At 60.0% G+C, this 115343-nt stretch carries 104 protein-coding genes, 1 rRNA gene and 2 pseudogenes (2 of these 107 running past the window's edge); 53 read left to right on the forward strand and 54 right to left on the reverse strand.

The window, feature by feature from the left end; genetic code table 11:
* The 3 genes from IEY38_RS12885 to trxA form a co-directional block, all read right to left on the reverse strand.
* A protein-coding gene (locus tag IEY38_RS12885; RefSeq protein WP_188978381.1) for a class I SAM-dependent methyltransferase crosses the window boundary here: on the reverse strand, positions 1 to 151 show its 5' end (the start). Its footprint begins 443 nt before the window's first position; the window shows 151 of its 594 coding nt (coding positions 1–151); it begins with the start codon at positions 149 to 151; its stop codon lies beyond the left edge, outside the window.
* Between the two features lie 2 nt (positions 152 to 153).
* Complete coding sequence (locus IEY38_RS12890) at positions 154 to 378, reverse strand: YgaP family membrane protein (RefSeq protein WP_188978382.1); 225 nt, start codon at positions 376 to 378, stop codon at positions 154 to 156.
* A gap of 487 nt (positions 379 to 865) precedes the next feature.
* Entirely contained in the window at positions 866 to 1279 is a 414-nt protein-coding gene (gene trxA / locus IEY38_RS12895; protein WP_188978383.1) for a thioredoxin, read from the reverse strand.
* A 450-nt stretch (positions 1280 to 1729) separates the two neighbouring features.
* Between trxA and IEY38_RS12900 the strand changes: the two genes are divergently transcribed.
* Positions 1730 to 2170, forward strand: a complete 441-nt coding sequence (locus IEY38_RS12900; protein ID WP_188978384.1) for a DUF302 domain-containing protein — start codon at positions 1730 to 1732, stop codon at positions 2168 to 2170.
* A 1-nt stretch (position 2171) separates the two neighbouring features.
* The gene (locus IEY38_RS12905; RefSeq protein WP_188978385.1) at positions 2172 to 2732 is read left to right on the forward strand and encodes a class I SAM-dependent methyltransferase; all 561 of its coding nucleotides are present in this window, start codon (positions 2172 to 2174) and stop codon (positions 2730 to 2732) included.
* Positions 2733 to 2832: 100 nt separating this feature from the next.
* Here IEY38_RS12905 and IEY38_RS12910 read toward each other — a convergent pair whose 3' ends face one another.
* Genes IEY38_RS12910 through IEY38_RS12940 form a run of 7 tightly spaced genes read right to left on the reverse strand, consistent with a single transcriptional unit; the run spans position 2833 to position 8121 of the window.
* Entirely contained in the window at positions 2833 to 3522 is a 690-nt protein-coding gene (locus IEY38_RS12910; RefSeq protein WP_188978386.1) for an urease accessory protein UreF, read from the reverse strand.
* The gene (locus IEY38_RS12915) at positions 3519 to 4100 is read right to left on the reverse strand and encodes an urease accessory protein UreE (protein ID WP_188978387.1); all 582 of its coding nucleotides are present in this window, start codon (positions 4098 to 4100) and stop codon (positions 3519 to 3521) included. Before IEY38_RS12915 ends, IEY38_RS12910 begins: the two co-directional genes overlap by 4 nt.
* Positions 4100 to 4999 (reverse strand): urease accessory protein UreD, encoded by a 900-nt coding sequence (gene ureD, locus IEY38_RS12920; RefSeq protein ID WP_188978389.1) that lies wholly within the window; start codon positions 4997 to 4999, stop codon positions 4100 to 4102. The genes IEY38_RS12915 and ureD overlap by 1 nt, the downstream gene beginning before the upstream one ends.
* On the reverse strand, positions 4999 to 5622 hold the full coding sequence (gene ureG, locus IEY38_RS12925; protein WP_188978391.1) for an urease accessory protein UreG: 624 nt from the start codon (positions 5620 to 5622) through the stop codon (positions 4999 to 5001). Before ureG ends, ureD begins: the two co-directional genes overlap by 1 nt.
* Positions 5619 to 6005, reverse strand: a complete 387-nt coding sequence (locus IEY38_RS12930; RefSeq protein ID WP_188978393.1) for an urease subunit gamma — start codon at positions 6003 to 6005, stop codon at positions 5619 to 5621. The genes ureG and IEY38_RS12930 overlap by 4 nt, the downstream gene beginning before the upstream one ends.
* Positions 6002 to 7708 (reverse strand): urease subunit alpha, encoded by a 1707-nt coding sequence (gene ureC / locus IEY38_RS12935; protein ID WP_188978395.1) that lies wholly within the window; start codon positions 7706 to 7708, stop codon positions 6002 to 6004. Before ureC ends, IEY38_RS12930 begins: the two co-directional genes overlap by 4 nt.
* A complete protein-coding gene (locus IEY38_RS12940) occupies positions 7705 to 8121 on the reverse strand; it encodes an urease subunit beta (protein ID WP_188978397.1) in 417 nt (138 codons plus the stop codon). The genes ureC and IEY38_RS12940 overlap by 4 nt, the downstream gene beginning before the upstream one ends.
* A gap of 631 nt (positions 8122 to 8752) precedes the next feature.
* Here IEY38_RS12940 and IEY38_RS12945 point away from each other — a divergent pair.
* From IEY38_RS12945 to IEY38_RS12975, 7 genes are all read left to right on the forward strand, one after another.
* Positions 8753 to 10060 carry an urea ABC transporter substrate-binding protein gene (locus IEY38_RS12945; RefSeq protein ID WP_188978399.1) on the forward strand — a complete coding sequence of 436 codons (1308 nt, stop codon included), beginning with the start codon at positions 8753 to 8755 and terminating at the stop codon, positions 10058 to 10060.
* Between the two features lie 2 nt (positions 10061 to 10062).
* Complete coding sequence (gene urtB, locus IEY38_RS12950; RefSeq protein WP_188978401.1) at positions 10063 to 11001, forward strand: urea ABC transporter, permease protein UrtB; 939 nt, start codon at positions 10063 to 10065, stop codon at positions 10999 to 11001.
* A complete protein-coding gene (gene urtC / locus IEY38_RS12955; RefSeq protein ID WP_188978403.1) occupies positions 11002 to 12156 on the forward strand; it encodes an urea ABC transporter, permease protein UrtC in 1155 nt (384 codons plus the stop codon). It abuts the gene before it with no gap.
* On the forward strand, positions 12156 to 12962 hold the full coding sequence (locus IEY38_RS12960) for an ABC transporter ATP-binding protein (RefSeq protein WP_188978405.1): 807 nt from the start codon (positions 12156 to 12158) through the stop codon (positions 12960 to 12962). The genes urtC and IEY38_RS12960 overlap by 1 nt, the downstream gene beginning before the upstream one ends.
* Positions 12962 to 13660, forward strand: a complete 699-nt coding sequence (locus IEY38_RS12965) for an ABC transporter ATP-binding protein (protein ID WP_188978407.1) — start codon at positions 12962 to 12964, stop codon at positions 13658 to 13660. The genes IEY38_RS12960 and IEY38_RS12965 overlap by 1 nt, the downstream gene beginning before the upstream one ends.
* 177 nt (positions 13661 to 13837) lie before the next feature.
* Complete coding sequence (locus IEY38_RS12970) at positions 13838 to 15253, forward strand: sodium-dependent transporter (RefSeq protein WP_188978409.1); 1416 nt, start codon at positions 13838 to 13840, stop codon at positions 15251 to 15253.
* 209 nt (positions 15254 to 15462) lie between these two features.
* Complete coding sequence (locus IEY38_RS12975; RefSeq protein ID WP_188978410.1) at positions 15463 to 15906, forward strand: MaoC family dehydratase; 444 nt, start codon at positions 15463 to 15465, stop codon at positions 15904 to 15906.
* 237 nt (positions 15907 to 16143) lie between these two features.
* On the opposite strand, the gene IEY38_RS12980 is transcribed toward IEY38_RS12975, so the two are convergent.
* The 5 genes from IEY38_RS12980 to IEY38_RS13000 all read right to left on the reverse strand — a co-directional run bounded on the left by IEY38_RS12980 (position 16144) and on the right by IEY38_RS13000 (position 21595).
* Positions 16144 to 16902, reverse strand: coding sequence for a creatininase family protein (locus tag IEY38_RS12980; protein WP_188978412.1), 759 nt, complete (start codon positions 16900 to 16902; stop codon positions 16144 to 16146).
* 569 nt (positions 16903 to 17471) lie between these two features.
* A complete protein-coding gene (locus IEY38_RS12985) occupies positions 17472 to 18614 on the reverse strand; it encodes a GAF domain-containing sensor histidine kinase (RefSeq protein ID WP_188978821.1) in 1143 nt (380 codons plus the stop codon).
* A 23-nt stretch (positions 18615 to 18637) separates the two neighbouring features.
* Positions 18638 to 20074 (reverse strand): glycosyltransferase family 2 protein, encoded by a 1437-nt coding sequence (locus IEY38_RS12990; protein WP_188978414.1) that lies wholly within the window; start codon positions 20072 to 20074, stop codon positions 18638 to 18640.
* A gap of 3 nt (positions 20075 to 20077) precedes the next feature.
* Positions 20078 to 21202: a HEAT repeat domain-containing protein gene (locus tag IEY38_RS12995; protein WP_188978417.1), complete on the reverse strand. Its 1125-nt coding sequence runs from the start codon at positions 21200 to 21202 to the stop codon at positions 20078 to 20080.
* Between the two features lie 15 nt (positions 21203 to 21217).
* Positions 21218 to 21595 (reverse strand): response regulator transcription factor, encoded by a 378-nt coding sequence (locus tag IEY38_RS13000; RefSeq protein ID WP_188978418.1) that lies wholly within the window; start codon positions 21593 to 21595, stop codon positions 21218 to 21220.
* A 117-nt stretch (positions 21596 to 21712) separates the two neighbouring features.
* Here IEY38_RS13000 and IEY38_RS13005 point away from each other — a divergent pair, with 117 nt between their 5' ends.
* Complete coding sequence (locus IEY38_RS13005; protein ID WP_188978420.1) at positions 21713 to 23866, forward strand: hypothetical protein; 2154 nt, start codon at positions 21713 to 21715, stop codon at positions 23864 to 23866.
* Between the two features lie 107 nt (positions 23867 to 23973).
* On the opposite strand, the gene IEY38_RS13010 is transcribed toward IEY38_RS13005, so the two are convergent.
* A complete protein-coding gene (locus IEY38_RS13010; RefSeq protein WP_188978422.1) occupies positions 23974 to 24426 on the reverse strand; it encodes a pyridoxamine 5'-phosphate oxidase family protein in 453 nt (150 codons plus the stop codon).
* 194 nt (positions 24427 to 24620) lie between these two features.
* Here IEY38_RS13010 and IEY38_RS13015 point away from each other — a divergent pair, with 194 nt between their 5' ends.
* Complete coding sequence (locus IEY38_RS13015) at positions 24621 to 24845, forward strand: hypothetical protein (protein WP_188978424.1); 225 nt, start codon at positions 24621 to 24623, stop codon at positions 24843 to 24845.
* A gap of 68 nt (positions 24846 to 24913) precedes the next feature.
* On the opposite strand, the gene IEY38_RS13020 is transcribed toward IEY38_RS13015, so the two are convergent.
* A complete protein-coding gene (locus IEY38_RS13020) occupies positions 24914 to 25345 on the reverse strand; it encodes a DCC1-like thiol-disulfide oxidoreductase family protein (RefSeq protein WP_188978426.1) in 432 nt (143 codons plus the stop codon).
* Positions 25346 to 25556: 211 nt separating this feature from the next.
* Here IEY38_RS13020 and IEY38_RS13025 point away from each other — a divergent pair, with 211 nt between their 5' ends.
* Positions 25557 to 26855: a DUF6498-containing protein gene (locus IEY38_RS13025; RefSeq protein WP_188978428.1), complete on the forward strand. Its 1299-nt coding sequence runs from the start codon at positions 25557 to 25559 to the stop codon at positions 26853 to 26855.
* Positions 26856 to 26884: 29 nt separating this feature from the next.
* On the opposite strand, the gene IEY38_RS21260 is transcribed toward IEY38_RS13025, so the two are convergent.
* Positions 26885 to 27511 carry a hypothetical protein gene (locus IEY38_RS21260; RefSeq protein ID WP_229775298.1) on the reverse strand — a complete coding sequence of 209 codons (627 nt, stop codon included), beginning with the start codon at positions 27509 to 27511 and terminating at the stop codon, positions 26885 to 26887.
* Positions 27512 to 27517: 6 nt separating this feature from the next.
* Positions 27518 to 28708 (reverse strand): outer membrane protein assembly factor BamB family protein, encoded by a 1191-nt coding sequence (locus tag IEY38_RS13035; protein WP_188978825.1) that lies wholly within the window; start codon positions 28706 to 28708, stop codon positions 27518 to 27520.
* A 500-nt stretch (positions 28709 to 29208) separates the two neighbouring features.
* Here IEY38_RS13035 and IEY38_RS13040 point away from each other — a divergent pair, with 500 nt between their 5' ends.
* Positions 29209 to 29472 (forward strand): MTH865 family protein, encoded by a 264-nt coding sequence (locus IEY38_RS13040; RefSeq protein ID WP_005533173.1) that lies wholly within the window; start codon positions 29209 to 29211, stop codon positions 29470 to 29472.
* Between the two features lie 108 nt (positions 29473 to 29580).
* On the opposite strand, the gene IEY38_RS13045 is transcribed toward IEY38_RS13040, so the two are convergent.
* Positions 29581 to 29778 carry a heavy-metal-associated domain-containing protein gene (locus IEY38_RS13045; protein WP_188978430.1) on the reverse strand — a complete coding sequence of 66 codons (198 nt, stop codon included), beginning with the start codon at positions 29776 to 29778 and terminating at the stop codon, positions 29581 to 29583.
* A 697-nt stretch (positions 29779 to 30475) separates the two neighbouring features.
* Between IEY38_RS13045 and IEY38_RS13050 the strand changes: the two genes are divergently transcribed.
* Positions 30476 to 32389, forward strand: a complete 1914-nt coding sequence (locus tag IEY38_RS13050) for a methyl-accepting chemotaxis protein (RefSeq protein WP_229775300.1) — start codon at positions 30476 to 30478, stop codon at positions 32387 to 32389.
* A 71-nt stretch (positions 32390 to 32460) separates the two neighbouring features.
* On the opposite strand, the gene IEY38_RS13055 is transcribed toward IEY38_RS13050, so the two are convergent.
* Together IEY38_RS13055 and IEY38_RS13060 are read right to left on the reverse strand one after the other, a co-directional pair.
* Complete coding sequence (locus IEY38_RS13055) at positions 32461 to 32895, reverse strand: universal stress protein (RefSeq protein ID WP_188978432.1); 435 nt, start codon at positions 32893 to 32895, stop codon at positions 32461 to 32463.
* 120 nt (positions 32896 to 33015) lie between these two features.
* Positions 33016 to 34371: a sulfatase gene (locus IEY38_RS13060; protein WP_188978434.1), complete on the reverse strand. Its 1356-nt coding sequence runs from the start codon at positions 34369 to 34371 to the stop codon at positions 33016 to 33018.
* A gap of 323 nt (positions 34372 to 34694) precedes the next feature.
* On the opposite strand from IEY38_RS13060, the gene IEY38_RS13065 reads away from it, so the two are divergent.
* Entirely contained in the window at positions 34695 to 35093 is a 399-nt protein-coding gene (locus tag IEY38_RS13065; protein WP_170098688.1) for a ribbon-helix-helix domain-containing protein, read from the forward strand.
* A 61-nt stretch (positions 35094 to 35154) separates the two neighbouring features.
* Here the strand turns inward: IEY38_RS13065 and IEY38_RS13070 are convergent, their stop codons facing one another.
* Together IEY38_RS13070 and IEY38_RS13075 are read right to left on the reverse strand one after the other, a co-directional pair.
* On the reverse strand, positions 35155 to 36222 hold the full coding sequence (locus IEY38_RS13070; protein ID WP_188978436.1) for an NAD(P)/FAD-dependent oxidoreductase: 1068 nt from the start codon (positions 36220 to 36222) through the stop codon (positions 35155 to 35157).
* A gap of 119 nt (positions 36223 to 36341) precedes the next feature.
* Positions 36342 to 37016 (reverse strand): ribonuclease HI family protein, encoded by a 675-nt coding sequence (locus tag IEY38_RS13075; protein ID WP_188978438.1) that lies wholly within the window; start codon positions 37014 to 37016, stop codon positions 36342 to 36344.
* Between the two features lie 144 nt (positions 37017 to 37160).
* Here IEY38_RS13075 and IEY38_RS13080 point away from each other — a divergent pair, with 144 nt between their 5' ends.
* From IEY38_RS13080 to IEY38_RS13090, 3 genes are all read left to right on the forward strand, one after another.
* The gene (locus tag IEY38_RS13080) at positions 37161 to 37490 is read left to right on the forward strand and encodes a hypothetical protein (protein ID WP_170098685.1); all 330 of its coding nucleotides are present in this window, start codon (positions 37161 to 37163) and stop codon (positions 37488 to 37490) included.
* Positions 37491 to 37562: 72 nt separating this feature from the next.
* Positions 37563 to 38780, forward strand: coding sequence for a PQQ-dependent sugar dehydrogenase (locus tag IEY38_RS13085; protein WP_188978440.1), 1218 nt, complete (start codon positions 37563 to 37565; stop codon positions 38778 to 38780).
* Positions 38781 to 38959: 179 nt separating this feature from the next.
* Positions 38960 to 39133: a hypothetical protein gene (locus tag IEY38_RS13090; protein ID WP_005533154.1), complete on the forward strand. Its 174-nt coding sequence runs from the start codon at positions 38960 to 38962 to the stop codon at positions 39131 to 39133.
* Between the two features lie 104 nt (positions 39134 to 39237).
* Here IEY38_RS13090 and IEY38_RS13095 read toward each other — a convergent pair whose 3' ends face one another.
* The 3 genes from IEY38_RS13095 to IEY38_RS13105 all read right to left on the reverse strand — a co-directional run bounded on the left by IEY38_RS13095 (position 39238) and on the right by IEY38_RS13105 (position 42476).
* On the reverse strand, positions 39238 to 39936 hold the full coding sequence (locus tag IEY38_RS13095; protein WP_268238772.1) for an SDR family NAD(P)-dependent oxidoreductase: 699 nt from the start codon (positions 39934 to 39936) through the stop codon (positions 39238 to 39240).
* 229 nt (positions 39937 to 40165) lie between these two features.
* Positions 40166 to 41272: an agmatinase family protein gene (locus IEY38_RS13100; RefSeq protein WP_188978444.1), complete on the reverse strand. Its 1107-nt coding sequence runs from the start codon at positions 41270 to 41272 to the stop codon at positions 40166 to 40168.
* Between the two features lie 187 nt (positions 41273 to 41459).
* On the reverse strand, positions 41460 to 42476 hold the full coding sequence (locus IEY38_RS13105; protein WP_188978446.1) for an AbrB/MazE/SpoVT family DNA-binding domain-containing protein: 1017 nt from the start codon (positions 42474 to 42476) through the stop codon (positions 41460 to 41462).
* 410 nt (positions 42477 to 42886) lie between these two features.
* On the opposite strand from IEY38_RS13105, the gene IEY38_RS13110 reads away from it, so the two are divergent.
* Complete coding sequence (locus tag IEY38_RS13110) at positions 42887 to 44449, forward strand: sodium:solute symporter family protein (protein WP_188978448.1); 1563 nt, start codon at positions 42887 to 42889, stop codon at positions 44447 to 44449.
* A gap of 87 nt (positions 44450 to 44536) precedes the next feature.
* Here IEY38_RS13110 and IEY38_RS13115 read toward each other — a convergent pair whose 3' ends face one another.
* Positions 44537 to 45013, reverse strand: coding sequence for a Mov34/MPN/PAD-1 family protein (locus IEY38_RS13115; RefSeq protein WP_188978450.1), 477 nt, complete (start codon positions 45011 to 45013; stop codon positions 44537 to 44539).
* Positions 45014 to 45226: 213 nt separating this feature from the next.
* On the opposite strand from IEY38_RS13115, the gene IEY38_RS13120 reads away from it, so the two are divergent.
* Positions 45227 to 46657 (forward strand): APC family permease, encoded by a 1431-nt coding sequence (locus tag IEY38_RS13120; protein WP_188978452.1) that lies wholly within the window; start codon positions 45227 to 45229, stop codon positions 46655 to 46657.
* 2 nt (positions 46658 to 46659) lie between these two features.
* On the forward strand, positions 46660 to 47394 hold the full coding sequence (locus IEY38_RS13125; RefSeq protein WP_188978454.1) for a universal stress protein: 735 nt from the start codon (positions 46660 to 46662) through the stop codon (positions 47392 to 47394).
* Positions 47395 to 47457: 63 nt separating this feature from the next.
* On the opposite strand, the gene IEY38_RS13130 is transcribed toward IEY38_RS13125, so the two are convergent.
* Together IEY38_RS13130 and fmdA are read right to left on the reverse strand one after the other, a co-directional pair.
* Positions 47458 to 49074, reverse strand: a complete 1617-nt coding sequence (locus tag IEY38_RS13130; RefSeq protein WP_188978456.1) for a TCP-1/cpn60 chaperonin family protein — start codon at positions 49072 to 49074, stop codon at positions 47458 to 47460.
* A gap of 34 nt (positions 49075 to 49108) precedes the next feature.
* The gene (fmdA, locus tag IEY38_RS13135; protein WP_188978458.1) at positions 49109 to 50380 is read right to left on the reverse strand and encodes a formamidase; all 1272 of its coding nucleotides are present in this window, start codon (positions 50378 to 50380) and stop codon (positions 49109 to 49111) included.
* A gap of 443 nt (positions 50381 to 50823) precedes the next feature.
* Here fmdA and IEY38_RS13140 point away from each other — a divergent pair, with 443 nt between their 5' ends.
* Genes IEY38_RS13140 through IEY38_RS13150 form a run of 3 tightly spaced genes read left to right on the forward strand, consistent with a single transcriptional unit; the run spans position 50824 to position 52686 of the window.
* On the forward strand, positions 50824 to 51501 hold the full coding sequence (locus tag IEY38_RS13140; protein ID WP_188978460.1) for an SCO family protein: 678 nt from the start codon (positions 50824 to 50826) through the stop codon (positions 51499 to 51501).
* Positions 51498 to 52025 (forward strand): TlpA family protein disulfide reductase, encoded by a 528-nt coding sequence (locus IEY38_RS13145; protein WP_188978462.1) that lies wholly within the window; start codon positions 51498 to 51500, stop codon positions 52023 to 52025. The genes IEY38_RS13140 and IEY38_RS13145 overlap by 4 nt, the downstream gene beginning before the upstream one ends.
* A 1-nt stretch (position 52026) precedes the next feature.
* Positions 52027 to 52686, forward strand: a complete 660-nt coding sequence (locus IEY38_RS13150) for a cytochrome c biogenesis protein CcdA (protein ID WP_188978464.1) — start codon at positions 52027 to 52029, stop codon at positions 52684 to 52686.
* Between the two features lie 189 nt (positions 52687 to 52875).
* Here IEY38_RS13150 and rrf read toward each other — a convergent pair.
* The 3 genes from rrf to IEY38_RS13165 form a co-directional block, all read right to left on the reverse strand.
* Positions 52876 to 52998: ribosomal RNA gene (gene rrf, locus IEY38_RS13155) — 5S ribosomal RNA — on the reverse strand.
* Between the two features lie 220 nt (positions 52999 to 53218).
* Positions 53219 to 53836 (reverse strand): nitroreductase family protein, encoded by a 618-nt coding sequence (locus IEY38_RS13160; protein ID WP_188978466.1) that lies wholly within the window; start codon positions 53834 to 53836, stop codon positions 53219 to 53221.
* 241 nt (positions 53837 to 54077) lie between these two features.
* Complete coding sequence (locus IEY38_RS13165) at positions 54078 to 55403, reverse strand: hypothetical protein (protein ID WP_188978468.1); 1326 nt, start codon at positions 55401 to 55403, stop codon at positions 54078 to 54080.
* Positions 55404 to 55770: 367 nt separating this feature from the next.
* Between IEY38_RS13165 and IEY38_RS13170 the strand changes: the two genes are divergently transcribed.
* The 6 genes from IEY38_RS13170 (at position 55771) to IEY38_RS13195 (ending at position 60987) form a co-directional block, all read left to right on the forward strand.
* The gene (locus tag IEY38_RS13170) at positions 55771 to 56520 is read left to right on the forward strand and encodes an ABC transporter ATP-binding protein (protein WP_188978470.1); all 750 of its coding nucleotides are present in this window, start codon (positions 55771 to 55773) and stop codon (positions 56518 to 56520) included.
* A complete protein-coding gene (locus IEY38_RS13175; protein ID WP_188978472.1) occupies positions 56513 to 57946 on the forward strand; it encodes a hypothetical protein in 1434 nt (477 codons plus the stop codon). Before IEY38_RS13170 ends, IEY38_RS13175 begins: the two co-directional genes overlap by 8 nt.
* Before the next feature lie 168 nt (positions 57947 to 58114).
* Positions 58115 to 58348 carry a DUF2249 domain-containing protein gene (locus IEY38_RS13180; RefSeq protein WP_005533117.1) on the forward strand — a complete coding sequence of 78 codons (234 nt, stop codon included), beginning with the start codon at positions 58115 to 58117 and terminating at the stop codon, positions 58346 to 58348.
* A gap of 102 nt (positions 58349 to 58450) precedes the next feature.
* Positions 58451 to 59326 (forward strand): hypothetical protein, encoded by an 876-nt coding sequence (locus IEY38_RS13185; protein WP_188978474.1) that lies wholly within the window; start codon positions 58451 to 58453, stop codon positions 59324 to 59326.
* Between the two features lie 70 nt (positions 59327 to 59396).
* Positions 59397 to 60206 (forward strand): hypothetical protein, encoded by an 810-nt coding sequence (locus tag IEY38_RS13190; protein ID WP_188978476.1) that lies wholly within the window; start codon positions 59397 to 59399, stop codon positions 60204 to 60206.
* Between the two features lie 229 nt (positions 60207 to 60435).
* On the forward strand, positions 60436 to 60987 hold the full coding sequence (locus IEY38_RS13195) for a hypothetical protein (RefSeq protein ID WP_188978478.1): 552 nt from the start codon (positions 60436 to 60438) through the stop codon (positions 60985 to 60987).
* Between the two features lie 8 nt (positions 60988 to 60995).
* Here the strand turns inward: IEY38_RS13195 and IEY38_RS13200 are convergent, their stop codons facing one another.
* Positions 60996 to 61499, reverse strand: coding sequence for a GbsR/MarR family transcriptional regulator (locus tag IEY38_RS13200; protein ID WP_188978480.1), 504 nt, complete (start codon positions 61497 to 61499; stop codon positions 60996 to 60998).
* Positions 61500 to 61635: 136 nt separating this feature from the next.
* On the opposite strand from IEY38_RS13200, the gene IEY38_RS13205 reads away from it, so the two are divergent.
* Positions 61636 to 61989, forward strand: coding sequence for an ArsR/SmtB family transcription factor (locus IEY38_RS13205; RefSeq protein ID WP_005533108.1), 354 nt, complete (start codon positions 61636 to 61638; stop codon positions 61987 to 61989).
* Positions 61990 to 62109: 120 nt separating this feature from the next.
* Positions 62110 to 62985, forward strand: coding sequence for a fructosamine kinase family protein (locus IEY38_RS13210; RefSeq protein ID WP_188978482.1), 876 nt, complete (start codon positions 62110 to 62112; stop codon positions 62983 to 62985).
* A 42-nt stretch (positions 62986 to 63027) separates the two neighbouring features.
* On the opposite strand, the gene IEY38_RS13215 is transcribed toward IEY38_RS13210, so the two are convergent.
* From IEY38_RS13215 to IEY38_RS13225, 3 genes are all read right to left on the reverse strand, one after another.
* A complete protein-coding gene (locus tag IEY38_RS13215) occupies positions 63028 to 64407 on the reverse strand; it encodes a sugar porter family MFS transporter (protein WP_188978484.1) in 1380 nt (459 codons plus the stop codon).
* A gap of 250 nt (positions 64408 to 64657) precedes the next feature.
* Positions 64658 to 65839, reverse strand: coding sequence for an ABC transporter substrate-binding protein (locus IEY38_RS13220; RefSeq protein ID WP_188978486.1), 1182 nt, complete (start codon positions 65837 to 65839; stop codon positions 64658 to 64660).
* Positions 65836 to 66876: an ABC transporter substrate-binding protein gene (locus IEY38_RS13225; RefSeq protein WP_188978829.1), complete on the reverse strand. Its 1041-nt coding sequence runs from the start codon at positions 66874 to 66876 to the stop codon at positions 65836 to 65838. The genes IEY38_RS13220 and IEY38_RS13225 overlap by 4 nt, the downstream gene beginning before the upstream one ends.
* A gap of 506 nt (positions 66877 to 67382) precedes the next feature.
* Here IEY38_RS13225 and IEY38_RS13230 point away from each other — a divergent pair.
* From IEY38_RS13230 to IEY38_RS13240, 3 genes are all read left to right on the forward strand, one after another.
* Entirely contained in the window at positions 67383 to 67856 is a 474-nt protein-coding gene (locus IEY38_RS13230) for an Lrp/AsnC family transcriptional regulator (RefSeq protein WP_005533096.1), read from the forward strand.
* A gap of 428 nt (positions 67857 to 68284) precedes the next feature.
* On the forward strand, positions 68285 to 69772 hold the full coding sequence (locus IEY38_RS13235) for a proton-conducting transporter transmembrane domain-containing protein (protein WP_188978488.1): 1488 nt from the start codon (positions 68285 to 68287) through the stop codon (positions 69770 to 69772).
* Positions 69762 to 72167 (forward strand): DUF2309 domain-containing protein, encoded by a 2406-nt coding sequence (locus IEY38_RS13240; RefSeq protein ID WP_188978490.1) that lies wholly within the window; start codon positions 69762 to 69764, stop codon positions 72165 to 72167. Before IEY38_RS13235 ends, IEY38_RS13240 begins: the two co-directional genes overlap by 11 nt.
* Positions 72168 to 72452: 285 nt before the next feature.
* Here the strand turns inward: IEY38_RS13240 and IEY38_RS13245 are convergent, their stop codons facing one another.
* From IEY38_RS13245 to dgoD, 3 genes are all read right to left on the reverse strand, one after another.
* Positions 72453 to 73481, reverse strand: a complete 1029-nt coding sequence (locus tag IEY38_RS13245) for an LLM class flavin-dependent oxidoreductase (RefSeq protein WP_188978492.1) — start codon at positions 73479 to 73481, stop codon at positions 72453 to 72455.
* 430 nt (positions 73482 to 73911) lie between these two features.
* A complete protein-coding gene (locus IEY38_RS13250; RefSeq protein WP_188978495.1) occupies positions 73912 to 74943 on the reverse strand; it encodes an NAD(P)-dependent alcohol dehydrogenase in 1032 nt (343 codons plus the stop codon).
* Positions 74944 to 75010: 67 nt separating this feature from the next.
* On the reverse strand, positions 75011 to 76162 hold the full coding sequence (gene dgoD / locus IEY38_RS13255) for a galactonate dehydratase (RefSeq protein ID WP_170098651.1): 1152 nt from the start codon (positions 76160 to 76162) through the stop codon (positions 75011 to 75013).
* Between the two features lie 119 nt (positions 76163 to 76281).
* On the opposite strand from dgoD, the gene IEY38_RS13260 reads away from it, so the two are divergent.
* Positions 76282 to 77055, forward strand: a complete 774-nt coding sequence (locus tag IEY38_RS13260; RefSeq protein WP_188978497.1) for an SDR family NAD(P)-dependent oxidoreductase — start codon at positions 76282 to 76284, stop codon at positions 77053 to 77055.
* A 4-nt stretch (positions 77056 to 77059) separates the two neighbouring features.
* On the opposite strand, the gene IEY38_RS13265 is transcribed toward IEY38_RS13260, so the two are convergent.
* The 6 genes from IEY38_RS13265 to IEY38_RS13290 all read right to left on the reverse strand — a co-directional run bounded on the left by IEY38_RS13265 (position 77060) and on the right by IEY38_RS13290 (position 83802).
* Positions 77060 to 78535: a rhamnulokinase gene (locus IEY38_RS13265; RefSeq protein WP_188978499.1), complete on the reverse strand. Its 1476-nt coding sequence runs from the start codon at positions 78533 to 78535 to the stop codon at positions 77060 to 77062.
* A 25-nt stretch (positions 78536 to 78560) separates the two neighbouring features.
* The gene (locus IEY38_RS13270; protein ID WP_188978501.1) at positions 78561 to 79214 is read right to left on the reverse strand and encodes a class II aldolase/adducin family protein; all 654 of its coding nucleotides are present in this window, start codon (positions 79212 to 79214) and stop codon (positions 78561 to 78563) included.
* Between the two features lie 58 nt (positions 79215 to 79272).
* A complete protein-coding gene (locus IEY38_RS13275) occupies positions 79273 to 80433 on the reverse strand; it encodes an ABC transporter ATP-binding protein (RefSeq protein WP_188978503.1) in 1161 nt (386 codons plus the stop codon).
* Between the two features lie 91 nt (positions 80434 to 80524).
* Positions 80525 to 81403 carry a carbohydrate ABC transporter permease gene (locus tag IEY38_RS13280; RefSeq protein WP_188978505.1) on the reverse strand — a complete coding sequence of 293 codons (879 nt, stop codon included), beginning with the start codon at positions 81401 to 81403 and terminating at the stop codon, positions 80525 to 80527.
* Entirely contained in the window at positions 81403 to 82335 is a 933-nt protein-coding gene (locus IEY38_RS13285) for a carbohydrate ABC transporter permease (RefSeq protein ID WP_188978507.1), read from the reverse strand. Before IEY38_RS13285 ends, IEY38_RS13280 begins: the two co-directional genes overlap by 1 nt.
* A gap of 36 nt (positions 82336 to 82371) precedes the next feature.
* Complete coding sequence (locus IEY38_RS13290) at positions 82372 to 83802, reverse strand: ABC transporter substrate-binding protein (RefSeq protein ID WP_188978509.1); 1431 nt, start codon at positions 83800 to 83802, stop codon at positions 82372 to 82374.
* A 342-nt stretch (positions 83803 to 84144) separates the two neighbouring features.
* Here IEY38_RS13290 and IEY38_RS13295 point away from each other — a divergent pair, with 342 nt between their 5' ends.
* The 3 genes from IEY38_RS13295 (at position 84145) to IEY38_RS13305 (ending at position 86379) form a co-directional block, all read left to right on the forward strand.
* Positions 84145 to 85179, forward strand: a complete 1035-nt coding sequence (locus IEY38_RS13295) for a galactitol-1-phosphate 5-dehydrogenase (RefSeq protein ID WP_188978511.1) — start codon at positions 84145 to 84147, stop codon at positions 85177 to 85179.
* The gene (locus IEY38_RS13300; RefSeq protein WP_188978513.1) at positions 85176 to 85430 is read left to right on the forward strand and encodes a hypothetical protein; all 255 of its coding nucleotides are present in this window, start codon (positions 85176 to 85178) and stop codon (positions 85428 to 85430) included. The genes IEY38_RS13295 and IEY38_RS13300 overlap by 4 nt, the downstream gene beginning before the upstream one ends.
* 181 nt (positions 85431 to 85611) lie before the next feature.
* Positions 85612 to 86379, forward strand: a complete 768-nt coding sequence (locus tag IEY38_RS13305; RefSeq protein WP_188978515.1) for an IclR family transcriptional regulator — start codon at positions 85612 to 85614, stop codon at positions 86377 to 86379.
* 588 nt (positions 86380 to 86967) lie between these two features.
* Here the strand turns inward: IEY38_RS13305 and IEY38_RS13310 are convergent.
* Positions 86968 to 87972, reverse strand: a complete 1005-nt coding sequence (locus IEY38_RS13310; RefSeq protein ID WP_188978517.1) for a HEAT repeat domain-containing protein — start codon at positions 87970 to 87972, stop codon at positions 86968 to 86970.
* Positions 87973 to 88422: 450 nt separating this feature from the next.
* Here IEY38_RS13310 and IEY38_RS13315 point away from each other — a divergent pair, with 450 nt between their 5' ends.
* Positions 88423 to 88944 carry an LUD domain-containing protein gene (locus tag IEY38_RS13315; RefSeq protein WP_188978519.1) on the forward strand — a complete coding sequence of 174 codons (522 nt, stop codon included), beginning with the start codon at positions 88423 to 88425 and terminating at the stop codon, positions 88942 to 88944.
* 2 nt (positions 88945 to 88946) lie between these two features.
* A complete protein-coding gene (locus IEY38_RS13320) occupies positions 88947 to 91127 on the forward strand; it encodes an LUD domain-containing protein (protein ID WP_188978521.1) in 2181 nt (726 codons plus the stop codon).
* Between the two features lie 205 nt (positions 91128 to 91332).
* Here IEY38_RS13320 and IEY38_RS13325 read toward each other — a convergent pair whose 3' ends face one another.
* The 3 genes from IEY38_RS13325 to IEY38_RS13335 form a co-directional block, all read right to left on the reverse strand.
* A complete protein-coding gene (locus IEY38_RS13325) occupies positions 91333 to 92676 on the reverse strand; it encodes a nickel pincer cofactor-dependent isomerase, group 22 (RefSeq protein WP_188978523.1) in 1344 nt (447 codons plus the stop codon).
* 127 nt (positions 92677 to 92803) lie between these two features.
* A complete protein-coding gene (locus tag IEY38_RS13330; RefSeq protein ID WP_188978525.1) occupies positions 92804 to 94138 on the reverse strand; it encodes a glycerate kinase type-2 family protein in 1335 nt (444 codons plus the stop codon).
* A 584-nt stretch (positions 94139 to 94722) separates the two neighbouring features.
* On the reverse strand, positions 94723 to 95652 hold the full coding sequence (locus IEY38_RS13335) for an NAD-dependent epimerase/dehydratase family protein (RefSeq protein WP_188978527.1): 930 nt from the start codon (positions 95650 to 95652) through the stop codon (positions 94723 to 94725).
* 350 nt (positions 95653 to 96002) lie between these two features.
* Here IEY38_RS13335 and IEY38_RS13340 point away from each other — a divergent pair, with 350 nt between their 5' ends.
* The 4 genes and pseudogenes from IEY38_RS13340 to IEY38_RS21265 form a co-directional block, all read left to right on the forward strand.
* The gene (locus IEY38_RS13340) at positions 96003 to 97322 is read left to right on the forward strand and encodes a glycosyltransferase family 2 protein (RefSeq protein ID WP_188978529.1); all 1320 of its coding nucleotides are present in this window, start codon (positions 96003 to 96005) and stop codon (positions 97320 to 97322) included.
* A gap of 217 nt (positions 97323 to 97539) precedes the next feature.
* On the forward strand, positions 97540 to 98820 hold the full coding sequence (locus IEY38_RS13345; RefSeq protein ID WP_188978531.1) for a nucleotide sugar dehydrogenase: 1281 nt from the start codon (positions 97540 to 97542) through the stop codon (positions 98818 to 98820).
* Between the two features lie 152 nt (positions 98821 to 98972).
* Positions 98973 to 100088, forward strand: a complete 1116-nt coding sequence (wecB, locus tag IEY38_RS13350) for a non-hydrolyzing UDP-N-acetylglucosamine 2-epimerase (protein WP_188978533.1) — start codon at positions 98973 to 98975, stop codon at positions 100086 to 100088.
* Between the two features lie 216 nt (positions 100089 to 100304).
* Positions 100305 to 100568: pseudogene (locus IEY38_RS21265) on the forward strand (DUF1616 domain-containing protein); the annotation flags it as partial.
* Between the two features lie 57 nt (positions 100569 to 100625).
* Here the strand turns inward: IEY38_RS21265 and IEY38_RS13360 are convergent.
* Positions 100626 to 100799: pseudogene (locus tag IEY38_RS13360) on the reverse strand (IS5/IS1182 family transposase); the annotation flags it as partial.
* Between the two features lie 231 nt (positions 100800 to 101030).
* Here IEY38_RS13360 and IEY38_RS13365 point away from each other — a divergent pair.
* The gene (locus tag IEY38_RS13365) at positions 101031 to 102533 is read left to right on the forward strand and encodes a lipopolysaccharide biosynthesis protein (protein WP_188978535.1); all 1503 of its coding nucleotides are present in this window, start codon (positions 101031 to 101033) and stop codon (positions 102531 to 102533) included.
* A 41-nt stretch (positions 102534 to 102574) separates the two neighbouring features.
* Here the strand turns inward: IEY38_RS13365 and IEY38_RS13370 are convergent, their stop codons facing one another.
* Together IEY38_RS13370 and IEY38_RS13375 are read right to left on the reverse strand one after the other, a co-directional pair.
* Complete coding sequence (locus IEY38_RS13370) at positions 102575 to 103756, reverse strand: glycosyltransferase (RefSeq protein WP_188978537.1); 1182 nt, start codon at positions 103754 to 103756, stop codon at positions 102575 to 102577.
* Between the two features lie 493 nt (positions 103757 to 104249).
* Positions 104250 to 104636, reverse strand: a complete 387-nt coding sequence (locus tag IEY38_RS13375) for a hypothetical protein (protein WP_188978539.1) — start codon at positions 104634 to 104636, stop codon at positions 104250 to 104252.
* Between the two features lie 208 nt (positions 104637 to 104844).
* On the opposite strand from IEY38_RS13375, the gene IEY38_RS13380 reads away from it, so the two are divergent.
* From IEY38_RS13380 to IEY38_RS13400, 5 genes are all read left to right on the forward strand, one after another.
* Positions 104845 to 106053: a glycosyltransferase family 4 protein gene (locus tag IEY38_RS13380; protein WP_188978541.1), complete on the forward strand. Its 1209-nt coding sequence runs from the start codon at positions 104845 to 104847 to the stop codon at positions 106051 to 106053.
* Between the two features lie 104 nt (positions 106054 to 106157).
* Entirely contained in the window at positions 106158 to 107672 is a 1515-nt protein-coding gene (locus IEY38_RS13385; protein WP_188978543.1) for a hypothetical protein, read from the forward strand.
* Positions 107673 to 107762: 90 nt separating this feature from the next.
* Positions 107763 to 108704, forward strand: a complete 942-nt coding sequence (locus IEY38_RS13390; RefSeq protein WP_229775303.1) for a glycosyltransferase family 2 protein — start codon at positions 107763 to 107765, stop codon at positions 108702 to 108704.
* 66 nt (positions 108705 to 108770) lie between these two features.
* Positions 108771 to 110180 carry a sulfatase gene (locus IEY38_RS13395; RefSeq protein ID WP_188978547.1) on the forward strand — a complete coding sequence of 470 codons (1410 nt, stop codon included), beginning with the start codon at positions 108771 to 108773 and terminating at the stop codon, positions 110178 to 110180.
* Between the two features lie 50 nt (positions 110181 to 110230).
* Positions 110231 to 111484, forward strand: coding sequence for a glycosyltransferase (locus tag IEY38_RS13400; protein ID WP_188978549.1), 1254 nt, complete (start codon positions 110231 to 110233; stop codon positions 111482 to 111484).
* Between the two features lie 759 nt (positions 111485 to 112243).
* Here IEY38_RS13400 and IEY38_RS13405 read toward each other — a convergent pair.
* On the reverse strand, positions 112244 to 113644 hold the full coding sequence (locus IEY38_RS13405; protein WP_188978551.1) for a sulfatase: 1401 nt from the start codon (positions 113642 to 113644) through the stop codon (positions 112244 to 112246).
* Positions 113645 to 114030: 386 nt separating this feature from the next.
* Here IEY38_RS13405 and IEY38_RS13410 point away from each other — a divergent pair, with 386 nt between their 5' ends.
* Both IEY38_RS13410 and IEY38_RS13415 read left to right on the forward strand, forming a co-directional pair.
* Complete coding sequence (locus IEY38_RS13410) at positions 114031 to 114249, forward strand: hypothetical protein (protein WP_188978554.1); 219 nt, start codon at positions 114031 to 114033, stop codon at positions 114247 to 114249.
* Positions 114246 to 115343, forward strand: the start of a protein-coding gene (locus tag IEY38_RS13415) for an Ig-like domain-containing protein (protein WP_188978556.1). It continues 1914 nt past the right edge of the window; 1098 of the gene's 3012 nt are visible here — the first part of the coding sequence; it begins with the start codon at positions 114246 to 114248; its stop codon lies beyond the right edge, outside the window. The genes IEY38_RS13410 and IEY38_RS13415 overlap by 4 nt, the downstream gene beginning before the upstream one ends.

Genomic DNA, 115343 nt, shown 5'->3' on the forward strand with positions numbered 1-115343 from the left:
CCGGGAGCGCAAAGTACCCGCTTCCACAGCCAACTTCGGCGACGGACTCGCCGGACTCGACGCCGAGTGTCCGGAGCGTCGCGCCCGGCGTCGGCCAGAGTTTGCTCCACCAGTCCCAGTCGGGCTGGCCGGTGTTCTGGAACCGTTCCATTCCTACCGAGAACCCGACGTGTCGATACCTACCAGTCGGTACAGGAGACACACCCGGACGAGGCCAGTCGCGACGAGGACGACACCAAGCAGTGTCACGACGGCACCGACTGTCGTCTCCAGACCCAACAGGCCGCCGAGCGTCGCCAGTCCAACAACTGCCAGCCCGAGGCCAACAGCGATGCGGGTCAGTCTGTCAGTGGCACCAATATTGTTCTCTATACCCACAAGTACACATTACAGATACCTAAGTCTTACTCGATGCACGGTGACCACCGGAGCGGTCAATCCAGGGAAAACAAATCTCGGCGGACTGCTACGGGGCTAGCTGTGAGGCCCACACTACCGGCAGTCTCGTGTAGATGGCTGCATTGTCGACGAGCACGTCGACTGGGATAGTCTCGAACGTAGGCGAGGGGAGTCGCGTTGCTCATGCGTGGTCATTGCCGTCGAGGATATTTGCTGCCGTCAAGACCATTTTCGAGTGGTCGACGACCAACGACATATCGGCCATATCTTGTAATTAGATCAGTATACGCGAAAGCGTTTCGCGGACAATACAATATTGTGGGCTATTAACTGTTAGGACGCGAGCGCTGAGTGAAACGTTGTACACGACCGTCCGGTAGGTGTCCAAACGAATCGCTGCGAGTTCCCTGGCTTATGAGATGGGTTTTGCTTCCCGTTTCGCCCCAAGTGTGCCTAAGCGCCCGAATCAGGCGTATTCTGCGATAACGGAACGCAGTTGTGCTTCGTCCTGCATTCCGACGAGTCGCTCGACCGGCTCCCCGTCAGCAAATAGAAGCAGCGTCGGGACACCCCGAACGCCGTACTCGGCGGCGAGTTCCTGATTCGCGTCGACGTCGATTTTCGCCACTGTCGCAGCGGTCTCGGCGGCGACGGTTTCGACGACGGGTTCGAGCATCTGGCACGGCCCACACCAATCGGCGTAGAAGTCGACCAGAACCACGTCGTGATCGGTGGTTATGTCGGACAACTCGGCTTTTCCATCGATCGAAACCGGGTCGGAGAGGTTTCCTGATTCAGATTCGTCGGTACTATCCGACTCGTCTCGGCCACGAAGCTCGTTCAGTTTTTCTCGTCTGATCTCCTCTAGCTCGTCAGTCATCACTACGATATTCGCACCGGATTCACTTATATATTTGCACATTCTATACAATACTATTATCTCTTGGAGAGTCGATCCGAGATTCAAGAGTGGAACCTCACCAACTGTGGACTCCATGCGCGGCGCCCCCGTCGTCCCTTTGCGCAACCCCTAATTGAGCAAGGCCGTTTGAGATCGGCTACCGATTAGGCGGTAATTGTCCTGCGGGATTCCAGAAGTGTATCCGACTCAGAAATCGTGCTAGTACTCGCTACCGACCTAATTTACTGACCACTTTGTAGCCATGTCTCTTCTGAGGGGCCGGCTAGTAGTCCATATCCGGCCGACAAGCTACAGTTGTAACATCGACGAGTAGTGACCTTTCTGCTCGATAAATAGTTTAAAACCCACTCCCTGTTCCGACAGTGTATCCGAAGAGACTTTGTTCTGTAGGCACAATATAACACACTAATGGTACTCCCAATCGACCCGAGCCAGATCGACCCTGAAGACATCGGCGAACAACAGGCGACGCTCGAAATGAGTCACGAAGACGCGATCGAACACGTCCGGGACGTGTTCACCGACGCCGGATTCGGTGTCCCCGTCGAGTTCTCGCCCTCCGAGATGCTCAACGAGAAGGTCGACGCAGACCGTGATCCGTACTACGTGTTGGGTGCCTGCAACCCAGAGGTCGCTGACCGTGCCCTCGACGCGACGGACAACAAACTCGGTGCGCTCATGGCCTGTAACGTCGTCATCTGGGAGGAAGAGCCCGGACAACAGCGCGTCTATCACGTCTCGATTATGCGTATCGCCCGCCTCGTCGGGATGGCACCCGACAACGAGGAGATGGCAGACATCGTCGCCGACACCGGTGAAATCGTTGACGAGGCGTTCCAGCACCTCTAATATGGGGTATCATACGTTCGATGCCGGCCGGGCCGACAAGCTCGAAGACGCACAGCAACGGTATCGTTCCCTCTCCGCCGAAGAGCTCTGCTGGGCGCTGGCGGCCGGTAGTGACGAGACGATCGCAGACCTCGGGAGCGGGACCGGCTTCTACACTGATGATGTTGCACCGGGCGTCGACCACGTGTACGCCGTAGATATTCAAGAAGCAATGCACGACTACTACCGCGAGAAAGGTGTCCCCGACAACGTCGATCTCGTGACGAGTGGGATCGATGACCTCCCGTTCGATAGCAGTAGTCTCGACGCGGCGTTCTCGACGATGACGTACCACGAATTCGCCAGCGACGAGGCGCTGAGCGAGATTGCGCGGGTGCTCAAATCTGGTGGGACGCTCGCCATCGCCGATTGGGCGGCTTCCGGCAGTGGTCGCAACGGCCCGCCCGTCGATGAACGGTTTTCCGCTGACGAGGCCACGAACGCACTCCGACAGCACGGGTTCACGGTCGAGTTCGAGGCGGTGCGACCGGAGACGTTCTTGCTTGTTGGGAAGGCTGAATAACGGTCAACACTGAGCACCGGGACCTCTCGGTTTTTCGCTCCCTACGAAAGTCGGTTCGAGAACGGGACTGCTCGTACTGCTGCGCCCGAACGTACGAGGATTAACTGGCGAACAGCCGCCGCTCCGCACGTTCGTGCTCGGCGGCCAACACGTCTACCAGTGGGGCGAACGGCGTCATCGCATCCACTGCTCCGTCAGCACTCTCCTCGACAACGGCCGTCATCACCGGCTGTAGTTCGTCCAGAATCCGCTGGGCATCCGTGTGGCCGAGTGAGAGGAGACGCTGAGCCGCGCCCAGCAGTCCGGTGACGAAGCCGTGGCAGCATAGCAAGCAGGCCTCGCGGACGGCCACGTCGGCCAGCGCGGTCACGACGCCGAGCACAACAGCATAGTTCCCGGGTGTTTCGTCGGTGTCAACGCGCTCCGCGTACCTGTCTAGTGTCGTCTCGTCACGAAGGTCGGTCTGGAGCGAGAGCAACCGGTCGCCTGACTGCTGGGCACTCTCACGGAACTCTGCGGCCAGCGTCACGGCCGAAAGCCGCCGGTCAGCCCGACAGATTGCGTCGATATCGCCATCGGTCGCAGCGGCGTGTGCTGCCCGGAGCGCGACGAGTTCGGCGGGGCCGACTTGCCGTCGGAGGTACGTCGACAGGAGCGCTTCGAGGCCTGCCGCGTCTTCGACCCGGTCGTCCTGAATGAACTGCTCCAGCCCGTACGAGACGGTGTAGGTCCCGACTGGCAGGAACGAATCCGCGAGGCGGAACGATTCGAGCGTCGCAGCGTCGCTCACTGGTCCCCTCCGTCAATAGTACGGACGCCGTGGTCATGGGTGTGACTGGTCCCGTCGTGACTGTGACCGCTACCTCCATGGCCTGTCCCGTCACCGTGGGTGTGATCGACGCCGTCATCGTCGAACGTCGTCGGTGGGACGTGCTCGTATCGTGTCGGTACGTCCGCAGGGAGCAGGTCGGCGACCGTGGCCTCCATCCGTTCCTTCGAGTTGGTTACGGGAAACAGGGCCTCTTGCCCGCGGACCGCGAGGTTCCAGTGTCTGTTTCCGACCGCATGCCCGAGTTCCAGCGCCGCGGTCGGCGACACCTCGCTGGCAGCGAAATCGAGCACGAGGGCCTCGATTGCGGCGAGTTCGACGACGACGGGAGTGCCGTCCTCGGCTTCCAGTACATCGCCATCAGCGAGGTCGCGGGCGACCACGATACCGAGGTCCCGGCCGGCTGTCGTCTCAGTGCGGACCCGCGAGCGCTGGCGCTCGGTGTCCGAGAGTACGACAGTGGCGCTGTCAGCCGCTTCGACGGCCGCGGCGAGGGATTCGTCCTCGCGGTGGCCGAGATAGGTGTCTGCGACCAGCATCAGTACTTTCTCCCGGACGGTGCAGGCGCGTCCAATAGCTCGGTGCGTGCGTGGTCCCAGGCCGCGTGGAGCGTCGACTGGACGGTCTCGGCGCGGTCGCCGAGGGCGCGGACCGCGACGCCGGCACCGTTCGGCAACGCTGTCGCGCCGGCCCGGGCCTCACTCTCAGTGACGACTGCGTGGAGCGCGTCGCTCAGTCTGGCCTCGTCATGGTCCGGTGCGAGAACGAACGTCGTCCCGTAAACAGTGAACTCGCCCAGAACGCCGGGGGCCGTGGGGTCCTCCTCCTCGGGCGTCAGGTGGGTCGCGTCCTCGAACAGGAGGCCGTCGGGCCCGGTCCCGCACACCCGGGAGAGGTATCGTTCGAACTCGAACCGTTCGCCCCGGGCGAGACGGCCCGGGACGACCACGTCGCTGACAACGGCAGTCGCGCCGGGGGCCAGATCGACGGTCAGTTCCTGCAGGTACCGGGAATCGGCGTGGAGGATCGTCGGCTCGGGCACGTAGTCTAAGTGACCGCCAGCGCCGACGCTGAGGGTCGTGTCGGCGGCGGCGTAGTTACACGTCATCGACTGGACTTTCGTCGAACTCTGTGTCGAGACGTGTGCGACGGCCTCGTCCCCGACGGTTATCGACACGTCGTGGCGGTCACCCTGGGCGACGCCGCCAGTTGGCGACTGGATGAAGACGGTATCGGCCTCGGGGAGTGGGTCGTAGCCCAGCGTTCCCGAGATGTGGAACGGGACCGTCGCGTAGTCGTGGACCAGGGTCGTTCCCTCAGCCGTCCGCTCGAAGGTCAGTTCGAGCACGCCGTCTTTCCCGGGGGACCCCACGGCGGCCTGTGGCACCGCTTCGGTCGCATACCCCTCGAACGCCGGATGGGGCGCGTCGGCGGCCATCAGGCGAACAGCACCCCGTCGCGGACGTGTGTCAGCACCGCGTCGATATTCGTCTCGTCCTTGCAGTTGGTGAAGACGACGGGGCCGTCTCGAACCTCATTCGCGTCCCGCTCCATCACGTCGAGGTCGACGCCGACGTGGGGGGCGAGGTCGGTCTTGTTGACGACGAGCAGGTCGCAGTCGACGACTCCCGGGCCGCGTTTACGAGGGATGTCTTCGCCCTCCGCGACCGAAATGACGTACAGCGAGTAGTCGGCGAGTTCGGGGTTGAACGTCGCCGCGAGGTTGTCGCCGCCGCTCTCGACCAGCACGAGGTCCAGTTCCGGATGCTCGGCGAGGAACGAATCTATCTGCTGGAGGTTCATCGACGGGTCTTCACGGATGCCCGTGTGTGGACACGCGCCGGTCTCGACGCCGGCGACGAGGTCTTCCGGGACGACCCCGGCGAATCGCTCGCGGAGCACATCGGCATCCTCCTGTGTGAGGATATCGTTGGCAATGACACCCACATCAAGCCCCTGGTCGCGCAGTTCGGGAACGAGCGCAGTCAGTAGCGACGTTTTCCCGGAGCCGACCGGGCCGCCGATGCCGACCGTCGCCACGTCGCGGTGTGTGAGACTCATTCGTCTGTCCCCGCCGAGTCCCCACCATCGGTCGCCGCCTCTGATTCCGTCGGTTCGTCGTCGGCCGACCCGACGCTGTCTGAGCGAATCGGGTCGTGAACCGTGACCAGTTTCGTCCCGTCGGGGAACACTGGTTCGACCTGAATTATATCAATCATCTCTGGGACGCCATCCATCACATCCTCGCGGCCGAGCAACTTCGACGCGCCGGAGCGGATTTCGGCGACTGACTGCCCGTCACGACCGCGTTCGATGCACCAGTCGCTGATGTAGGCGACGGCTTCGGGGTGGTTCAGCGGGACGCCGCGTTCCTTGCGGCGCCGCGCGACCTCTGCGGCGGTAAAGACCGTGAGTCGCTCCTGTTCTTTGGCTGTAAGTTTCATAGCATGTATCGCTGCGCGAGTGGGAGTTCGGAAGACGGTTCACAGGTGACGTGGTCGCCGTCGACCCGGACCTCGAAGGTCTCCGGGTCGACTTCGATGTCGTCCGGACAGTAGCTGTTGTGCACCATGTCGTCCTTGCCGGGCGTCCGCGCACCCTCGATTGGAACGACACGGGAGTCAAGCCCGTACTCCTCGTCGATGCCGGCCTCGGCGGCCGCCGGGGAGACGAACGACAGCGAAAGGGCGTGCTTGGCCTTGCCGACCGCACCGGCGCGTTCGCGCTGGAGAATCGGCTCGCAGGTCATCAGTGACCCGTTGGCTTCGCCCATCTCCGAGTGGACCGGGAAGCCGCCCTTGAACGTCATCGCCGGCTTGACGCCGAAGAAGGCGGGGTCCCACAGGCAGATATCGGCAAGCTTGCCGGGTTCGAGTGTCCCGACGTGCTCTTCGATGCCGGCGCTGATAGCGGGGTTAACGGTGTATTTGGCGATATAGCGCTTGATACGGTGGTTGTCCGCGCCGGTCCCTTCGTCCTCGGGCAGCGGGCCACGCTGGGATTTCATCTTCGAGGCCGTCTGCCACGTCCGCGGGATGACTTCGGCCATCCGGCCCATCGCCTGGGAGTCCGAGGTCATCATCGAGATCGCACCCATGTCGTGGAGCACGTCCTCGGCGGCGATGGTCTCCGCGCGAACGCGGGATTCGGCGAAGGCCACGTCCTCCGGTACGTCGGGGTTGAGATGGTGACACACCATCACCATGTCCAGATGCTCGTCGAACGTGTTGTCGGTGTAGGGCATCGACGGGTTCGTCGACGACGGGAGCATGTTCGGCTCGCCGACCATCTCCATGATGTCTGGCGCGTGACCCCCGCCAGCGCCCTCGATGTGGAACAGGTGCATGGTCCGCCCATCGACGGCACCGAAGGTATTTTCGAGGAATCCGGCTTCGTTCAGCGTATCGGTGTGCATGCACACCTGCACGTCCTCGTCTTCGGCGACTTCGAGACAGGTGTCGATCGTCTCCGGCGTCGACCCCCAGTCCTCGTGCAGCTTCAGCCCACAGGCACCGGCTTCGACCTGCTCGCGGAGCGGGCCGGGGTCGGAGGCGTTACCCTTCCCGTAGAAGCCGACGTTGACTGGCCATTCTTCGGCGGCCTGCAGGAACCGCTTGACGTTCTCAGGGCCGGTTGTACAGGTGGTCGCGCCGCCGCCGTACCCCCCGCCAAACATCGTCGTGATTCCACCCGACAGCGCGTGTTCGTGGAGCTGGGCGGAGTTGAAGTGGACGTGGATATCGAGGCCGCCGGCGGTCGCTATCTTCCCCTCGGCTGGATACACGTCCGTCGATGGGCCAACGACCATGTCGACGCCGTCCATCGTGTCGGGGTTGCCGGCCTTCCCGATGCCGGCGATTTCCCCGTTTCGAATCCCGATGTCGGCGGCGACGATGCCGAGTATCGGGTCGATAATCGTCGCGTTCGTCAGCACCCAGTCGAGTGCGCCCTCTGCCTGTGTGACGCCGGGAGCCATTCCCAGCCCGTCGCGGAGCGTCTTCCCGCCGCCGAACACCGCCTCGTCGCCGTGAGTGCGCAGGTCCTCTTCGACTTCGGCGAACAGCTCCGTGTCGCCCAGTCGGATCTTGTCGCCCGTCGTCGGCCCGTATAGCTCGGCGTAGTTCTCGCGGTCGATATCTCGTGTCATTGGTCGGACTCCGCGTCGCCGTCGTCCGTTGCTTCCTCGCCGGTATCCCCGAACCCTGCTGCACGCATGCGTTCGACGGCGTTGCTCGTATCGCCGTCGACGCTCCCGTTGACCAATCCGTTCATTCCATGAGCGCGGCGCTTCCCGCCGATTTCGACGAGTTCGACCGTCTGCTCGTCGCCGGGTTCGAACCGGACGGCCGTCCCGGCAGGGATGTTCAGCCGCATCCCCATGGCCGCCTCGCGGTCGAACTCTAGGGCCGCGTTGGCCTCGAAGAAGTGGAAGTGCGATCCGACTTGCGAGGGCCTATCGCCGGTGTTCCCGACAGTCACTTCCGTCGTTTCCCGACCTTCGTTCAGCGACACTGTCCCCTCGCCCGGGATGACCTCGCCAGGCATGAGTCCGTCACTCATCGCGCCACCATCCCGAGGATTTCTGACTGTTTGTCTATCATCTGCCCACCTCTTTGAATACACATACTAAAATGATTGCTCTCTGCGCAAGTGACGCCTCTATATCGAGAATCGGATTAAATGCTAAAGTTTCAGACCTAGATAAAGGGGTTCGACTATCGAACTGTCCTACTTCCGGGAGTCAACACGACTCACGTCCAGTCTGTCGGCAGTGTCGACGGGGACTGCTCCTGTGACGCGGGCGAGAATATAACGGGTGATTTGCGGACTGAGAACGCAAAACTCGCCGACAGCGGTGAGCCAAGTCGATGTGACAAGATTACTATCATAATCTCTGCTTTTGCCGCATCGACCAATTAGGAAACAAAATTGCGGAAAAATCTAAATATTCTCGTTAATACTATCGGCTCAGGTGATTATTCGTCATATCCTTTGACGACCTTATACTGTCAAGACTGTGTGGTGGACAATATAAGATAAAAGTGGCAAACCTTATTTGCCACCTCCCGGACGGCAACATTGTGAGCGAAATCATGGACGAATGTCAGGATATAGTGAATAAAGAACGAAATATGGCCAATCATGATAGACACAACAGCCATAGCAAATACATCGTATCGGAGGTAAAAGCATGAGTCGGTCCCCTCTCAGCCGCCGACAGTTCCTCGGCGCGAGCGGGGCCGCACTCGTCACCGGCCTCGCCGGCTGTTCCGCCGGCGAAGGCGGGACCTCCACGGACACGGCAAGCAGCACCGACACCCTCAAAATCGGGGTGCTGGAGGACCAGTCCGGGAACTTCGCCCTCGTCGGCGACCCGAAGGCAAAGGCGTCGATGCTCGCTATCGAGGAAATCAACGCCAACGGCGGTATCGACGGGAAGCAAATCGAGACGTTCCAGCGCGACCCACAGTCGGACAATCAGCGCTATCAGGAACTCACCCGCACGGCGATCAACGAGGAGAACGTCGACGCGCTATGGGCCGGCTACTCCTCGGCGACCCGGGAGGCCATCCGTCCGATAATCGACCGCAACGAACAGCTCTACTTCTACACCACGCAGTACGAGGGCGGTGTCTGTGACGAGTTCACCTTCGCGGTCGGGCCGACCGCCCGCCAGCAACTCGGTATCGTGCTCCCATATCTGGTTGAGGAGTTCGGCCCGGACATCTACACCATCGCGGCCGACTACAACTTCGGCCAGCTCTCTGCGGACTGGGTGAAGGTGCTGGCCAACGAAAACGACGCGAACGTCCTCGGTGAGGAGTTCATTCCGCTGAGCGAGTCTTCATTCGGCTCGACGATCAACCGGATTCAGGAGGCCGACCCGGACTTCGTCATGTCGATGCTCGTCGGGGCGAACCACACGTCGTTCTACGAACAGAAAGCCTCTGCCGGGCTCGACATCCCCATCGGCACCTCGACGGCGATGGCACAGGGGTACGAGCACCGGCGGCTCGACGCCCCGGCGATGGCCAACATCTACGCCGGCGTCAACTACATGGAGGAGGTGCCGACCGACAGCAACACGGGCGACGGTGGCTTCGTCGACCGGTACTTCGAGATGTACCCCGACGCGCCCTACCTCAACGAGGAAGCCGAGACCAACTACTTCTCGACGTACATGTACAAGAAAGCCGTCGAGCAGGCCGGAACCACCGAACAGCCGGAAGTCATCGATGCCCTGGAGTCGGGAATCGAACTCGGCACCGAGGAGGCACCTGAAGTACCGGAAGGCGAGACGATCCGTCTCGACGGCGCGACCCACCACGTCGACCACCACATGTGGATCATGCGCGCCGACGACGAGCACAACGTCGAAGCCGTCGAGAACCGCCAGATCCCCGAGACGTTCCTCTCGGAGACGGCCGGCTGTAACCTCCCCGAGAACCCGGAGCAGACCCAGTACACCCCGGTGGACTACTACGAGGAGGCCGAGTAGGGATGGTAAACGGGATCAACCTCGCACTTCAGTTCCTCGACAGCTTCGCGTTCATCGTGCTCGCCGCGGCGGGGTTGGCCATTATCTTCGGGATCATGGGCGTCATCAATCTGGCACACGGGGAGTTTATTCTCATCGGTGCCTACACCGCGACGCTGGCCGTGACGCAACTCGGCCTCCCGCTCGTCGTGGCGATGCTCGTTGGCGGTCTGGTCACTGGCCTCTTCGGGATTCTGACCGAGCGGGTGATTATCTCCGGAGCCTGGCCCAATTACATCAGTCAACAGACCCTGGGCCGCGATATCATTGAACCGTTGTACGACCGTCTGGCTGATTCGATGGTTGCCACGTTTGGACTCAGCCTGATACTGACCCAGGGGGCCCGAATCCGCTTTGGCAACTCAATCGACCAGATAGCCACGCCGTTCGGCGCAATCTCGTACGGGGAGTTCTCGTACTCGACGTACCGGATCGTCCTGGCCGGCGTCAGCATCGGGCTGCTTCTGGCCACCTATTACCTGTTCACCCGGACTGACTTCGGAATGCGCGCCCGGGCGACGATACAGGATAAGGAAACGGCACAGGCAATGGGCGTCAACACCGACCGAATGTACATGCTGACGTTCGGGTTCGGATCGGCGTTGGCCGGGCTGACGGGCGCGCTGTTCGCACCAGTCATCACGATGCAGCCGACGCTGGGCGACCAGTTCCTGGTTGAGGCGTTCGTTGCCGTCGTTGTCGGGGGGCCGAGCGTCGTCCTCGGCACTGCGCTGTCGGGTGGTGTCCTCGGGGCGATTCTGGCCACGTTCTCGAACCTCTACGGGACGTTCATCGGTCGTATCGCGCTGCTCGTCGCCGCGCTCATCGCGCTCCGGTTCCTTCCCGATGGCATCACCGGCTTCATCGAACAACTGCGGCAACGGAGACAGGAGAGCGACTAGATGTCGACAGATAGTGCAACCGGCGAGGCGAACAGGTCTCTCGCGAGTCGGCTCCGGAGTCGGTTCGAGGGGCCGAACACGATAGGGGAGTCCCGCGGGTTCTGGGTCGGCTTCGTCGTCGCCGTGGCGGCGCTCGCCGTCTACCCAGCGTTCGGTGACGGCTCACAGCTGTCGCTGTTCATGGTGCTTGCCTTGCTGGGGCTTTCGCTGTCAATCGTCTGGGGCTACTCGGGCGTGCTGAGCTTCGGCCAGGTCGTCTTCTTCGGCATCGGAGCCTACACGTTCGGCGTCGTCTCGATCAACTTCGCGACCCCGGGCGGTATCACGGCTGCCGTCGTCGCCGGCATTGCCGGCGGGGGCGTCAGCGCGGCGATACTGGGCTACTTCATGTTCTACGGCGGGGTGCGAGACGTCTACGTCACCATAATCACGCTCGTCTCGACAATCGTCATGCACACGTTCATGGCCCAGACCGCGGGGTCCGAGTGGGCTATCGGCGAGGCGGCGCTTGGCGGCTTCAACGGAATGCCGGACATTCCGGTGTTGACGCTTGGCGTCGAGGGGGCTTCCTACCAGTTCATGTACAACCCGTTCCCGATGCGGGTTATCGGAATCGGATCGTTCGAGATCAGCCCGTTCTACTACCTCGTCCTCCTCCTGCTGGTCGGGACGTATCTCGGACTGCGTATCCTCGTTAACTCCGACTACGGCCGCGTGATGGTCGCTGTCCGGGAGGACGAGGACCGAACCGAGATGTTCGGCTACAACGTGACTCGCGTCAAGTTCGTCGTGTTCACGCTCGGGGGAGCGCTGGCGGGCCTGTCCGGCGTACTGTACGCTGCACGGAACGTCTACATCGACCCCACCGTGTTCTCGCTGCTGTTCGCGACGCTGCCGGTCATCTGGGTGAGTATCGGTGGCCGAAAGAGTCTGCTCGGGGCCGTCGTTGCAACGCTCGCCGTCGAATACCTCCGCATCTCGATGGCCGGAGAGCTGGCGCTGGTCCTGCTTGGGACCCTGTTGCTGGTGACGATTCTGGTCCTTCCGAGTGGCTTCGTTCCGTGGCTCCACGAGCAGCTTGTCGAAACTCGACTCGGCCCGGGCGAAGCCGGCGGGGCTGACGCACCCGACGCGTCGAGTGAGGTGAGTGATTAATGAGTGATACTGAAACCGAATCCGAGGTCGACTCGCTCGGACCGAACGTCCGACAGACCGCTGCGGAACTGGCAACGGGAGACAGAACGGAGACGCTGCTGCAGACCGACGGGCTGGTCAAGCAGTTCGGCGGATTCACTGCCACCGACGACGTGGATTTCTCGGTCGCCGAGGGAGAGCTCCGCTGTCTCATCGGCCCCAACGGCGCTGGCAAGTCGACGCTGCTGAACCTGATTACCGGCTCGTACGAGGCGACCGACGGCAGTATCTACTACAACGGCCACGACATCACCGACCTTGACCCACACGAGCGGGTCTCTCGCGGTATCAGTATGAAATTCCAAGTTCCGTCCGTGTACGGTGACCTGAGTGTCAGAGAGAACGTCAGGCTCCCCGTCCAGCAGTTCGCCGACGGGGAGAAGCGACGGCGGCTGGTCGCCGAGGCTATCGAGGTTGCGGGGCTCACCGGCTACGAGGACGTCGATGCCGGGCAGCTCTCACACGGGCAGCAACAGCAACTGGAAATCGGGATGGCCGCCGCGCTGGAACCCGACCTCCTGCTACTGGACGAGCCGGTCGCCGGCCTTGACGTGGCCGAACGGGAAGCAATCGCCGAGCGGATCACGCGGCTCAACGAGGAGCAAGGGATCGCCTTCGTCGTCATCGAGCACGACACCGACTTCGTCGCGAGCATCGCCGAAGAAGTGACTGTCCTGCACAACGGCGAGGTGTTCCGCGAAGGGCCGATCGAGGAGATAGAGTCGGACCCCGAGGTCCAGCGGATATATCTGGGAGGTGAGTCGTGATGCTCGAACTCGACGAAGTTTCCGCAGCCTACGACACAACGCCGATACTGCGGGACGTGGACCTCTCCGTCGAAGAAGGAGAAATCGTCGGCGTGATGGGGAAAAACGGCGTCGGCAAGACGACGCTCCTGAAGACGGTGATGGGATTGCTGGAGCCCAGCGATGGGACCATCAGCTACGACGGCACTGACGTAACCCACGCGAGTGCCGACGAACGCGCCCGGGCCGGTATCGGCTACATTCCGCAGGGCCGCGACGTGTTCCCCAAGCTAACCGTCGAGCAGAACATCAAGATGGGCGAGACCATCCGGTCAGACAGCGACGAAACGCTGTACGATCAGATATACGACTACTTCCCGGTCCTGGAAGAGCGGGCCAGCCAGGAAGCCGGCACGCTCTCGGGCGGGCAACAGCAGATGCTCGCCATCGGCCGCGCACTGGTCTCGAACCCTGACCTGCTCTTGCTCGATGAACCGTCTGAGGGCATCCAGCCCTCTATCGTTGACCAGATCAGTCAGGACATGCAGACGATCAACGACGACCTCGGGACGACGATTCTATTCGTCGAGCAGAACCTCGGGGTCATCCGCGAGATGGCTGACCGCTGTTACGCGATGGAGCGTGGCACAGTCGTCGACGAACTCGGCCCGTCGACGATTGCCGACGAGGACGCGATAGCGGAATATCTCGCGGTCTGAGGCGGGCTGCCATCGCAGTTTTTCGAATCCGTCGCCAGCGACAGGCGGTCGCCGTAGAAACGACTGACAGCAGTTCGGAGATATACTGGACTGTCGGCTAGCTAACTCCTTCCTAATTACACGGAAGCAACCGAATCAACAGGAACTTGAGTACCCACTGAACAGACCTGTACACGAATGTCCGATCGTGACTCATGGATATCGAACCTCGGCTTTGTACTTGCCGCCGTCGGCGGTGCAGCGGGCCTCGGGAACATCTGGCGGTTTCCGTGGCTCACTGCCGGGAACGGTGGCAGCGCGTTCCTCATCGTGTACCTGCTTGTCGTCGTCGGCATCGGCGTCCCGGGACTACTCGCTGAGTTCGTCCTCGGACGGTGCGGGCGGCAGACACCGACCGCGGCGCTTCGTTCGCTCACGGGCTCCCGCTGGGGATCGTGGCTGGGTGCGTTCAACGTCCTGACGACCCTCGTCATCCTCTCGTTCTACTCCGTCGTCGGCGGGTGGATCCTTCGCTACACACTGGTCTCTCCGGTCGGGGCATACTTCGGGCAGCCCCAGCAGTACTTCGGGGCGATGAGCTTCGGGCTCGAAGCGGTCGCTTATCACCTGCTGTTCCTCGGTATCGTCGCCGCAATCGTCTTCTTCGGCGTGAGCCACGGCATCGAACGCGTCTCGAAAGTGATGCTCCCTGGCGTCGTGATAATCCTCATCGGCCTCGCCGTGTGGACGGCCACTCAGCCGGGCACGGCCGCCGGCTACGCGTTCTATCTCAGCTTCGACGCCGACTACCTCGCCGCGAACTTCCTGAGCGTCATCGGGCCAGCGGCGGGCCAGGCGCTGTTTACCCTCTCGCTTGGTGCTGGGGTAATGCTGACGTACGCCTCGTATCTCGACGACAACGCATCTCTTCCACGAGATACGCTGGTTATCGCTGTCTCGAACACGTTCATCGGTGTCCTCGCCGGGCTGGTCGTCATTCCGCTGCTGTTTTCCCAGGGTGTCGACCCCGGACAGGGCGGCCCCGGTGCGCTGTTCGTCGCGCTCGCGACGGCGTTTGCGACGCTGCCGGGCGGGGAACTCGTCGCGACGGCGTTCTTCGCGACGGTCTTGATGGCCGCGGTGACCAGCGGGATCAGCCTGCTCGAAACGCCGGTGGCAACGCTCGTCGACAGCTTCGGCGTCCCCCGACGCCGTGCAACGGTGCTGGTCACAGTCCTGCTTGCGGCCACTGGGAGCGGGCTGGCACTCACGAGCCCGGTGTTCCAGTTCGTCTCCGGCACGCTCGCAGATCTCATGCTGACCGTCGGCCTGTTCGCATTCACTGTCATCGTGGGCTGGCTGCTCCGTGGGGAAGCGCTGGCGGAGTTCCGCGCTGGAACCGATCGCTTCGAATGGGTAGCCAGACCGTGGCTACTGACCGTTAGCTGGGTTCTCCCCGTCGTCGTGCTGTTCCTGTTGACGAACACGCTCGCGTCGCTCGCCGGAATGTCGCTGGGGCTCGGCGGCCGAGCACTTATCGCTGTGGTGGGCACTGTTGCCCTTGCTGTCGTAGTTACGAGTGGAAGCTGGAGCGACCGGTTGAGTTCGAGCTAAGTACGCCCGTCTTGATTCTGCTGCTGTTCTGAACACGTCTCCACCGAGAGGGCTTTCTTTTCCACTTTGGCTTCCTGCACATCGTTCGCCAGCGACTCCCGTATGCAGTGTAATAATTCCTAAATCCAGTATTGCCGCCATACCCGCGGAAATGCATCCTGTCGGTGGTCGCGCCGGGTTTTTTGTTTGTGCACCCTGTTCATGATCGTATGAAACTTTACGAGGATGTTTCGGTTGGTGACGTACGACAATCCGATGGATACACTGTGTCGAAATCCGAGATTGTAGAGTTCGGCGAGAAGTACGACCCGCAACCGTTCCACACCGATGAGGAGGCAGCGAAAGACTCCGTCTTCGGCGGGCTAGTCGCCTCCGGGTGGCAGACCGCCGCGATCTGTATGCGTCTCAACGTCGAGAACAGCGAGGACATGGCAACTCAGGCTGGCGTCGGCGTCGACGATCTCCGCTGGCATCAGCCGCTCCAGCCCGGTGACACGCTACGACTACGAACTGAAATCATCAACAAGCGACCCTCCGACAGCGATCCCAGCCGGGGACTCATCACAACCCGCCACGAAGGGCTGAATCAAGACGACGAGCTGGTTATTTCGTACGAAGCGACAGCCATGATCCGCCGCGAGACCGACGAGTAACGACACAGCCAAGCTGCGGGATACTTACACGTGGCTATCTCGCCTTTTTACCGTGTTCTGGCCCACAGCATCGCTCCCGCCGGAACAGTCTGAGACAGTCTGCGAGATTGCCACGTACGCATTCTGGTGTTGACGTGTATTCGAGTCGTAGTCACAAACCAGTACGCATCGGCGAGGACTGTTGGTACCGTCTTTCTCAGACAGCGCCCAAGCGGACACACACTCTCACGCCTTCGACTAAATTGCGTTGCGTTCTGCCTCGACCGCCTTGACGTACGCCTCGACAACATTCTCGATAATCGCTTCGCCGGCCTCGGTTGTCGCCGCTGTCGGATCACCGAGGACACCGTTTTCGGTGATTGATTTGAACCCTTCACTTAGCAGCCGAGCCGGCGAAATATCACCTTCAGGCCCGGGTTCGATATTCTCCGTCCTGACGAGTCCCTCATCGATGGCTAGTACAATCGCTGTTTCGGCGGCCCCAGCGTGGATTACATCCTGTTCGTACTCGATACCGGCCTTACTGAGACCCTCATTCAGCAACTGCATATGCTCGTCGAGGTCAGCGAGCGGGATCACTGAGGCTTCGAGTTCACGTGCGATGTCGGGAGCCACGGTTTTGACCGGCCCGAAGTTCCCACCGTGAGTCGGGACGAGAACGATGTGCTCGAAGCCATGGGTGTCGAGGGATCTGCAGTACGATCGGATGACATCCATCAATGTCTCGGGTGAAACGGTTATGCTACCGGGGAACTCCATATGGTGTCCCGAACATCCGGGGCGTATTGTGGGGGCCGCAAGAGCATCACCCAACTCAGTCGCCATTCGGCGCGAGAGTTCGTCCCCGTCCAGCGTATCCATATTCAGTGGCAGGTGTGGGCCGTGTTGTTCGATCGAACCGACCGCTATGACCACGGTCTGTGTTCCGTTTTCGATGGCGGATTCAATTTCTGGCCATGCCAGTTCCTCAAGACACACTGACCTGCGAGAAGACATTGTTGTCAATTATCTGGTTTGTAGTAAATACCTGCCGAAACCTGAACATGATTACCCATCAGTCGGCAGCGGGTCCGCTGGCAGCTCGCTTTTTATGCTGAGTATCTTCGCTCCGGTTGATTGAGTCCGATGCCGTTGTCGGTTTTGCGTACCGACTGTGATGGCCTCGCACCTGAAGAGAACGATCTGGAGGCAATAACTGGAACTGACTTCCCCCGGACGATTCCCTCGCTGTTAGCCTTCGACACAATCAGTGCAACGACTAGCACCGGGAAGCGAGGACTGACCACACTCTGTGCACGCATCGAGGCCCGCGCTTGGCTTCTCCCGTGGGACAGGTATCGTGTCCAGTGCTTTTCGCAATCGCTTCTTCATGTAACACCATATGCAGTCCTATATTTTAATATTTGGGGAGAATATCTGATTGAGAGGGCAACTAGACGCATAACTATCCATAGTCTTGGATGAATGTACTGAGATGTCGTTCCATATGTGCGCAATTAAACAAAACCCGTCTAGTCTGGCGACGCTACACTTTGTACCCGTACTGATGGACGAATGACATGAAGTCAGACCGTCTTGCCAGCTTTCGTGGCCGTCCCAATGTCTGAGAAGATGAATTTGGTTTCTTCGGGCGTCGTTTCTACGTCGCCCTCCCAGCCATGCCCAGAAACGATTCGCTCTACGATCAAGAGGCCAAGGCCGACTCGATTCTGGCCGAAAGAGCCACCAAACACCGACTCTGCTATCGATTCTGGCAGTTCAGGTCCGTCATTACTGACCTCAAATCCGGTCTCCGTGCCCCGGACCGAGACTATCACATCCTCCCCACAATGCTCTTTGACATTGCGGAAGAGATTCTCGAATAGTTGTTGGAGACGCGATCTATCAGCCATAATCGTACGACTGTCAGAAACAGTCAATGTGGCGTTCGGCGGCGAAACGATATCCCATGCGTCACGTGCAATCGCCGCGATATCGACCGGCTCTCGCTCTCCGACATCTGCACCGTCGCGGGCCAGTGAGAGTGTATTTGTGATGAGTGTCTCAATCCGGTCTAAAGAGTCAAGCACTGTGTGTAAGTGCGTCGCAACTGAGTCAGGCACAGATTCCAAGGCATATTCTGTGTATCCGATCGCAGCCGTCAGTGGGTTCCGAATATCGTGTGCAAGCACTCCGGCGAACTCGTTAAGTCGCTCATTTTGCGCTTCGACAGTCTGGTAGTGTTTGTGCCGCTCTATTTCGTAGCTGATCCACTGCGTTAATAACTCGACGAACTGCTGTTCTTGCTCTCCAAAGTCGCGCTTTCGAGGGCTGTCGTCAGAGTAACAAAGCGTTCCATATGTTTCACCGTCGACCAGTATTGGTGAGCCGATATAGCACTGCAACCCGGTAGCCTCTGCAGCGATATCATCAGCATATTCCGAAGCGTCTGCATCCGATACAATCAGCATCTCGCGGTCGTTGACAACGTGTCGACACCACGTTTCGTCAAGATTGTGGACTGTCCCGGCCGCGTAGTCTCCCGTCTCAATTGTCGATCCAACAACATTGTACTCTCCTTCAGCCGTGTATGAGAGCACGCCATAAGCCAGCCCCAGCCGATCACGTCCGATTGTTATCGCCTGCTCGATTTTTTCATCTAATGACAATGAACGATTTGCGCCGAGTTCGTACAGGTCTCGAAAGTAATCGTCAGCATCCGCTGCCATAGCCATTTGGTTACATATGTCACTCACCTATCTTTATGGTTTTCAACGCTGAACCCGCCTCGCTCCATGACGCCCCAGCTATCTACCCCGCGGAAATACTCGAGGAGGCCCTGCCAGGCCACGATAGTCTTCCACTGTCGGTAACCGAAGTTTTCCAGCACGCCGTACCACAGTAGTCGTCCTATCTGTCGTGGATCTTCGTATCGGTTGAAACTCCAGACTTCGCTGAACACGCCGAACCATGACAGGAATATCCCAAACCCAGTCGTCAGCAAAAAGAAAACAATGAAAAATTCGATACTCAACACCCCAAAGTACCACGCAAGCGGGAGAATAATATATCCTAACCCTTCGATAAGTGGGCCAAACATCTCCGCTGCGACAAAGAACGGAAAAATGACTGTTCCAACGCGGCCGTACGATGGGTTAAATAGCATTCCTCTGTTCGTGACAACCGTCTCAACCATTCCACGGAACCAGCGACGGCGTTGGCGGCCGAGCACGCGTCTACTGCTTGGAACTTCTGTCCAGGCGACCGGCTCGGGCACAAAATCAACAGTGTATTCCCGACCTTCATCGGTCAGATACCGGTGGAGGCGAACGATGATGTCGAAGTCTTCTGTGATCGTGTCATGGCGGTAGCCACCGATTTCCCGGACAACGTCGGTTCGAAAGAGACCGAAAGCACCTGAGATGAGAATCAATCCGTTAAGCCGATTGAGTCCGAGTCGGCCGGAGTAGAACGCACGGAGATACTCCATTACCTGTAGTCCTGGGAGCCCAGTCTTCGGAAGATTCACCTCTTTGACGAGGCCATCTCTGACGCTACATTCGTTTGCCACTCTGATGACGCCGCCCGTCGCAACCGTCGTCCCCGGCCGCTTGAGAAACGGTTTGACAATCTGCAGTAAGGCATCTCTGTCGATAAGCGTATCCGAATCGACTGCACAGAACAGCGGCATCTCTGTCAGCCAGATACCAGCATTAAGTGCGTCACTCTTACCACCGTTTACTTTGTCAACAACCAATAGCTCTTCATATCGGGTTGACCGGTATGTCCCGTGTATCTCTTCGCTAGGCACTTCGAATGGCACCTCTGCCTCGATTTCCTTGAGTTCAAACCGTTCAACCAACTTCTTGAGCGTTGCATCAGTTGACCCATCGTTGACGACGACAACCTCGAGTTCTGGGTAGTTCAGCGACAGCATCGACTGGACACTCTCTTCAATGGTTGCTGCCTCGTTGTAGGCTGGAACAACCAAGGCAATACCCGGATAAAACGGGCTGGCAAACCGCCTGAACGGCTCATCCCAGTTTGCCTCGCGAACGTTGTCGCGTAGCTCGAACAGAGCCAGGATATGGAGACAGAAATAATAGCCGTTTACTACGAGATAGTACGCAAGAACGAACAGTCCAGTTACGCCGAACACCGTGACGGCCAGATGAGTCGTTGAATGCATTCGTTATCCCTGGGTGGCCCGGGTGTGGCCCCGGGCGACACTATCGTATGATGCGTGTTCACTGCTCCATTCCCAGGCAGCGCCGAGAATGGCCGGTCCACTATGACCGATCTGATCCTGTCGCCGCACCAGTGCGTTCGTTCCACGGACTAACGCCCGTGGATCCTCTTCCGAAACAAGCGCATAGAGAAGGATTGTCACTGCCTCTTGATCGCCCCATGAACCCAGCATCTCGTAGACAGCACCCCGAACACGCGGCGAGGAATCAGCCGTGGCCCGGGCCAGAAACCGTGAATCCCGAAGTTCCGGCCGCCAACCAAAACTGCCAAGCGCACTTGCTGCGGCCGCTCGTACACCCTCATCATCAGCCTCTAAATTGGATGTCAACCACGACACATCTGCTGTGCGAATGCCTGTCCCGAGTTGTCCGTGAACGAGTAACACCTGCGCCAACAGTGCATCTGACCACGCCTCGTACCGGTTTGCTGCAAGTGCAAACATCGCATCAGGGGCCTCCCGGGCAAGCCGATACAGTGTATCTTGCCCGAAGACACTGAACTCTGTTGTCGCCCCATCCAGCAGTAACTCGACGCCCGCTGCAGGGGTATCTAGCTGTCCGGTCTGAAAGAGAAGGCGCGCAACGGCCGCTCGCTCAGCCTGTGTCGTTGGCTCGTAAGATGCCGCATGGTACGGGTCTGGATCATCTAGTCTGATGAGCCACGTTAACGCCTGTAATCGAACGAACGTATGACCACGTTCTAAATCAGCTCGAGCCTCATCTGGGATGCCCAATGCGACACCGAGTTGCTTGAGTGAGTCGGCTTCGCTCCCGTCCAGTTCACGGAGATACTCTGCTAGAAGTTCCGTCGCGACGCTCCGTTCTGTCTTCGAAAGAGTAGGAGCCCATTCGTCCCACTTCGGTTCTGGTGCAAAGGCTCTGCTGAGTAGCTCGCTTTGCACGTCCGAGCGCACACGACTCCGCTGTGTGGCCTTGAGAGACCGGTAGCTCGACAGCCCCATTGTGAGTGCAAGCGAGACTATGAGTCCGATTCCAACGAGAAGTCCCAGAACAGAGAGGATGACACTGATGGGTACAGAATACTCACCTACTGCCACGGCACCCTGCATCACCGGCACTCCTGCTCACGCCGTCGCATATCTTCGAACCCGAGCTAGCAGCTCTTGCGCACGAAACGGCTTGGTGACGTAATCATCCGCGCCGGAGTCAAACCCTTCCAGTACATGTTCTTCCTGGCCACGCGATGTAAGCATAACAATTGGTAAGTCCGAACGCACGGTCAACTCACCGCCCCGGATCATCCGTACCAGTCTAGTCCCGTCGAGACGCGGCATCATCACATCACAGATAGCCAGCGCTGGTTCATACTCCGTATCAAGCAGATCGGCCGCAGCCTGACCATCCTCACAAACGCGGACAGTGTAGCCTGCACTCTCCAATCGATGGGTGAGTAACTGACGAAGGGTTTCATCATCATCGACTATGAGTATTTCATCACCCATTTGTTATTGTAACTACTGTTTGCAGAGTCAAAAGTCCGTCTAATAATCTGCAGTGACTAATAGTCGCTACCCGTTGAAGAGCAATAGAGTAATCAGATACAGAGCCATATGCTATCTATGGAACGTCGCCGCTTTCTCGCGTCTGTCGGTGTGACTGGGGCTGCCGGTGTTGCGGGGTGTTTAAGCGAGAACGGTAATCAACCGATGTTTCAGGTTCGTCGGAAAGGGTTTGAGCGACTCACTGACGACGGGTATGAACCGCTGACCGTTCGTGGCCTGAACATTGGTATGGCAAAGCCCGGCTATTTCCCAGGGTCGGCAGCCATTACACGGGACGAATACGACCGCTGGATAGCGGATATCGGCGCTATCGCCAATGTGATACGAACCTATACGATCCATCCTCCCGAGTTCTATCACGCCCTTGCAGCGTACAACGCGGATGCAACCGATCCGTTGTACCTCTTGCAGGGAACGTGGGTACCACACGAGCCACTAGTCACCGCAGGCGATGCAACCAGCATCGCAGACACAGTCGATCAGGAGCTACAGCGTACCGTGGACGTTGTCCACGGTGACACGACTCTTCCGGACCGACCCGGGCATGCTGGTGGTGTCTACGATGCTGATGTTCACGAGTGGCTTCTGGGGTATTTATTCGGTATCGAGTGGCCACCATCCGTGGTCGAGGCAACGAACCAAGCCAACGACGCTGGGACGTACAGCGGGTCGTACGTACAGAGTGATGGGAGTGCCTTCGAGCGGTGGCTTGCGGAGCGGTTAGACGGCGCTGTCGCACACGAGACCACCAACCATGACTGGCAAGCCCCTGTCGGGTTCGTCAACTGGGTGACGACTGATCCGCTGGAGCATCCGTATGAGCCATTTGTAGACGAAGATTCGGTCACGATTGATCCGGATACTGTCACCACAACTGACGAGTTCGATCCGGGCACGTTTGCGGCATACCACGTCTATCCATATTATCCCGACCTGCTCAATGAAACACCGGACTACGTCGACTTTATCGACCACCGTGGTGAGCCCAATAGCTATGCCGGCTACCTCAATGACTTGGTCAGTGTGACAACCCATCCCCTCCTCATCGCTGAGTTCGGAGTGCCGAGTTCACGGGGTATCGCACACCGTGACGTACATGGGCGTCATCAGGGCCAACATACTGAGCAGTCCCAGGGCGAGATCGTCGCGGCGATGTACGAGGACATCGTCAAAGCAGGCACCGCAGGCGGCGTTGCGTTCGCATGGCAAGACGAGTGGTTCAAGCGGACGTGGAATCTCGATGCCCGCTCGGTCCCGGGTCGCCGTCCGTACTGGTCAAACATTGAGACTCCCGAACAGCGATTCGGATTGTTGGCGTTTGAGCCGGAGAATGCGGTTTCCCTGTCCGGCAACAGCTCAGACTGGGACGACGCCACTGTGATCAAGCCACAAACAGCAGCCAATGTTCCAGCCGATCGACAACTCGAGGAGTTCCGCATCTCACACAGTTTAGAAGGATTAGAGATGCGAGTAACGCTCGGTGACGTAGCCGACCCGATAGACTGGAGTAGAGTGAATATCATCCTGACAGTCGGCCTACGTGGGGAAGAGACGTCTCTCCCGCTCAACACGGATGCGACAGCCGCCGCTGACTTTGTCGTTCACCTGAGTGGGCCAGCGACATCCCGCTTACTGGTCCAGTCGTCGTTCGACGCGTTCGCCCGCGAATTCGGTTCTCAGGCGGGCTTACCAGTGCAGGAATATCGCGACGGAACGGCGGGATTCGTTCCGGTACGCGAGCCTATCAATCGTGGATACACCGTCCCAGCGACCGGCGATGTGGTTCCGTTCGAGGCCGTCGAAACGGGACAGCTCACCTACGCGAACGGGGACCCGTCATCGCCAGATTACAATTCGCTCACTGATGTCCACGTCAGTCCGGCGGACCGAACAGTTGAGGTGCGACTTCCCTGGGTTCTACTGAACGTTGCTGATCCGTCAACCAAACAGCGAATCGCATCGGACTGGTCCGACGGTCTTGAAACAACGTCTTTCGAGACAGTAACAGTTGGCGCTGCAACGTATCGTCCGACCACAGATGGACGACAGGCGCAGACCATCGATGGCACAACAAATCTCATAGACGCTCTCCCTGGACGCAACGGTACGACAGTGGACACAGCCACGTACAGCTGGGAACAGTGGAACCAGCCATCATATACCGAGCGATTAAAACAATCATATGACGTTTTGCAGAACTCGTGGAGTTAGCTTGCTGTGAAATCCCCGCGCTCGTGCCCACATGGCGACTCGTTCATGTCCATGGCAGCGTTAACTATAGCATGGCCCGTCAGCACAGGGCTAGAAAAGACACACAATCACTGCTGTCCGACAGCGCGGCCTGAACGTTCCTGGACTTTCAGTGCCCATACGTTGGGATTCTCCTGTAGTTCATACTCAGAGAGAAGGTTCGACTGGTATGCGTTATCGGCGAGTGACTCACGTGCGGTGTCCCATTCGTCGATTTTGATGCGGTTGAGCGGTCCGGCGACGATCACACTTCGCCATGCGCCGTCTGGGCTAATATCGAAGGTAGTAAAACTCGCGATATCGGTCTGCTCCGCGTAACTCTCTTTCCGGAGTTTGGTGGTTGCGCCCAAAAACACGAAGTACAGGGTGTCCTCTCCATCGTACCCGAAAGATAGTGGCACGCCGTATGGCACTCCCTCAGCGGCCATCGACAGCACACCAACACCTCTCTCGGTCAGCACTTTGTCAATGATCGATTCTTCCAACTCTGCGCCCAATAATGGTTGGTAATCTGAACTCATAATCAAAATATGTTCTTGATACTGAATTAAACCCGGAGACGATTCTCGGGTACTCGGAATGCGACTCTTAATTAACGAACCCGGGGAAGCGCAGGAGCACAGACCACCAATTCAACAACTGACAAGCGACAGCAATCCCTGTCACCTGCTACCTGAGTACGAGGCTTTGTTACCTGTCAGTCCGAACAGGAGGTATGGCAATCGACCCACTGACGAACGACGACGTTCTGGCGGTCCTCGAAGATTGCGAGGCGACGGCGGTCCCGACAGCACACATCTCTGCACGCCTTTCGGCCCCGAAACCGTATGTCACGACACATCTCCAGCAACTCGCTTTGAAAGGTCTGGTCGGGTTCAACACACACAGGGGTGTTCGCCGCTGGCGGCTTACAACCGCCGCGAGGGCAGCTAGTGAGTAAGGCACAGGTGCCTTCCTGCTATCGTCTCGTTACCACTGCTTCAGAAAACGCTGGGAAAGAACAGACGATTATGCGTCGGCGCGAATGTCCCGACCAACGGCGTTCCTCGCAAGCGTCTCGAAGCGGTCTTGCGCGTCGTCTGTCAGTGCGTATTGCTCGTGGACATCGTCGGGTTCTTTCCCGCGCCCACTCGCCAGCCCAACGACGTGGGCGATTCTCTCGTAGTTCTCTCTGACGAGCGAACCGACGAGATCGGGGAGCCCGGCGCGGCCGGCGAGTTCTTCGGCGGCTGCGCGGCCCGCGAACACCTGCTGTGCCGGCCGGTCGACTAAAACCATCGCAAACGGCGGCTCGTCGAACTGGGCCGTCAGAAACGACTGGGCCGACTCATCGTACCACGAGATCGCGCCGATATCGTCGACCTGTTCGAGGGCTTTCGCAGCCACCGAGCAGTACGGACATTCGCCGTCGTAGATGAGCACAGAGCTAAAACGGGCCATACGTCTACTAGGGGTTCTCGCCGCATATATCGTTGGATTGGGAGTGTGCAGGTAGTGCCAGTGGCTAGTTCGGACAGCGACTGGTCTGCCTGTATTCCCTGAACTGCCACCTACATGAGCCGAAGTTGTGTGCTGACTCTTGCCCTGCTACCTGACGCAGTCGGCTGTGCAATCAGTTCGTTCATACGTCACTAGCTATCACCATAGAATAATGCCCTCCCCCGGACGGATTCTCCGTACAGAGGATAGCCGTCGGACGGAACTACTCGGCACTATCGTCTCGAATTCGCTTCCGATCGTCGGTGTTGCGTTTCTCGACTGGAGTGCGGCTGCATTGCTGTTTCTCTATTGGTTTGAGCTTGGCGTCGACTCGGTCTGGGCACTCGTCCGGGCAGTGTTCGCCGGTCGCCCGCCGGAGATTGAGACTGGCACTTTGCTTGTAGGGCCGCTGGCACAACGGCAGTTCTCCCTCGCTATCCCGCGAACCGATCTGCGAGTCTATTTCATGACCCTGCTCGTGCTCCCGGTTACTGTTCTCATCCTGGTGGTCGTCTGGTTGTTTACTGGGGCCTTGCTGATTGGCCCGCTGCCGGAACCCGGCACGGAGACGGTAACTGGTGTGCTGCTGGCAACTGTCGGAATTTTCGTTCTGACGGGCGTCACTACGGTACGGAATTACTTCTACAACGGGGAGTATCGGAAACATAACTCGACGACGGCGTTTCGTGGCCTGTTACCTCGGATATGTACCGTCTTTTTCGGCGGCATACTCACTTTGACACTGATAACAGCAGCTACGGAGGGGCCTGAAGCGGAACTCGGCAGTCTTGACCCGACTGTCGTCGGACTCCCACTGTTACTCATGGTCGTCTGTCTCAAATTCACGTCTGATCTCTTGGGCGTCTATAGCGACCGTCTTGCCGTCTATTTCAAGTCGTACGATCAGGAATACGGCTGGCAAACGGCCCCGCCGAAGGCACGATCTATCGACAAGACACTCGCTGATGCACCTGAGCGAGTTCGTCCGGTCCGTTGGGGACGAGTCATCGGCGGCCTCCTCAGATTCCCATCTCACCCAGGCAGCCTGCTTATCGGTGGTATGGGGCTGCTTGTTGCGGTCCTGTTTGCAATCGGCAGTGCCTGGGATATCGTCGCCGTGATCGTTGTCGCAAGCGTTAGCATCCCGGTTTTCCTGCTGTGTCTCGACCAGCTATTGCGATACGGAACGATCGAATACCGAATCGACGCTGACGCCGGTGTGCTCGTCGCATATGACCGTCTGTTTGGCACGGCACTCTGGCGCGTCGAGTCGGGGGAGGAACGCAGCCTCCGCGTTGAGAAGACGCCGCTTGATTCGCTGCTCGGCACAGAGACGGTTACTATTGAACACGCTGAAGGCGAGTATATACTGCCACATTTGCCTGATACCGCCTCAGTCGTCGCGGCGTTTGACCGACAACCCGAGCGGTCAGAACAGATATTCCCCGGTCGGGCTGGGGTACTCGGGTGAGTCGTTTGAGTGGCCTGTGGCGGGCTTCGTTATCTATCATTGGCGATCGTGTTGTCGGTCCATAGGTCATAGCCGACGACCAGCGCCATGCCACTCGTCGGAATAATCAACAGTAGCCTGCCAACGGGTGAGAAGTCAATGCCGGCTATCGAGAGACCGATGTATGCCACAGCCAGTACCGGTGGGACAGTGAGTGCAGCACCGAGTCGAGTGCTGTCCGCCCGGAGGTAGCCAGTGCCCCAGCCGACGAGTCCCAGTATTATAAGCGGAATCGCGAGCGCCAAGATGAGGAGCGCGGTGAGCTCTCTCCCGATATCGTTTGTCCCGGCTGTTGTGAACAACAGCGTTCCGAGTAAACAGGCTCCAGCCCCAACGAGAGCACTGAATGCGAGCACGCGCTGTAAGCGAGACATCGACGCGCTGTCACGCCTGAGTACTGTGCCCAGCCCGACTAACAGCAGCGCATTCGCGGTTATGATGAGTCCCGGTCTGAGCGTCCGTTGTACCCAAATTGCGCTAAACGGCGGTGGGTTGAACACATACGAATCACCCGGCCGCGGTGTCGGCCAAAGTTCGAGCGGCACTGCGGTGATGAGCAGACAGACTGCACTCAACCCAAGCAGCGGACCGGCCAACCGATATGAGCGACGCCACATGGCAGGTCACTCACCTCCGAGGGCCACGACGGTTCCGTCCGGCGACACGCTCACGATTCCGCCATCGAGTACCGCCAGTGAGACTGCCTGATACTCGGTCGGATACTGCCATACTGCCTCGCCGAGACGCGTGGTGAACGCGGTGAGGCCATCATCACTCTGGAACGTGAACACAGCGTCGTCAGCCGCGGCAGTCACCGCGCCACCGAGATTGATTTCCGAGCACCACCGGGGCTCTGGTGGTCCGTTTTCGACGCGGTCGAAGGCGAACGTCGCGCTGGCGGACTCACCTGGGCGCTCGATCGCATACACGCTATCGGGCGTCACGACCGGGAACTCGAGTGACCGTCTGTCGTCGAGACGCCACTGCTCGCTCCCGTCTGTGAGTGACCGGCCTATCAGATCGCCGTACGTGTTGCTCACATAGACGGTCCCATCAGAGACGACGGGATAGCCCTCAGGTCGATCCGAGTGTTCCCACTGGACCTCGCCAGTTGCGGCGTCTACCGCCACTATCTCCTGTCCAGCAATAATGACGGTGTCGTCAGCTACGGCCAGCCTCGTCCCGTCGGCGGTCGCCGTCCACTGCCGGCGTCCGTCGTCGGTCGCAAATCTCGCTACCCCGTCAGTCGTGGGGACGAACAGGGCGTCGTCAGTCACAACTGGAACGCCTGCCCCGGCCGTGTCTGTGTTTCGCCACGCAACTGCCCCGTCCGCAACCTCGAATGCAGCGATACCGTCTGCCGTCGCGAGAAAGACGTGACTGTTAGCTATCACCGGTGGCGCTGGTTCGTCTCCAATGTCGACCACTGACGGAACCGTCGCCGGTGTGAGATCTCGCCGCCACTGTTCTTCGCCGTCACGGAGCGATAGGGCGACGACACTGGTCGCTGTCGTTAGCACGACAGTGCCGTCAGCGACGACCACCGCGCTTGCACCGGTGGTTTCACCGTCACCAGACGCTGTTGAAATATCTGCGTGCCATCTGACCGATGGTGTCGTGGTTTCCATCCCGACTGGCGCATAGCCCGTGTTCGTCGCGTCGAACCGCGGCAACGGCCACGAGCCGTCGGGCACTGTCTCGAAGCCAGAACTGTCGATATCCGGTTCGACTGTATGAGATGGGTCTGGTGCGCCGTCGTCAGGGCACGACGACGAACAGCCAGCGATACTGGCGACTGATCCAGTGGCGACCATTCCGAGGAATGTCCGCCGCAGCGTGGAGGGCATCGACTGCCTGTTCTGATAGCTCGATAAAAAATGTTAATACGATATCCCAACGTGCAAGAAATTCAACCACCGGTTGTCCAGAAGACACATACACATTCTCAGCAACAGTCTGGGAGACTCTCTACTATTGTTCGAGAATTATTTCTCAGACAAATGTAACAAAAATTAGAAAAACATTCCCAATATCGGTTCTATAGCCGAAACGACGCTCGCTACAATTGACGAACTACTGGAGGGCGCTTTCGACGACGTGGATGGCTCTGAAGCCCGATACAAACTCAGAAGTGCGCGACAACTTCTACAAGTAGTTCAAGAGCCACAGGATATCGCGGTTGAAGCCATCGATACTGCCGCCGAGGGCGAAGACATCCTGAAAAACATCCGCTAACTCGGCTATACCGAGTGATGCGTGACTACGACTGTTTGCACAGAACAAGCCTTTTGTCTCTCTCAACCAAGTCTCCGGTATGACAGAAGACACTGCCGGGCAGCTTCGAGCGGAATTAGAGGCGGTTTTCACCAGCGCAGAGTACCCCGTCGAAGAACCGATGGAACTGGTGCCAGTGCTGCCGGACGGCCCAAGTACGACCTTCGAAGCAGGAGATGTCCGCGTCGGGGTGATGGATTTTGGTACAGAATACGCCGAGTATCAGGACTATCCCTACGAGACGGCTTCGGCCCTTATCGACGATCTGATGGCCGGCTTTCGGGAAGAAGGACTGTTTGACTGAGCCGAACTTTCCGTCTCCCCTCTCCACGGGGTGACAGTCATCCGCTACCCAGCAGTGGTACCGAACCCGTATCGACAACAGTTACTACAGTATTTGCGACTGGCTGTCTCAGGTCCCCGCGTCATACCCCGCATCCTCCACAGCGGCGATGAGCTGTTCCGTGCTGACATCGCCGTCGACAGACACCTGATCGGCGTTTCTGTCGGCCTCTGCGTCTTTGACACCGGCGAGCGCCTCGATGGCTTCTTCGACGGTCTGCTCACAGTGACCGCAACTCATCCCTTCGACGGTCAGGGTTGTGGACATGGTGTTTTAAACGAGGAAGGCATGGAACTTTTCGATTACGAATTAACTACCAAAAACCTAGCAAATAGCCTCGAAAACAACAGTCAGATATTCACAAACCTCATTCGGAAGTGCTGTAATCTGGGCGAAACAGTTTGTGTTGTAACTGAAAGTCACAAGAGCTTTTTACTTGCTTGGTAACCTTGCACGTGGGTTCTGATACTTGGCTCCACAGTCAGTGTGTGTCTCCCCCCGGCCACTGATGTACCGGAGTGCAGAACCTGTCGTCGTGGTTGGCGACACGCAGTGGGTTGCACACAGTTTCTCCCACCCCACCCCTTGCAGCCCACTCATCCGTTGACCCGAGTTGCGGTCAGTGTGTCTTCCCTTATTGACAGAGAGACTGCCATGTACCGGCTTTGGTGTTGCTGTGAGTAAACCAAGACCTGCGTTTTCAAGGGTCGCTACCGCAGCACTGTGCTTGCAGTCGCTGCCATCCACCTCAGGCAACGAAGTGGCTAGCTACCAATTACTGAATATACACGGTCGTCTGTCGTAGCTGTTGACCCTCAGCACATACCTGACCGAATGACAACAGCGCAAATAGTGAACAAATCATATTGAATAATAGTGTATGTCTTTGCACCGTCCAGCGTGCATTAATCAAATTTGATAATTTCATGAACAGTAATATAATTTCTGAGCGTTTTTCAGAGACATGGCAAATGGTAACATGACAGGTGCTGGAAACATTGGAAGCCGGGACACCACCGGCGGCAATGGTGGCTTCCTCTCGACTATCCCGGATGGGAGTTCAATTCCCGACGAAACGTGGCAACGCCGCCACAAATATTTCATAATCACAGTTCTGGCGCATATCCCGTTTCTGTTGATTCTAGGGCTCGTCGAAACGACGCAGAGTCCGATCATCGGCGCAGCCATCCCCGCCGTACCGACCGGACGGGTGCTGCTTCAGATTGGTCTCATTGCTGGGTTTGCGTTCGCCGCAGCCCTACCGCAACTCAGCCGTCGAGTGCGAACTGTGCTAGCGGTCACGGGACTCGCGTTCTGTACCGGCACGCTTGTGCACTTTAGCGGCGGGTACATTGAGGCACACTTCCACTTCTTCATCGCAATCGGCATCGCCGCAATCTATGAAGATTGGATTCCGTTCGGCATCGGCATCGCGTACGTCGTCGTGAGCCACATTATCTTCGGCATCATCGACCCCGCCTCAGTCTACAACCACACGGCAGCGCAACTGAACCCCATCGCTTGGGGCGCTATCCACGGCGGCTTCGTTGCAATGCTGGCGATCTCATTGACGATCCACCTGAGTTCCATCGAAAAGTCTCGACAAAAGGCACAGACAGAGATTAAACGTGCCCGCGAACGGGCGAATAAGATCGATAATCTCGAAGAGGAGCGAGCCGAAATTGAACAGCAGCGCGAGGAAGCCCAACGTCTCAAAGACGAGGCCGAGCAGGAGCGTGAAGAGGTCGCTGCGCTCAACAGCCATCTCGAACTGAAGGCCCAGACGTACAAAGACGCAATGGAGGACATGGCGGACGGCGACTTCACAACGCGTGTTGATGCGGATAGTATGAACGATTCGATGGCTGAAATCGGCGTTGCGTTCAACGCTATGGCGGACGAACTCGAAGCGACGCTCGGCGAGATTCAGTCGTTCGCTGCTGCTGTCGATAGACAGGTCACGGAGTCGGATTCAGCACTGCAGGAAGTCGCGACGGCGAGCGACGGTGTGAGCGGCTCTATCCAGCAGATCGCTGCCGGCGCTGATGAACAGCGGGGAATGGTCGAAGAGGCGAGCGCCGAGGTGTCGAACTTCTCAGCGGCGGTCGAAGAGATCGCGGCGTCGGCTGATGAAGTCGCACAGACTTCTGCCGAAACCGCAACAATCGCGACTGATGGGCAGTCACTCGCCGAAGACACGTTAACCGATGCCAAAGATGTCAAGGCCTCTATCGACGAAACGGTGGAGACAGTAACCGAGCTCGACGACCAGATGGCAGAGATCGCGACAATTGTCGATTTCATCTCCGATATTGCCGAACAGACGAATATGCTGGCGCTGAACGCGAACATCGAAGCGGCCCGCGCTGGGAACTCCGGGACCGGAGATGCAGGCGACGGCTTCGCTGTTGTGGCTGACGAGGTCAAGACACTGGCCGACGAGACCCAGGAGTCTGCGGGGAACATCCGAACCCGAATCGAAAACATTCAGGACCAGACCGGCACTGTCGTCAGTCAGGTTGAACGGGCGAGTGAGTTAGTTGAAAAAGAGATCGAAGCCGTTGAGCGGTCCGTTACTGCGTTCGAACGGGTTGCTGAGAACGCCGCGGAAACCGATACCGGTGTCCAAGAAATCAGCGACACGACTGATAGCCAGGCGGCGACCAGTGAAGGTGTCGTGTCGATGATCGATGAGGTCGCGGATATTAGCGTTGAGTCGGCAGACGAAACTGAATCTGTGTCTGCGACAGTCGAAGAACAAACTGCTTCGATCAATGAAGTGAGCAATCGGATGGAGTCGCTGTCCGACCAGGCACAACAGCTCGAAACGCTGGTCGGGTCGTTCAGCGTCAGAACCGATGTCGCTCAGTCACAGTAAGTAGGGACCCGAATTTCTAGTTTCCGCTTGCATCAACTACCGCAGCCTGCGACCACTGACGAACCGCGCGCTTACTCCGACTCGGAAACGCCAACAGTGAGGACCGGAACGGACGACTTCGTGACGACCTTCTGTGCCGTGCTCCCGAGCATATTCTGTTCATACTTGTCTGCCTGCGTCCCCATCGTAATCAGATCAATATCGGCGTCTTCAACGTACGACACAATGTTGTCTGCCGGTTTGCCCCGCTGGGTCGCTGTCGAGACTTCGATTCCTTCCTGTTCCAGTGTCTCCCGGACTGCCGACGTGGCTTCTTCGCCCTCCGCGCGCAGGTTCTCAAGCACTTCGTCCTGCATCTCGTCATCCATCGACAAGAACGCCCGGTCGTCGATGACATACAGCGCGTGGACGGTAACATCCCGTCCGTCGGCAATATCGATTGTGTGTTCCAGTACCTGCTGCATTGACGCACTCCCATCCGTTGGAACGAGAATATCGCTATACATCGTTCGTACAAATCAAGTTGCGACAAACATCCCTTTCGATTCTGTTCAGCCATCGCAAGTACGACAGCTATAATACGAGTGTGGCGGACGATGCTCGGTTTCGGCCTGATTAGCACCGGTTCAGAGATAGCCGAGTCGCTCCAACCGCGACTTGAGGTCTACGTCGTCGAAGCCATCGATATCGTATTCTGCCATTTCGTCCTCCCCAGACGCGAGTTGGGTGATTTCGAGCGTCTCACTGTGCGCTGCGGAGTCAGCGACAACGTCCGACGGCGAGCGGTCGATAGGTGTATCATCGTTGGACTCGGACCGTCGGCCCCGCACGACCGCTTCGTACTCATCCTCTCCCCACGCTGCGCGCTTGTAGACGGTGTCGCCGGGCCCGTCAAGATACACAAGTGACGCAGGCTGTCGAAATCGGTCCGGTTCGTCAGTGTACTGCTCGGCGTACTCAGCCGTCTGTCCGGTGGGCGGTGACTGGTATGCAGTCGTTTGCCCATCAGGTGCGACGAACCACCCGGCGTCGTCCGCTTCGCCGTCAAACGCAGCCAACACAGCGTCGGGAAACTGTGCCAACGTCGCCAGGGACTCGATTCGCCGCCCCTCGGTCTGCCCCGGTCCGCGGACGACCAGCGGGACGTGAAACAGTTCCTCCTGCGTGCCCATGCCGTGCATGACGGCCGGTGGCTCTGTGGCCGCCTGTGGCGGCTCTCCGAACCCATCACCGTGGTCCGACGTGATGACCACGAGCGTCTCGTCCAGAACGCCTCGCGCCTCTAGATCACCGATGACTTGCTCCAGAATGGCGTCAGTCTGCCGAATCGCCCCATCGTACAGCGGTTCGAGTAGTTGTCCGATGCCCGCTGGGAGTTGCTCCCCGTAGACGCTCCACTCCCACTTGATCGGGAGTTCGTCGTGCATTGCCCAGTAAAAGTCCGCGCCCCACTCATCGTAGGCGTCCCGCGTCGCGTACGGCATATGCGCATCCATCAGATTCAGGCACGCAGCCCATGACTCGGATTGTTCGTCGATCCACTCCGTCAGCCTGTCAGCGTACCAGAACCCGTCGACACCGTTGCGGGTCTCGGACGGATCGTCAACGTCTGTCGAGTCGGGCCGTTCCGTGACGACGGACTCGAAGCTATCACTGAGTCCGGACGGGTGAACCGTGAGATACGGGTTCTCGGTGAACACACCGGTTTCGTAGCCTTCCCCATCGAGGAAATCAAAGATGGTCTGCCCGGGTTCCAGCCGTTCGGTTATCTGGAGTTTATGGCCCTCTGAGGGAACACCGGTGAACAGGCTCGTATGGGCCGGCAGCGACCAGCTCGCGGTCGTCCGTGCCTGCGTGTACACTGTCGCCTCCCGAGCGAATTCTTCCAGAAAGGGTGTGGTCTTGCGCCGGTGACCTAACAACGAGGTGTTCGCCGCGCGGACGCAGTCGAGAACCACGAGTAACACGTTTGGCCGACCCATTGTCAAACTTTAGGAGGTGTCCACGGCAAAAGTATGTTCTGTAATCGGGAATTTCATTGTCGTGCTGGTAGACAGTACCTACTCGCCGGGGAGTCGATAGCCTCGGTGTACAGAACTAACTGCCTCCCCGTCATTGGACGGGATCGATTTTGTGTCAGTGAGCGCACGCTCCACTCCTCACTGCCGCCAGAAATCATCACCGCTGTTAGTACTGTTCGGCGGGATTTTACAATCAAATAGGCGATACCAAAATAATCAACACACAGTGTGCCAGACTCCGCGGGAGTATATTTTATATGGGTCGACAGTCTGATGAGTAATACGTGGTCAAGTCAACGGTTCGGTTCCCTGAAGCGGTGATGGACTGCGTCGAGGAGATGGTAGAAGAGGGTGTCTTCTCGAACAAGTCCGAGTTTCAGCGGTTCGCCGTTGAGTACGTCCTTTCGGAAATCGAGGACTACGAACCCGAGATGGTTGATTTCGACGAACTACAGAAAGAAGTCTTTCAACACCAGCCGGTTTCCAACCGGGGCGAGATGTCACCAGAGATCAACGAGAACTTCTACGAGAACGCCGCGCGCGTCCGACAGTTCGCAATTCGTGGTGACATCGAGACCGCAGAGGAGTACATCGACACTGCGTACCCCGTTACTGACCCTCGCTGCTTACTGCTTGACGACTTGCTCGAATCCTATCGACAGCACGACACCGAAGACGAATAGTCGCTTTCTGGAGCCGATACTTGATTGCCACGCCGTATTTGATCGAACTATTCTCTGGACGTCAGTCGTCGTCTGCGCTGGCTTCTGGCGCTTCCTCCGACCGTGGTCCAGCAGCATGCCCCTCGTGTGCCAGCGCCGTCGCGAACAGTTCTTCCGAGACAGCGGGCACCTCCACATCTTCGACCGCTCCCTCGGACTCGATGTCGTCGACTGAACGCGGGTACTTCCTGAGGTCCTTGTGGATAGCGATGCCCGCGTCCGCGCCCTCGCCCATCGCGACTGGAATCTGGTTGTGACCTGGCGTCAGGTCTCCGACTGCGTAGATCCCGTCGATACTGGTCTCGCCGTGGTCGTCGACGGCCACCGTCCCGTCGTCGTTTCTATCGACTCCCAGCTCGTCGGCCAGTTCCGCGTGATAGTCCGAACCGAGCATCGGGAAGCCGCCCTTGTACTCCCGGACGCTTCCGTCCTCGAATTCGTACGCTGATAGCCAGCCGTCATCGTCGGTTTGCTTGCCGGACAACTCTGTCTCGACGATCTCGACCGGGTGATTGTCGAGCATCGTCTGCGTCTCGTCGCTCCATTCCGGCTCCTCGCCGCGAGTCAGGACGTCCACGTCGTCAGTGTAGTTCAGCATAATCATCGCGACGTGGGCCGCGGCTTCGCCGGTCCCCATGACGAACACCGGCTCGCCGACGAACATGAACGCGTCACAGTGGAGACACCAGTGGAGCCCTTTCCCGGTGCGTGGCAGCGGCGGGTCTGGACGCTCGTCGGCGAACCCGGTCGCCAAGACGACCCGCTTGACCACCAGTTCGCCGTCGCTCGTCGTCACCGTGAAGCCGTCCTCGTCTCCGAGTGGCTCGACTGACTCCACGAAACCTCGTTCGTAGGTGCCGCCGTAATCCTGCACCTGTTCGCGTGCCGTCTCTATGAACTCGTTCCCCGAAACGTCCTCGGTGACGCCGATGACGTTGTGCGTGTCGGTCATCATTGCAGCGCGGCCCCCACCGCGGTTGATGACAATCGTATCCATCCCCAGCCGGGTGGTGTATAGTGCACTCGTCAGCCCGGCCGGGCCGCCGCCGACCACGACCACATCATAGTCGAACTGCCCATCAGTATACATTAGCATAAAACACGTGCTCAAGGAATAAAAACAGCAGAACAGCGGCTACTTACACACCCATCTCTCGCTGGTGAGCCATTTCGCGAGCAACGCGAACGACAGGCTCTCTGGCCCCTGTCTCACCCAGGACCGAGGGCTGCGATGTCGGCCCCGACCGTCGCCTGTGCATCAGCTGGGTTCGGATCACTGTCAGCCAGATGCGTCCACTCGTGGGCGGGCAGCGCCGACAGGTGGTCAGTGATCGCTGTGCTGTACGGCGTCGCTTTCACAGTGCTCTCTTTGCTACCCCAGATGTGGTTGATGACGGTCATCGAATCGATGCGGATCTCGACCGATTCCGGATCACATCGTGCCACCAGTGCTTGCAGCCCGAGCTGGAGGGCAGCGTATTCGGCGACGTTGTTGTTCGTCCGGGAGCCCACCGGACGCCCGAGTCGGACGATCTCCGTCTCATCAGCCTGAATCACAGCACCGGCCCCGGCCGGCCCGTTACTGTGTGCGCTGCCGTCCACATAGAGAACTACCTGTGACACGGCGGAAGTAGCCGCGCTCTGCTGTGCCGGGGGCGGGCCAGATTCGATGAGCTCGTCGATTGCGGTCCGTATTTCAGCAGCAGTTGTCTCCGGGTCGAACAGGCCACCGTAGCCAGCGACGGCAGCATTGATCGCATCGATAGCGGGGGTGAGTTCGTATCGATACAGGGCCAGCAGTTCGTCGACCCGTGTCGCCAGCGGCGAGAGTGTCTCCGCTGGCAGACGCTCTCTATCACCTGCTGGCTGATTGTGACGGTCCATCAGTGCTGCGTAGCTGCGGGAGGCTAAAAGACACTTCGCCGCGACAGGCCCAACGGGCGGTCGGCGTACGAATATCTCTCCAATGACTGGAACTTCCCGATGGGAGCCAAAATAAGCCGTCGCTGCCTACTGGATAGATATCTGATGAACGTCGACCGGATCGAAGTAAGCCATACCGCTGCAGAGAAAGCTGACCGATATCTCACGCCGGAGCAACTCAAGACCGTGCTGCGGGAACACACCGGCTACGTGTGCCGACGCGCGTCACCGAATCATGACGACCTGTACCCAGACAACGAATTTACACTGCGCGGTGAGTTTTACGGACTACAGCTTGACATCGTGTTCGCCGTCGAAAGCGACCACGTCGCAGTCATCACACAGATGTCACAGCACAGCGACAGCCTGCGCGGACAGTTCTACGAGTACGTCGGCGACACTGCCGAGGACGCCGTCGAACACGCTCGGTCGTAGAGTGACTGATTCTGCGGGCTGGCCGCGGCTGGGACCGCAGTTAACAGCACTGCGACCGTAGCTGTGGCCACGATGGACAGACGGACCTTCCTTGCTGCGAGCGGGCTCGCGGTCGCGGGGACACTCGCGGGCTGTAGTGCTCCCAGTGACAACCAACAAGGCGACGGCGATACAGCCACGGATTCCGGGCAGACCGACGACTCAGCGACCGCTGTGACTGTCGAAACCGTCGTTGATGGGCTCGAATCACCCTGGAGCGTCACGCCGCTCCCTGACGGCTCACAGTGGCTGGTCACAGAGCGCGTCGGCCGCGTGGTGCTGGTCGATCCGTCAGACGGCACAGTCACACCGATCAGTAACGTACCGTCGGTGTACGCGAGCGGCCAGGGCGGGATGCTCGATACCGCGCTCCATCCCGACTTTCCGGACCCGGCGTGGGTGTATCTGACATATTCGAAAGCCAACGACAGCGGTGAACCGGCAACACATCTGGGTCGTGGTCGCCTGAACGCGGCTGACTCGCAGTTCGATAGCTTTGAACAACTGCACGTCGCGGAGCCGTTCGTCGACTCCGACGGGCACTTCGGGTCTCGCGTCGTGTTCGGCCCGGACGAGTTGGTGTACATGACTGTCGGCGACAGGCAATTCAAGGACTTTGGACCCGACCACGTCGCTCAGGACAGGACGAACGAGCTCGGGACCACGCTTCGGTTGACACCCTCGGGTGGTATTCCCGATGCGAACCCGTTCACCGACGACCCGGACGCGGTCGATTCGATATTCAGCTACGGCCACCGCAACGCCCAGGGGATGACCGTCCACCCCGACACGGGAGCTATCTGGCAGACTGAGTTCGGCGAACAGGACGGTGACGAAATCAACATCGTCGAACGTGGCGCTAACTACGGCTGGCCGGTCGCCGACGAGGGCTGTACCTACGGCAGCGGCGACCCTATCGGCGTCAGCCACGCGGATCGCGACGACGTCGTGGCACCAGTTTATTCGTGGGACTGCGGATCAGGTGGGTTCCCGCCCAGCGGCGCGACTTTCTACACCGGTGACGCTTTCCCGGAGTGGACCGGCGACTTGCTCGTCGGCGGGCTGGCATCGAAATACCTTGCCCGGTTCACCGTCGACGGACGAACGGTCGAGGAAACGACGCCTCTCCTCGCCGACCGAGGGTGGCGCATCCGTGATGTCGTCGTCGAACCCGAGACTGGGAACGTCCTTGCTGCCATCGACTCGCCGGACGCACCCATCGTCCGACTCCGCCCTGCCAGAATCGGCTGATTCGGCGACAACCGTGTGGATCGGCGACCTGTGCCCGTGATCTGAATTGGCGTTGGAGCGATACATCAACGGTGAATGGGACTGTTCTGGTCCCATACTCCCACAAATTCCTCTCGATTAGACTTGGTCAGTGAGCCCCGTACCGCGGCATTTTTCCTTCTGAATCCGCTACACTGGCTGTGAACCAGACTGCGATTCTGCACGCCGCGTTCGGAGTACTGATCGTCGCAGGGTTCCTCGTTTCGGCACCACTGAGCTATGGCCTGTACGGGCTGGGGGCTGCGTGTTTCATCGCCGGCATCGTACTCGCTCGATTGGATAGCGAGGAGTCGGAAGCCGCAGACACCGTCTAGCCGCGGACCTGCGATGGCTGGTGACCAGTGTGGACTGTAGCGATTGGGACTCTCGCCGTCCCAACATCCCTGCTGTGAGTATGCATCGACTGGTGTCTGCCCGGTCACGCTTCCTGTAGTCGACCACCGTCGACGGCCACGTTCTGACCGGAAATGTAGGCAGCCGCGTCACTACAGAAAAACAGAATCGGTGCCGCAACGTCCTCGAATGTGGCTGGCCGCCCGCGCGGGTACTCCGATACGTCCACCACAGTGTTCTCGACCGCAAAGGGCGACACAGCGTTGACCGTAATCCCGTCGTCCTGTGTATCGTACGCCAGTGTGCGCGTAAGCTGCAGGACGGCTTTTTTCGCTGCGAAGTACGGGAAGTTCATCGGCACTGCCCTGTCGTCACGCGCATCTGCCACGCCGAAGTTGATAATTCGTCCCCAACCGGCCGACCGCATCGATGGGAGCGCTCGCTGCGAGCACAGATATGTCGAGTATAGACACCCTTCGACGGCGGTTTTCCACTCATCGAGGGATAGCTCGTCCCACCGCCCCTGTGGAAGCGGACCGACTGCGTTGACCAAGATATCGACATCGCCAAGTTCCGATTCACAGTCCGAGAACAGCGAATCAACGGCATCGGGATCTGTTACGTCACCTTCCACCGTGGTTGCCTCGACGCCGTGGGCCCGTGCGTCGGCTGCTGTCTCCGCCGCCGCTTCTTCGCTTGTCCAGTAGTGCACGGCGACATCGGCACCGGCAGCCGCCAACTCGAGGAGCATCTCTCGGCCGACACGCTTCGCAGACCCTGTCACAAGAGCAGTACGCCCGTCCAGCTCCGGATGAATTGCTACCACTTCTCAATATACCGCTGTGATAATCAAAAATGCGCGGGTACTCGCAACGCTTGATGACCGGCTGCTGTCCGGTGACCCCTTTTCGCGTCATCCGAGCCAGCGTCCACCGGCCGACACACCACCCCCCAAGTACATTCCACCAACGGAGTACAACAACAGCGATTGAACCGCGTACCGCGGCGTGCTGTCAGTCGTCGGCAGGCGTCTCGGCTTCCTCCGTGGGACCGAGTGGTTCCTTGGGCTTGATTGGGTCGCCCGATTCCAGTCCCTTTTCGGCGAGTGCCATGCTCCCCATGACCTCGATGATGAGACGGTTGGCCAGCCCGCTGGTGACGCCGCCGTTGTAGGAACTACTGTCGCTGGTGTCATAGGCCGGGGAGACTTCGACCACGTCGAAGCCGAAGTCCTCTGGGTCGAGGTCCTTCACAACCTCGCGGACCATGTAGATGGCTTCCCGCGGAACGAGGCCGCCGGGTTCGGGTTCGCCGGTGCCGGGTGCGTAGGCCGGCTCCATCACGTCCACGTCGAAAGAGACCCACACTGCGTCGGTCCCGTCAGTAGCTCGCTGGACCGCGTCGGCGACGATATCGTCGAGGTCCATCCCGCCGACATCCATGGAGGTGTACCACTTCATATCGGCCTCTCGCATCTCCTCATAGGTGTCCGGACCGGGCCAGAACCCGCGCGGACCGATGAGCGTGTAGTTCTCTCCGGCCATGAGGTCGTCGTCGAAGACGCGCTTGACCCACGCCCCGTGGTCGTACTCGAAGCCGGTAAGGCCCTCGTCGCCCGTGTCCGCGTGACAGTCGAAGTGGATGAGGCCGATGTCGTCGTAGCCGTTCGCTTCGGCCCAGCCCTTGATGTCCGGGTAGGAAATAGAGTGGTCGCCGCCGATGACAATGGGCGTGGCCTGCTCGCTGATTTCGTAGACGGCGTCCTCGATGTTCAGTTGGCTCTCACGGGTGTCCCCGGGAGAGACGGCTGCATCGCCGGTGTCGGCCACACTAAATGTGTCGAAGGGGTCGACGCCGGTCTCGATGTTGAAATGCTCGTAGGGGGGCGAGGGGACCGTCGAGGCAGCCCGGACCGCACGCGGGCCGTACCGGGTGCCCGGACGGATAGTCGTCGCCGTGTCCAGCGGCGCACCGAGAATACCGATGTCGACGTTCTCCTCGTCAAGGGAATCCCGCTCGACCTCCGGGAGTTTGAGGAACGTCGGGATGCCGCTGAAAATGGGTTCGTTCGCTTCTTTGTGCTTTTCGCCGTAGATGTCGTCGCCGTTTCGGTCAGTCATGATATAGTGGTTTCCCGGGCTCGAACTGGTCGAACCCAGCGTGTGTATCGACAAAAGTAGATGATTGCGAACTACGGATAAGCGTTCCTTCGGATGTGTAAAACCCACTCCTATGACCACGAGTGGACATGTACCGTTCGAGTTTCCTTAAGGAATTTAATGCTGGCTCGCCCCTCTCGGTCAGCAGTTACTCCCCGGTGACCAGAGAAGGGTCGTTCCGGAAGGCCAGATGCGTCGCAACTGAGAGGCTGTCGCGGGCGTGTCTGGCGCTGCGTTCGAGCAGGACCACAGCGCGCTGGAGCGCCAGCAGCGGTTCCGGACGTTCGGCTTCGAGGTGGGCGTTCAGTTCGGCGATCCTGTCATCGACCAGGTCGAACGCGGCGCGGGCGTCTTCGGTCGCGTCGTAGTCGGGGGTCGTCACTGCCGACCGGGTCGCGCTCGCGGCGTCATCGAGCGCGTCCCCGAGTTCGGTGAGCTTCGAGGCGGTCCGTTGGTCGGGCGTCGCCGAGTCGCTCGCCAGCCCCGCGATCTCGATTGCCGTGTCGGCCATCAACACCACGTCCTGTGCGACCGAGCGGTACCCGATCAGTGGAAAGCCTGTCTCCAGCCCGACAGTCTGGTTCAGTCGCGGGTTCCGGTAGATAGTAAACACCAGACGCAGGAACAGGTAAAACAGCTTCTCGACCTGGGCCTGGCGGCTCTCCACCGTCTCGATGAGGGCCGTGTCACCCTCGATGAGCGCGGAAATCGCGTCCCCACGTATCACCGCCTCGGTGCGACTAAGTCGGCCCAGCAGCGTCGGGAGGTCGAAGTCCTCGGGCGCGACCGAGCATCGCACCGTCACCGTTGTTTCGGCCTGTTCAACGATACCCAGCCCCATTAGTCGACGCTCGGCATTCATTACGGCGGTACGGTGTTCGGTCTCCAGCGGTGCCATCGCCTCGATTCGGATGAGCTGTCGGCCAAGAACGTACTGCGTGATGATGGCCCGCTCCAGCGCGTCAGGGGTCAGCGCGTCGGCGTCGATGGTCGCCTCCACGTCCTCGATAGTGGGCTGTTCGGGGACGACGAGCAGCGACCCACCATTTTCGTCGCGCTGGACGATGACCTCGTCACCCTTCGAGATGTCGTGTTGCCGTGCCCAGTCAACGGGCAGTGTCACCGCCAGCGTGGACGAGCCCAGCTGCTGGACTTTCCGTTTCATTCGAATCGGATCGGGCGTCACCACGCACCACTCCTATGGATTTTCGAAACGTCCATCAATCGCTCTATCTCTTATCAGATTAGGGCGCATTTTCTACTTCCGGTTGAAACAAATTCTCCATATTCGCAAGAAACTGAACGATATGCAAGTGCCTGCGCAGCTAAGGTATTAAAACAGTCCTAGGAGTTACGCACCGTACATGTGTCCACTAACAAACTCCTACAGTCCATGCTCGTTGCGGGATAACTCTACTGTGTAAACAATACTGTCATAATCGCTTTATGTAGTGCTCAAAACGAAACTGATGTGACTCAATACCGTCCGGCCCGGAACCAATCTGGGCGTAAAACTGTGGAATCGGGCTACAGAGGCGATTATAGTTGTCCAATCGTCAACAGTGGTGGTTCGCCGTGAGCGTCATCCTCTACGGGCTTGCCGCCACCATCGTGACGATGATGGCGATCGGGTTCTACGTCGCGAAGAAGGTCAACGGCGACAGTATCAACTACATCGTCGCCGGTCGGGGACTCATTCTCCCGCTGGCCGCGGCGACGCTGATGGCGCAATCGCTCGACTCGAACGCGACGCTTGGGAACACCGACCTCGCAGCAGGCTTTGGTTTCTGGGCCGGCGCTGCACTGCCTGTCGGGCTGGCGACCTGCCTGTTCCTGACCGGGCTGTTCTTTGCGAAGCCGATGAACCGACTCAACCTCACGACGCTGCCGGACTTCTACCGCCGGAAGTACGGTCGGACCGCCGAGGTCGTCGCGAGCATCATCATGTCCGTCGCCTATGCGTTCCTGCTTGCGGGGAACCTCGTCGCTGGCGGCTACCTCTTCCAGATTTTCGTCGGAACGAGCTTCCAGTTGGGCGTGTTCATCATCGCCGGACTCGTGCTCGCGTACACTGTCGCCGGCGGACTGTTCTCGGTCGCCTACACCGACGTGCTACAGGCTGGCGTCGCGTTCATCGGCTCGATCGCGCTCATCGTCTACGTCACGACAAACTACGGCATCACGATTCCGTCCGGGATGGGGCCGACGAACCTTGGGCAGCTCACCGACCCGAGTCAGGGGGCGTACATCAACCTCGCTACCATCGTCGCTCTCGGACTTGGTGACATCGTCGCCATCGACTTCATGGAGCGGGTGTTCGCGGCTGACAGCCCCGAAACCGCACAGAAAGCCTGCTTCATCGGGGCAGCCGGTACGCTGATCATCGGTGTCCCGTTCTCTGTCGTCGCGTTGTCGGCGAACCCGATTCTGGCCTCCCTTGGTGTCGAGGCCGGGACCCAGGCCGTGCTGTACACGCTACTACAGAACGCTGTCCCACCGTGGCTGGCCGCACTCGTCCTCGCCGGCATCGTCGCCGCCTCGTTCTCGACGAGCGATGGGGCGATTCTGGGAACGTCGGCGGTCATCGCTCGGAACATCGGTAACATCCGCGTCGACGAGGAGAGTGCCGCCAGCCCGGCAGCCGCCGCGGACGGCGGCGTCAACGAGGGCTTCTTCGGTTCGGAGAGTGACAAACTCCTCACCGTCACGCGCCTGATGTCAGTCCCAATAACGCTACTCGGTGTGTTCCTCGCGATACGGGTGTCCGCGACCGGGATGTTGCTCGTGCTGGCGTTCGACATCATGCTGGCCGGCGCGTTCGTCCCGCTTGTGATGGGACTATACTGGTCCGATATCGCGACCACGCCGGCAGCACTCGGCTCGATGATCGCTGGCTCCGCCACCCGTCTCGTGCTCTTCGTGATGGTGCCGACGACCTACGCCTACGAGAACACGCTCCTGTACATCCCTAACGACATCTTCACCGCCGCTTTCGACGGCCTGCCGACGTTCATCGCCGCCGCGGTGGGGCTTGTGGCGTTCCTCGTCATCGCCTTCGTCACCAAGGACGACTACCCGATATACAGCGTCGAGAAACAGAGCAACCCCAACATCGTAGCCGGCGGCGAGGAAGACTGAGTATATGCCGCTTTACCGCCAGCGCTTCCGATTTCACTGTCGACCACCCCAAAGCAGCCCCGAGTCGCCGCTCTCAGACCAGTCTCCTCAGATGAGCCGTGGCAGTCTGGTCGGCTCTTCGTGGGATGGTTCTCCCATCACTGGGACCTCTTGCCAATTAAACAACCCCAGTCGGAACAGCCGGTAACTGTAGGGCTCCCCGTGTGGGGCGAACACGACGAGCGCGAACTGGTCACGGATGTTCCGCCGGTCGGTGCCCGTCAGACCGGACGGCGTCGACGCCGACGTGTGTGAGTGATAGAACACCCGAGGCTCCGGCGGAACCTGATCGGGTACCGTGGCGGAGAACCGACGCCGCGGCCTCGGTGAAACATTTTCGAGCGGGACGTGATCGGTCGCATACAACTGGTCATCCTGTCGCGTACACGCGAGGTATCCCCCAGCCTCGTGGGGATGACTCGCCGCGATGTGCGCCGCTATCGCGTCCCGAACCTCGTCGGGAACCGTGAGCGCTCGGGCCCGATGACTGAAACGCACAGTACCTACAGCAGGTGACCGAGACATAGAGTTGTTTCGACTGGCCAGCCGGTAGTGTGTGGCCGGCTCACTGGCTTCCGGAGCCGCAAGCGGGGTTTCGCAAGCCCACAAAGATGATTCTCTATGTGGCGCTACGCTTATGTCGCCGGCCTGTTCATCCAGTTCACCGGCGTTGCGGCCTGCGAGTCGGCACACATTTCGTCGGCGGTTTTATCGGGTAGGTGATATAATCTCTAGCATATGGTTGACCAGCCTGTCGATGCCGACGCAGCGGGCGAGAACATCGCCGGTGAGGTACCTGCTGAGGAGCCGGAAGCCGTCACCGACGACGCAGTCGTCCACGACGACAACGTTGAACTGGAACGGACTATCGGGCTGGTCGGTGGGCTGGCAATCGGAATCGGGACGATGATTGGTGCCGGAATCTTCGTGTTTCCGGGGCTGGCGGCCGCCAACGCTGGGCTTGCAGCTACCCTTTCGTTCGCAATCGGCGGGCTGATCGCGTTGCTCGTGGCGCTTCCGACCTCCGAACTCGCGACGGCGATGCCACGGAGCGGTGGCGGGTACTATTTCATCTCACGGGGAATGGGGACGGCATATGGTGCGATCGTCGGTCTCGGGTTGTGGCTCGGGCTGATGTTCGCCTCGGCGTTCTATCTGGTCGGACTCGGCCACTACGCGAGCGCCGTGTTCGCTGAGCTAAACGTCGCGCTTCCGTTCAGTCCAGTCATCGGCATTGGGTTGCTGTTCGGGGCTGCACTGACGGCATTGAGTATCGGTGGCACAGAGAACACCGCGAAGATTCAGAACGTGGTGGTGGGGGTCCTCCTCGTCGTGCTCACGGGATTCCTTTCCTACGGTGTCCTCGACGCTGTGGGCGTCTTCGGCGGCGGCACCGTGCCGGAGCAGTTCTTTTCCAGGGGGTACTTTCGGGTTTTGACGACCGCTGCGCTCGTGTTCACGTCGTATCTGGGATTCGCCCAGGTCGCAACTGTCGCAGGTGAAATCAAACAGCCGGGTCGGAATCTTCCGCTGGCGATGGTCGGCTCGGTCCTGATTGTGACCGTTTTTTACGTCGTGACGATTTTCGTCGCGACCAGCGCCTTCGGCGCTGAACGTCTCGGGGAGTTCGGGGAGACAGCGATGGTCGAAGTCGCCCGTGAGTTCCTCGGGTTACCCGGGGCGGTCGCGATTCTGGGTGCCGGACTGTTGGCGACGTTTTCCAGCGCGAACGCGTCGATCCTCAGTGCTTCGCGGGCGGTGTACGCGTTGAGCCGTGATGCCTTGCTCCCCAGAAAGGCGAGCGAGGTCAACCTCCGGTACGGCACGCCACACATTGCGTTGCTCTCTGCTGGCGGCCCGATTCTCGTCCTCGTCGCCACTGGTCGGGTCGAACTCCTCGCCGAAGTCGCCTCGTTCCTCCACCTGATTATGTATGGGCTGATGTGTATCGCCCTGCTCGTGTTGCGCCGTCGCAATCCGGAGTGGTACTCACCCAGCTATCGAGTGCCGGGCTATCCGGTGGTCCCGGCCGTGGGCGCGCTCGCGAGTTTCGGCCTGATCGTCTTCATGCAGCCCGCGTCAATCGCTATTGGCGTCGTTGTCATGCTCGCCTCGTACCTCTGGTACCGTTATTACGCTGGGGACGTGACACTCAAGGGAGATATCTGAATATGACCGACCGTCTATCGATACTCGTTCCGATCCGCGTTCTTGAGGGAGAGTCGATCCCGGAGGGTGTCCCCGAACTGCTCGCCCATGCGCACGTTGTCCTGCTGGGGTATCACGTCATCCCGGAGCAGACTGCGGCCGGACAGGCGCGGATGCAGTTCGAGGATCGGGCCACGGAACGGCTCGATGAGTACGAGGAGATGTTCGAGGACGCCGGAGCCACCGTCGAACGGCGACTCGTGTTCACCCATAACGGCCAGAAGACCATCGACCGCATGATCGCCGAGCACGACTGCATGGCTGTCCTCGTTCCGAACGCTACGGGACCGGTCGAAGACGTACTGGTCCCAGTCCGTGGGGCTATCGGCGTTGACCGTCTTGCCCGCGTCGTCGCCAGTGTGTTCGGGAACATGGACGCCGACGTGACGTTATATCACGTTGCGGACGAAGACACAACGGACGACGATATCCAGACACTGCTTGGCGGAATGGCGGACCGGTTGGCGGAGTTCGGCATGGACCCGTCGACTATCGAGACACGGATCGACCGCGACCAGAACCCCCTTGACGCAATTGTCGACGTAGCAGACGCGTTTGACACGGTCGTGATGGGTGAAACCGACCCGTCGCTGGCGACGTTCGTGTTCGGAATGCCAGCCGATCAGGTCGCCAACCGGTTTCTCGGGCCGGTGTTCGTGGTCCAGCGGGAGCGCGCTGCAGCGGACGAAGACGAGTAACTCGCCCTCATTCAGTATTCGGTCGGCTGGATAGCTGTCTGTGTCTGCGCTCCTGTCATGCCCTCAGTGCCCCACTGCCCACGGATAGCCACCCGTCGCCGCGTGGGCGTGGTCGTGTTCAGCGTCAGTTCTGCGCTCGTCTGCACTAGTCCGCACGATGTCGTCGACCCGCAGGATCTGTGTCACAACAGCGACTGCCCGTTGCAGCGCACTCCTGAACACTGTGGCTGGTTCCAGAACACCCGCCGCAATCATATCTCGGGGATGGCCATCGGGGCCGACACCGACTGTCTCTGAACCAGCGTCGTGCCGCCGTTTTATCGTCGTCAGCGTGTTCAGTGAGTCCGCACCCGCGTTCGTGGCCAGTGTCCGTGGGATGGCTTCCAGCGCGGTCCCGAACCCATCGAACACGATCTGTGTCCGGTCCGGTATCCCACGGGACAGGGCGGCGATGTCCATCGCCAGTGCGGCCGGCACCGCACCGCCGCCCGGCAGGAACGCGCCGTCGTCGAGTGTGACACGAGTAACGTCGATACAGTCTGCTACGATTCGGCGGACCTCTTCTGCAACGTGTGGCGTGCCGCCACGGAGCAGCAGTGTTGCTCGTTGTTCCTCGGGGCAGCCCTGCAAGGTAAGCGTCTGTGTGGTCCCGACCGTCCGCTGTATGACCGATTCGACAGTGCCGGTGTCATCCACAGTCAGGTCGTCGACGGCCATCACTGGCGTGCTTCCTGTCGCCCGGGCGATGACATCGAACTCGTCCCGCCGGGTCCGCTCGACGGGGAGTACACCTCGTTGAGCGAGCGCGGTTCTGACCGCCTCGTCGATGGTTTTCTGGCAGAACAGGACGGTCGCACCTGACTGCACCACTTGCTCTACCAGCTCCGTTTTCCGGTCCTGTTCGTGGTTCTGAAACGCGTTCCGCTGTGTCGCGTCTTGTAGCTCCACCGATTCAATACTGGTCGGTTCCTCGATGCCGATTTCGGCGTCGACCATCGCGATAGCCGGCTCGTCGTGCGTTTGGATGCTTGGGTGACTGAGCGCTTCAAGAGATGTCGAAGAGGTTTCCAGATCGACTACCACCCCGTCGAGACAGACGGAGTCACGAAGTTCGCCGCCGGGGTAGGACTTGAGCGTAAGCCTCGATGTGTCGAAATCGACCGCCTGCAGCGCACTGAGGGTCAGTTCGGCGAACCGGTCGGTCGAAGCGTCGTCCCATCGTCCCGTGACGGCAGTCTTCGCAATCTGTGTCAGTCGGTCGTCGTGCCGGCTGTGCAGGCTACGTTCGTACTGCTCAAGTTGGTCAAGGGCGGCCTCGACAGCCCTGACGTAGCCATCGATGATTGTCGTCGGATGAAACCCGTCTGAACGAAGCGTTGCAGCCTCCTCAAGCAGCGCACCGACCAGCACAACTGCCGTCGTCGTCCCGTCCCCGACGGCACTGTCCTGTGCAGTCGCGGCCTGCTCGACCAGCCGCCCGACTGGATGCGTGATATCCATCCACTCTATGATACTCGACCCGTCGTTGGTGACGATGACCGTTCCGTTCTCGCCGACGACCATCTTGTCCAGCCCATTGGGCCCGAGCGTCGTTCGGATTGCGTCGGCGAGTTCGCCTGCGGCGGTGTGTGTGGTGTTCGGCTCGGCACTGCCGTCGTCAACAGTCGTCTCTCCCAACATTAGTGTCGACAGCCCGTGTTGTCTCTAGCCCTCATTACAGCGGGTCGTCAGTGACACAGAGGTCACCGCGGTCGGTGCTGTTGTGCTCGATCCCCTCTGGAGACGCATCGAAGTCGAACGCGCCAGTCGGGAGCGCCAGCGTCGAGCAGGCGTTTGGCACGTCCACGACGCCGCTCTGTCGCCCTTCAACCGGGACGGTACCGAGGATGTGCAGCGCCTGCTGGCCGGTGTAGCCGAACTGCTTGAGGTAATCGATAGCCTGGAGACAGGCCCGCCGATACGCGGTGTGGGAGTCGATGTACTTCTGCTCGCCGTCCTCAGTGACGGAGTAGCCACAGAAGGTGACGTAGTCTTCGAAGTTCGGTCCGCGGTGACCCGGCTCGAAGATCGGGTGGTCGACGCCGAATTTCTCTATCCCGTCTTTCACGAGGTCGAATTCGAGATCAACGTAGGCGGCCATCTCGATAGCGCCACAGAAGGATATCTCGCCGTCGCCCTGCGAGGCGTGGAAGTCACCGATGCCGAACTTCGCCCCCTCGACGTACACCGGGAAGTACACCGTCGACCCGATGGAGAGGTCCTTGATATCGTGGTTCCCGCCGTGTTCCCGGGGCGGAACGGTCCGGGCCGCGACCTCTGCTGCCTCCTCGGCCTCGTCGGGGTCCATCTCGCCCATGAGCGCACCGTCAGGCGTCGGTGGGTTCGCCACGGCTGGCTCTTCTTCCCCGGTCGGATGGTTCGGTATGGATTCCGGGTCCTCGGCGTGTTTGTCGATGAGTGCCTGTTCGCGCTCGTTCCATGCTTCCAGCAGTTCCTCGCTGGGCGCACACCCTGCAAGGCCAGGATGGATCTTCCCCTCGTACTCGACATCGGGAATGTGGCGCGAGGAGACCGTGTAGCCGTCGATGTCCCAGATGGATTTCGCTGCCTTGGGGAAGTGGTCGGTCAGGAACCCGCCGCCGTTTTGCTGGGAGAACGTGCCAGTGAACCCGAACTCCGAGCGGTCGTTGAGCGGCCCCATGTCGTGGAACTCGACTTTCAGGAGGTCACCCGGCTCGGCACCGTTGACGTGAACGGGCCCTGCGAGATAATGCACTTGCGAGAGATCCACGTCGCGGACCTCGTTGGCGTTGTCGTTATCGGTTATCTGTCCGCCAGTCCAGTCGAGCGCTTCCAGTCGCATGCTCTCGCCGGGGTCTGCTTCGACAACCGCCGGGATGTCCGGGTGCCACCGATTGAACGGGTTCGCACCCGGCTGTTCGTCTGGCGCGCTGTCGACATCTACCTCGAACTTCGTTTCTGGCATTACGACTACAGTATCGGATAGATTACACATAAGTGTTCGGACGGTTGACGTTTAGAAATTACAGTTTCAGCCGATAGTCAACAGTATTCAGATGGGTTTTTCCGTCATATAACCACATATATGCATAGATGAGGAGTATAAGTGTACGTGGGCGACAAGAAGATTCAATTTGATGTCCTATTAGTTTTGTTTATGATAGATGTGGATAGTCGCTGATTATAGATTATCTTGCTACGGTCTATCACGCATCATATTGCTGGTGCATGGGCCGATTGATCACGCAGAATCATCGGAACTCAGCTGGGTCGTGAAACCAGTCCCAAACTGGGAGCTCTGCAGCATTGATACACACTCACAGCCAGAGATTACACGAAAGTAGGCGAACGGCGGTTTACGAGAGTCACACCAGATTCTCCAAATATTCGAGGGCACAAGCACCGTGTATGCGCAGACGGACGGTTCTCAAATCGACCGGTGCGGTTGGAACAATTGTTGGAGTTGCCGGGTGTCTCGGTGGTGGTCGCTTCGGCGATTCGAATCCCGATGTTGTCCTCGAAGAGCCCGATCGGGAGTTCGAGAGCAGCGACGTTCCGTATCCTGCATGGGGTGAGCAGATTCCGGACGTGAGCGTCTCCACACCGACCGAATCACGCGAGGTTCGGTTGCGCGATATCGAAACGCCGGCCCTCCTCACGTTCTTCTACAGCCACTGCCAGACTGTGTGTCCTGTCCTCATCTCGACCCAGCGGAACATTCAGAGCCACGCACAGAACAACGGCTACGCCGATGCGGTCACGTTTTTCCCGATGACCTTCGACCCCGGCCGTGATACCGCAGACCGTCTCGGGGCGTATGCCGACGAGATGAACGTCGACGCCGATAGCGAGAACTGGCAGTTCCTTCGACCAGCGTCGAAGCAGCGGGCGAAGGAGGTCATACAGGACCAGTTTGGGGTAATGTTCCAGCGCACTGACCCCGAGGACATGGATATGTACATGTTCACGCACACAGCACTGACGCTACTGGTCAACGCCGATGGGTTCGTCGAGCGTGCCTACCGCTCGAAGTCGCCGGACGAAGAAACCATCATTGCTGACCTGAAGACGGTGAGAAACGCGTGAACCGCCGACAGGTCGTTGCGGCGATGGCCGGGCTCGGTCTCACTGGTGGGAGTCTCTGGGTTGCCCAGAACGGGCTGTCGGGTATCCAGCCCCGAGACACAGACCAGCTTCCGATTCGTGTTGAGACGCTTGATGCACGCGGCTCGTCGGCAGGCGAGACGGCCGTGCCGACGCCGGGCACTGTCACGGTCGTCGACCTGTTCGCCACGTGGTGTGCGCCCTGTGACGACCAGCTCGAGATACTCGATGCGATTCGGTCCGAGTACACGGACGTGTCGTTCGTCTCAGTGACGAACGAGCGGCCCAGCGAGACACTGACAAGGGCTGACATCAGCGAGTGGTGGAACCGCAATGGCGGTGCCTGGACTGTCGGCCTTGACCCCGGCAGCGAGTTGCTGGCGGCGTTCGGAGCCGACGGACTTCCGTACATCGCGATTGTCGACGAGAGCGGGACTGTCCAGTTCGGCCACAGCGGGCTTGCCGAAGACGAAACGCTTCGAGACGAACTCGACGCGCTGGTGTAAGATGGCTGGTGTTGCCGTCCTCGGGACACTCGCGTTCGCCGCGGGCGCTGGCATCACGACGTTTTTCGCTCCGTGTGCGTTCCCGCTTCTCCCGGGGTACATCGGATATTACCTGCGTGAAAGCGACGAGAATGTAGGGATGCTGCCACCGGCCACTGCCGCTGCTGGCGGAGCGCTTGTCGCGCTCACTCTCGTCGCTCTACTCGTCCTTGCACTCGGGCAACCACTAAAGAACGCTCTTCCGATGCTCGAACCAGTCATCGGGCTCGCTCTGGTCGTGTTCGGTGCCCTGATGCTCATGAACCGCGAGCCAGAACTTCGCGTCCCGCTGCCACAGCGACCGGCGTCAGTAACCGGATTCGGCGTGTTCGGTGCTGTGTACGCGGTCGCAGCAGCGGGCTGTGTCGTGCCGCTGTTCTTCGGCGTCGTCACTCAGGCGCTTGCACTGCCAGTCCACACAAGCGTTCTCGTCCTGACAGTGTACGCGCTCGGGGTAGCGCTTCCGCTTGTCGGTGTGACACTTCTCGCGGATGTTGGCATCGATCTCTGGCAAAACTTCGGCACGTACCTGCAACGGATACACCAGATCGCAGCCGTCGTGATGATCTTAGCTGGTGGTGGCCAGATCTACCTCGCGGTGTTCGAACTGGGCGTTGTGTAATTGTAATCGAGCGGCGGATGATTCCCCGCGAACGCTGCCTGTTCGTCGCTCCCAGCGTCGACGGCGACAGATCAACGATGTGGCTACGAACACTTCGATACAGAACAGTGACGCTGTCTGGGTGTGCGTGGTACCGACGCAAGCTACAGTGGGTCGCGTCGCTCATCGGCGCGTAGGAATAGGTATGAATGGTGGCGGCGAACCGCGTTTCCCAGAGGCTCGCGCACTCCAGTACTCCCCGGAACGCTGGTGGGCTTATCTTCCGTGTTCGGGATGGGTACGGGAGGCAACCCCACCGCTGTGGCCGCCTATACAATAATTCTCGTGGCCACACTTATAAGCGTAGCTACTTGGAGACAGGAACTACCTGGACACAGTTCAGCCGCTCAATAATACAGTATCGAAGCACGGAGGACGCGACTCGCTCCGGCGCTCTGTTCCGGAGTGGTAACATGCCGTCCGTGATCGGCGGTACCTAAGTGGTACCTACGTTCGTTGCGACCTATACGGCGTTCAGAACGAAGCTAGCCGCTCACTCAAACCGGCCGTTGAAGACGATTTCGTCTAGTGGCTTCCGACCACTCGGCTCTTCTCGCTCTTTGAGGTCGTCAGGTAGCGTCTCGGGGTCGGCGCGCTCACCGACGGCGACCATCGCCTCGGCGTCGAATTCATCTTCGGGGACGCCCAGAGTGTCGTGAATTCGGTCCCAGTCGAAGCCTGCCATCGGATGAACAGCCAGCTCGCGCCGAGCACCTTCGAGAGCGAGATTCTGCCACGCAGCGCCGGTATCGAAAGAGCGCGTCACGGCGGGTTCATCGTTGTGGTCGAGGGTAACCTTCGAGAAGACAGCGATGAGTGCGCCAGCGTCGCGTGCCCAGGAGCGGTTGGCTTCGTTCAGCAGACCGAGGAAGGCGTCCCACTCGTCGTCTTCGCGGGTGGCGTAGACAAACCGCCAGTGCTGATTATTGAACGCGGACGGGGCCCAGCGTGCGGCTTCAAACAACGAATGGAGGTCATCGTCAGCGAGCGAGTCACCAGTCATCGCACGCGGTGACCAGCGATTGACAAAGAGCGGGTCGACGTTGTGGACCGGGTCACGGTGTTCAGCAACTTCGTCGTCAAGATTGTGGCCGATATTCGCCTGCGACATTATATATCGTCGTTCGGTTCCCACGCTTATGTACTACTGGCAACATAAGTACAATCAGGTGACATCGATGTTATCTTCGGGTAATTATCAGGTGACATGGCATGAGATAGCACAGGTCTATACAGCCGAGTAAATCAGGGTGCGACCGCTGTCATATATCCCAAATTGACACATCAGAGTCAGTTTACCCGGATCAGAATCGAGGAGCGCGTTTGAATCCCGACTATACCCAGAGAGCTGATCAGCGACCAGACGAAGGGGCACCGAGCGAGACGCCGGCAAGGAAGATGGGCAGGCCGGCGACCGCAACAGCGGCAGCGCTGGCCGTTGCCACGGGAATGAATAGCACTCCCAGCCCAAACGGCGCAGGCAGTATCGGGAGGACCGGCAGCATCGACAGCACGAACCCGATAGCGGCCGTCCTCATCGCTAACCGACGGTTCCCGTGACCGACTGCGTACCCGGCCGGGAGAAGCACAAACGCGGGTCCAAGAACTAACAGCGTTGACACCGGGAACGTGAACCCACCTCCGACAACCATCGGCGCTGCCGCTATCGTCACTCCCAGCGCAATGCCTGCGCCGACTACTGCGCCGACGACGACCGTCCGATAGCTTGTGCGATCACGGACACGCCGCTGTGAAAGTGCGATTCCACAGACGAACAGTGCAGTGCCACCGCCGAACAGCGGCGCTGCTGTGCCACCCAGCCGTATAACGCCCGTCGTTCCGAGAAGCGACAGGGCAGCCGCCAGCGCGCCGACGACCGCGAAAACGATGCCTGCGGAGTCCCGGACTCGTTCTAGATCCCAATCGAGCCAGGCGACGCCCCCGGCAGCAGCGCCGATCAAGAGGGTAAACACCGCTGCGGGGAGGGTGATGTATGCGAGCGCCTTCATCGCCATCACGGGACCGAGCAGTGTTCCGACTGCGAGCAGACTCAACAGCGGCCCAACGGCCGTATCACGGGGGATGAACGTCACGATACGCCCGTCGTTGAGTTCGGTCAGCGTCATCCGCTGTCCGTCGTCTGAGAGGGTTGCGCCGTCGATGGAGCTTCCGACCCGCATTCCGTCGGGAGCAACGACGACAAGCCGGTCAGCACCGAGGCCATCGAGGTTTCGATAGCCATAGGCTTCAGTGAACTCGCCAGTCCGGACCGTCCCGCCGACGGACCGCTCGGCGAAGTCAGCCTCGCGGTAGCGCAGCGTTATGACGCCGTCGCCAGAAACGTTCGCGCTCAGGAGTTCGGTGTCCCACATCGCTCTGTCGGCGATGGCAGTCCGGAGGCTCTCGTTTGCCTGAAGGCGTGCAACCCCCTCTGAATTAGACAGACGATTGTGGACGACCCACGTCGCGCTTCCGTTGTTGTTGACGGCGACGGTTGCGTTGCTGTGGGTGACAGTGACCGATACACCGTGGGACTCGGCTGTCGATTCAAACGTCTCACCGCAGGCGTCACACAGCGGCCGCGGCGGCGGCGCTGCGCCAGCGGGCATGGCGATACAGAGGAGCGACGCACAGACCAGACAGAGGAGGGCAAGGTGGTGGAGTCGATGCGGGGCCATGTCACATGTCTATCCTGTCATGTGTTAATAGATATCGATTACTCAAACAACGATTATACAAACACGAACAGCACATGACACTTCGGCCGATACATCTCTGACAAGTATACCGCTCAATACATATCGCGTCCGCTATACCGGCCGTATTCAACTTTCGGGGGCGTCGGTGTGGGCGCCGGGCGGCAGGCATGTCATTCCCATCCGGTCGCTCAGGTCGTCTCGATCGCAAAGCCAGCCAAACAGGTGCTTGTTCAACCGTTTCCCGTGTGCAGTGGACAATCCACGAAACGACTCTTGGACTATCTGGAATGTTCTTACCCAGTATAACAACTTATATCGACAGAACCACCATAGGAGGCAGAACGCCGTGACAGCAATCGAGATCGAGTCGCTCCGGAAGTCGTACGGTGACGTGACCGCGATAGCGGACCTCTCGCTCAACATCGACGATGGTGAGTTTTACGGACTGCTCGGGCCGAACGGGGCCGGCAAGACCACGACGATGGAGATTCTCACTGGGCAACTCAGTCCGGACAGTGGACAGGCAGCGGTACTCGGTGTCGACCCGGCAACGCAGCCAACAGCGGTCCGCGAACGAGCGGGGATTCTCCCCGAAAAGGAGTCACCGCCGAGTTTTATGACACCGCGCGAGTACTTCGACTTCGTCGGTGCGATCCGAGATATGCCCGACGACGCGGTAACAGCGCAGACCGAGTCATGGGCCGACCGTCTCGGCTTTACTGAGAAGCTCGACACACTGTCCTCGGACCTCTCGCGGGGCCAACAGCAGAAAGTGATGATCGCCGGCGCGTTCTTCCACGAGCCTGCTGTCGTGTTCATCGACGAACCGCTGGCGAATCTCGACCCGATCGTGCAGGAGCGGGTCAAGCGCTTCCTGCGCTCGTACCGGGACGCCGGCAACACGATCGTCGTCACTACGCACGACGTAGATGTCGCTGCCGAACTCTGTTCGCGGGTCGGCATCATGTACGGCGGCGACCTCGTCGCCGACGTCCGTCCGGCGGAACTCGATGCCGATGTAACGCTCCTCGACGTGTTTCTGGACAACGTCGACGCAACAGTGGACCAGGGAGCTAAACCGCTGACACATGAGTGACGGACGAGCGCGCAGGGTGTTTGTCGAGATGCTCCGTGAGGAGTGGCGACTCCACAGCCGGCTCTTCCGCGGCAGTCACTTCTCCCTGTTTCCGGTATTCATCTGTCTGCTCGTTGGTGGCGCAGCTAAACTTCTTGCTGTTACCGGGACCGAGACAAAAACCGTATTCGCCGGTCTCCACGCACTGGTGTTCGTCTTCGGGCTCCACACGGGGTCGATCGGCTTTGTGGGACGGGATGCCCTCCGGAACCTCCTCGGTGACGTGACGCTGTTGGTGTTCTCTGCTCGCACACTCCCGCTATCGCAGAACACGCTGCTGGGACTGTTCGTCATCAAGGACAGTGTCTACTACGCAGTGCTGTTTCTGCTGCCTATCTCTCTGGGAACGGTACTTGCAGTCCGAGATGCCGCCGGACCCCTCCTCGTCGCCGAGACTGTCTCCCTTCTGTGGACGACCCTGGCACTGACGTTCGTCTTCGGGATGGGAACGACGATTGCGGCCCTCGGTCTTGCTGGCCGCGGCGTTCCCGGATTGGCGCTACTCGCGGCCCCGCTTGTCGCAGTCGGTGCAGCACTGGCAAGTGGTGTCGATATCGTCTCTTACACCCCGTACGGCCTGTTTCTCGCCCAGACGCCCCTCCGGGTCGGCACGACAGTTACCGGTATCTTCGCCGTCTTTCTGCTGGGTGCAACTACTTTTGATGCGACCGCGCCCCGCCCTGCCCGAACGGTCGAACCGGCTTTTCGCCGCTGGTGGCGACGGATCGGTGACCCGGTTGCGACGAAGAGCCTGCTCGACATTCACCGGAGCGCAGGCGGGTTCGGGAAAGTCCTCTTCTCGGCGGCGGTGCTGTTCGGTGTCACCGCCGCGCTGGTCGATTTCGCCGGCCAGATCACGGGTGTGCAGCCGTCGACTGGTATCTCATTCGGTGCGATTCTCGGGCTCTCGGGATTTACGACCTACAACTGGCTCACCCAATCTGACGACGTAAACCTGTATTTCGCCCACCCACTCTCTGTGAAAGCCGTTTTCGCGGGGAAGTTCCGGGCGTTCCTCCTGCTCGGCCCGCTGGTCGGACTCGCGTTCTACGCACTCGCACTCGTCTGGCGTGGCGGGTCGTTCGCCGATGCTGTCGTCGGGGCCGTCCTACTCGTCGGCGTCGCCTGCTACATCTTCGGCACCACCGTGTACCTCACCGGCCTCTCGCCGAACGAGTTCCTCTTCGACACGGCCCTGTTCGCTGTTTTCGGCGCGGCAATGGTCCTCCCACTGGTTCCGATCCTCATCGCCGGGTTCGCCATCTCACCGCTTTCCGGGACCCTGCTTGCCGCGCTCGGTGGGTCTGGTGGCGTCTTGGGCGCTGTCGGTGTCGGCCTTTACCGTCGGTCGTTACCGAAGTGGTCGACGCGGTACCACCAGGCGTGAACTGCAACGACAGTCGTCTGTGACGACGAACAGAACACAGCCTACCGAAATGTATCGGTAACGCGGTCGACGTGACCGAATACGGGCCCCGTGGTATCACTATCGCTGTCCTGCCCTGAATATATTCGCACAAAGGCTCTCCACGGTAGCGAGCGATCGATAGAGCGCATGGCAGAACAGCAACTCGATCTTCGAGAGATTCCACCGCCGAAGCGACACCCGAAGATCTTCGATGCGTTCGAGGAACTGGACAGCGGAGAGGCACTGACGATAGTCAACGACCACGAACCGACGCCGCTCTATCACCAGATGGCCGCGGAGCGACAATCGTTCGACGCCGAGGGCTACACTGTCGACCGCATCGGTCCGAACGAGTTCATCGCGACCCTTCCGAAGAAGTAGCCTGCGACCGAGGTAAAAAGCCGGCTACGCCGATTGAGTGAGGGTAGTCATTGCGTAGCCGGCGCGACAAAGCACTTACAAAGCGATGTAGAATCGACCTCTATGGTCGCTGCCCGTCCTACCCGCGATCAGGTTCCGGCCCTGTTGTTAATACTGGCCGGCATCGGCATCGTGTTGTTCGCTGGCATCCAGATCTATGACTACTCCCGGACTCAGCACACGTACTCCATCTCCGAACCTGACCGCGATATCTACCGGTACGGGGAACTCTCAGATGGTGGTCAGGAGTTGGTCAGGACAGCACACAATACCTCCGGTGAAGCCGCAGTTTCCGGGGCGGAACTAGACGCAGCCACGGAGTTCCGTCCCGATTCTGGCCCGACCATCGTTGCGGTCGATGGAACGTATTACTGTATTGATGCAGACCGCAGCCCTAGGGACGACGGGGGGACTGTGACTGGCGACAGGGGCTGTGAGAACCTCCTCTTCGGCACTGGTCCCGTCGTCCACGACTTCGAGTCGCTGTCGCCACAGGCTCAGGACGTGGTATCGCAGACACTTGCTGACTCCGACCACGAGGTCGCAATCTATGGTGACTCACCGCCGGAGTTCGAGGGCGGCTCCGATGCCCCGTCGCTCAACGAGGGCATCTACTACATCCAGTACCAGGGGGAGTACTATCAACTCGATGTCGTTAGCAGGGGCGGTCTGGGCGTCGCGTTCCTGATACAGTTTCTGTTGTTCGCTGGCTTTGTTGGACTGTGTCTTGCGGTTGTCGGCGCAGTCAGTTTCTCCCGTCGACAGGTGTGGGTTCCGACGGTCCTGCTCGTCGGGCTGGCTCTGGTCCTCGGTCTGTTCGCTACCCGGAACGCCGACCTGCTGCCGCTTGAGTTCGTCCTCTTCGACCTCGCCATCGACTTCGTCATCATCGTCGGGGGACTTGTCGTCGTCTGGGTAGCGTATACCCGGCTGCGATAATCCGAACGATCATCAGTGATCGCACCGCGGTTTCCGAATAGCTTTTATTTGTCAGTATTGGGACTGGGATATGGACCGTCGGACTGCGAGGCTACTGAACGGTGTGCTGGCGCTATGCTGTCTCGCGCTCGTCTTCACCGCTGTGTATCCGTTCACCACTGTTGACACCCACTCGAAGAACCCGGTCGACGAGCGATTCACGGTGCCGGAATCCGACGAATATCGGGCGACTGGAGCGATTCTCGCAGATAGTGAGACAGCGCTCGAATTCGAAGGCGCTGTGACTGCTGACGGCGGGCGCTACCTGTTCATTAACGAAGGGGCTGTCCGAACCGAGCAGTTTCAGGCGTCGCCGGGTGACCCGGTCTACAGACGTATCGTTGTCGAGGATGGCGGCAGTACCGACCGCCGACGAGAGTGGATTCAGAGCGATACTGAGCGGGAACTCCTCCGGGAAAGTCGGACTGACGACGCTGTTACGTTCATTGTCAAGCAGGACGCAACCGATCTGGCGGATGATGTCTCGGGAGCAGCGTCGGTCATCGTCAGGAGCCTGTACGTTCTCGGGTACAAGCAGGAAGCGGATACCACTCAGGGAGCGACCGTTTACGAGCCGAAAAACGGCTGGTACGAGGGAGTGGAACCGTACCATATCAATGGGGCCACGGGGAAAGTACGATCAATTGGCGACACGACTGACGTTCGATCCGCGACAGTTACGTGGGACCAGACGAGACCAGCGGGGACGTATGCAGAACTTGCTCTGGTCAGACTGACAGGAGATGCGCCGAAAACATACGATCTCTCCTTCGAGTTCGAATCGGGCGAGACGACAGTGAGTCGGCCGTCGTGGGTCACCGACAACCGTACTGAAGCGTAGCGGACAGTCACAAGACGCGTCGTAGCGAAGGGCTCCTGTGTACGATTTGTACGGAGGCGTCAGCCCTCGGCGAACCGTACAAGAATGAAGACTAAGCGCTATAGAGACTGAGGCTGCAGGCAGTAAAGTAGAACACTGATGTCGGCTTCCCCCTCCACGGGCTGAAAGTGTCACGTCTGCCGTGTGTATGGTCGGTTTTTATTTCTCTCCCTGTGAACGCTTGGACAGAATGGCATCCTACGACGCGTTTGACCCCGCCGTCGAAATCAACGGGCAAACGGTACTCACGATAGTCGAGGCGGCGATGGGGAAGTTCTCAGACGAGTACCGGGAACGGGCGCTAGCAGCGCTCGCTGCGGAGGGGATCACCGAACCGGCGGCTGACGAGTGGTACCCACAGCAGGCCTGGCTGAACGCGTTCGAGACGATTGCCGATGACCTGCAACCGCACGTCCTCGACCGGCTGGGCGAACAGATCCCGAGCGTCGCGGACTGGCTGAACGACTTTGAGACTGTTCCGGAGGGGCTCCAGTCGATAGACGAGGCCTACCAGCGCAATCACCGTGGCGGGGACATCGGGCAGTACCGCTTTGAATCCGTGGCGGAGCGGACTGGCGAGGTGACGTGTGAAAATCCGTATCCGTGCCCGTTCGACCGTGGCCTCATCCGTGGGGTTGCCCAGCAGTACGCACCGGTTGACGCGTTCGTTTTTATCGAGGAGACGGGCGATACGTGTCGGCGGAACGGGGACGATGCGTGTACCTACACCGTCTACTGGTAACGCGGTGACTACTGTTCGTAGGTCTCAAGCGCCTCGCGGAGTTCGGCAGCCGAGTACTCCGACGCGAGCTGTACGATCTCTTCTAGGTCTTCGTACGTCTCTCGGAGGTTCTGAATGGGCTCTTGCTCGCGAGCATCTGGGGGTACCTGCTCTTCCGCTCGGCGGATGGTCCGGAGCGTCGTCTGGACTTCCCGCTGGATGTATTGCTGGAACACGTCCTGCAGGATGAACCAGACCTCGCGTTCGGCCTCAAACTGGACGCGTCTGCCACCGCCTGCAGACGACCTGCGGTGGATGAGTCCGATTCGCGATAGCGTCCGTGTGACGTTACTCACCGTCGATTTCGCGTAGCCAGTTTCTTCGACGAGTTCCGGGATGGAGAGGGTCCCCGATGCGAAGTACAGCACGCCGTAGATGCGCCCGGCACTTCGGCTGAGGCCGTACACCTCGGCCGATTGCTCCATCGATTCGATGACGCGCTCGCGTGCAACCGCGCTGTCATCATCACTCATGCATCCGAACTGGCTGCCCTGTTTGCCGCGTGTCCTGCTGTGTCATATCTTCGGCTATTGCTTCCGTAAGTATTAAATTGTTTGATTGGTTTGTTCGGATTGAGCCGAACAAACAGAAGCGAAATCCCTACAACCCATGGCAAGCGTCTTCCCCCATCACCCGCCGGTTGACTATGCACCCCGTGAACAGACGAACGTCGTAGTCAACGGTACCGAACCGACTGACGTCCTTCAGATTCTCTCGTCAGAGGCCGCTCAGGAGATACTGGGGGCGGTCAGGAACGAACCGCGGACCGCATCGGATATCGCCGACGCAGTGGACCGCTCGCTCCAGAGCGTCTCCTATCACCTCGACCGCCTCTGTGACGCTGACCTTATCGAACCCGCCGAAACGTGGTACTCGGAGAAGGGAACGGAGATGACAGTGTATGCCCTCGCCACGGAACGACTCGTCGTGCAGTTCGGTGACAGCACTGACCGGTCCGTGTAGTGTCACAGCTGTTTCGACCACTGCTGTAATTGGGGTTTGCAGACCGGATCGGATGGCTTTGTTTTCGCTGCCGAGGGAGCAGACAAACAGATCTATTGGACCTCCTTCCATACGCCGAATATGGACGAGGGGACGGGCGCGGACCAGATGCCGGCGACAGCGCTACAGCGGGTTTCGAGCGTACTGGACGCCGACGCTCAAAGCGCAATGACACTCGACGGCGGGGAAGTCGGGTCGGTCCACCGCGTGTCGTTCCGCGACCACCCTGACGTGGCGGTGAAAGTCGACGACTCACCGCTCGGAATCGAGGCGGCAATGCTTCAGTATCTCGACCGTGACACGCCCCTCCCCGTTCCGGACGTCCTCCACATCGAACCGGAACTGCTCGTGCTGTCGTTTATTCGCGGGGACGGCCGATTCGACGAGCGGGCCGAACGCGACCTCGCGCGCCACGTCGCGGCTCTCCACGACATCTCGGCCGACGCGTTCGGCTTTCCGTTCGATACCCTCTCGGGCCCGTTCAGTCAGTCGAACCCGTGGACTGAGTCGTGGATCGACTTCTTCCGCGAACGACGGCTACTCCCGTTCGCAACGGCTGCACGGAACGATGGAACCTTGCCAGCTACCGAGTTCGATCGAGTACAGCGACTGGCGGAAACGCTCGATACTCGTCTCGTCGAACCGACCACGCCGTCGTTGCTGCACGGCGATATCCACCCCGGAAACGCTGTCGTGGCTGACGGAACCGTTCGGGCCGTCCTCGATCCAGCGATATATTTCGGCCACGCTGAAGTTGACCTTGCGTACGTCGACCGGCTGGACTCGATCGGTGACGCATTTTTCGATGAATACCGTCGTCACCGCGATATCCCTGAGGGGTACTTCGGGGAACGGCGCGACGTGTATGTCGCTTTCCACGCGCTTGAGAACGTCCGGTTTTTCGGCGAAGACGGACTCCCGAGACTCGATAGCGCGTTGGACCGTCTCGGGGTGTAAACAGCGAAAGCGGTGGATTCGCCCGCCGTTCCGATGGCCGGATCAGTCAGCCAACGAGATGTTCTGCCGGAGGTCGTCTTCGATTGCCTCCAGCGTCCGGCCCTTGGTCTCGGGGACGTAGCGGTAGACAAACAACAGCCCTACTAGGCTACAGAGGCCGAACAGCCAGAACGTCGCAGAGGTTCCGACGCCGTCAGTCAGAACGGGGAACGTCAGCGACACGAGGAGATTCGCACCCCAGTTGGCGACGGTGACGACACCCATCGCCGACCCCCGAACGGAAAGCGGGTATATCTCTGAGATCAGGAGCCAGAAGACCGGGCCGAGACCGATCGCGAAGAAGGACACGAACAGCATCAGACTGATCGTGGCGATAATGCCGAGGCCCCCGCCGAGACCGGGAAGGTAGAACACAGTACCGAGGACGGCGAGCGTCGCGACCATCCCCCCGACACCGACGAGGAGCAGTCGGCGACGACCGACACGGTCGACGAGCATGATCGCTACGATGGTCATCACTACGTTGATCGTCCCGATACCGACTGTCGCAAGGATCGAGGCCACACTTCCGAGCCCGGTGGATTCGAGAATCGTCGGGGCGTAGTAAATGACTGCGTTGATACCGGTGATCTGCTGGAACACGGCGAGTCCGAGCCCGACCACGAGCGCTGGGCGGAGCCACGGAGCCAGCAGGTCCCGGACACCGGCTTCGGACTGTGTCTCGACGGTCTCCTCGATCTCGTCGAGTTCCTGCTCGACGCCACTGGATCGCGTCCGCTTGAGGACGGCTCTGGCCTCGTCTTTCCGCCCGTGCTCGAAGAGCCAGCGTGGGCTCTCGGGCATCTTCAGAATGCCGATGGCGAGGACGACGGCCGGGACCATCCCGGCACCGAGCATCCAGCGCCACGCACCCGCGTCGGCGAACGCGTAGTTGACGAAATACGAGAGTAGAATTCCGGTGGTCACCATGAGCTGATTGAGCGAGGTAAGCCCGCCGCGAATGTGCGGCGGCGCGATCTCGGAGATGTACAGCGGGCCGACAATCGACGCGAAGCCGATGGCGACGCCGTCGATAAGCCGACCAGCGACGAGGACGGGGACGGTCGGCGCGACGGCCATCGTGAACGATCCGACGAAGAACACGATGGCCGCGATGAGGATGAGGCGACGGCGACCGAGGCGGTCGGCCAACTGGCCGCCGACGGCCGCACCGGCTGCGGCCCCGGCCATCGCGCCACTGACGATGATCCCCTCGACGAGCGGCGACATGACGAACGAGTCCTGGATGAACAGGAACGCGCCCGAGATGATCCCGGTGTCGAACCCGAATAGCAGTCCGTTCAGCGCGGCTAACGCGGAGACGACGTAGACGAACCGGTCGCCGTCACCGCGGAGGACGTTTCGTATGGTGGCTGTGGACATCTATGTAAAATTGACTCGAATCTGTGTAAAAGTCTTTCCAAGTCTTTTCGCATGACAGCGGAGCCACTGAGAAATACCTGTGGCAGGCTGTGTTGGAAAATGGTGCACTCAGCCACTGGTCTTGTCCACTACGATTCCCGTCCGCTGCCGCCCGGATATCCGTTGAGTGATCCGATGAGAGTGAGTGTCCCGCTACTTCTGACTATGTTTCACCGCGTCGGTCGCTCGCACGTCGCACTACCTGAATCAGTCACTCGAAATCACCCGTGACGATATTGGCGATTTGCTGTCGGTCGAAGAGTTCGGTGTCGGAGGTCACGTCGCCGAAGATATCGGGATAAAGCTGTTGAGCCGCCCGTTCGGTCAAAAAGAAATTGTGAATCGGACCCTGGCGGAGGTAGCCACCGCGATACACGCGTCCGTTCTGTACCGCGGTCAGTTGACTGCCGACGGTGTGGTCCTGCATGAACTGCAGGACGGTCTCCCGGAACTCGGTCGCAGATTTTCGCTCGTGGCCGCGGACGAGGATAACGTCTGGATCGACCGATAGAAGCGTCTCGTAGTCGTACTCGCCCCGGTTGGTCGTACTGAGGTTCTCGATGTCGGTGCCGGCAAGCGCATCAGTAACGCCGAGGTCACGCCACTGCTTCTTACTCGTGCCGTTGTCGTTCAGTCGATAGGGCGAGAACGACTCTGGTTCGTCGGTGCCCTCGAACGTAAGGAGGACGTTCGGACGCTCCTCAGTTGGCGGGAGCTGACTCTGCAGGTCCGCGATGTATTCGTCGTGTAACTGTTTGAACGCCTCGTACCGGGCCTGTTCTTGGAAGACCTCCGCGACCTTCTCGAAGGCTTGATACAGCGTGTAATACCGGTAGTTGTGCCATTCATCGGAGCGACGGAAGATCAGATTCCCGACGAACGGAGCGACGTTTTCGGCGATCTCGTCGACGTCCGACTGTGACCAGTCGAACCAGTTGACGAGCATCTGTGGGTCGTAGAGGTGCACGTCGCTGTCGAGTTCGTAAAACTCCTCTTTCGTCCGGACTTCCGGGTTCGCGTCAATCGTCTCTTGGTCGACGGAAACACCGGGAAGCTCATCGTAGATGTACGTGTAGTAGCGGTCCGCTCCGCCGATACCTGTGAGGCCATCGGCCTGCCCGAGGGCCACGCCCATATCAGCGTAGGCACCACCGTAGGGGAGCCATCGCTCGGGAACTGTCTGGAACGTAACGTCGCCCACCGGCTCCATGGTGACGGTGTATGAGTTAATCTCAGTCGGCGTTGTGGTCTCTGTTGACTCAGTCGCGGTAGAGTCCGTGGCGGAATTGCTCGAACACCCGGCAAGTAAACTGCCGCCCGCAATTATCCCAGCACCCCTGATATAGTCCCTACGTGTCGGCCATTCACGCGGCGTCTTCTCGGCGTCAGTCACTGTCCTGCACCCGTGATTATGTCAGCGACCCGCTGGCGGTCGAACAGCTGTTCCTCGGCGGGGATTTCGGGGTACGGGTCACCGTCGACGTAGCCCGGCCACTCGCCGAACTGGTCGGGGTACAGCTGTTTCGCGGTCATCTCCGTCTGGAACAGGTTTAGAACCGGACCCTGTCGACGCGCACCTTGTGCGTATATCCGCCCCTCTTGCACAGCGGTGATCTCTCTCGTCACCTCGTCGTTCTCCAATTGCGACCGAATATCGGCGAGATTGTGCGACCCCGCCATCGGGCCGAGAACGAGCAGCACGTCCGGATCGGCTTCGAGAAGCAGTTCGGTGTCGAGCGTGATGTTCCGTCCGTCGTCACCGTACCCGTCACCGACAGCATCAGCTAGTGCATCGGTAGCACCCAGCGGGCGGGTGTGGGCAGCGTAGTATCCCGGGTGGTTCATTTTATACCCCCAAATTTTCTCGTCGGATGTGGAGAACAGGACCAAGGCCGCGCTCGGCCGCTCACGTTCCGACGGAAGGCCCGCGCTAATAGTTCCCATCATCGATTCGCGGATCGATGTGAGTGCCTCGTATCGGTCGCTCTCGCGAAACACCTGCGCGATCTTTCCGAAGATTTCCCAGAGCGTCTGGTATTCGTACGCATCGGCCCAGCCTGCTGGCGGCTTCTGGTGAGTGCCGCTGAGAGTGTTCCCGAACCACGGGCCAACGTTCGAGCGTATCTCTTGGAGGCTACTGTCGTCCCATCCCTCAGCTGTGGCAACCTTCGCAGGGTCCGCTATATGGATATCGCTATCGAGTTCGTACAGTTTCTCCTTTGACGGTGGCCACGAAGAGTACAGCCCCTCCCAGTGGATCGAGACTCCCTCAAGTCGGTGGAGGAACTTCCGATACAGCGATTGGTGGTATTCGGGCGCGTGCATCGCGTTGATCGCGTCCCCTCGACCGAGCGCGACCAGCATGTCCACGTGGTGACCCAGTATCGTGAACACATCCAGGGGAACTGATTCGAACTCGACAGTTCCCATGGGCGACATTGTAACCGCGTATCCGTCGCCAGCCGCCGTCGGTTCAGCCTTTGAGGCTGATCGCCCTCCTGTGCCCGTCTGGGTCGGAACTGATTCTGAACCGGACTGGTCTCCACAGCCCGCTAGCAAGCCGCCACCCACCACCACGCCGCTATACTTCACGTAGTCACGTCTTGTCGGAGCCTCGTGGTTCGTGTCATCTCTCGACATAAATGTTAGGCCAGCCTAAAAATATATAACTGCTTCGGAATTTAGGCCCACCTGAAAATAGAACTCTCCGAGAGACATCGCCCAGTCACCGCAACTGCTAGTCGTTCAGTGAGACTCCATACTAACACTGATTCTAAACATCACGATATCAGTGCCGCCCTTTTGAATCAGCCCTGAGCCATCGGTTGACAGTTGTGTCGAAAGCGACCGCCCCCTCCTTGCCACTGGGAACAGCCACAATAGCGGTATCGGGGGAACGTACAACAGTAAAGTGTCCTTGCTGTGGACACACTAGTATGGCTGACGAGGAAATCGACGACGTGGACAGGGCAATTCTGTACGCATTACAGGAGGATGCTCGAAACATGTCGTCCGGGGACATTGCAGAGCGAACCGATACGTCCGACAGTACCGTCCGCAAGCGCATCAATCATCTCGAGTCTAGCGAGGTCATCAAAGGCTACAGTGCTGATGTCGACTATCAGCAGGCGGGCTATCCGCTCCGAATGCTGCTCTACTGCACTGCATCGATCCCCGAGCGAGGCGATCTGATCCCCGAAATCCTCGATATCGACGGTGTGGTATCAGTTCAGGAACTGGTCACCGGCGAGGAGAACCTCCTCGTGACGGCCGTCGGTGAATCGGATAGCGATATCACCCCCGTCGCGCAGGCACTTCTCGATATGGGCTTGACGGTGGCCGATGAAGTACTCGTCCGGAGCCACGAAACGACACCTTTCGGTAAGTTCGATTCCGGGAACGAGAGTTAGCTGAGGACGGGCTGCTGACGCAGGATCGTGTCCCGGACACCTGCGTTCCCAGGGACGACACGGCCGGCCAAGTCGTCGAAGTGACTGCCTCGGTTTCCATACGGATCTGATTTTCGAGCGGCTTCATCGAACGGGCTGGTAATATCGCCCCCGCTCAGCACGCGACGACTCTCTGATAGCCCACTGTGTGTGCGTGTGATCAGGGACTCGCCGTCGACGGATTTTGTCGATAGAGGCCACGAAGCCCCCGCAAATCACTCTGAAAGTAAGTTCCCACAGAGAGACAGCTAAAAAACATAATGTTCTATAATATACTATTTCGGGAACAAATTGGTAGTATAGAAGGATTTAATAACCAGTCCGTTCGCACTAGGGGTGAAGACAACCAGAACCGGTCAATCACTCTCCGTGATTGGTCACGAACAACGATGTCAGGACACAACTCAGCAAAGACGGTTGGATCACTCCCGGACACGACGGCTGACTCGCCGCTCGTGCCCGTCGCACTCACATGGCTCGTGTGGTCGATGTTTGCCGCGAGCATTGCTGTGCTTGCTGTCCGGGTCCGAACCGGGTTCGTCTGGGAGATACCCGGCGCGGTTGCCATTGATGGGCTGACCGTCCTGATGTGGGTGGTCGTTACCTTCTTCAGCGGTATCGTTCACAGTTACTCGCGCCGCTATCTGGCTGGCAGTCGCCTCAAAACGCCCTTTTTCGCCACCGTGTTCGGCTTCACCGTGGTCGTGATGGGGCTGGTCGCGGCTGACCATCTCGCCCTGTTCGGGGCGCTGTGGCTCGCGATGGGGCTACTGATGGCGAAACTCATCGGTATCGTCCGCGGGTGGGACCAGGCACAGGCGGCCGCGACGGTCGCTCGCAAGTACTTCATCGCCAGTAGCACGCTTCTCGGTGTCGCGCTGACGGCACTGTGGTGGGCGACCGGTGCGACAACGGTTTCCGGAATTACGGCGGCCGCCGACTCACTCGGTGGCCCGGTGTGGCTGGTCGCCGCAGGCGCACTCGTGCTCGCGGCGATGATTCAGTCCGCTCTGGTCCCGTTCCACGGCTGGCTCCTCTCCTCGATGACTGCCCCGACGCCTGCTTCGGCACTGATGCATGCCGGGTTCGTCAACGCTGGCGGCATTCTGCTGACTCGTTTCGCGCCAGTCATCACCGTCGACCCCGCGCTCATGCTCGCAATCGTCGGCGTCGGTGGTGCCAGCGCCATCGGCGGAAAACTCCTGAAATCGGTTCAGACGGACATCAAGGGCAAACTCGGCTGTTCGACGGTCGGCCAGATGGGGTTCATGATCATGCAGGCCGGCCTCGGCTTCTTCGGGGCTGCTATCACCCACCTCATCCTGCACGGCTTCTACAAGGCCTACCAGTTCCTCAGTGCCGGCGGACAGGTCGAACACACGAACCCGAGCGATGAAACACCACACACGATCGGAACGACGGCGAGCATCGTTGGCGTCGTCGTTACCCTGCTGACCGGGCTCGCCGGCGGCGCGGTGTTTGCAGTGTTGACTGGGAAGGGAACACATATCGACAGCGGGCTTCTGCTGATCTTCTTCGTGGTGTTCACGACGCTCCATGCGGCCCGCAACGCCGTCCAGCAGACCTCGCTTCCGACGGCGGCCCGCTACGGGGCTGTCCCGGTGGTCTTCTTCCCGGCCATCGTCGTTTACGCGGCTGTTTACACCGGAGTCTCAGGGCTCATGCCTGTTAGCCCGGCAACGACCGAACTGACCCTGCTCCACGGCATTATCGCCGTCGTTTTCGTCGGCATCTACATCGGTATCGAGACCGGAATCCACGAGCGTAGCCAGCGTCTCTACGTGGCGTTGCTGAACGCCGGCCAGCCGGCAGCCGACACTGTGTTGACCACGACGGAGGACTACAATGAGTACTGAATCCACTATCCACGACAGTATCGACACCGCAGCCACCACTGTCGGTTCCATCTGGCCCATCCACTCGTTCGTGACGGCTAACCCCCTCGCGGCGTTCGAGGACCAGCCGTTCAGTGAAGCGGTCACACAGGCGGCCGATCTGCTGGGCGGCCGTGGCTACCCCAGCGCAGAGACGTTCCGTGCAGCGCTGGAGCGCGGCCAGATAGACCCGGAGATTCTCGACGCGGAACTCTCCGAGGCCGGTTACGAGAACGACCCCGAGACGCTGCTTGACCGGATGGGCGAAGTGACCGATGCCCCGGACAGCGATCCCGACACCGCCACGGACCGCGTCGACCAGGTACTGACGAAGTGGCTGTCGGCGTTCCTCGACGAAGGGAGCGCCCACTGGTCGATGCCGAACCGCGAGGCGGGGTTCTACACCGCCTTCCGCGGCGTGGCTGCACACGACGGCGAGATTCCCGACGAGGGAGTCATCACCGACCTACCGGAGACGCCGACTGAGACCATCGAGACAGTGCTTGCGTCGTACCCGGAGAGCCAGTGGGTGCCCATCTTCGAGGAGCAACTGGCCGCCCTCCCGGGCTGGACTGGACTCATCAAACAGCGTGCCGACGACGAGGGCGCGTGGCAGTCGGCGCACCCGATTTCGCTGGAGGGGTACCTCGCGGCGCGGCTGGCCCTGTTAGATGCCGTCGATGCCGACATCGATCCCTCGAACGACAGCATCGACCTGGACCCGGCTGTCGAACTCGCCGGAGCGTTCCTGCGTGCCTGGGAAGCGAGCTACCGCGGCGACCTCGTCGAGACTATCGCTGCGGAGAGCCGGTCACACGCTGATGGCGACAGCTCGGGACGCCCGGACGCCCAGCTGGTCTTCTGTATCGACACCCGCTCGGAGATCATCCGCCGTCACATCGAGACCGCGGGCGACTACGAGACCCACGGGTACGCCGGCTTTTTCGGGATTCCGATGGAGTACCAGGGCTACGACACGGACGTGTCGGTCGACGCTTGCCCGCCGATTCTCGACCCCCAGCACCACATCACCGACGTTCCGACCGTTGACGATACCCGCGAGAGCCACGACCGCTTATGGAGCATTCGTGAGACCGCCGACGAAATTATCGAGACGCTGGAGGCCAACGCCGCCACGGCCTACGGCTTCGTCGAGACTGCCGGGAGCGGGTACGGCCTCGCGCTCGCGGCCCGCACACTTGTCCCCGGACGCGTGCGTGATCTATTTAACGCAGCTGACAGTTCGGCACCCGACGAACACGAGTTCTGTGAGCCGCTCGTCCACCACCAGCACACCTATACCGGAGACTTGCCCGTCGGGCTGACGACCGACGAGAAGGTCGAGTACGCCGCGACCGCCTTCGACCTGATGGGTTGGGAGACGTTCAGTCGCCTCGTCGTCTTCGCTGGCCACGCCAGTGAGACAACCAACAACCCCTACGATTCGAGTCTGGACTGTGGTGCCTGTGCCGGCAACCCCGGCGGCCCGAACGCCCGCGTGTTGGCGGCGATTTGCAACGACACTGAGGTCAGGGCCGCGCTCCGCGACCGCGGTTTCGAAATCCCCGACGACACCGTCTTCCTTGCCGGCGAACACAACACGACGACCGACGAAGTGGAACTGTACGACAGTGACGTGCCCGAGAGCCACGCCGCCGACCTCGACCAGTTACGCGCTGACCTCGCCACCGCCCGCGAGAACGCGACTGCCGAGCGTGCCGAATCGATGGGAGGCGACGCGTCGTCGGGGGTCAGCGAAACGGAACGCCGCGCCGCCGATTGGGCTGAGACCCGCCCCGAATGGGGCCTGGCTGGCAACGCTGGCTTCGTTATCGGCCCCCGTGAACTGACGAGCGGTGTCGACCTCGACGGTCGCGCCTTCCTCCACTCGTACGACTGGTCGACCGATCCCGACGGTGAGGCCCTGGAAGCAATACTTACCGGACCGATGGTCGTCACGCAGTGGATCAACACCCAGTACTACTTCTCGATGGTCGACAACGCTGTCTACGGCAGCGGCTCAAAGGTGACACACAACCCCGTCGGCAACGTGGGCGTTTACCAGGGCAACGGTGGGGACCTGATGACTGGCCTCCCGCTGCAGTCGCTCATGGCTGCCGACGACGATCCGTACCACCAGCCGCTCCGCCTCTCGACGGTCATCCACGCGCCGGTCGACCGCGTCAACGACGTTCTCGCCGATCATCCGGAGCTGGCGAACCTACTCGACAACAACTGGCTCTCTCTCACAGTCATCGACCCTACGCAAGACCACAGCACCTTGGAGTACGAGCATGACTTGGAGTGGTCGCCTGCGTCTGAGTTGTCCGAAACCGACCTCGCGGACCCGACCGCTCCTGCGGTCTCTGACGACTAAGCTGGTCCGAGCAGGCGGTATTCGGAACGCTGGAGGCCGGTAGTTTTCGAAAACCGTCGCTATTGTATATTTGAAGCTATATAACTGATATACCAATGCAAACGGCTCGTTCGAAAGGCACTATCTGCGTAAATCTCTCTAAATGGGGATAATATGCCTCTGTATATGCTGGGCAAATGATTGAAAATCAAGTAGTATACTTCGAGTCGGGTGTTTTATTGGCAGAACGCGGCCCCGGAGACTGCAAAACAGCGATCTGTTCTCGTCCTTCTCCTGTAGAAGGGGCTAGCGCGGTGTGAGGCCAACACCGTCTGCGAGCAACTCGTGGGAGCGGAGCGCGTCAGCGTGGTCGCCGACGACGTGCTGGATCATCACCTCGTCGACTCCGACGCGATCAGACAACTGTTCGAGAAGGGCATCGAGTGTCTCCGGACTGCCGGAGATGGCTCGTGGCCACTCACCGGTATCCAGTGTGGCAGGTGTCGGTTCGGGCACGGCCCCAAGCTCGTCGATTGCTTCCTCGACAGATGGAGTCGTACCGATGACTCCTCGTTCCATCCGCTTGAACGACGCTTCGGCCACTGCACGGAGCCGCGCCGCTTCCTCGTCGGTCTCGGCACAGACCGCGTTCACCGCGACCATTCCCTGTGGCTCGTCGACGCCGCCGGCCAACTGCGAGGATTCGAAGTGGTTCCGGTACTCCTCAAACGAACGGGTGGCCAACTCCGGTCGAATGAACGCAGCGAAACAGTAGCGCAGGCCGAGTTCGCCGGCCAGCGCGGCGCTCGACGGACTCGACCCAAGAACCCACGGAACGGGCGTCTCAGAATCTGAATGGGGAATTTCGATATCACTGTACGCGTGTCCATCCGGGTAGCCGTCGTAGAGGTGCGAAACGACGGCTTCGATTTTTTCGGCGTGGTCTTCGTCGGGGTTCCGGACACGGCGGTCCGTCCCGAGTGCGCGGTCGACGGCCGGTGAGCCGTTGGCTCGTCCAAGCCCTGCGTCGATACGTCCCGGAGCGAGCGCGTCGAGAGCGCCGAACAGCTCTGCGACTTTGAATGGACTGTAGTGATTGAGCAGGACTGCCCCCGATCCGAGTCGGATCGAGTCGGTTTCGGCGGCGAGGTTGCCAAGCAGTACCTCGGGTGTTGTCCCGGCGAGCTTATCCCCCATCCCGTGGTGTTCCGCCACCCAGAACCGGGAATAGCCGAGGCGTTCGGCCTGCTGGGCTGCGTCGACGGTATTCGCATACGCGTCAGTCGCAGTTCCGTCATTCGGGACTGGAGAGAGATCGACGATTGAGAGGTCCATATCCGCCCACAACGGTTGCGAGGTTTAACCGTTCGGCTACTCACAGTGCGTGGGTATCTCACTCGGGCACACCACTCTGATGGAACGTCTCCCCCGGGCATAACTGATATCTAGGAAACCAACTGTTCTGCGAAAGCCTATCTCAAACAGAATACCTTACTTCGCTCTACTGGCTATCTCTGAGCAGTGTGAAAGTCGGAGAGTTATCTCTCGGATACCTTCCGAACCCCCTCAGAATCCCAAATAGTGGGGGCTCAAGCGCTATCTGGCTGTCCATTCAGATAATGTACCACCTCATTGACTATTTCAGAGTCGCGTCGCGGAGTCGTGCGTACAACGGACCTACTGAAATTCTTTCTAATGCTCAGTAATATCTGTATAGCTATTATATCACGCTTCTTTCGGGACAACTTTGTCAATTTAGTCCCAGTTACGAATTAAGTGATATCATGCCCTTGACCACAGTTGGCTCCATGGCTCGGCGGAACGCGTCGTTGATGTCTTCAAGTTCGGACTCGAAGTCGATTATGCCCTCGACGTCGACTTCGCCGTCGGCCAACAGGTCGACAGCCGCGTCGTAGGTGTTCTTGTATCGGAAGGAGCCGTGGACGTCGACCTCGTTGTCGATGAGTTCCAGCACGTCGATTGGGACCTCCGCTTCGCTGGCCAGACCCACCAGAACGACTGTGCCGCCCCGACGGACCACGTCGATTGTCGACTTGATCGACGGCTCCGCACCGGAGGCTTCGACGACCACATCAGCACCGACGCCGTCCGTGTACTCGGCGACCGCCGCATCGAGATCCGTTTCGGTAACGTCGACTGTCAGGTCCGCTCCCCGCTTTTCGGCGAACTCTAGTTTTTCCTCGACAACGTCTGTCAGTATTACGTCCGTCGCCCCTGCGGCGCGCGCGGCCTCAAGCACCATCAGCCCGATAGGTCCCGCTCCGGTTATCAGCACTGTATCTCCGGTTCCGACGCTACCGCGGCGGCAAGCGTGGATTCCGACCGAAAGCGGTTCACACAGTGCCCCTTCAGCCGTAGAGACGGACTCCGGGAGCGTGTAGGCGAAGTCGGCCGGCCACGAGACGTACTCCGTGAACGCGCCGTCGTGTGGCGGCGTCGCCATGAACCGAACTGATTCACAGAGGTGATAGTCGCCGCGCTTGCAGTGGGCACAGCGACGGCACGGAACGCCGGGTTCGAGCGCGACGCGGTCCCCCGGTTCGTGATCAGTAACGTTCTCGCCGACTTCGACGACCTCACCGGCGCTCTCGTGTCCGAGGACGAGCGGGTCTTCCACGACGTAGTCCCCGATACGACCATGTTCGTAGTAGTGGACGTCGGAGCCACAGATACCCACGTCTCGCACGGCAACAAGTACGTCGTCGGGGCCGGGCGACGGTCTGGGACGGTCCTCCAGCTCGAACTCAGTCGGCTCTACCAGTACAGCAGTTCGCATACCTGATGGCACGGAACAGAGCCATAAAAATACACAGGGTGGGTTGCCCCATTCGTACCGTGTCCAGTTACCACTCCGCGACGCTCCCGTCCTCGTGGTGCCAGACCGGGTTGTACCAATTGACCTCCGTCTGTGCCAGTTCACGGATGAGAGCCTCGTCGATCTCGATACCGAGTCCGGGGCCGGTCGGCCGTTTGACGTAGCCGTCTTCGAACTGGAACGTCTCCGGGTCCTCTAGAACCTTGAGTCGCTGGCTCGTCGCTGGGTCGTGTAGACCGAGGTCCTGTTCGTGCAACACGACGTTCTGGGCGCAAAACCCGACCTGCAGGCTCGCTGCGAACGCGACAGGGCCGAGCGGGCAGTGCGGAACGACGGCCACGTCGAACGCTTCCGCCATCGATGCGACTTTGCGCATCTCGCTGATGCCACCGACGTGGGTCACGTCGGGTTGGAGTATCGACACCCCGTCGTCGACGAGGAGGCGCTTGCAGTCATAGCGGGAATAGAACCGTTCGCCAGTCGCTATCGGGACAGTCGTCCGCTCGGCGATACTGGCAAACGAGTCGTCGTGTTCGGGGAGCAGTGGCTGGTCGATGAACATCAGATCGAACTGTTCGAGTCGCTCGACGAGATCCGCGGCCATCGGTTTCGAGACGCGGCCGTGGAAGTCGACGCCGACGAGGGCGTCGTCACCGACGGCGTCACGGATTGCGGCCACCCGTTCAACCGCATGATCGACCGCGTTCGGCGTCTCGATCGGCCGAAATTCCCGGGCGAAATTGAACTTGAACGCTCTGTAGCCGCGTTCCCGGTCCTCTCTTGCGGCGACAGCCACGTCCTCGGGGTCGTCGCCACCGAGCCACTGGTACACGAGTAGCTTATCGCGGACGTGTCCGCCGAGTAGTTCGTGCACCGGGGCACCGTAGTGTCGCCCCTTGATGTCCCAGAGCGCGTGGTCGATACCCGCAAGCGCGCTCATGAGTATCGGCCCGCCGCGGAAGTAGCCGCTCTGATAGAGCTTCCGCCAGTGATACTCGGTTCGGAGCGGGTCGGCCCCGAGGAGATACGCCTCGATCAGCTCGGTCACAGCGGCACGGACCGTCTCCAACCGACCCTGAACGATGGGTTCACCCCAGCCGACGATCCCCTCGTCAGTCTCCAGTTTTAGAAGCAACCACCGCGGCGGCACGGCGAACAGTTCGAAGTCGGTGATTTGCATAGCTATGTTATCTGCGAGGGAGTACTTGTAATGACTGGCTGCCGATATCGGCCGCCGAAAGGTGTGGCAGAGATAGCCGTACATTTATGCTGGAGGCTACCGGAGCACCAAGCGTACGCATGAGTGTACTTGACAGTTTCTCTCTCGACGGAGAGACAGCTATCGTCACCGGTGCGGCGCAGGGTCTGGGCAAACAGATGGCGACCGGTCTCACCGAAATGGGGGCCGACGTCGCTATCGCGGACGTGAACGTCGAGAAAGCGGAGCGGACGGCCTCGGAACTTGACGGCGAGACGAACGTCATCGCGACGGAAGTCGACGTGACGGACGAAGCATCGGTCGAAGCGATGGTCGAGGACGTGACCGACCGCTTGGGGCCGATTGACGTCCTGGTCAATAATGCCGGCATCGTCGAGAACTCCGCGGCGGAGGAGACGAGCGTCGAGTCCTGGCGGCGGGTCGTGTCGGTCAACCTCGACGGCGTCTTCCTCTGTGCCAAACACGTCGGCCAGCAGATGCTTGACCGAGGCGAGGGGCGCATCGTCAACATCTCCTCGATGTCTGGCTTCGACGTGAACGTCCCGCAGAAACAGGCCAGCTACAACACGACGAAAGCCGGCGTCAGGATGCTGACCCAGTCGCTGGCGGTCGAGTGGGGCGATCAGGGCGTCCGCGTCAACGCTATTGCGCCCGGGTACATGCGGACCGAACTCGTCGACGAGGTGCTCGAAGAGAACCCGGAGATGGAGGAGACGTGGCTGGAGAACACGCCGATGGGCCGTCTCGGTCGACCAGAGGAGCTGAAAGAACTCGTCGTCTACCTCGCATCGGACGCCTCGTCGTACATGACGGGGTCGACCGTCGTGATGGACGGCGGCTACACCTCGCGGTGAGGTGTCAGGCTTCGGACGACGTGTCGTCGGTCAGTGCAGCCAACCGGTCTTTGGCGTCGGCCCACTCGCCACCAGCCTGTGGCTCGTAGGTCTTCGTCTCGAACGCCGACTCGACCAACTGCCGCCCGGTTTCGATATCCGGCACTGTCCCGGCCGCGACAGCCTGTGTGAGGACGTTGCCGACAGCTGTCGCCTCGACTGGGCCAGTCGACACTGGGCGGTCGGTGGCGTCAGCCAGCAACTGACAGAACAGCTCGTTTCTGACACCGCCGCCGCCGAGAACGATACGTGACGGTGGGTCCTCGACGACTGCCGCGAGCGCGTCGAGTTCCAGCGCCGTCTTCGTCGCCAGACTGTCGAGGAGGCAGCGGACGATACCGCCCTGCTCCGTCGGAACGGGCTGGTCCGTTCGGCGACAGTAGGCCCGAATCTGGTCGGGCATCGGCTCGTCGATGCCGAAGGTGTCGGCGTCCGTATCGACGAGTGCGGTCCGCGCCGGGGCCTTTTCGGCTGCCGACAGTAACGTATCGTAATCGGCCGGCTCGTCCGCATCGCGCCACGCTTTGCGGCATTCTTCGAGCAGAAAGAACCCGTTGATGTTCTTCAGGAGCCGAACGGTCCCGTCGACGCCGAGTTCGTTCGAGACGGCGTGCTCGAAGGCGGCGTCTGTCCGTACTGGTTCGTCTCGCTCGACGCCGAGGATGAACCACGACCCCGTGTTGAGAAACGCGGCGTCCTCGGCCAGCGGAAGGCCGGCGACGGCCGCCGCCGTGTCGTGGCTCGCCGGCATCACGATCTCCGGTGTCGAAGACAGTCCCGATACGACGGTGTCGTCGACGGTACCGAGGCGCTGACCGGGTTCGGACAGGTCCGGGAGCAGGGCCGTCGGAACCAACAGCTCGTCGAGCAGGTCGGTGGCCCACGTCCGCGCCTCGGGATCAACCATCTGCGTGGTCGAGGCAATCGTCACGTCGCCCGCCGGCTGTCCCCCTATCCGTGCAGAAAGGAGCTGTGGCATCATGAGCAAGCCGTCGCTTTCTTCGAGAAGTTCGGGCTCGCGTTCGGCGATAGTGTGGAGTTGCCACAGCGTGTTCGGTGTGTTCCAGTTCGTGATGCCGGTCGCGTCGAACAGCCGCAGCTTCCCGACAGCCTCGAACACCTGCTCGCGCGTGGCCGTCGACTCGGGGTCGCGGTAGGAGATCGGGTCCCGGAGTAGTTCGCCGTCGGCCAGAAGCCCGAAGTCAAGTCCCCACGTGTCGATACCGACCGTATCGAGGCTGTCGGCGTGGTCGTCGGCAGCCCGGAGACCGTCATTCATGTGGTCGACAAGCGCGTCGACGTCCCAGACGTAGCGGCCGTTCCGTTCGACGGGTCGGTTATCGAACCGGTGGACCTCCCGCACAGCGAAGGACGACTGCGTCACCTCGCCAAGGAACACTGTCCCGCCGCTCGCGCCGATGTCGATAGCGACGTGATTCATGGGTCAGTCTGATCAGGCACGGGGGTCACTGCCCGTAGCTGTCGAGTTTGTCAGCCAATCGGTCGATCTCTTCGTCCGGGAGGATCTCCGGTTCACCGATGGCCCGGGCCTGGTGGTGGATGCGGGCGCAGTACTCGACCATCAGCGCGACCGTGTAGGCGTCGTCCAGCGTTTCGTCGGCCGTCAGGACGCCGTGGTTGCGCAACAGCGTGGCGTTGAACGACTCGCCCAGCGCGTCGACGGCGGCCTCGCCGAGTTTCTCGGTCGCGTGCGTTTCGTATTCGGCGACGGGCACCTCTGTTCCGGTGAACGAGAGGAGGTAGTGCGATGCCGGTATCGCCTCCCCAAGCGAGGCGAACGTCGTCGCGTACGGCGAGTGGGTGTGGACGACGCCGCCGACCGCCGGTCGCTCGCGGTAGACGGCCAGATGCATCGGAAGCTCCGTCGACGGCTCGATGTCGCCCTCGACGACAGTGCCGTCCGTCTGTACGACCGGGATGTCTTCGGGTTCGATCTCCTCGTAGGGGATTCCCGACGGGCTGATCGCGATGTGGTTCTCGTCGAGTCGGGCACTGAGGTTTCCGCCAGTCCCGGTGGTCAGATCGTCTTCGAGCAGGCTCCGGCCGTACTCGCAGATAGCGGTACGCGTCTCGTAGTGTGAACTGTTTTGTTCTGTCATATATCGTGTGTCGACAACCGGTCGGTTGCAGCGAGTGAGGCGACGACGGGTATCGCCGTCACTCGGCGGGTTTTATTTGCTCTTCGAGCGCCATCTCCGCGTCGTCACCGAGCTGGCGCTGGTGGATCGTCTCGCCGCTGGCGGCGTCGAACAGGTGTACGTCCCGATCCGGAATCTCGACGTAGACGTGTTGCCCCTCGCTGATTGGGCGCTGGCCGTCCGTCTCGACGATGAACGTCTGGTCGTGGCTCTGTGACCGCGCCTGCAGGTAAACGTAGGAGATGCTCCCCATCGGTTCGACGACGTCGACGACGGCCTCGAACTCGTGGCCCGAGTTCGCCCGGTCGTGAAGCGTCATATCCTCTGGCCGGATACCGAGGACGAGTTCGTTTCGACTGCCAACAGCGGACTGCATCCGCTCGGTCAGGTCGAAGTCGAAGCCGTCCGCGCGGAGCGTTCCGCCTTCGACCTTGCCCTCGAAGAAGTTCATCGACGGCGAACCGAGGAAGCCAGCGACGAACTGGTTGGCCGGCCGGTAGAAACATTCCAGGGGTGTCCCGACCTGCTGGAGTTCCCCGTAGTTGAGGACGACGAGTCGGTCGCCCATCGTCATCGCCTCTGTCTGGTCGTGGGTAACGTACAGCGTCGTCACATCGAGGTCGTTCTGGAGCCGGTTGATCTCGGTACGCATCTCCGCCCGAAGTTTGGCGTCCAGATTCGACAGTGGCTCGTCCATCAAGAAGACGTTCGGGTCACGGACGATAGCACGACCGAGCGCGACACGCTGTTGTTGTCCCCCGGAGAGTTCGCCGGGCTTGTCGTCCAACAGCATGTCAATGTCCATCATCTCGGCGGCGGACGTGACGGCTTCTTCAATCTCGTCGGCAGACATGTCCGTCGACATCTTCAGTCCGAAGGACATGTTCTCCTCGACGGTCATGTTGGGATACAGCGCGTAGTTCTGGAACACCATCGCGATGTCCCGGGCGCGCGGGCCGAGTTGATTGACGAGGTCGTCGCCGATGTGAATGTCGCCTTCCGTTTGCGTTTCCAGCCCTGCGACAATACGCATGAGCGTGGACTTCCCGCTCCCGGACGGACCGACGAAGACGATGAACTCGCCATCGCGGATGTCCAGTGAGACGTCGTCGACCGCAACGATTGACTCATCTCCCTCACCGAATCGCTTCGTAACGTCGTCGATTGTGATCTTTGCCATTATTTTCCCTCCGATGTGCGGCTAAGTGAAGCTACCGCCGCCGCAGGGGCGTCGTTTGCGAGCGATACCTGTCGAGGTGTGGACGGCGTGGTCATTCTTTGATCACCACGCCGAAGCTGAGCCCGGCCGCGAGGTACTTGTTGACCGCGATGAGGAAAATGACGACCGGAACGATCATTGCCGTCGAGGCGGCCGCGAGCATTCCCCATTCGATCGAGCGCGAGCCGATGAACGAGTAGACGAACAGCGTCACCGGCACGGCCTCGAAGCTCGTCAGCACGAGTCCGAACAGTAGCTCTATCCACGCGAAAATGAAGCTGATGATGGCGACCGAGAAGATACCGGGCTTGGCCGCCGGCAGGACGACCTTCCTGAAGCCCTGGAACTGGGTCGCGCCGTCGACGCGGGCGGCCTCCTCCAGCGTCTCGGGGATGCCGTCGAAGAACGCCTTCATCACCCAGACGACGAGCGAGAGGTTGATGCTGACGTACATCAGCACCATCCCGACGCGGGTGTCGAACAGATTGAGCTCTCGGAAGATGATGAAAAACGGGAGCACGACGGCAATGGGTGGGAGCATCCGTGAAGAGAGTATCCACACGAGCACATCCCGCTCCATCGGGATGTCATACCGCGAGAGCACGTAGGCGGCGGGAACGCCGATCAACAGCACGAGGACAACCGACGCCGACACCATGACGAGGCTGTTGGCGAACGCCGCGACGAACCCCGAGTCCTGAATCAGCTGGATGTAATTGTACACCGTCGGCAGGAATATCCAGTCCGGCGGCAACGAGTTCGCCGTTCCGGGCGGTTTCAGCGACATCGACGCGAGCCAGTACAGCGGGAACAGCACGATGAACGACCAGGTCAGGAGAATAGTGTGTCGAACCACCGTGACGAGCTTCTCCCGCGTGTCCTTGTCGAGTCGCTGTGACGCGGTCGCGGAGTCGCTATCCGTCGTCGCCATCAGTCCCACACCCCCTCGAAGCCGACCTTCGCAATGATGACGTTACACAGTGCAACGACGACGACGAGGTAGACGATGGCGATCGCTGCGGCCACGGTGATCTGGTTGTTGATGAACATCTGTTCGTAGATGTTGATGCTCACGAGCTGGGTCGCCGTCCCGGGACCGCCGCCCGTGAGCCCGTACACCACGCCGAACGTCCGGAACAGGTCGATCAACCGGATGAGCGTCGCGACGAACACGACCGGTTTCATGTAGGGGATGATGACGTGGACGTAGCGCCGCCACATCGGCGCACCGTCGACGCGCGACGCTTCGATGAGCGTCTTCGGCACCGACGAGAGGCCGGCGTAGAAGATAATGAACATGAACGGCGTCCAGTTCCACGCGTCCAGCAGGATCACCGTCAGCAGCGGGACATCAGAGAGGAAACTCGGCGCTGCGAACGGCGTGCCGGTGTTTATGACGTACGGAATGATGCCGATTTCGCTGTTCAGCATGATCCGGCCGATGGTCGCGAGCGAGACGGGGGCGACGGCCATCGGAATGATGAACAACACCCGGTAGAACGACTTCGCCCGGTCGGAGCCGACGCCGGCGACGAGCGCGGCCAGAACGAACCCGAGGACCGTTTCGAGGAGCAGTGCGCTGACGACGACAGTAATCGTGATGACGAACGAGTGGATCGCGCCGCCGCGGGTGAACGCCGTCTCGAAGTTGCGCAGCCCCACGAAATCAGCTGCGAATACATCGAGTGTCGGCTCCGCGATCAGGCTGAGATACAGGTCGTAGGCACCGGGGAAGAAGGTTATCATCACCATCACCGCCACCATCGGTGCCATGAACCAGTACGGGAGGTAGTCGTTCCACAGGTCCCGCAGCCTGGCGAAGGTCGATTGAGGTGTCGTTTCCGTTTGCGTTGGTGTACTCATTTGTGGGATGTGTTGTGGCGCAGGTGTGGCTTAGATTTAATTGCTGTAGATGTCTTCTGCGATGGACGCCGCCTGGGTCATCGCCTCCTCGGCGGACTTCTGGCCGGCGATGGCGCGCTGCAGTTCCTCGGAGTACCGCTGGCCCCATTCGGGGTACTTCCGGTCGAACGGGTCCGGCGCTGCTTCCTGCAGGGATTCGAGCGTGACCTGTGCGAAGTTCTCGCCGACGCGAGAGCGGAACTCGTCGTTCTCCCAGACGGACTGCCGGACGGAGAAGGCGGCGTCGCCCTCGACGTGCATCCAGATGTTGGTCGGCTGCGAGGACGCCCACACCATGAACAGGAACGCCTGCTCGGAGTTCTGTGCGTTCTTCGACGTGGAGATCTGCCAGTTGAACGCGTTGGGCGAGAACTGGCCGTCGGCCGGGCTGGGAACCTTCGCGATTCCGATGTTGTCCGCGACCGAGGAATCAGAGCCGGTGAGTCCGGGCCAGAACAGGTTCGCGTCGGAGACGATGTGGCCGGCGCGGCCCTCCTGCATCGTCGAGAGCACGTCCGACCAGGTCTGGGTCGAGGCCCCTTCGGGACCGTAGTCCTGCAGCAGGCTGACGTACCACTCCGCGGCGTCGATGACGCCGTCGGAATCGAGCCCGGAGTCGGTCGGGAACTCGGTCCAGAGCGAGGTGCCGAACTCGCGTAGGAACGTGTTCAGGATGTAGATGTTCATCCCGTACCCCTTGTCGCCACGGCCGACGGTGCCGACGACGTCCGACTCGTTCTCGTGGATGGTCTTGGCGTTCTGGCGGAACTGTTCGAGCGTCTCTGCGACCTCCAGATCGTGCTTGTCGTAGAGGTCTTTGCGGTAGAACTGCGTCTGAACTTCGACGGTAATCGGCATCCCGGTCCACGTGTCGCTGTAGCCGCCACCGTGGGCCTGCCAGCGCGACGCCTCGAAGAGGTCGTCGGGCTCGTACCAGCCTTCGTCGAAGAGACTGTCGTCGTCAAAGAACGGGTCGAGCGGCTGTATCCAGCCCTCTTCACGGAACTGGTTGACGACCTGATCCATGTAGAAGACGTCGAACTGCCCGGCGCCGGTACTGACGTCTGTCTGGCGCTTGGTCCGGAACTGCTGTTCGGGCAGGACGTTCCAGACGACGTCGATTCCGGTCAGTTCCTCGAAGACCGGGACTGCGGGCTTGATGGCCGAAACCCAGGGGTGCTGGACGGCTCCGATGTTGATCGAAGACCCCTCGAACTGTCGCCAGTCGATATCGGCGTCCTCGTACTCGCTGAGCGGAATCGCGAGTTCACCGTCGCTGCCGCTGGTGCTGGTTCCGCCATCGTTGCCACCTGAGCCGCCACCGCCGCCTCCATCTGAGCCATCGCCGCCTCGTGTGCAGCCAGCGAGGCCGCCGAGTAGTCCGACACCTGTCGCTTTCAGGAACTTCCGCCTGTTGGAGTTGGTCATGCCAGTTTGCCTCGTCACTATCGAAATACCGATGCATAATAAAGGTAATCATCTGTAAGGTAGAATACCCATCTCACTGGGCGAGAACAGACGGCATACAGTACGGAAGCCCCTATCCATGGACTCATCTGTCTCCGGAGTACGGGTAACCGTGGCAAGATTTTAATACGCAGTCCGAAAACATCGAGAGTACGGATCGTAGCCGAGTTCGCTGTGTGTCCAGCTCAGTTGGACTAGTGACAACGGGCTACGGCCCAGACCACCCATGACCCGACCCACACCAACTCACGACCGAGGTACTGCTGCAGTGACGACCACGAGCCGACCGTTGGAGGACGACTGATGCGCGCCAGCACGTTGACTGATGTCGGCGAAATTACTGTCGAAGAGCGTGACCGACCGGACCCTGCGGATGACGAGGTTCTCGTACAGGTGGGTGCCTGTAGCGTCTGCATGACCGACTATCACATGTATCACGGCACCTTCGCAGCTGAGACACCGCTGGTCCTTGGCCACGAGGGTGCCGGGACCGTCGCGGAAGTCGGTGCTGACGTCGATCGCTTCGCGGTCGGTGACCGCGTCGCAATCAACCCCACCGTCCCCTGTAACGCCTGTTCGTACTGCAAGAGGGGGGAGACGCACCTCTGTGAGAACAACACGAGCATCGGTGGTGCCGGTGACACCATTCTCGACGGTGCCTTCGCCGACTACGTCCGCGTCCCGGCCATCAACGTCGAAGATATCGGTGATATGTCCTTCGAGCGGGCCGCGCTCGCCGAGCCGCTCGCCTGCTGTGTTCACGGCGTCGAACAGACTGACATCAAACCGGGGGACAGTGTCGGTATTATCGGCGCTGGCCCGATCGGCTTGCTACTCTTGCAAGCGTTCCGCAACGCGGGCGCTGTCCCAATCGTGGTTTCCGAACTCGATGACGAACGGCGAGAGCTGGCCGCCGACCTCGGCGCAGATGCCGTCATCGACCCCAACGAAGAAGATCCCGAGGAAGCGATCCCGGCGGCGGCCGGTGGACCGGTCGACGTCGGCGCTGAGGCCATCGGGCTCGTCCCGACAATCAAGCAGGCCAACGCTGTGACCGCGCCCGGCGGCTCGACACTCATCTTCGGTGTCCCGGATCAGGAAGCGACGATGGAAGTCAGTCCGTTCGATGTCTTCTTCGACGAGGTCGACTACCGCGGTTCGTTCTCCCTGACGACCGAGGACTTCGAGCGAGCGATAACACTGCTCAGACACGAACGCATCGACGCAGAGACGCTCATCACCGAACGTATCGGGCTCGACGACCTCCCGACAGCGTTTGAACGGATGGGCAACGCTGAGGGACTGAAGAAAGTAGTCGTTCCAGGGGACTCCGAGTGAGCGAGTGCGACCTCCTCGATACTGCGTCCGGAAACGTGGTCGTCGTGGCGCTTGACCACGATCTCGGAATGGGCGCAATCGACGGGTTCGAAGACCTTCTGGCCCGCGGTCTCGTGATGGGACGTAGCGTCTGGCAGACTGCGGACCCAGCCGCTGTCGTGTCCCCGCTCCGCCGAACCGTCCACGACTCTGATGCACCTGAAGTGCCTGGCCGCCCTGAAGCGAATGTTTTCTACGCGTTGGTGAGTTAGCTGCGAGCTGGATACATCTGTTCTGTAGAACAGAACGAATAAATTTCGGCATTTAGACATCGTAGCAATCCCACTCAGGGTAATAGATAATGTAGAATAACACATGTTACTAGCTCACAAGGCCACGACTGTTCTGCTCTAGTGAACAGACTTTTTACAGCGCGAGTTGAAATGATACCCAATGACTGACGAACCACAGTATGCGGTCGAAGCAACCCAAACGTCCGTTGCTATCCTCGAAGCGCTTGTCGACGCGACGGGACCCATCGGCGTGACAGATATTGCCAATACCGTTGGGGTATCCAAAAGCGTCGCTCACAACCATCTCTCGACGTTGCGTGCGGCTGGATATGTGGTCAAGCGTGCAGAGAAGTATGAGGCATCGCTCCGCCCGCTGGCCCTCGGTGAACGAACGCGTGACGGGCTCAGTTTCTATCAGGCAGCGGAGCAGCAACTGGACAACCTCGCGACGGCGACAGGGGAGACAACGACGCTATTTGTCCTTGAAGAAACGTCCGGTGTCCCGGTGTCGATCTCCGAACCTGAGGACGGCTGGTCAGTCCCGTTTCACGCGGGCGAACGGTTGCCACTCCACGTCAACGCCATGGGAAAGGCATTGCTGGCGTCGCTTCCGAGTGACCGCGTCGAATCGATTCTCGATGAAACGGAGCTTATTGCGCCGACCGACGCCACCATCGTAGATCAGGACGAACTCGCCGAGGAACTGCGCCGAATCCGCGACGACGGCATAGCGTTCTGCAGAGGAGAACAGTACGAAGGGATCATCGGTGTTGCCGCCCCGCTCCCTGATGTCAGTGGCAATCGAGTCGCTGCGCTGGGGATCGCTGGCCCTGTTGAACGCCTGAACGGCCGATACCTCAGGGAAGATATCACCGGGCAAGTCCTCAGCACGACAAAATCTATTCAGGTGGCCCTTACATCGAATTAAGAGATTCTGGAATAACAGACGTACCACTGTTATTCTATCTGTGGCTGCCATCGAAGTGGACAAACGACCTCACTGCTACACACCGCTACCGGCGACACCTGATTTTCATGCGTTGAAAGGGTCGTTCGCGGTCACCTCGGCATCAGACGCAATCGCGCCAAGGGGTCGTGGCTTACTTTATTTTCCCTTGCACTGACTGTGAGATCAACCACCACCGTGTGAGTGCTACTGCTGTCAATCGCGTGCTGTTCTCTATAGCAGAACATACAGCCGGTTTGAATGGCAAGGTGTTGTGGGGATACACAGCGGCTATTGGTCTCCAACTCACGCCCACCGCTAATATAACTGTATAATTGATATGCTTCAAACCATAAATCTCGAAATTGTGTATAGAATTGCTAGATATACATCTATCCCATCCAAATCTGTATGTCTCACACGCAACGTCCGACTTCCTACAGAAGTAGATATATCTGATGTGTACCGCTACGAGACGACGCAGCACCAGATAACCTACTGCAACCGTGGCCCTGCCAGAGACTGCGACATGCGATTTCTGCGTGAACTGCAGGAAAACCGACCGTCTCCTCACAATGGGGTGCCACAGCCCGGGCACAGCGGGGGGCCGGATTCGGGGAGCGAAAGCCCGCAGTGTGGACACCAGCCATCGCCCTCCGGCGTCCGGATTTCCGAGACGATGTCGGCTGTCTGCGTGCGGATTGCATCTCTCGCGGCTATTCCCGCGAAGCCCTCAGCAGGTTCCGCCCCGCGATACTGGGAGAGAGCGAACTGGGCTCGCTCTGCAACAAACTCCTCGTCCATGGCGAGCCTTTCGAGGTGTGCTTGCGGGAACGCTTCCATGCTATCAGTGCCGGCAAGCAACCCCAGCGCTTCGGCCGCTCGCCCACGGACGTATCTGCTTTCGTCTTCGAGACACGAGACGAGCGCTTCCCTGGCGTCTGTAAGCCGTTCGGGACACGCAGAGCCGATAACGACGAGCGCAGTGCTCAGGTGATATCGAACCAGTTCACTGTCCGCTTGAAGATGCTCGGCGAGCGAGTCGACCTGATAGCGGAGCCTGTCGGGACTACCCAGGGCGACGTGGGCCAGAGCCTTCGCCAATTTCTCCGTTACTTCTGGTTTGTCGAACTCCAGGCCGATGCGCAGATCTGCCACGACCTCAGGCGAGACGACGGCATCGGGATGGTCGACGGCGACGTAGCCCAGCGCCTCTGCACACCGAGCGCGAACGTAGTAGAACTCCGACTCATCCGACAGTCGTTCGGCAAGCGTCGGGACAACCGGAACCACGCTGTCCGGCGTGCTTTTGCTGACCGTGACGAACAATTTCGCTGTCGTGAGCCGTGTTGGTCGCTCGCTGTTCTGCAAAAACTCGGTGAGCGACGTCAGTACGCCGTCGAACAGTTCCGGCTGGTCGTCGGCGGCCGCTTTGAGTGACCGCAAGCACGCCTGTTGGTCAGCCGCTCCGGCCGTCGAAAGCCGCTCAAGTGCTGTCAGTGCGTCAGCTTCCTCTCCTTGTTCGAGTAATGTCACAATCTCCGAATCTTGAGGTGTACCGGGTTGGTCGTCCATCGGTCCGTTGTCGGCGTTTCTCGGAGAACCCACAAAACCCCTTGCCTCCCGGGTATTGCCCGATCTGATAACAACCGCTCACCGGTGAAGCTGCTATACCGCGTCTGACGCGCTATATGATATTGTATCTACGATAGATACCTCTATTCATGAGCGATATCGTCGGAGAGTAACGATGTTTGGATATATTGAGTGACGGATCTATATCCATTGCTAGTGATAGGTGTCAAGTTTATCGACGCCACCCCTGTTAAGACCATCTTCAGTATCACTCTACTAATCTGTCACACCGTGTAAGTGGCAGTATAAGTAAGTGCAGTAACTGTCTGCTAATCTAGTAAAACGATACCAGAATAGCTGGGTGTACGCGACAGTCCACCAGATTTGTCGGACTTACGTCCGTTTCAGACAAAAACTAAATGATGATGTAGGTTTTCGGTTCGCGTATAGATGGAAAGCAAACGCGCGTCGTTCGAGGGCGCTCTCGAAGCATTGGGTGTGACAGTTTCCAGCACTGCCGAGTCCGAACTCGAAGCTGCTGTTACGGAGGCAGTCACGGAGCCTGCAGTCGGGATCGCGCTCGACGAAACGGTCGGGGACGAGGCGTTTTCGCTCACGGAGACGCCTGTCACGGTCGACCCCACCCCGGTCGCGCTTCGCGAGGCGACCACTGGCGTAACCGGTGCTGAACTCGGTATCGGCGACTACGGTTCGCTCGTCCTCTCGATGACTGAAGCGGCCAGCGAACTCGTGAGCCTGTTTGTCGAGCGTCATGTCGCCATTCTTCACGAGGAAGACATCCAGCCCGATATGGACGCGGCAGTGGCAGAAGTGGACGAACGGTTCAACGAAACCGGTGGGAGTGCGATTATCGCCACAGGACCGAGTGCCACAGCCGATATGGGCGCACTCGTCAAGGGCGCACACGGACCCAGAGAGGTCCACGTCATCATCGTAGAGGAGGGTGTGTGACGATGGCAACCGCCGACGAAATCCGCGAGCTGATGCGGACCGAGGGTGCGGCAGTCGCGGAGAACACGCAGGGGTTCAACGCCGGGCGCTACGACTCTGTCGCGGACCTGAAAGACTACGAGGAACTCAAGCAAGCGGCCCGGAGTATCAAGGAGGACGCCATCGAGGAACTTCCAGATCTTCTCGATCAGCTGACGGAAACAGTCGAAGCGAACGGTGGAACGGTGTACATCGCCGACGACGCCGCCGACGCGAACGACTACATCCGCAACGTCGTCGACGAGCGAGCGGCTGACCGGGTCGTCAAGAGCAAGTCGATGACCAGCGAGGAGATCGAGGTCAACGACGCGCTCGAAGCTGACGGCGTGGACGTGGTCGAGACGGACCTGGGCGAGTGGGTGTTGCAGGTCGCTGACGAAGCCCCCTCCCACATCGTCGCCCCGGCGATCCACAAGTCACGCGAGAGTATCGCGGAGCTGTTCAACGAGCGATTCGACCCCGAGGAACCGCTGGAGACTGCCGAGGAATTGACCCGCTTCGCCCGGAAAAAGCTGGGCGAGCAGATCATCGACGCGGAAGTCGGCATTACCGGTGCGAACTTCATTACGGCTGATACCGGGACGATGGCGCTGGTCACTAGCGAGGGGAATGCCCGCAAGACGGTGGCCGCGACGGACACGCACGTCGCAGTCGCTGGCGTCGAGAAAGTTATCCCGACGGTTGGAGACCTCCACCCGTTCATCGAACTCATCGGTCGGTCGGGCACCGGTCAGGACATCACGTCGTACGTCTCGCTGCTGACTCCACCAGTGGACACGCCGGTCGTCGATTTCACCGACGACGAAACGCCGCTGTCGGCGTTCGAATCCGACCGCGATTTCCACCTCGTACTCATCGACAACGGGCGACTGGAAATGCGGGACGACGATCACCTCCGGGAGACGCTGTACTGCATCCGGTGTTCCGCCTGTTCGAACTCGTGTGCAAACTTCCAGAGCGTCGGCGGCCACGCCTTCGGCGGCGAAACGTATTCAGGTGGCATTGCAACCGGGTGGGAAGCCGGCATCGAGGGACTGGACGTGGCTGAGGAGTTCAACGACCTCTGTACTGGGTGTACGCGGTGTGTGAACGCCTGCCCGGTCGGTATCGACATCCCCTGGATCAACACCGTCGTCCGGGACCGAATCAACCGCGACAAGGACGCCCCCGGGGAGTGGCTCGTTGACGGACTCACGCCCGACGAGGAGGACGACGGTGCGCCACTGCAAAAGCGCTTCTTCGGCAACTTCGAGACCGTCGCAAAACTCGGCAGCGCCACCGCACCGGTGTCGAACTGGCTCGCCGGGACGACGCTCTCCCGCCGAGCTATGGACCAGATTCTGGGCATCGACCCGCGTCGGGACCTCCCGACATTCGAGCGGGAGACGCTCGTCGACTGGGCCGCTTCCCGCGACTCGCAGGTAGCCGAACCCGAACGCCGAGCGGTACTGTATCCGGACCTGTACACGAACCACGTGCAGGTCGAGCGCGGCAAAGCCGCTGTGAAGGTACTCGAATCGCTGGGTGTCGACGTGGTTGTTCCACCGGCACCATCCAGCGGCCGCGCGCCGCTATCCCAGGGGATGATCGCGACGGCGACCGACCATGCGGAACGAGTCACGGAGACGCTCGGCCCCCACATTGAAGGCGGGCGCGATGTGGTCGTTATCGAACCGAGCGACCACGCGATGTTCACGCGCGAGTACGAGCGGCTCATCGACGAGGCGGCGTTCACGGACATCGCGGAGAACAGCTACGAGGTGTTCGAATACGTGTTCGGGCTACTCGACAACGGGGCGTCCATCGATTCACTCACGACCGTCGAGGGTGCCGAAATCGCGTACCACAGCCACTGCCAGCAGCGGACGCTCGGGCTCGAAGCCCATACCGTCGCTGTCCTCGAAGACTGTGGCTACGACGTGGTCACGTCCGACGTGGAGTGTTGCGGCATGGCCGGGAGCTTCGGGTACAAGTCCGACTACTACGAACTGAGCATGGATGTCGGCGACCGGCTCCGGACACAACTGCGAGACGACGGTGTACAGGACCGCCCCGTCGTCGCCAGCGGCACTTCCTGTCTTGAACAGATCGACGCCCTGCTGGAACGACAGCCCCGTCATCCAATCGAGCTACTGGCGACGTAACGACCGCTTCGGCCTGCGATTTGCGTGCGCTCGGTCACCACGATACCTAACGCATGTACGCCCGTTATTTATCGGTCTTTATATGCTTCCGTGTGTCGGGTGTGTGTCGCTTAGACTTCGCGGTCTGAAACACCGCGTGAGTGTCGCGACGACGCACTATGGCTTGTCAGGTCCGCGCTCTGCAGTATAGCTCCGGTATTGACAGCTACTCGCGGAGCGTCGGTGCGACGAGCTGTCCGTTATCAAACTCGATCGGCGACGGCTCTTCGACCACACGGAGGTCGTCGCGTTCGCGTGCGGCCTCGACCAGCGCCGGCGACGCGTAGAGTTGGTGGAGATGCATCGTGTCGGCTGCACGGAGCATGCGAACAGTGTCGGTATCGACGACCCCTATGGTCGACAGCGCGGCGACGATGCCGGCACGGTCGGTTTCGACCACTGGCGGCAGTTTCACTCCGCGAATCGTGCTCGCGGTGAGCGCATTGATAAGCGACGTTTGCGCGTCAAGTTCTGCGACGACATCTTTGTGGACGACATCCGCAGAGCCGACGCCCATCGCGTTTCCGTGGGTCTTCTCCGTCAGCCCGCGTGTGAAGATGCGCTTGATGGCCGGCGTCTCGGGAGCCAGCTCGTTTATCGAGAATGGTCGGCGACCGATAACGTTGGTATCGAGTCCCTGACCGCTTATCTCCTTGCCCTGACGGTCGAATATCACGAGATCGTCGAACGGGAGCTTGGGCATCAGTTCGTAGGCGGTCTCTAACAGCTCCTCTTCACGATCAAGGAAGCCACTCGGCGGTACGCCCTCTATCAGCGTCGTTTCATCGTGTTGGTCCTCGACGATTGCGACGCCGCCGACGATGGGCAATTCGTCGAGCAACTGGCCAGTGATCTCTGGAATCATCCGTCGGAACGACCAGTCGACGGCCCACTTGTGGGCGATCTGTGCGCCGCGTTGCTTGCCCATGCCGATGACGAGCATCTTCGAGAGCCCGCTTTCGACGGGTCCGTCGAAGTCTGTGTGTGGCTTGACGCGGTTGATGGGGATGATTGCATCTGCCGCCACAGCGGTGTCGTCGGCGACGACCGGCACGTCCCGGTCGGGTGTTCGTCCGACCTCGACCACGTCCATCGTCGACCGGATTTCGCAGCCGATTGCCGGCTCAGTCACGCCCAGTTCGTTCAGCATCGTTCGCTGGCCCTCGCCGGTAGCGCCACCGTGGCTTCCCATCGCCGGGAAGACGAACGGCTCGTAGCCGGCGTCAGACACTGCTTCCACGACGCCGGCGACGATAGTGGGCAAGTTGGCGATACCGCGACTTCCGACTCCGAGCGCGACCTCGCCGCCCGCAGGCACGTCGGCAAATGACAGTGATTCGACCGCACGGGCTGCGTGTGTTGCGACGGCATCGGGTGCAATCGGGTCCGTCTCCCAGTTCTGTTCGATGACGCCGAGTTCTGGGAGTGGAGGGTCGCCACAGGCATTGATGATTGTCTCTTCTGGGACAGAAAGGGCGTCCGCGGCGATCTGTTGATCGGATGCGTTCATGCGCGACATATCAGCCTGTCCGTTGATAAACGTGATCCACGGATCGAACGGTGGCTGCCACCTCGATCGTGATTCGGCAGTCCGATAGTACCACCCGAGAATAGCCACCGTGTATCGGTAGCCGGGATTACTCGTTTGGGTCTGGAATAACGAGTATGACCAGGTCGTTGACGTTCGTTCCGGTCGGTCCGGTTTCGACTGTCGCCCCGATTTCAGAGAGGTACGAGCCGGCATCGTTTGCAAGCAGCGCATCGCGGGCTTGTTTGCGGTCATCGATGATGCTCGCATCAGCGATAGCCCCAGCTGCGTCGGAGCTCCCGTCTTCCCCGTCAGTGTCGACGGCAGCGATGACTGCGTCGCCGTCGTGGGCCAGTGCGCCGGAGAGAACAAATTCCTGATTTGGGCCGCCCTGGCCGCCATCCTCGGTTACGGTGACGGTCGACTCGCCACCGGCAAGGAGCACGGCTGGCGGTTCGACTGGCGTTCCCGTCGCTCTAGCCTCCTCGGCGATAGCGACGAGTGGTTTCGCTACCTCGCGGGCTTCGCCGCGCAGCCGAGACGTGAGTACGAGCGCTTCGTAGCCGGCCTCCCGTGCGACAGCAGCGGCGGCGTCAAGCGCGGTTGCGTTGTCCCCGATGAGGTGGTTCGTAACACGGTCAAAGACCGAATCATCGGGAAACGGTGTCTCCGATAGTCGATCATCTTGCCCCGCTTCGAGATGGTCGTGAACGGCTGGCGGCGGCGTAAGGTCGTATCGTTCGAACACATCAAGCGCGTCTCCGTACGTGGTTTCGTCCGGCACTGACGGACCGCTACCGATGGTTGAGAGGTCGTTTCCCACAACGTCGCTGATCAGTACTCCGGCGACGGTGGCAGGAGTCGCGCGCCGTGCTATCTGCCCACCTTTCAGGTCTGAGAGGTGCTTCCGGACCGCGTTGATCTCCGCTATCGGGACGCCGCCGCTGAGAAGTCTGTCGGTCGTTGTCTGGAGGTCGTCCAGTGTCAGGTCCCCGGCCGGAGCCGATAGCAGCGCACTGGCTCCACCAGTCAAAACCAACAGGACGAGCGTGTCCTCATCGGTTTCGTCAACTTTTTTTAACATTTCAGTCGTCGCCGCAACGTTACGGTCCGACGGTAATGGGTGGTCCCCGACAGAACTCCGGACGGTTTCGGTGTCGATAGCCTGCGAAACAACCACGTGGCCGCCGCTGAGGGTGTCTCCGAGAATGGATTCGAGCGCCCGTGTCACACCACCCGCGGCTTTCCCGCCGCCGACGACGGCGACCTCGTTGTACTCGTCAAGATCATAGGTCGTCCCGCCGACTGTCAGTGTCTGGCTATCGCGGCCGACGGCCGATTTAGTGGCGGCCGCAGGCGCGGCTGCATCCACGGCGGCTTCGATACAATCGAGTGCGATCTCGTGTGCATCGCTGGCAGCCAGTGCGGCCCGGTTGCAAATCATACGACCGCTTCCATGGGGATGAATAAAAGTCTGGCTCAGACGCGAGTTCCACTGTTTCCCGCACCTCTTCTGCTGCCATCGAGCCTTCTATCTCGGGTAATCGAACGCGAGGCTGCGGATAACAGTGTTCGATACCCCGGATATGCTGATATCGTTCGAATATGGATGTGTATATAAGCGGCTAGTAGTCTCTAGCCAGTACTTGAATCTATGTTTTAAAGATAGACAAACATATGTGGGGATAGCCACTCTACAGTGAGGATTATTGTGACTCGAAATCTGTGGAACGCAGTCTCTCGGCCGAGTTTCGCTCCGAAACAGGCCAATATCCGGCTAATCGATCGGATCTCTCGGACAACAGTGAGTGTGTCCCGTGGATCGAAGGACCGGTTTGGATATGCGAGCGTGTTAGGGCTCGTCTTATATGTGGCTAGCTGGATGCTATTCCATCGCTGGTACCACTTCTCCTCGGAAAGATCTCGTAAGCGAACTCCTACCGAGGGATTGCACTCGGGAACGGTCGGGGCGCGCCTGGGTTTCTCGCGACGCTCTTGCGAGACAGGTGCAACCGAAAAAAAAGCGACTCACGTCCGTTCGGCGTCGAGCGTCGCTTCCAGACCTTCGCGGAGGCAGAGCGTCGGTTCGTACCCGAGCAGTTCGCCTGCGTCACCGAGGTCCGCTTCGCTCTGTTGGATATCGTTCGCGCGACCGGGGACGTGCTCGATCGCGATGTCCGAACCGACGACATCTCGGACCGTTTCGGCGAGTTCGTTTATCGTGACGCTCCGTCCGGTTCCGACGTTGAACGGTCGGCCGACGGCGTCCGTCGTAGCTGCGAGCAGATTCGCACGTACGACATCGTCGACGTGGACGAAGTCCCTCGTCTGTGTCCCGTCGCCCTCGACTGTGAGCGGCTCGCCGGCCTGAGCCTGACGGACGAACGTGCCAATGACGCCGGCGTACTCCCTGTCGAGACCGCGCGGACCGTAGACGTTGAAGTACCGTAGCGGCACCGTCGGCAGACCGTATTGCTCGGTGTAAAACCGTACGTACTGCTCCCCCAGATGTTTCTCGAAGCCGTAGGGGCTGTTTGGTTCAGTCGGCGCGTCTTCTCCGATGGGCACGTCGTCGGGGGTACCGTACACGGCTGCGCTGGACGCGAACACCACCCGCGTGTCCTGCCGTCGAGCGCAGTCGAACACGTCGACGGTCGCCGTACCGTTCAGTTCGTGGCAGTCGACCGGCTGCTCGATTGACTCTGGGACGCTGACCATCGCCGCCTCGTGGAACACGATGTCGATGCCCTCCATCGCCGTATCAAGCGTCGCCCTGTCCCGAACGTCGCCCTTGATGACGGTCACGTCGTTGGGGAGGTTCGCCCGCCGCCCCGTCGAGAAGTCGTCGAGAACTCGCACATGGTTGTCCGCAGCCAGTGCCGACGCGAGATGGCTCCCGATGAATCCACCGCCTCCGGTGACCAGCACCCGGCGGCCGCTGACAGTTTCCGTAGACATATCGTTCGGAGACGTGGTTTTCATAGTTTAAGTTATTCGTACGCATACGGCCGTCGTCCAGGACGGTGAAACGTGTCCCAGGGGCTGTTTACCAGTCTGAGTCGTGTTGTGGCTACTTCGGGGATACACCAGCCTGCTCCGAGCGGTAGTAATCTTTGTTACCTGCTCACTGTGGATGGCGTAGAATAGCGCTGCCTTCGGAAAGCTGGGAATAACAATATGTCAACTCGTACACAGCGGAGCACAACGGAGTCCACTACCCGACACAATGATGCCAACACGCGTACCGGAGCTCGTGGACGACCACACCGAGCGCCCGCCATCGAGAGCGGTTCGGGAGTGGGGCTGAAATGTCTGACAGAGTCCAGCAATCGCCCACGAACGACGGTATCCGCGAGGTTTCGAAGAACTTGCCCGCAGTGGGACTGGTCGCGACCGATTCAAACGCCGAGTGGATAGCGGCCGAAATCCTCCGCATACACTCGCGTGCACACCAGGCAATCGTTACGGCGGCCGTCGATGCTGACCCGCAGGCGCTCGCTTTCGCCCGCTGGCTCGATGCAGAGGTAGTCGACCCGTCTGGTAGCCAGCCCAAAAGCGATGCTCTCCGCGAGCGACTGCGGCGGTACGCTAAGCAGGCGGGATATCCGGGTCTCGTGTACCACGGCGGGGGTAAAGGGTCGGTCAATCTCCCGGCGAGCCGCGAGGCGCTGAACAGTACCGAGAAGTTCACTATCGACGCCCGCGTCGAACCGGTCACTGACCCGGAGCCGACCGTCATGGTCGGAATCCCGGCGTACAACGAAGCGGGAACGATCGGAAGCGTGGTTGAGTCGGCCAGAGAGTTCGCCGATACCGTCCTGGTAGTTGATGACGGGAGCACTGACGAAACCGTTGAGGCCGCGCAGACGGCCGGTGCGACGGTGTACGAACACGAGCACAACGTTGGGTACGGCGGGGCGCTCAAGAGCATCTTCGAGCAGGCCGACCGGAGCGACACCGACTATCTGGTTGTCCTTGATGCCGACGGCCAACACGACCCGAGCGACATCCCGGAATTGATCGAACGACAGCGGGAATCGGACGCGGAGATCGTCATCGGGAACCGGTTCGATGAATCCGCCGAGACCGAGATGCCGCTGTACCGGCGATTCGGGCTGTTTACGGTCAATTTCATGACCAACCTCAGCCTCGGAATCTTCACGCCGACCAATCGGATACGTGATACACAGAGCGGCTTCCGGGCGTACAGCCAGGCGGCTATAAGCTCGCTGGCTTCGGACAGCTCAATCGGCGATCGGATGGGCGCGAGCACGAACATCCTGTATCACGCCCACTCGAACGGTTATCAGATCGCGGAGGTGCCGACAACGATAGATTACGACGTGGAGGCGTCCAACAACCTCGGTCCGGTCGAACACGGACTCACGCTCGTCGGGAACATTATCCGGACAGTTGAGCGGGAACACCCGATTATGTTGCTCGGCGTCCCCGGCGTCTGCTTCGTTCTCGTCGGGTTCGTGTTCACGTACCTTACCATGTTCAACTATCTCCAGAGTGGGACCTTCCCGCTTGGGCACGCGCTGGCGAGCACTACCTTCACCATCACTGGTATCCTCGCCTCCTTCACTGGAATCATTCTCCACTCTCTAGAACTGTACCGCCAGTAGTCGGTGACGCGAGGGCAGGCCAGCTATTACCCTTTGCCTCACTGTCCGTCAGGCAGGGTTTACCGGACCCCTGTGGTCGCTGACTGCACACAACTTCTGCATAACAAAGAGTACCGTATATCATTCGTAGGCCAATGGGACACGAACCCAAACCCGACTGTCTGGAACGAGGGCAGCGCGGTGAATCACTCGGGGAACCACAGGAGGCCTCGGAAACGTGACTGTCTGCGTCCACGGCCTCGGATACATCGGGCTCGCGACGGCGGCACATTTCGCGAACAACGGCACCGAGGTCATCGGTTTCGATGTCGATGAAGACGTGCTTGAGCGTCTCAGCGAGGGCGAACCGGCAGTCAGTGAACCGGACTTCGAAACGTACGTGCAGGACGCACTTGAGGGGAACTTGGCACTGAGTCGCCAGCCGCAACCGGCCGATGTACACCTAATCTGTGTGCCGACGCCGTACGACGAGATGAACGGCGAAGCGGACCTCTCCTACGTGAAAGACGCCGGGCGGAATGTGGCGGGCGTGCTTAGGCCAGGCGACACCGTGGTTCTTGAATCGACAGTCCCGCCAGGAACGACTACCGGCGTCCTTGCTCCGATTCTCTCTCGAGGAGGGCTCGATGTCGGAGACGACGTGGAGTTAGGATACACACCGGAAACGGTGATGCCTGGGAATACGCTCAGCGAACTCCGGACGAACGACCGAATCGTTGGCGGCGTCGACGAGGCGTCTGTCAGTGCCATCGAGACCCTCTACGAGCCGCTTACCAGCGGGGAGATCCACGTCGCCGCTGACCCGACGACCGCCGAATTCGTGAAACTCGCACAGAACGCGAAGCGGAACGTCAGCATCGCGTACGCGAACACGCTTGCACTACTGGCCGAGAACTACGGCGTCGATGTACGGTCAGCTATCGATCTCGCGACCAACCATCCACGGGTCGATATTCTGGACCCGGGACCCGGCGTCGGCGGACACTGTCTCCCCGTCGATCCGCACTTCCTGAGCGACGGGACAGGTGCGACAGAACTACTCGACGTGGCAAGCCAGGTCAACGACCGCATGCCGGAACACCTCGTCAGGATGCTTGAGGACGCCATCAGCACACTACATGGCAAGACCGTGGCCGTCCTCGGAATTACGTACAAGGGGAACGTCAGCGACACCCGGAACAGCCCCGGTCTGAAAATCGCTAACCTGCTTGGAGACGTCACGACAGAGGAGCGCACGGCCATGGACGGCGGGTGGGGCGAGAGTTCGGTTACTATCCATGACCCACGAGCAACGGATTCGAGGCTGCAACTCGTTTCGCTCGAAGCGGCAGTCGACGGCGCTCATGCGGTGATATTCGGAGCGGCACACGATGAATTCGCCGACCTTGACCCGGAGGCTATCGGTTCGAAGATGTCTGGACAGACCGTGGTTGACCCGGTCGACGTTATCGACGCGAAACGGTGGGCCGACTACGGATTCGATGTCCAAACAATCTGAGCCGGGCACGTCTCCGACAGGCAATACAATGACGCGCGAAACCGGCGGTGTAGGAAGTTTATAACAATTCTGTTGGTCGCTTACGGAACCGGTATGGAATCGATTGGATGCGACCGGTATCGGCTGCTCGATTTGCGAAACCGGGGACTACAATGACTGCAAGCACCGTCGGCTTTGTTCTCGGAACGCGTCCAGAAATAATCAAGCTGGCACCTGTAATCCAGGAGTGTCACCGGCGCGGCATCGACACGCACGTAATCCACACCGGGCAGCATTACTCAGACTCGCTGGATGCGGTCTTCTTCCGACAGCTCGGGCTGTCGCCGCCGGATACAAACCTTGAGGTCGGCTCCGATGACCACGGAGCCCAGACCGGAGCTATGCTTACCGGTCTCGAGGCGGAACTCCACGACGTCGAACCGGCAGTCGTGTTCGTTCAGGGGGATACGAACTCGACGCTCGCGGGTGCACTTGCTGGAAGCAAGATGGACATGGATGTGGCCCACGTTGAGGCCGGGCTTCGGAGCTTCGACGACGACATGCCCGAGGAAACCAACCGGGTCATCATCGACCACATCTCCGACCACCTCTTCCCACCGACCGAGGAGACAGCGGCGCTACTCCGGAACGAGGGTATTCCGGAGGACCGCATCACGGTTACCGGGAACACGGTCGTGGATGCGGTCCAGACCTACGACGACAGAGCCGCGAGCGAAAGCCGGATTCTGGGCGAACTCGGCGTTACCGAGGGGCAGTTCGACCTCCTAACCGCCCACCGCGCAGAGACGGTCGACGACCGTGACGCGTTCGAGCGAATTCTCAGCGGCGTCTCTCGGGCGAGCGCTCAAGCAGACCGGGAGGTCATCTACCCGATACACCCTCGGGCGGAGGACCGCCTCGAAGAGTTCGGTATCGCGGTCCCGGACCGGGTCCGGCTCGTCGAGCCGCTGGGATTCTTCGATTTCCTCCGTCTGGAGAGTACGGCGGACGTAGTGTTCACCGATTCCGGCGGGGTTCAGGAGGAGACGAGCATCCTCGGGACGCCGTGTGTAACGCTCCGGTATGGGACTGAACGGCCCGAGACGGCGTTTGTCGGTGCGAACTGCGTCGCCGGTCGGGAGCCAAGCGGCATCGTCGCGGCGGCAGCGCAAATGCGTGGTAAAGCCGGCGACTGGACGACGCCGTTCGGGGACGGAAACGCCGCAGTCCAGATCCTCGATGCCATTCCGAAACTCGCTGTCGGTGAGGCGGTCACGGCGACGGAGTAAGCGGGCTCTCGGACTAGGCTTTCGAGAGTGGTACTACCGGTTGCCCATGCTAGTAGTAACTGTTTTATTTTATTACTCCGCCCTCTCCAGCCGACAATGGCAACTGACGCAGACGCAGGCATCGAAGCGGATGCACTCCCGGCCGATCTGTTGCTGGTCGCACTCCTCGGCCTCTGACACCTCGCCGCTGCTCAAGGATACGCCGGACAGTCGTCCATGCAGGCTGTTCTGGGGCTGGGAGCGGTGCTTGTCGCGCCGGGGTATGCTCTAGTTTCTCTTCTTTTCCCACGCCGTGCATCTGAGGCGGGGCTGTTCGAGGACCGAGGAGGGCAAATATCACCCGGTGAGCGGTTCGTTCTCTCGGTCGGGGCCAGTGTTTGTCTGGTTCCGCTGGTGGGGCTTGGGTTAGTCCTGCTGTCGTTCGGCGCGACCACCAGTCTGTTTCAGCTTTCTATCGGGGCCATGACCGTGCTACTCGCGTTTGTTGCGGCGGGCCGGCGGCTGGAGGTATCACCGGCGGAGCGTTTCAGTCCTCTCCGGGCACCGGAATCGGGTACGCGGCCATGCCGGCGGAGCGGAGACGAACACATCGTACTCCAGCAGGAAATCAAACTCAAGATGCTCAAACAGCGGAACTGGATCGGTAGCCGCTGTATTCAAGAACTCGTTAACCGAAGCTGCGTTTTGCAGGATCTTGGTGCTACTGGACACAGTTTTCAATCCCTGTGGCCTCCCTTGGATGGATTTCTATGACAGGCTCCGCGGTGTGAAGTCAACTAATTAGAAACGCTGTGCCTGTGGTATAGGACACGGCTACTGATAGGGTAGGTGGCCCGAACAGAAACAAGGCAAGAATCGTATGATACGATTCGGATATATCGATACAGAACCGGTAATATGTGACAACCAGTCTCCAGTGAATTACTGTGGGAGGGGTAATAGATGAAAAATCGACTGCGTAAGTTCCTCGTCCGGATGTTACCGAAGGGCGATACACTCGAACAGACAGTCAAAAGTGGGGCGTGGATGGGTGCTATGAACGTACTCTCTCGGGGCCTGCAGATACTCCTCGTCATCATCCTCGCGAATCTGCTTGATCCGGCCGATTTCGGGCTGATGGGCATCGCCCTGCTCGTCCTCAGCGGTCTCCGGAAGTTCTCAAAGTTGGGGCTCAACGCGGCGGTCATCCAGAACAAAGAGAAGAATGTCGACGAGTACATGAACACGATGTGGGTACTCCAGTTGGTCCGGGGTGCCGTCATCGCGGTGGTGTTACTTGCCGTTGCGCCACTCATCGGCTCCGTCTTCAGTGAACCCCGGGCGACCGATGTCGTTCGGGTCGTGGCGATAACTCCGCTGTTTTCAGCCCTGCGGAACCCGGCTATCGTCTACTTCAAGAAGAACCTCAACTTCCACAAGGAGTTTGCCTATCGGATGAGCGGGTCGGTGTCGCGGTTCGTCGTCTCCCTCGGGTGGGCACTCGTCTCTCCGACCGTCTGGGCGCTCATCGCAGGACTCGTCGCCTCTCGTTTCGCAAAGTTCGTCTTCTCGTACTACGCACACGACTACCGGCCGTGGCCGTCATTCGAACTCGACCGGGCGAAAGAACTCATCGACTACGGGAAATGGATAACGAGCAACACCATCCTCTATTTCCTGTACACAGAAGGTGACGACGTCGTCGTCGGGTGGTTACTCACCTCGACAGCGCTGGGGTTTTACCAGACGGCCTATCGGATGTCGAACGCGCCCGCGACCGAAATATCGCAGGTCATCTCGAGTGTCACTTTCCCTGCGTTCTCGACGTTACAGGATGACATCGCCGCTATGCGGGAGGCCTACTACCGGACACTGCAGATGACGGCTTTTCTGACCTTTCCAGCAGCGTTCGGAATCGCCGCCATCGCTCCGACGTTCGTCGAGACTTTCATGGGCGAACAGTGGCTGCCGATGGTGACCGCCATGCAGATTCTGACCGCGTACGGTCTCATGCGCGCAGTCGGGAAGACGATGGGGCCGGTGTGGAAGGCCGTCGGCCGCCCCGACTATCTGACGAAACTGGCGTTACTCAGAGTGGGGCTCATAGCCCTGTTGATAATCCCGGTGACGAACAGATTCGGAATCGAGGGCACGGGGTTGCTTATCACGGGAATATACATCTTCCCGATATTGCCGATAGACACCTATATTATCGTCAAGACTATCCAGGGATCTTACAAGCGGTTCGTGAAGCAACTGTTCTATCCGCTCGTCTGTAGCGGTGGGATGTTCGTTGCGGTCGTCTGGCTCGACCAGCAGCTCCCGCTTGAAGCCGGCGTGCTGGAGTTTGCGACGCTCGTGACCACGGGCGCTATCGTTTACATGGCGCTCGTGGCCCTGTTCGCGACGCGCTTCGAGTGGGCGATAGAAGAAAATCTCCGCTCGATGTTCTCGTCGCTGAGCTGAGAGAACCCCTGCGACTATCATTATCGGCTCGAGTCGAAGAGTTACTCGATGGCCGCGCGGTGGACTTCCTTGATACGCTCGGCGTGGTCGGCCCACGTCCAGTTCTTCTCGCGCAGTCGCCGACACCCGGCTTTGCCCATCTCCCAGAGCACTTCGCGGTCGGCGGTCAACTCTTGGAGGGCAGACTCGATGGCCCCGACGTCTTTCGGTGGAATCAGTCGCCCAGTCTCGCCGTCGACGACCTGTTCGGGGACGCCACCGACTTCGGTACCGAGCACGGCTGTCTTACTCGCCATGGCCTCGTATATCGCGGTTGGCCGTCCTTCGGAGTGACTCGGCAGGAAGTAGAGGTCGGCAAGCGCGAACCACCGCCGGAGGGCCAGCGTGGTGATGCCGGTGTAGATGTGCCGGGCGGAGAAGTCGCTCTCAGTGAGTGCTACGCGCAGTTCCTCTTCCATGGACCCGCCCTGTCCGACAAAGACGAACACGGTGTCGTCGAGGTTCAGGTCAGGGAGGAGATCAGTTATCTCACCGATGCCCTTTCGCTCGTAGAACTGGCCGACGAACAGCACGACGGTCGCATCGAGGTCGATGTCAAGTTCCTCGCGCAACCGCTCGCGCTGGTCAACCGGGAAGTTCGCGGGGTCGGCACCGATTGGGACCGTCTCGACTTTCGACGCGTCGGTGCAACGGCTGGCTTTCTCGGCGAGGGCGTCACTCACACAGAGGACGCCCGTTGCCGCGTCTAACGTCTCTCGAACCCTCGGTTCGACTCCCGGCGGATGGTCACCCATGGAGTTGAGTCTGCTCCCATGACAGACCACGAACAGCGGCACGTCGTTGGCACGGGCGTAGGGAAGCAAACCGTAGCCATCGGGGTAGAGGTGGCAGGCGTGAATTACGTCCGGACGGTCGAACGTCTTCGAGACGTACTCCGGGATACGGTTGGCGTAGGACACGCCGGCCACGCTGTAGAAGGCCCGTTTGGGGATGAGATACCAGATTCGAGGGTGATGAACCGAGTACGACCCCCAGTCTTCGACCGAGGAGATAGACGAGTAAGAGGAGTACGGCCCGACGGGCGGGGCGAACGGCCGCGGTGCGACAGCGTCAACCGACGGTCCTGACTGTGCGAGCGCGCGAAGACTGCGGTAGTTGAACAGCCCCTGATACGGATTGATAGAGTCTGGATGGTTTGTCGTCCCGGCTAGCACTGAGTACATCGAACGCGTGGAGAGTCAGCGTGGGTTACAAAAATTATGTGGCAGATACCTATTCCGTGGCTCGATCAGTAGTTGCTGATTCAACTGCGAGAACTGTTGAGTGCGAGTTAGCTATCGGTACCTCCCAGAATTAACCTCCTTCAAAAAAGTGAAGATGGTGTCTGCAGGTCAAGAACCACAAGGAGTGTTCTGGCAGTTTGCCAGTAGCCAGTGGTGTACTGACTCGGGAGACAGCCCGGGTCAGCTGCCACGTGGGATGCTATCCGCTCCGAATAGGGTCGAAAAACTGCCGGAGCAGCAGGTTCGGCAACATTCACAGGTTGTAGAGCACCACAGCAAACAGAAAGTAGAAAAACCGCACAGAGAACGTCTATGACGGCGTTTTAGCGAGTAAATACGTCACTTTCCGGTAAGACGTTTCGATGCCCCAGCAGCGACGGTAGGCTTCTGCAAGTGGATTAGTGATGTCACGAGTGGCGTCGCGATTGGTCACCTAACAGAAATGGTGGTGAATGTCGATCAAAACGTTGAGGGGTCGTGTGAACCGGCGGTTGCAGGCTGCTTCGTTGAACATGGCGTCGCGGAGGCAGTCGACGATCAGTTCGATCGCCTCCGTGTCGAGCCCACGAAAGTGGTACACCAGTGCTCGAGCGAGTGGATTCCGTGGCCCGGCCCTGACGTCTACGTCGTCACCGCAAGCAAGTTGGTACGCTTTCGCGCCAGCGTTTGCGAACTCGTTGCCGAAGGCAATCCGAGTAGGGACTTCCAGCGAGTCTTCGCTCGGATACGTACCGTTGGCGGCAACATCGAAGCCAAGCTCAGGAAACAGCAGCGAGAATGCCACTCGACTCACCTGTCTCGCTTCGGCTGTCTCGACCATATCGAGACAACGACCGCGACGACAATCGTCTCTCTCCCACCTCAGAAACTACTGCCTAGCCGTGGGGTGGGCAAAGTATGAACCGATTGCCAGTCTGCGTCGGGGGTAGATATTCGGGCACCGAATCGTCACAGTCTGGTAACTGCTGTATATCTTTATACGTGAGAGCCATCCTGTGGAGAGAAGGATGCAATCGGTGGATATCTGTATGTTCGGGAATCAGCTTGCCCCGTCAAGTGGGAGCGTCTACATCGGCGGCTCGGTCAACACCGCGATTCAGTTATCCGAGAGTCTCGCCGACGAGGGCCACAACATCCACATCGTGACTATCGCACCCCGGAACTGGGATAGTGAACGACCGGATGACGTGGAACTGCCTGACTGGGCACGCCATCGCATCTTCGACGCGACGGCACAGCACCCGGGACTGCTTGACGGCGTCCAGACATTCTATGACTCCGCACGCGAACTCCTCTCGTACTGCCGGAGTCATGAGATCGATGTCATCCACAGCCACTCGGGGTTCTCCGTGCTGGCATCTGTCGCAGCGGCCGTCGGTGGGATACTGGACATCCCAGTCGTACACACGCTCTACTGTCCCATCCCTGAAGAGAAGCTGAACCGTATCGACAAGAAACTCTCCTCGCCGCTGCCGGCGCGATTGACGCTCAACAGCGTCGGCCACGTCTTCGCGATGACCCGGAATGTTGAGTCGTCGCTCCAGCGTCACGGCGTCGAACCGACGACGTTCGTCCCGCCCATCATCGACACGGAGACGTACCGTCCGGATCTGGCGAAGCCGACCAGCGTGGAACTGGCAGACGACAAGCCGACAGTGCTGTTCGTCGGTAATCTCCACCCGACGAAGGGAATTCGACACCTAGTGCGCGCGCTCGGAGAACTGCGCGCGGAGGGACGGGACTTTCAGGCTATCGTCACCACCGAACGCCACATCCCCGGCCAGAATGAGCGCCGGGAGGAAGTCTGGTCCATGCTCGAACAAGAGGGTTTGGCCGACGACACCGAGATGCTCGGCATCATCGACGACATGCCGAACCTGCTCGCGAACGCCGACGTTATCGCGATGCCGTTTACTACCACTGACGGCCCCTCGGACTACCCCATCGCTTTACTTGAGGGGATGGCCTGTGACACCACCGCCGTCGGGAGTAACGTCGGCGGCATTCCCGAACTCCTGGGCGACGGACGGGGCGTCCTCGTCCCACCCGGCAACGGCAGCGCACTTGCAAACGGTATCGCCGACGCCCTCGACGGGGAGGGATACGAGACTCGAAGCTTCATCGAGGAACGGTTCTCTCCGGACGCCGTCACTTCGACGGTCGTCGAAACGTACAGACGGCTACTCGGACAACCAATGGCAGCATCCACCTCACGTCAGTCGGTAAGCACTGACTAACAAAGCCACCCATGGATAAACTCAGAGGTGACTAAATGTGTTCGATACCTGCTGGCAGTTCCACGGTGTGGGACGAACTGTGAATATCTCTTCAGGATCAATTCGTGACTGACGACGAACAGCAACGTAAGCTCAGCCGTCGAGAACTCCTCGGCCTCGTAGGGACGGCCGGGGGCACGGTGCTCACCGGGTGGTATCTCTCCCAGAACCAACCCTTCCGACAGGAACCACCAACTGAAGAGCGACCGACTAGCGTGGAACCGTCGAACCCGCCGCAGTTCCGCGGCCCACCCGACGGTACCGAGAGTATCGCCGACCACGGCGGAACCGTTGGTGTAGACACACCGGAGGCCGCGGAGGAGAACGTCGCAGCCATCCATCGTGCATCCACCGCCGCGGACACCAGCACGGTGTATCTCCCGCCGGGCAAGTGGTACGTCGGGAAGAGAGACGAACCCGAGTTCCTGAACCCCGGAAAGGCCGGGGCCGAACTGGGCGCGGCTGGACTCGGGTTCGTCGGCGAAGGCCCGGACCTGACCTTCCTCGTCTTCCAGAAAGACACGCTGGAACAGGGTGGTGGTAACGAGATTAGTTACGTGGGCGGAACCGACCACGGAGACGTCGTCTGGCGCGATCTCACCTACGATGGCAACTACCAGAACATGGCCTTCGACAGTGGGACGCGCCAGTGGGGCATCGACATCGAAGGCGACACGACCGCGAACTTCACGCTCCAGAACTTCCGTCTCCGGAATATCCAGGCGCTCGGGCTGACGGCGAGCGGTTCGAGCGACTTTAGACTCACCGTCGACCAGAGCACGTTCCGCAACATCGGCATCGGACGTGTCAACCAGGCCGACGGGAGCGCCCTCGGCCACGCTCTCGGACCGACGGTCCCAGCCGGCCGACGGTTGACTGTAACGAACTCGCGGTTCGAACTGATTTCGGGGAACGTCATCGACTTCAGCAGGTCCGACGGCTTCGGATCCGTACTCATCCAGAATTGCTTTGCCACGGGTATCGGTGATACCCTTATCAAGGAGAAAGGGATGCAGGAGGTCCACCTCTCGAACGTCTTCTATCAGGCCCACACACCGGAACTCGAGTCGGCGATGAATCAGGGCGCGATAGAACAGGAGCGCCACGGACGTGGCTTCCTCAAACAGATTTCGGGGCCGGGGAACGGGACCACGTACGTACTAGAGAACGTCGAGGCCCGAAACATGCTCCGGCGGGCAGTGAACCTCCGAAACGGGAAACACTGGCGGTTACGCGGGGGTCGAAACGGCCCGATACGGATTCGAAATGTCAACATGAACGGCTCTGACGAGTCGTACGTCTGGCGGGAATCGACCGATCCACAGTCGTACTTCGAGTTCGACATCGGCACCATGATAACCGACAGAGTTCAGGGACTCGTCTTCGACTGCCCGTCGTCTCGTGGCGTCGTCGATACGCTCTATCAGCAGCACACGAGCGGTATCGGCTCGACCGGTCGTATCGAGATAGGCTCACAGCATCAACGGGCTGCGCCCATGGAGCCGAACGTCCCGTCCAGAAACGCCGTCGGAATCAACCCGCTACCGGTGAGCGATCGCCGTCAACTGCGGATCAAGTAGCCGTCTATTACTTAATTGGTTGCCACCGCGACAGACGACGGAAGGATGACTGCCTTGACCGAACCCCCCAACCGAGACACCTGGCCGCTAGTGAGTGTGGTGGTGCCGACCTACGGTCGAGACGAGTACCTCGAAGATGCTCTTCGGAGCGTCGCCGAACAGACCTACGACAACATCGAGTTGTTCGTCGTCGACGACGGTTCGTCCATTCCCATCACCGAGACAATAGACGAGGAGGGGATTCCCTTCGAGAACCTTGAGTCCGTGACGTTCATTCGTCACAACGAGAATCGGGGGGCGAATGTCGCCCGGAATAACGGGATTCGGTCGGCCACTGGTGAGTTCATCGCCTTCCTAGACGACGACGACTGGTGGCACGAGGAGAAAATCGCACGGGGTGTCAATGCGTTCCTGACCGGCGGCGAGAACGTCGGCCTCGTCTACAACGGCAAGCAGACAGAGGGCGCAGACGGCACGACGAAGATGATCCCGTCTGTTGAGGGGGACGTGGTAACCGACCTGCTCGAGGGCAAGGAGTTCGGCCAGTTCTCCTCTATCATGGTCCGGTCGTCTGTCATCGACGAGGCCGGCTTGCCCGACGAACGGTTCCCGTCCTGGCAAGACCGCGAGTGGCTCTTTCGCATCGCCCAGTACTGCGAGTTTAAGCCGATTCCGGAGATACTTACCTATCGGCGCGTCGGCCACGCCGACCGCATCACCAGAGACTTCCAGACCCAGCGCGATGTCACTTATCCGATGTTCGTGGAAAAACACGAACCGCTGGCAGCGGAGTACGGCTGGTACTACCGGCGGGCGTTCCTCGCATCACTGCGACTGAACCTCGCGCGGACCGCCGTCCGTGCCGACGAGTACGAGGAAGCGCGCAAGTACTTCTGGCGCGGGTTCGCGGCAAATCCGCTGTATCGCCCACTGTACCCGCACCTGCTACCCTCCCTCGGCGGGAAGTGGACCTACAAGCCGGTGACAGTCGTCCGGAAACAGATATCGAAAGTAGCGTCTCTGCTCGGATGACTGGTATTGGTGGAGCGACCTCGGGTAGCAAACCCATACTAATGATGGAAACAGCGGTGAGTGGATATGATGGGTGCCACTAACTTCGTCTGGCTGACTTTCGACAGCGTTCGGGGGGACCGGACCTCCATCGGTGGCTACGACAGAGAGACGACCCCGACGCTTGAGCGAATCGGACGACGGGACGACGGGTACGCTGGGTCTTGCTTCTCTCACGCCCTCTGGTCACAGCCCTCCGTCGCGTCGATGATGACCGGCACGTACCCTTCGATGCACGGGTTGGGGAGCCACAACGAGGTGCTCCCCGACTCGATTCCGACCGTCGCCGAGCGACTTTCCGAGGCCGGGTTCGAGACCATCGGCATCTCCGCGAACCCCTTTTTTTCGGAGAGCACGGGGACACACCGCGGGTTCGACCGGTTCGACTTCGTCAACGGTACCGAGCTCGCCAGAGAGGCCGGTGTTCGCGGGTCGCTCTCGTTCGTGCGGAACCTTCGAACCTTCTCCGGGGGATTCACGCTCGAACGACAGCGACACAATCCGGACTACCTGCTCAACGAGATCGTGAAAGACCGCCTGCAGGATGGTGCCGAGGGCGACGACCCATTCTTCCTTGCCGCCCACTACTACGGCTTGCACCACCCGTACTTCCCCTCTCCGAAGTACCGGGAGACGTTCGCCGACGACCTACCGATGTCGGCCGACGAGGCGGCCGAACTGGCTCTCTCGAACTCCAGGGACGTCTACGAGCGAATCGCCGAGGGACCTATCGATGACCCCGAGGCGGCGACGGCTCTCGATAATATGTACGACGCACAGGTGGCACAGGTCGACGCTCTCGTCGCCGGACTACTCTCGTACGTCGACAACCTCGGCCTCGGTGACGACACGATAGTCGTGATTACCGCCGACCACGGCGATTTGCTGGGAGAACTCGGCCTTTATTCTCACAAACTTGTCCTTCACGACGCACTCGTTCAGGTCCCGCTGGCAGTCCGGGGGTCGGAAGCTGTCGTTGACGCGGCAATGGCGAACGCACAGCACGCGGACGTAATGCAGATGATCCTCTCAGAACTCGACGTCGACACCGACGGGATGCACGGAGCGGAACTCACTGAGGGGCCCCGAGAGACGGTGGTCGCCCAGCGCGGCGACGAGACCAGAGAGAAGACGCTCTCTGCCGTCCGGGAGTTCGAACCCGACTACGAGCACGAACACGTACTGGCCGGGATGGTCACGATGCTTCGTACTGACGAGTGGAAGTTCGTCACCGGCACTGACGGGTCGATGCTGTACCGATTGCCCGACGAGAGTGAGGATGTGAGCGATGACTACCCCGGCGTAGTCGAGCGGTTCGAAACGACGTTTGATGTGTGGATGGACGAGCACGGACAACCCCTTGACTCCGGTGACCACCGTGAGTTCGATGACGATGTAAAAAGCCAGCTCGCAGACTTAGGTTACGTCGTCGAGTGACGCCGGTAGTAGCCAACTAACCAACTCTCGACCAGACGAGGTGAGAACGAATGACCTCCAGCAAACCGCCCGGCGAGCAGGCTTCGACAACCGAAGGCGAGCGAGCGACAGTGCTGTCGGGCGACGACACGGGTGCCATCGAACCGACGAGCGAGTCGACGCCAGTGACGGCCGCCGAGCTGGGTTCACACCTCGCGTTTTTCATCCCGGACCTCTCGCTCGGCGGCGCCGAACAGGTCACCGTCACGATCATCAACGGACTCGCCGAACGCGGTTACGACGTGGAACTGTTGCTCTCGCGTGCCACCGGGGAGTTACAGTCGGAACTCTCCCCACAGGTCGACGTGGTGGAGTTCGGGCCAGACACCGTGACAGGTCTTGGTGTCGCCTCGCATGTCCCAGCTCTCGTGGAGTATCTGGACCGTGAACAACCCGCCGCACTCTTCCCCCATCTGGCCCACGTCAGCGTTGTCTGTCTCGCCGCCCGGCGCTTCGTTGACGCCGAGGTGCCGATTTTCCCGACACACCACAAGGCGTTCCGGGTTCAGCCAGACCCGAGTTCAAAGGCTCGCGTTGTCCGCCGACTGGCCGAACGGCTGTACCCGTCGGCCGAACAGGTCGTTGCCGTCTCGGGTGGCGTCGCAGAGAGTCTCGCGGAACATACGCCCATCGACCCCGACGACGTTTCGGTGCTGTACAACCCTGTCGATGTAGAAACGATTCGAGCGCGCGCCCGCGAGCCGGTCGACCACCCGTGGATAGAGGACGAAGACGTGCCGGTTGTCCTGTTCGTCGGACGTCACGAGCGACAGAAGGATCTTGAGACGTGGCTGGCTGCCTTCGAACAGGTTCACGTGCGCAACCCCCAGGTTCGGGGAGTCGTCGCCGGAAAAGGGTCACAGACCGACAAGATACGCGAACTGGCCGAACAGCACGGCATCGAAGACGCCCTTTCCCTGCCGGGCTACGTGGAGAACCCGTACCGGTACATGCGACAGGCCGACGTCTACTTGCTCTCCTCGCGGTACGAGGGGCTCCCAACCGTCATGATAGAGGCGTTCGCCTGTGGCTGTCCGATAGTCGCGACAGACTGCCCAGCCGGGCCACGCGAGATACTGGCAGACGGGGAGTACGGGCCATTGGTCCCGGTCGGTGACGCGAACGCACTCGCGCGGGCCGTTGAGGAGACGCTAGAGAACCCGGTCGACTCGTCGGTAATCGAACACCGGGCCGGCGAGTTCGCCCCGGCGTCGATCATCGATGACTACGAGCAGTTCCTCCAAGAACACGTTGTCTCTGTGTGAGTGGATTGTGTGCCTGGATTCGGTTGGCACCACGGGTCAGTGCTTTTCGACTCAACCGACGATGTCGAGCGAATACTCCGTCGTGACCCGGAACGCGGAGAAGCACGTCGCAACTTTCTACGCCGCGTACAGACCAGCACGGACCGAGAGTGGACAGTCCTGCTAGCCGATGGTCTGTTTACAAATCTCTTTGACCCGTAGGAGAGTGTGAACCGTTCGGCGTGGACTTCGTCGTATTGCCCGACAAAGTACCTGTAGTCTGCTGTTCTCCAGTCGGCAGGCAGACGATATCTTCAGGCGGCCGGTTGCTGTCTGGCGATAGTTGTCGCTTCTGGAGAGCCCTGGCCGGCCATTGAGGGCTGAAAACTGGCCGTTGCCACAGCCGACATTGAGTACGTTCTTCCTGCCGAGTATATACTGGTCGAGTAACTCGAACAGTCTCTTCGGTATAGCCGGTGCCGAACCGGCCTGATTTGTCTCATGTTCGCTCGTGTAACGCACTGCGTCAGTGCATATTTCGCAACTTCAGGGGAGAAATGGGTAGGAGTAGTCTGTTGATGGAACTCGTCGTGAGCGGCGGCATCCTCGTGAAGCCCCTCACCCCGGTCCCTCGCTTCATACGTAGTATTCTGATGCTTCATCGGTCGTCAGTGGACGACGAAATTGTGTTAGTATTTAGGTATTCCCAGTAAGTAGATGCTATCGACAAGGAGTCGCTGCAGGTCGAGCGGCGAACGTCGGCTGCGTATCTAGACGGCACTACCGATATCCGAGCGCTTTGAGGTTCTCGACTATCTTCGGGTCTTCCGGGTCCACCGTCTCTACACCCAGGTCGTCACCGAGTCGTTCTGATACCAGTTGGGCGAGTCTCTCGCGTCGACCGGTATGTTTGAGCGTGTCCTTTGGGTAGCCGGACCCGACGTCGTACACTTTGTCCTCGCCGCCGTGGACGCGGAGGTATTTTTCGTCAGTGGTCCGGGCACACTGGAGCGCGTGGTCCAGTTCTGCGAGTAGTTCCTCGTCGGGGTCTGCGGTATGGTTCTTAAGCGTTGAGATTCCAGTCACCGGATCGCCGAACTCGGCAAACACAGCCTCACGGCCCCGGTCATCGAACAGGTTCTGTCCCTCGATGGTCTTCGGGACGTCTAACTCTAGCTCCGAGAGAACGGTGGGATAGATATCGACGAGTGAAACCATGTCCTCGACGCGATGACCCGTACTCGTCCCCGGCGGCTTTACCACTAACGGGACGTGAAGCAACTCGTCGAAGAGGCTGAACTGATGGTACGCCAGTTCGTGCTCGCCGAAGTGTTCGCCATGGTCGCCTGTGACAATCACGAGCGTCTCGTCGTACACACCGGCCTTCTTCAGTGTGTCCAGTAGTTTCCCGAGTATCGCGTCGGCGAACGCGATCTCCCCGTCATACAGGTCCGTGAGGGCCGCCCAGTCGGCTTCGCTGGGCTCTACCTCACCCGCCATGTACCGGTAGCCACCGTTGTGGGACATCTCGGTCACGAGTTCGTCGTCAGTGTCGGGATGGGGTCCACGGTTGAACTCTCTCCGATAGGACTTCGGGGGAGCATACTTCGTGTGTGGTGCGAGTAGGTTGATGAACCCAAAAAACGATTGTGTACCGGCGGAACGTCGAATCCGGGTCTTTATATACTCGCTCGTGAGATACTCCCCGGGTTTCCGGTCACCGACGCGCATCTCCCACGCCATGCGGACGTACCCGGGAACGAGGTCGAGGTAGTACGAGCGAAGTTCCTCGAACGTCTCTGGGACGAACGGCAGTCGATAGAGATCACAGTAGTCCTCGAAACCTCTTGTCAGTTCGGTCTCACTGGTGATGTTAGAGTTCTGGACTGCGCCGAAGGTGTAGTACCCCTCTTCTTGGAGGCGTTCGGCGAGCGGCGGGTGAGGTGGTCGGTACGGCATCCCGATGTCGAGAAAGCCGTGAGTCGTTGGATGGACACCGCCGAATATCGAACCGTGCGAGGGTGGGGTCCATGGAGCAGCCGAAAAGGCGTTGTCGAACTGATAACCGTCTGCCGCTAGTTCCACGAGGTTCGGTGTTGTGTCTCTTTCATACCCGTGGACGGACGTGTGGTCGGCTCGGGTCGCGTCCATCACCACGAGGAGAACGTTTGGATTCACCATATCGAAATCTTGCTTTAGCGACACTTCAGTAGTCTCTTACTATAGATATGCAGATCGACGTACCCACAGCGACGCGCCCGATAAGCAGGTAGTGACGTACATTTTCCGGTCGTTCCGGGCCAACCGATAGTCATCTCGCGACAGGAACTCTGCCTGCTCCAGACGCTCAGATGCCGGTAAGGCCATATTAACAGATGCACGATTCGGTGCGTCGTAATCGTAATGTCCAATATAACATACGCCTGAGCTGGGTTTTTCCATCACAAAATTAAGGCAACTCAAACTGACTGTACCGCACTCTCTGATTTCCATGTGATAAAGCCATCAAGTTGTGAATATATTGTGGTAACAATACTTAAAATGAGTAGGAAGAGACTACGGATCGCATGACACGCAATTTGGCACACAACGAGCAGTCGTCCGCGGACATTCCAGCTATCGAGGACACGACAGACCGAGAGAAAGAACTACTTAACCGACGAAGTAACCTCCAGCTCGGCGCAGCCGCAATCGCCACGGCGCTCAGTACCGGCGGACCGGGCGCCACGGCCAGCAGTAGCACCGAGCAGACGCACGCGACGAACTCCAGCGTATACAGCCAATGAGCGTCGAAAACATCGAAGACCACGGTGCCGTACCGAATCCCGACGACCCGAGTCTCTCGGCTGCCCGGAAGAACCTGCACGCGATAATAAACGCTGCCGACGCGGCTGGGGCCGGCGGGACTGTTTACATCCCCGCCAACATCTACTACATCGGTGACGACATTGGACGGTTCACCGCTTTTGGAGGCCGCGAGCCGAGCGGTATCTCGATTACCGGTGACGGACCCGAGCAATCGGTAATCGGCGTGTCAGAGCACGTCTCGGACAGTCAGAACTGCACTATTTTCGAGTGGTCTGAAGGCGTAAATCACGGCACCGTCTCGGTCGATAACGTGAAACTCGACGGGAACTACGAAAATCTCGGTAACCTCGTATCTAACGGGAACGGTGGTATCGGAGCGAAGTGTGAGGGAGCGGGCACGTTCAACTTCTCGAATGTCTGGGTCCGTGGACAGTACACCATGGGCATCCGGATCGAAAACGGCGACGGCCGTCTCGAGCGCTGCACTATCGAAGAAACTGCTATCGCCCTGGAGAACGACTCTGGCGGCGACCGGGTAAGTCACCACCTCGCGCTCCAACCGCCGTCGGGAGACACCATCACCATCGACAGCTGTCTGTTCCGCCGTGGGTCCGGCGAAGTCGTCGACATCCACGCGGGCGCTGGGAACGTAGTTCTTAAGAACTGCTGGGGGCGCTCGCTCGGGACGGGTGTGTTCAAGATTTCTGCCGGCAACAGGATAGAACTGCGAAACTCCTACATGGAGTCGTACTCGCAGTGGCTGGAAGACAACCTCACCGCTTCGGGTGACTTCCACGGCCGCGCGATGGCCCGTCGCATCTCCAATAACCAGTCGGAGACACCGACGCTCGTTCTCGACAACGTTGAGTTCCACAACTGCAACCGACACGCAGTAGAGGCCCGGAACTATCCGCTGCAACTGCAAGGCGACATGGTGGCCATCCACAACGCAGCCCGGGATCCGGGCCGTGACTCGGTCCTGCGCGACGACGCCGACGGTGCATTGGCCCACGTCTCCATCGACCGCCTGTCGGTCCACGATTCGGACGCGGCGGTATTCAGTGCGCCGAAC

This window comes from Haloarcula sebkhae (assembly GCF_014647415.1).
In the GTDB taxonomy this organism is placed as follows: Archaea; Halobacteriota; Halobacteria; order Halobacteriales; family Haloarculaceae; genus Haloarcula; species Haloarcula sebkhae.

What these genes read in the sequence shown, in the direction of transcription:
- trxA (WP_188978383.1), bottom strand. Translation starts at nt 1,279, where the DNA reads ATGACTGACGAGCTAGAGGAGATCAGACGAGAAAAACTGAACGAGCTT.
- IEY38_RS12900 (WP_188978384.1), top strand. Translation starts at nt 1,730, where the DNA reads ATGGTACTCCCAATCGACCCGAGCCAGATCGACCCTGAAGACATCGGC.
- IEY38_RS12905 (WP_188978385.1), top strand. Translation starts at nt 2,172, where the DNA reads ATGGGGTATCATACGTTCGATGCCGGCCGGGCCGACAAGCTCGAAGAC.
- IEY38_RS12915 (WP_188978387.1), bottom strand. Translation starts at nt 4,100, where the DNA reads ATGCTGGTCGCAGACACCTATCTCGGCCACCGCGAGGACGAATCCCTC.
- ureD (WP_188978389.1), bottom strand. Translation starts at nt 4,999, where the DNA reads ATGGCCGCCGACGCGCCCCATCCGGCGTTCGAGGGGTATGCGACCGAA.
- ureG (WP_188978391.1), bottom strand. Translation starts at nt 5,622, where the DNA reads ATGAGTCTCACACACCGCGACGTGGCGACGGTCGGCATCGGCGGCCCG.
- IEY38_RS12930 (WP_188978393.1), bottom strand. Translation starts at nt 6,005, where the DNA reads ATGAAACTTACAGCCAAAGAACAGGAGCGACTCACGGTCTTTACCGCC.
- ureC (WP_188978395.1), bottom strand. Translation starts at nt 7,708, where the DNA reads ATGACACGAGATATCGACCGCGAGAACTACGCCGAGCTATACGGGCCG.
- IEY38_RS12940 (WP_188978397.1), bottom strand. Translation starts at nt 8,121, where the DNA reads ATGAGTGACGGACTCATGCCTGGCGAGGTCATCCCGGGCGAGGGGACA.
- IEY38_RS12945 (WP_188978399.1), top strand. Translation starts at nt 8,753, where the DNA reads ATGAGTCGGTCCCCTCTCAGCCGCCGACAGTTCCTCGGCGCGAGCGGG.
- urtB (WP_188978401.1), top strand. Translation starts at nt 10,063, where the DNA reads ATGGTAAACGGGATCAACCTCGCACTTCAGTTCCTCGACAGCTTCGCG.
- urtC (WP_188978403.1), top strand. Translation starts at nt 11,002, where the DNA reads ATGTCGACAGATAGTGCAACCGGCGAGGCGAACAGGTCTCTCGCGAGT.
- IEY38_RS12960 (WP_188978405.1), top strand. Translation starts at nt 12,156, where the DNA reads ATGAGTGATACTGAAACCGAATCCGAGGTCGACTCGCTCGGACCGAAC.
- IEY38_RS12965 (WP_188978407.1), top strand. Translation starts at nt 12,962, where the DNA reads ATGCTCGAACTCGACGAAGTTTCCGCAGCCTACGACACAACGCCGATA.
- IEY38_RS12970 (WP_188978409.1), top strand. Translation starts at nt 13,838, where the DNA reads ATGTCCGATCGTGACTCATGGATATCGAACCTCGGCTTTGTACTTGCC.
- IEY38_RS12975 (WP_188978410.1), top strand. Translation starts at nt 15,463, where the DNA reads ATGAAACTTTACGAGGATGTTTCGGTTGGTGACGTACGACAATCCGAT.
- IEY38_RS12980 (WP_188978412.1), bottom strand. Translation starts at nt 16,902, where the DNA reads ATGTCTTCTCGCAGGTCAGTGTGTCTTGAGGAACTGGCATGGCCAGAA.
- IEY38_RS12985 (WP_188978821.1), bottom strand. Translation starts at nt 18,614, where the DNA reads ATGGCAGCGGATGCTGACGATTACTTTCGAGACCTGTACGAACTCGGC.
- IEY38_RS12990 (WP_188978414.1), bottom strand. Translation starts at nt 20,074, where the DNA reads ATGCATTCAACGACTCATCTGGCCGTCACGGTGTTCGGCGTAACTGGA.
- IEY38_RS12995 (WP_188978417.1), bottom strand. Translation starts at nt 21,202, where the DNA reads ATGCAGGGTGCCGTGGCAGTAGGTGAGTATTCTGTACCCATCAGTGTC.
- IEY38_RS13000 (WP_188978418.1), bottom strand. Translation starts at nt 21,595, where the DNA reads ATGGGTGATGAAATACTCATAGTCGATGATGATGAAACCCTTCGTCAG.
- IEY38_RS13005 (WP_188978420.1), top strand. Translation starts at nt 21,713, where the DNA reads ATGGAACGTCGCCGCTTTCTCGCGTCTGTCGGTGTGACTGGGGCTGCC.
- IEY38_RS13010 (WP_188978422.1), bottom strand. Translation starts at nt 24,426, where the DNA reads ATGAGTTCAGATTACCAACCATTATTGGGCGCAGAGTTGGAAGAATCG.
- IEY38_RS13015 (WP_188978424.1), top strand. Translation starts at nt 24,621, where the DNA reads ATGGCAATCGACCCACTGACGAACGACGACGTTCTGGCGGTCCTCGAA.
- IEY38_RS13020 (WP_188978426.1), bottom strand. Translation starts at nt 25,345, where the DNA reads ATGGCCCGTTTTAGCTCTGTGCTCATCTACGACGGCGAATGTCCGTAC.
- IEY38_RS13025 (WP_188978428.1), top strand. Translation starts at nt 25,557, where the DNA reads ATGCCCTCCCCCGGACGGATTCTCCGTACAGAGGATAGCCGTCGGACG.
- IEY38_RS21260 (WP_229775298.1), bottom strand. Translation starts at nt 27,511, where the DNA reads ATGTGGCGTCGCTCATATCGGTTGGCCGGTCCGCTGCTTGGGTTGAGT.
- IEY38_RS13035 (WP_188978825.1), bottom strand. Translation starts at nt 28,708, where the DNA reads ATGGTCGCCACTGGATCAGTCGCCAGTATCGCTGGCTGTTCGTCGTCG.
- IEY38_RS13040 (WP_005533173.1), top strand. Translation starts at nt 29,209, where the DNA reads ATGACAGAAGACACTGCCGGGCAGCTTCGAGCGGAATTAGAGGCGGTT.
- IEY38_RS13045 (WP_188978430.1), bottom strand. Translation starts at nt 29,778, where the DNA reads ATGTCCACAACCCTGACCGTCGAAGGGATGAGTTGCGGTCACTGTGAG.
- IEY38_RS13050 (WP_229775300.1), top strand. Translation starts at nt 30,476, where the DNA reads ATGGCAAATGGTAACATGACAGGTGCTGGAAACATTGGAAGCCGGGAC.
- IEY38_RS13055 (WP_188978432.1), bottom strand. Translation starts at nt 32,895, where the DNA reads ATGTATAGCGATATTCTCGTTCCAACGGATGGGAGTGCGTCAATGCAG.
- IEY38_RS13060 (WP_188978434.1), bottom strand. Translation starts at nt 34,371, where the DNA reads ATGGGTCGGCCAAACGTGTTACTCGTGGTTCTCGACTGCGTCCGCGCG.
- IEY38_RS13070 (WP_188978436.1), bottom strand. Translation starts at nt 36,222, where the DNA reads ATGTATACTGATGGGCAGTTCGACTATGATGTGGTCGTGGTCGGCGGC.
- IEY38_RS13075 (WP_188978438.1), bottom strand. Translation starts at nt 37,016, where the DNA reads ATGGACCGTCACAATCAGCCAGCAGGTGATAGAGAGCGTCTGCCAGCG.
- IEY38_RS13080 (WP_170098685.1), top strand. Translation starts at nt 37,161, where the DNA reads ATGAACGTCGACCGGATCGAAGTAAGCCATACCGCTGCAGAGAAAGCT.
- IEY38_RS13085 (WP_188978440.1), top strand. Translation starts at nt 37,563, where the DNA reads ATGGACAGACGGACCTTCCTTGCTGCGAGCGGGCTCGCGGTCGCGGGG.
- IEY38_RS13100 (WP_188978444.1), bottom strand. Translation starts at nt 41,272, where the DNA reads ATGACTGACCGAAACGGCGACGACATCTACGGCGAAAAGCACAAAGAA.
- IEY38_RS13105 (WP_188978446.1), bottom strand. Translation starts at nt 42,476, where the DNA reads ATGAAACGGAAAGTCCAGCAGCTGGGCTCGTCCACGCTGGCGGTGACA.
- IEY38_RS13115 (WP_188978450.1), bottom strand. Translation starts at nt 45,013, where the DNA reads ATGTCTCGGTCACCTGCTGTAGGTACTGTGCGTTTCAGTCATCGGGCC.
- IEY38_RS13120 (WP_188978452.1), top strand. Translation starts at nt 45,227, where the DNA reads ATGGTTGACCAGCCTGTCGATGCCGACGCAGCGGGCGAGAACATCGCC.
- IEY38_RS13125 (WP_188978454.1), top strand. Translation starts at nt 46,660, where the DNA reads ATGACCGACCGTCTATCGATACTCGTTCCGATCCGCGTTCTTGAGGGA.
- IEY38_RS13130 (WP_188978456.1), bottom strand. Translation starts at nt 49,074, where the DNA reads ATGTTGGGAGAGACGACTGTTGACGACGGCAGTGCCGAGCCGAACACC.
- fmdA (WP_188978458.1), bottom strand. Translation starts at nt 50,380, where the DNA reads ATGCCAGAAACGAAGTTCGAGGTAGATGTCGACAGCGCGCCAGACGAA.
- IEY38_RS13140 (WP_188978460.1), top strand. Translation starts at nt 50,824, where the DNA reads ATGCGCAGACGGACGGTTCTCAAATCGACCGGTGCGGTTGGAACAATT.
- IEY38_RS13150 (WP_188978464.1), top strand. Translation starts at nt 52,027, where the DNA reads ATGGCTGGTGTTGCCGTCCTCGGGACACTCGCGTTCGCCGCGGGCGCT.
- IEY38_RS13160 (WP_188978466.1), bottom strand. Translation starts at nt 53,836, where the DNA reads ATGTCGCAGGCGAATATCGGCCACAATCTTGACGACGAAGTTGCTGAA.
- IEY38_RS13165 (WP_188978468.1), bottom strand. Translation starts at nt 55,403, where the DNA reads ATGGCCCCGCATCGACTCCACCACCTTGCCCTCCTCTGTCTGGTCTGT.
- IEY38_RS13175 (WP_188978472.1), top strand. Translation starts at nt 56,513, where the DNA reads ATGAGTGACGGACGAGCGCGCAGGGTGTTTGTCGAGATGCTCCGTGAG.
- IEY38_RS13180 (WP_005533117.1), top strand. Translation starts at nt 58,115, where the DNA reads ATGGCAGAACAGCAACTCGATCTTCGAGAGATTCCACCGCCGAAGCGA.
- IEY38_RS13185 (WP_188978474.1), top strand. Translation starts at nt 58,451, where the DNA reads ATGGTCGCTGCCCGTCCTACCCGCGATCAGGTTCCGGCCCTGTTGTTA.
- IEY38_RS13190 (WP_188978476.1), top strand. Translation starts at nt 59,397, where the DNA reads ATGGACCGTCGGACTGCGAGGCTACTGAACGGTGTGCTGGCGCTATGC.
- IEY38_RS13195 (WP_188978478.1), top strand. Translation starts at nt 60,436, where the DNA reads ATGGCATCCTACGACGCGTTTGACCCCGCCGTCGAAATCAACGGGCAA.
- IEY38_RS13200 (WP_188978480.1), bottom strand. Translation starts at nt 61,499, where the DNA reads ATGAGTGATGATGACAGCGCGGTTGCACGCGAGCGCGTCATCGAATCG.
- IEY38_RS13205 (WP_005533108.1), top strand. Translation starts at nt 61,636, where the DNA reads ATGGCAAGCGTCTTCCCCCATCACCCGCCGGTTGACTATGCACCCCGT.
- IEY38_RS13210 (WP_188978482.1), top strand. Translation starts at nt 62,110, where the DNA reads ATGGACGAGGGGACGGGCGCGGACCAGATGCCGGCGACAGCGCTACAG.
- IEY38_RS13215 (WP_188978484.1), bottom strand. Translation starts at nt 64,407, where the DNA reads ATGTCCACAGCCACCATACGAAACGTCCTCCGCGGTGACGGCGACCGG.
- IEY38_RS13225 (WP_188978829.1), bottom strand. Translation starts at nt 66,876, where the DNA reads ATGGGAACTGTCGAGTTCGAATCAGTTCCCCTGGATGTGTTCACGATA.
- IEY38_RS13230 (WP_005533096.1), top strand. Translation starts at nt 67,383, where the DNA reads ATGGCTGACGAGGAAATCGACGACGTGGACAGGGCAATTCTGTACGCA.
- IEY38_RS13235 (WP_188978488.1), top strand. Translation starts at nt 68,285, where the DNA reads ATGTCAGGACACAACTCAGCAAAGACGGTTGGATCACTCCCGGACACG.
- IEY38_RS13240 (WP_188978490.1), top strand. Translation starts at nt 69,762, where the DNA reads ATGAGTACTGAATCCACTATCCACGACAGTATCGACACCGCAGCCACC.
- IEY38_RS13245 (WP_188978492.1), bottom strand. Translation starts at nt 73,481, where the DNA reads ATGGACCTCTCAATCGTCGATCTCTCTCCAGTCCCGAATGACGGAACT.
- IEY38_RS13250 (WP_188978495.1), bottom strand. Translation starts at nt 74,943, where the DNA reads ATGCGAACTGCTGTACTGGTAGAGCCGACTGAGTTCGAGCTGGAGGAC.
- dgoD (WP_170098651.1), bottom strand. Translation starts at nt 76,162, where the DNA reads ATGCAAATCACCGACTTCGAACTGTTCGCCGTGCCGCCGCGGTGGTTG.
- IEY38_RS13260 (WP_188978497.1), top strand. Translation starts at nt 76,282, where the DNA reads ATGAGTGTACTTGACAGTTTCTCTCTCGACGGAGAGACAGCTATCGTC.
- IEY38_RS13265 (WP_188978499.1), bottom strand. Translation starts at nt 78,535, where the DNA reads ATGAATCACGTCGCTATCGACATCGGCGCGAGCGGCGGGACAGTGTTC.
- IEY38_RS13270 (WP_188978501.1), bottom strand. Translation starts at nt 79,214, where the DNA reads ATGACAGAACAAAACAGTTCACACTACGAGACGCGTACCGCTATCTGC.
- IEY38_RS13275 (WP_188978503.1), bottom strand. Translation starts at nt 80,433, where the DNA reads ATGGCAAAGATCACAATCGACGACGTTACGAAGCGATTCGGTGAGGGA.
- IEY38_RS13280 (WP_188978505.1), bottom strand. Translation starts at nt 81,403, where the DNA reads ATGGCGACGACGGATAGCGACTCCGCGACCGCGTCACAGCGACTCGAC.
- IEY38_RS13285 (WP_188978507.1), bottom strand. Translation starts at nt 82,335, where the DNA reads ATGAGTACACCAACGCAAACGGAAACGACACCTCAATCGACCTTCGCC.
- IEY38_RS13290 (WP_188978509.1), bottom strand. Translation starts at nt 83,802, where the DNA reads ATGACCAACTCCAACAGGCGGAAGTTCCTGAAAGCGACAGGTGTCGGA.
- IEY38_RS13295 (WP_188978511.1), top strand. Translation starts at nt 84,145, where the DNA reads ATGCGCGCCAGCACGTTGACTGATGTCGGCGAAATTACTGTCGAAGAG.
- IEY38_RS13305 (WP_188978515.1), top strand. Translation starts at nt 85,612, where the DNA reads ATGACTGACGAACCACAGTATGCGGTCGAAGCAACCCAAACGTCCGTT.
- IEY38_RS13310 (WP_188978517.1), bottom strand. Translation starts at nt 87,972, where the DNA reads ATGGACGACCAACCCGGTACACCTCAAGATTCGGAGATTGTGACATTA.
- IEY38_RS13315 (WP_188978519.1), top strand. Translation starts at nt 88,423, where the DNA reads ATGGAAAGCAAACGCGCGTCGTTCGAGGGCGCTCTCGAAGCATTGGGT.
- IEY38_RS13320 (WP_188978521.1), top strand. Translation starts at nt 88,947, where the DNA reads ATGGCAACCGCCGACGAAATCCGCGAGCTGATGCGGACCGAGGGTGCG.
- IEY38_RS13325 (WP_188978523.1), bottom strand. Translation starts at nt 92,676, where the DNA reads ATGAACGCATCCGATCAACAGATCGCCGCGGACGCCCTTTCTGTCCCA.
- IEY38_RS13330 (WP_188978525.1), bottom strand. Translation starts at nt 94,138, where the DNA reads ATGATTTGCAACCGGGCCGCACTGGCTGCCAGCGATGCACACGAGATC.
- IEY38_RS13335 (WP_188978527.1), bottom strand. Translation starts at nt 95,652, where the DNA reads ATGTCTACGGAAACTGTCAGCGGCCGCCGGGTGCTGGTCACCGGAGGC.
- IEY38_RS13340 (WP_188978529.1), top strand. Translation starts at nt 96,003, where the DNA reads ATGTCTGACAGAGTCCAGCAATCGCCCACGAACGACGGTATCCGCGAG.
- wecB (WP_188978533.1), top strand. Translation starts at nt 98,973, where the DNA reads ATGACTGCAAGCACCGTCGGCTTTGTTCTCGGAACGCGTCCAGAAATA.
- IEY38_RS13365 (WP_188978535.1), top strand. Translation starts at nt 101,031, where the DNA reads ATGAAAAATCGACTGCGTAAGTTCCTCGTCCGGATGTTACCGAAGGGC.
- IEY38_RS13370 (WP_188978537.1), bottom strand. Translation starts at nt 103,756, where the DNA reads ATGTACTCAGTGCTAGCCGGGACGACAAACCATCCAGACTCTATCAAT.
- IEY38_RS13375 (WP_188978539.1), bottom strand. Translation starts at nt 104,636, where the DNA reads ATGGTCGAGACAGCCGAAGCGAGACAGGTGAGTCGAGTGGCATTCTCG.
- IEY38_RS13380 (WP_188978541.1), top strand. Translation starts at nt 104,845, where the DNA reads ATGTTCGGGAATCAGCTTGCCCCGTCAAGTGGGAGCGTCTACATCGGC.
- IEY38_RS13395 (WP_188978547.1), top strand. Translation starts at nt 108,771, where the DNA reads ATGATGGGTGCCACTAACTTCGTCTGGCTGACTTTCGACAGCGTTCGG.
- IEY38_RS13400 (WP_188978549.1), top strand. Translation starts at nt 110,231, where the DNA reads ATGACCTCCAGCAAACCGCCCGGCGAGCAGGCTTCGACAACCGAAGGC.
- IEY38_RS13405 (WP_188978551.1), bottom strand. Translation starts at nt 113,644, where the DNA reads ATGGTGAATCCAAACGTTCTCCTCGTGGTGATGGACGCGACCCGAGCC.
- IEY38_RS13410 (WP_188978554.1), top strand. Translation starts at nt 114,031, where the DNA reads ATGACACGCAATTTGGCACACAACGAGCAGTCGTCCGCGGACATTCCA.